Genomic DNA, 80,993 nt, shown 5'->3' with positions numbered 1-80,993 from the left:
GTCACGCTTCCGCCGCAGACGACAACACCAAGCCCGACTCAGCCACTACAAACGACGCGGCTACCCACTCACCTAACCGCCGTTGCAGTACTAGGACTCAGGCGCGGGAGGCGCCGTCGGCACAACCCGGCGGTGCTTCCCGAAGCCCGGGAACGTCACGCGGTCACGCGACCGTTCGAGCACGCCGCCCGCCGGGTCGTCGTCGCCGGCGAGCCGGACGAGGTCCGTGCGTGGCCGGTAGACCTCGCGGATCACCAGCACGCAGATGCCCACCACGGCGAGGTCGCGCACCACGACCGTGCCGAGGAACCAGCCCTCCGGCAGTCCCTTGTGGTCGATGCCGAGGTAGTAGAACATCCGCGGCGCCCACACCAGCGCGTCGATCACCATCCAGCTCAGCAGCAGCCGCCAGCGCGGGATCGCGAGCACGGCCAGGGGCACGAGCCACAGCGAGTACTGCGGGCTCCACACCTTGTTGGTCAGCAGGAACGCCGCCACCACGAGGAACGCGAGCTGGCCGAAGCGCGGCCGCCGCGGCGCGGTGAGGGCGACGTACGCGATTCCCGCGCAGCAGAGCAGGAACAGCACGGCGATCACGGTGTTGAGGATCGCCGGCGTCTGTCCTTTTTGGAGCACGCCGTCGAAGCCCGTCCACCCTGTGATGTAGGAGATGACGTTGTAGAGCGAGTCCGGGTCCATCGGGCGCAACGTGTTGAGCCGGAAGAACTCCCACCACCCGCGCGTGGCCACGAGGATGAACGGCACGTTCACGACGAGCCAGGTGAGCACCGTGAACGCCGCCGTTCTGCCCCACGCACGCAGCTTCCCCGCGCGCAGGCAGAGCACGAACAGCACCCCGAGCAACAGCAACGGGTACAGCTTCGCCGCGGCACCGAGCCCGAGCAGCACGCCGGCGATCTCCGGCCGTTTTCGCGACCACGCGAGGATCCCGGCGGCGGTGCACGCCGTGGCGATGGCGTCGAAGTTCGTGAACGCCTGCACGAGCACCAGCGGCGAGATCGCCACCAGCACGGCGTCCCACGGCCGGCGTTTCATCGTGCGCCCGGTCGCCCACACCGTGATCAGCCACGCGAGCGAGAGCCAGAACGCGGAGATGTTGAAGTAGATCGCCACCGGCAGCGCGCCGGGCAGCCAGCCCGAGTTCGCGACCGAGAGCCAGCCCGCCGCGAGCTTCGCGTTGACCCACTGGAACAGGCCCGTGAGCACGGGGTACTCCATGTAGCGGGTCTGGTTCTCCGCGGTCTGGGTGTCCTCCTGCCAGGACGAGACGTACGGGAAGGTCTTCGGATCGTTGAGCCGCTCGGAGCTGTAGAGCGGCACGATGTCCGAGTAGCACATCGCGACGAACGGGCGGCCCGCGCGCCAGTCGAGCTGGCTGGCGCCGGTGGAGTCCTGGTACTGCTGGATGCAGGAGGCCTTGCCGAACCAGCACAGCACCAGCGCGAGGATCGCCAGGCCCAGCCCCACGCGCTGCGGTGACCAGAACCAGTGCCGGCCCACGGCCGCGTGTTCGCCGAGCGGCCCGCCGATCGGTCTCGTCGCCGCGGCGGCCAGCGGGTCGTTCCAGCTCGGCACGATCCGCTCCGCTGGCGTCAGCGTGCGGGGAGCCGCGTCCGGCTCTTCGGCGGTGGCTTGGTCGGGCACGTCGCGGATGCTATCTGCCCGCAGGTCAGGCGCCGGTCATTTAGGGTCGGAGTAGAACCGGGCAAGTACCTCGAACGCCCCACCGAGGGCCACGGCTTCCTCTCCGAGGTCGCTCAGCTCCACGTCGATGCGCTGCCAGTGCGGCACCGGCAGCAGCTCGCGCAGCTGCGCCGCCACCGTGTCGCGATAGACGTCGGGTGCCGCGCGGATCGTGCGGCCGAACAACACGATCCGCTCCAGGTCCAGGACCTGCACGAGGTCGGCGAGCCCGATTCCCAGCAGCCGCGCGGCGTCGGCGGGGGTGGCCGCCGAGCGGTGCATGATCTCGACGCAGCCGCGCCGTCCACAGGCGCAGCGCGGGCCGTCGTAGGCGATCGTGGTGTGGCCGAACTCACCGGCGTTGGTGCGCGGCCCGCGGTAGACGTTGCCGTCGACCAGCAGCCCGACGCCGATGCCGGTGCCCACGAGCACTACGGCCGTGGCGGTTTCCGGCGTGTCGGGCCACGTGTGGGCGACCGCGGCGGAGTTGGTGTTCTTGTCGAGCGTCACCGGCAGTCCCGTGCGCTCAGCGAGGAGGTCGCGAAGGGGCACGTCGTGCCAGCCCGGCATGTTCGTGGCGTCGCGGACGCGGCCTTCGCGGTGGTCGAGGGGCCCCACCGCGCCGACGCCGAGGCCCAGCACCCGTCCCGGGTCGACGTCGGCGAGCAGCTCGCGCGTCGCGTCCACCACGGCGGTCACGGCCTGTTCGGGCGTGAAGCCGACGGGCAACGGTCCTGCCACGGTGTCCTCGACCTCGCCGGACAGGCCCGTGCGCAGCACGAGGAACCCGTCGCGGTCCAGCTGCGCGCCCAGGGCGCATTTCGCCGACGGCCGGATCCGCAGCTGCGTGCGCGGTTTGCCGACGCCGGCCGCGGGCTGCCGCTCGACGTCGAGCAGCTGCGTCTCGAGCAGCTCGGCGACGATCTTCGACACGGCCTGCTGCGTGAGTCCCGTGCGCTCGGCCAGCTCCACGCGGCTGAGCCCGCCCGCGCGCAGGATGTGACCGAGCAGCAGCGCCCTGTTGATGCGGCGCAGCCCGCGCAGGTTGACTCCGGTTTCGGCCATCCGGAGATCCTCCCGAAGAGCTAGCTAGTTACGCAACAGTGTTGTTTAATGGGCGGCATGGCTGATGACTTGCGAGTCGGCATCCTCGGTTACGGCATCGGCGGCCGCGTCTTCCACGCGCCGCTGGTGGCCGCCACACCGGGCCTGATACCCGCGGCGATCGTGACGGCGAACCCGGAACGCGCCGGCCAGGCCCGCGCGGAGTACCCCGGCACCGAGATCGTGCCCGACGCCGACGCGTTGTTCGCCCAGGCGGGTGACCTCGACCTGGTCGTGGTGAGCACCCCGAACCGCACCCACGTGCCGCTCGCGCTGCGCGCTATCGAGCTCGGCCTGCCCGTGGTCGTGGACAAGCCGTTCGCGCCGACCGCGGCCGAGGCCGAGCAGGTCGTGGCCGCGGCGAAGGCCAAGGGCGTCGGCCTCACCGTCTTCCAGAACCGCCGCTGGGACTCCGACTTCCTGACCGTGCGCAAGGTGATCGAGTCCGGCCGGCTCGGCGACGTGTTCCGCTTCGAGTCCCGCTACGACCGCTGGGTGCCGAAGATCAAGGACAACTGGCGCGAGTTCGGCGACCCCGCCGAGGCCGGCGGCCTGCTCTACGATCTCGGCGCGCACATCGTCGACCAGGCCCTGCAGCTGTTCGGCCCGGTCAAGCAGGTTTACGCGGAGGTGGACCGCCGCCGCGCCGGCGTGCAGGTGGACGACGACGTGTTCGTCGCCCTGCACCACGCCAACGGCGTCCGCTCGCACCTGTGGGCCTCCGCCTTGGCTGCGACGCGGAACCCACGTTTCCGCGTCCTCGGCGACCGCGCCGCCTTCACCAAGTACGGCCTCGACGTGCAGGAGCCGCAGATCAAGGACGGTCTGCGCCCCGGCGATGCGGGCTGGGGAGTCGAGCCCGAGGCCGACGCCGGCACCCTCGGCGTCGACGACGGCACGGACCACACCGAAACCGTGCCCACCGAAGTCGGCCGCTACGAGGAGTTCTACGCCCAGGTGCGCGACGCGTTGCGCGGCGAAGCGGCGTTCCCCGTGGACCCGGCCGGTTCGGTGGCCGCGCTGCGCGTGATCGAAGCCGCCCACCACTCCGGCGCCGAGGGACGCGTCATCACTCTCGACTAGCTCGCCGCGACCTCGGCAACCCAGGGCCGAGCTCGTGGCCTCCCCGCTTTTCTTTTGCGGGCGCGAAAAAAGGCTCCTCCCGCCGGGAAATCCGGATGGGAGGAGCCTTTCTCTTGCGACTCCCTGGCTATGCGCTGGGATCGCCCGTGTCGCCGGGATCGCTCGTATCGGTGGGATCACCTGAGGGCGGGTGCTTCGGCGGCTTCGGCGTATGCGAGGGGAACGACGGGAAGTCGCCGCCCGGGCCGCCGGGACCGTTCGGGTCGCCGGGGTTCACCGGGTTGCCGCCGTTGCCGTTACCCGGGTTGTTCGGGTTTTCGGTCGGCGTGATGTCCGACGGCGGGATGTTCGTGTCGCTCGGCGGGACGGACGGCGGGGCCGCGTCGCCGATCAGATCCACCTGCGAGAAGTGCTCGGCCGGCTTGCCCGCGAGGTAGTTCGTCATGAACTTCTGCCACAGCGGGCCGGCGATCGTGGATCCGAAGATCGGCGCGTTGCCCTTGCCGTGCAGGGCCAGGTCGCCGTCACCGCCGACCCAGACCGCCACGGAGACCGACGGCGTGTAGCCGACCATCCACGTCTGCGCGTTGGCGTTGGCCGCCGAAGCCGGCTCACCCGCGCGCTTCGTGTGCTGTTGCGTCCCCGTCTTGCCGGCGCATTCGTGGCCCGTGGGGCACTTCAGCTTCGAGAAGCCGATCACGGGCTTCAGCGCCTCGGTCACGTTGCCCGCGATCTGCTTGCTCAGGTCGGGGTCGCCGTCGGCGAACGCCGACTTGGCCGGCTGCGCCTGGGCTTCGTAGGCGACCTCGTTCTGCGAGTTCGTCACCTTCAGCACGAAGTGGCGGTCGCGCTGCTGGCCGTCGTCGGCGAAGGTGGCGTAGGCCGACGCCTGGTCGGCCGGCGTGATCTTGGTGTCGCCACCGCCGAGGGAGATGTTGTTGTTCGAGATGTCGATCTGCGAGTTGCCACCGCCGTTGTCCTTGGTCTTCACCCCGGCTTCCTCGGCGGCCTGCTCGACCGGGCCCTGCTTCGTGACGTTGAGGACCATGTCGTAGAACACCGTGTTCGCCGAGATCTTCATGGCCTCGGCGACGGTGCACTGCTCCGAGCAGCTGTCGCTGTCACCGGCGTTGCGGACGATGCGCCCGTCGAACTCCCGGTTGTTGCGGCCGTCGAAGGTCGAGTTGATCCCCTTGCCCAGCTTGAGGAACGCCGTGAGGTCATACGGCTTCATCGACGAACCGGGGTTCTGCGGCGTGTCGGCCCAGTCGCGAGCGGCCTGCTTCTGGCCGTTCACGTCGACGATCGTCGGCCCGCCGTAGTACGCGAGCACGCCGCCGGTCTTCGGGTCCACGGCCACGAGTGCGTCGAGCAGCCGCTTGTCCGACTGGTTCGCCAGTGCGTCGGCACCGGCTTGCTCGGCGAGGTCCTGCGCCTTCTTGTCGATCGTCGTCTGGATCGTGTAGCCGCCGGCGTAGTACTTGTCCTCCGGGATGCCGTGCGCGGCGAGTTCGGTCTTCACCTGGCCGGAGATGAAGGCGTACGGCGCCCCCGAGTCGTCCTTGCTCTCCGACAGCGGGATCGGCGTGGGGAACTGCGCCGCCTTGCGGTCGGCCGCGGTGATGTAGTGGTTCTCCACCATGCGGTCGAGGGCGGTGTTCCAGCGGTCGTGGGCCACCTTCGAGTTCTCCGACCGGCCCGGCTGTTGGATGAGCCCGGCGAGCAGCGCGGCTTCGGAGAAGCTGAGGTCCTTGACGTCCTTGTGGAAGAAGGCCTGTGACGCCGCGCCGATGCCGTATGCACCGCGCCCGAAGTAGATGATGTTCAGGTACGCGGTGATGATGTCCTGTTTCGAGTACGTCTGGTTCATCTTGAACGACTTCGCCAGCTCGGTCCACTTGCGGGTGAGCGTGGGTGCGTCGTTGTCGGTGGCCTTCTTGATGTACTGCTGGGAAATCGTGGAGCCACCGCCGGTGCCGCCGGTGACCTGGTTGTAGACGGCCCGCAGGATGCCCGTGACGTCGAAGCCCGAGTTGGTCTCGAACGACGCGTCCTCGGTCGCGGTCACCGCGTGCTTGACCACGTCGGGGATCTGGTCCGGCGTGAGGATCTGCCGGTTGCCGCCCGGGGGCACGTCCTTGCCCATCGGGGTGCCGTCGGCGTAGAGGTACGTGACGGCCTGGCTCTGCCCCTGCGCCACGCTTTGCGGCGAAGGCACGTCGACGCTGAAGTACGTGATGACGAACGCGATCGCGGGAATCACGATGAAGACGCCGACGAACGCGTAGATGCTGCGCCGGATGATCTTCCAGCGCCGCTTTTTCTTCTGCGCGGGCGTGAGGACCGGCCGGCCCTTCTTGTCGAGCTCCGGCTCCTCCGGGTAGACGTCGTCGGGGTCGAGCGGGCCTCCGGCGTCGTATCGAGCGTCGTAGCCGTCGTCGGCGGTGCCGTTGTGCACGTGGTGTGTCATCAGCTCCGGCTCGCGACGCGGCGGCGGGGTCGGGCGGCGTGCGCCCGGGGGCGGTGGCTGCCGGAAGCCGGGCGGCGGCGTGCCGGGGCGGTTCTGTGGCGCACGCGGTTGCCCGGGCTGCGCGGGGTTGCCGGGCGGCGGCGTCCGGGGAGCACCGCCCGGTGGTGGCTGGTTGCGCGCCCACGGTGGCGGTCCCTGCCGTCCGGCGGGGGGTGGTTGACGCCGCGGATCGGGATCCCGGTCGGGCCAGGAGCGGTTGCGGTCGTCGTTCACGTGCGGATCCTCTTCTCGGACGCGGGCGTGCTGCGGGCGCAGATCCCCTCTCCACAAGGGGACGCACCGTGGGTGGGGTCGGTTCACTCGACCGGCGGGGCGTATCTCTGGGTAACGGCCCCGGCGCGGCGTGAACCGGACAAAACTACGCCCAGGGTGGCGGCTGGGCGATGTCGCCTGGGTCACTCCGAACCCGGGTGGCGGTGGCCGCGACACGCCGAAGGGCTCCCCTCCTGACCGGAGAGGAGCCCTTCGGCGCGTGCTATCCGCCTGGCTGTCTCGGTGGCGGCGTCACCTCGACCCCGCCTCCGCCGTCACCGCCACCGCCGTTGCGTCCGGGACCACCGCCGTCGCCGGGGCCGCCGCCGAAGATCCCACCCGGGCGGCTTGTCGTGGTGCTCTCCGACGTCGTCGTCTCACTCGACGTGGTGCTCGACGTCGTGGTCGGGGTCGAAGACGTGGTGGTGGGGCTGGACGTAGTGGTCACCGAGCTGCGGGAGCGGGTCGTCGGGGTGACGGTGTCCGCGTCCTTGCCGATCGGGTCGACCTTCGGGAACTTCTCCGTGGGCTTGCCCTTGAGGTAGGCGTCCATGAAGTCCTGCCACGCCGGGCCGGCGATGGTGGCACCGAAGATCGGCTTGTTGTTCTTGTCGTGCAACGGCTTGTTGCCGTCACCGCCGATCCACACCGCCGCGGAGATCGACGGGGTGTAGCCCACCATCCACGTCTGAGCGTTGCGGTCCGAGTAGCCCTTCGGCAGGTTCTTCTGTTTGCCCGGGTCGAACTGCTGCGTACCGGTTTTGCCGGCGCACTCGTGGCCGGTCGGGCATTTCAGGTGGGATTCCTTGATGACCGGCTGGAGCGCGTCGGTGACGTTGCCTGCGATCTGCTGGCTCTTCTGCTCGTCGGGGTCGAACGCCGATTTGCCCGGCACCGTCGTCTCGTCGAACTCCACCTCGTCCTGGGAGTTGGTGAGCTTCGAGACGAAGTGCTGCTGGCGGTAGATGCCGCCCGAGGCGAAGGTCGCGTAACCCGCGGCCTGGTCTTCCGGGGTCAACGACGTCTCACCACCGCCGAGCGCGATGTTGGCGTCGTTGGTGCCGAGCTTGGCCTTGCCCTTCGGCGCCGGTTGCACACCGGCTTCCTTCGCGGCCTCGGCGACGGGCGCGGGTTTGGTCACGTTCAGCACCATGTCGTAGAACACGGTGTTGGCCGAGACCTCCATGGCCTTCTTGACCGTGCACTGCGGGCCACAACTGGCACTCTCGCCCGCGTTGCGGACGATGCGGCCGCCGAGCTCACGGTTGTTGGTGCCGTCGAAGGTCTCGCCGAGCCCCTTGCCCATCTTGAGGAACGCCGTGAGGTCGTACGGCTTCATCGACGAGCCCGGGTTCTGCGCCGTGTTGGCCCAGTCGTTGGCCAGCGTGTCCTTGCCGTTCTCGTCCTTCACCGTGTTCGGGCCGCCGTAGTAGGCGACGACGCCACCCGTTCTCGGGTCGACGGCGACCAGAGCTCCCAGGATGTCGGGGTCGGTTTGCCCCTTCATGTTGTCCTGCACGGCTTGCACCGCCGCTTGCTGCGCGGCCGGGTCGATCGTGGTGTAGATCTTCGCGCCGCTGCCGTAGAGCTTGTCCTGGTCGTAACCCTTGGCCTCGAGCTCGTCGAGGATGCGCTGCTGGATGAAGTAGTCCAGCGTGCCCGCGTTCTGCTTCGCCTGTGAGCCCTTGGGCACGAGTTTCGGGAACGTCGCGGCGGCGCGGTCGGCCTGCGAGAGCCAGCCGTTGGCCACCATCTGGTCCATCACGTAGCTCCAGCGCTTCTGCGTGTACGCCGGGTCTTCCGAGCGGCTCGGCCCCTGGATCAGACCGGCGAGCAGCGCCGCCTCGGACGGGGACAGCTGGGCCACGTCCTTGCCGTAGTACGCCTTCGCGGCCGCCGCGACGCCGTTGGCGCCCCGGCCGAAGTACACGATGTTCAGGTAGCCCGTGATGATGTCCGATTTGGACTCTTCGTTGTTGAGCTTGAACGACTTCGCGAGCTCGGTCCACTTGCGCGTCAGCGTCGGCGCTTCGTTCTCCGTGGCCTTCTTGATGTACTGCTGCGAGATGGTCGAACCACCACCGGTACCGCCGGTTACCTGGTTGTACACCGCACCCAGGATGCCCTTGATGTCGAAGCCCGAGTTGGTCTCGAACGTCTTGTCCTCGGCCGCGTACACGGCGTGCTTCACGACGTCAGGGATCTGGTTCGGCTGCAGCAGCTCGCGGTCGCCGCCTGGCGGGACGCTGCGGCCCATCACCTGGTTGTTGGCGTAGAAGAACGTGATGGGCTGGCTCTGCAACGCTTTCACGTCCTGCGGGGAAGGAACCTTCACCAGGAAGTACGTGATCACGAAAGCGACGGCCGGCACGACGATGAACAGGCCCACGCACGCGTACGCGATCCGTCGGATGATCTTCCACCGGCGCTTCTTGCGCTGCTTCGGCGTGAGCGGCGGCTTGATCGGCTTGCCGTTCTCGTCGAGCTCGGGGCCCTCTTCCTCGAAGTCGTCCTCGTCCGAGTACTGGGGGTGTTCGGAGCTGTCGTACCGATCATCGTCGTAACGGTCGTCGTACGGGTCGTAGCCGAACTCCGTGCCGTTGTGCGCGGCGTGGGTGATCAGGTCCGGTTCACGGTCCGGGTACGCGGGGGGCGGTGGAGCCGGGCGGCCCTGCGGCGGACGGCGGACGGGACCGGACGGGTTGCGGCCTGGACCACCGGGTCCGGGCGGGCCCGGCTGGCGGAAACCCTGCGGCGGACTGGCGGCGGGACCAGCTCCCCCAGCTGGCCGGCCACCGGGGGGAGGCGGCGGCGGAGCTTGACGGCGTGCCGGCATGCCGCCCTGACCGTTGGCGTTCGGCACGCGCTGGGACTGCTGGGGACGCTGCGGCGGTCGCTGGGGACGGCGAGGAGGCTCGTCGGCGGGCCACTGAGGATCTGAACCGCGTGGGTCTGAACCGCGTGGGTCTGAAGCGCGGGGCTCTGGACCACGGCGGCGGTCTGCACCACGCGGCTCGTCCCCACTGGGCCACTCGGGCGCGGCGCCGCGCGGCTGCCGCGGCGCGTCCCCGTTGGGACTGCGTCGCGGCGGGGCCTGCCGCTGCGGGCGGCGGGGGGCGTCTTCGCCCGGCCAGGCGGGACCCGGTTCTTCCTCCGGCCATTGGGCACGGCGAGGTGCATCTGGCTCCTGGCCAGGCCAGGAGCGGTTGCGGTCGTCGTTCACGAATGGGCCTCCGAGGGCGGCACTGCCGGCGCCGGCGTTCGGGAAGAACCGGTGCCCGCCGCCCTGTGCTCTGCAGCGGTTTTGGTACTCGTCACTGGCCCGCTGTCCTCCGCGGCCGGGTGGGCTGGGGCTCGCCTGTGCCGAGGACGTAGGACAGGACCAGGTGGTTCCAATGGCACGTCCGGCACACCTCTACGTCGTAGACGGTGAACTCGCCGAACAGCCCCGCCATGCGGGCCAGTTCGTCGGGCGTCCGCGCCGATCCCGAGACGTGCTTCAGCTCGTCGCCGTAGACCCACGAGACGAGAGTCAACGGCGTCCGGCGGCACATCGGACAGGCGCGGTCGTCCGGCCTGCCGTGGAACTTCGCCGCACGGAGCAGGTACGGGCTCGCGTCGCACACCTCATGGTCGCCGACGCGTCCGGAGCGGACGCCGGCCAGCAGCGCACGGCGCTGCAAGGCGTAGTCCACGACCTGCCGCTGGGTAAGCACGAGGAACAGAGTACGGGCTCTTCCTGTGTGCGCGGTGCCCCCTGCGGGGGGCCACCCAGGGCGACCGGTCGGACACGCCGGAAATTCGATAACTCTCTGGTGACGTTCGCCCTGGTCTGCCCGCTTCCGGGGGTTACTTCCGCCACTTCGATGTATCGGCGCGATATAGTTGCCGAGTAGGTTGACGAAGGCGGTCGCCCCGCTACGTCCCACCAGCCATTGGGGCAACGGCGGCCGCTGCGGTTTGTTCCCGTGAGGGGGTGCGGTGTGCTCGAACTCGCGATCCTCGGGTTGCTGCATGAGGCCCCCATGCACGGGTACGTGCTGCGCAAGCGATTGCACGAGACGCTCGGGATGTTCCGGGCGTTCTCGTACGGCTCGCTGTACCCGACCCTGCGTCGGTTGCTGCGGGCGGGATTCCTCGTCGAGGAGCTCGACGAGGCGGACGACCGGGCCTGGTCCCGGCGCGGCCGCCGCGTCTACAAGCTCACCGCCGAGGGCAAGGAGCGGTTCGCCGAGCTGCTCGGTGACGCGGGTCCGCAGACCTGGGACGACGAGGGGTTCGGCGTCCACTTGGCGTTCTTCTCGCGGACACCGGCCGACGTCAGGATGCGGATCCTGGAGGGCCGGCGGCGTCGCGTGGAAGAGCGTCGCGAAGGTTTGCGCGAGGCGCTGGCCAGGGCCGAGGAGAGGATCGACCGCTACACCCGCGAGCTGCACCGGCTGGGACTCGAGTCGAGCGAGCGGGAGGTGCGTTGGCTCAACGAGCTGATCGCGCACGAACAAGCCGAGCAGCGTGGCCCGCAGGAGTGAGGGCGCGCCGCTCGGGCCGCAACGTCGCGGCCAGACCTGCAGATGAAGTAACGGATTGAAGGAGAAACCGGCATGGGCGAGAACCGCCGCGTTCGGGTGGCCATCGTGGGCGTCGGCAACTGCGCCTCCTCGCTGGTCCAGGGTGTGCAGTACTACCGCGACGCGGATCCCGGCACGCGCGTGCCCGGTTTGATGCACGTCCAGTTCGGCGAGTACCACGTCAGCGACATCGACTTCGTCGCCGCGTTCGACGTCGACGCCAAGAAGGTCGGCCACGACCTGTCCGAGGCGATCTTCTCGAGCGAGAACAACACGATCAAGATCGCCGACGTGCCGCCGCTCGGCGTGCCGGTGCAGCGCGGGCACACCTACGACGGCCTCGGGCGCTTCTACCGCGAGACCATCTCGGAGTCGGACGAGGCGCCCGTCGACATCGTCGGCGCGCTGCGCGACGCGAAGGTAGACGTGCTCGTCTCCTACCTCCCCGTGGGCTCCGAAGAGGCCGACAAGTTCTACGCGCAGGCCGCGATCGACGCAGGCGTCGCGTTCGTGAACGCGCTGCCCGTGTTCATCGCGTCGGACCCGGTGTGGGCCAAGAAGTTCGAAGACGCCGGCGTGCCGATCGTCGGTGACGACATCAAGTCGCAGGTCGGCGCCACGATCACGCACCGCGTGCTGGCGAAGCTCTTCGAAGACCGCGGCGTACAGCTCGACCGCACGATGCAGCTCAACGTGGGCGGGAACATGGACTTCCTGAACATGAAGGAGCTCGAGCGCCTCGAGTCGAAGAAGATCTCGAAGACCCAGTCGGTGACCTCGCAGGTCGACCGCGAGCTCGGCAAGGGCAACGTCCACATCGGACCGTCGGACTACGTGCAGTGGCTCGACGACCGCAAATGGGCCTACGTGCGCCTCGAGGGCCGCGCGTTCGGCGACGTGCCGCTGAACCTGGAGTACAAGCTCGAGGTGTGGGACTCCCCCAACTCGGCCGGCATCATCATCGACGCCGTGCGCGCCGCGAAGATCGCGAAGGACCGCGGCATCGGCGGGCCGATCCTGTCCGCGTCGTCCTACTTCATGAAGTCGCCGCCGGAGCAGTACGACGACTCCACCGCGCGCGACGCGGTCGACAAGTTCATCCGCGGCGAGCTGGAGCGCTGACGCGTTTCCTCGCCGGTAGAAGGGCTCCTCGGTTCGCCGGGGAGCCCTTCTCGGTAGCTACAGCCCCAACGCCGCCGGCAGCTCGTTGATGTCGTGCACCACGGCGGTGGTCTGTGCCAGCACGGCCGGGTCCGGCGGAAAGTGCGGGTTCGGCACCGCGTACACGGCCATTTCCGCCGCCAGTGCCGCTTTCAGCCCGTTGGTCGAGTCCTCGACGGCGGCGCACGACGCGGCCGGCACGTTCAGCAGCTTCGCCGCGCGCAGGTAGACGTCGGGCGCGGGTTTGCCGGCGCCGACTTCCTCGCTCGACACCGCCACGGGCACCAGTGACGTGAGGTCGCACGCCTGCAGGAACGCCTGGATCAGCACCGGCGGCGACGAGCTCGCGATGGCCACCGGGTAGCGGCGGGCGACGGCGCGGACCACGTCGGGCGCGCCGTCGATCACGGGCGGGCCCGACGCGTAGCGCTGCGCCATCCGGTCGATCACCGTCCGCGCGATCCCGTCGGGCGTCAGCCGCGCGCCGAGCGTGTTGACCAGGTACGAAGCCCACTCGGGCGTGCTCATCCCTTGCTGTTCCCTGGTCGATTCGGGTAACCAGGTACCGCCGTGCTCCGCGACCACGGCGCGGCGCACCTCGTCCCAGGTCTTTTCCGAGTCCACCAGTACGCCGTCGAGGTCGAAGATCACCGCGTCCATGGCTGCAGCCTAGTCTGTGAGGCGAATTACTTCGCTACCCTAACTAAATTTGTTAGCCTGGCTAAGTGACTTCCGGAATCGTGGATCTCGCGCACCGCCTGTGGCCGGTCGTGTTCCGGCTCTACTACCTGGTGCGCCGCGAGACTTCGCAGGCGTTGACGCCCACTCAGGGCTCGGTGCTGTCCGAGCTGGTGCGCGTCGGGCCCAGCCGCATGAGCCGGCTGGCTCAGCTCGAAGGCGTGCGCATGCCGTCGATGACCGACGTCGTCGGGCGGCTGGAGCGGCTCGGGCTCGTGGTCCGGCGCCCCGACCCCGACGACGGGCGAGCCGTGCTGGTGGAAGCCACGGCAGCGGGCGACGGCTTCTACGCCGAGCTCGTTGCTGCTCGCGAAGCGCAGATGCGCGAACGGCTGCTGGAGCTGACAGACTCCGAGCGCGCCGCGATCGACGCCGCCCTGCCCGCGCTCGGCAAGCTGATCCGCGATTTCCACGTCGTATCAGTGAAGAAAAGTGAGGAGGAACTGATCAGCGATGAGCGCTGAGCACCACTCGAGCCTGCTGGACGCGGTCAAGGGCCAGCCCAAGCAGGTGTGGATCACGGCGTTCGCCGCGGTCATCGCGTTCATGGGCATCGGTCTGGTCGACCCGATCCTGCTGTCGATCGCCAAGGGCCTGAACGCGTCACCGTCGCAGGTCACGCTGCTGTTCACGTCGTACCTCGGCGTGCAGGTGATCGCGATGCTGTTCACCGGTTCGATGTCCGCGCGCTTCGGCGCGAAGCGCACCGTGCTGGTCGGGCTGACGCTGATCGTCGCCGCGACCGCGCTGTGCGCCGCGGCCGGCTCGATCGAGCAGCTCGTGGGCCTGCGCGCGGTGTGGGGCCTCGGCAATGCGTTCTTCATCGCCACCGCGCTGTCGGTGATCGTCGGCGCCGCCACCGGCGGGCAGTCCGGCGCGATCCTGCTGTACGAGGCGGCGCTGGGCGTCGGCCTGTCCGTCGGCCCGCTGCTGGGCGCACTGCTCGGCACGATCTCGTGGCGCGGCCCGTTCCTGGGCACGGCCGTGCTGATGGCCGGTGCGCTCGTACTGTGCTCGGTGTTCCTGAAGAGCGACTCGCACGAGAAGCGTGAGCCGATCAAGCTGCTCGACCCGATCCGCGCGCTGAAGCACCCTGGTCTGCTGCGGACTTCGGTCGCGTCGGCGCTGTACACGGCGGCGTTCTTCGCGGTGCTGGCGTGGTCGCCGTTCGTGCTGGGCTGGAGCGCGATCGCTGTCGGCCTGATCTTCTGCGGCTGGGGCCTGTGTGTCGCGGTCGCCGGCGTCGCGTTGGCGCCGAAGCTCGCCGCGCGGTTCGGCGAACGGCACGCGGCCGCGCTCGCCGTGGTCGGTTACACGGTGCTGATGCTGGTGCTGGCGGTGCCGAACAAGGCCGTGGTGGTCGTCGGCATCGTGCTCTCCGGCCTGGTTTCGGGGCTGCTGAACACGTTGTTCACGGGCACCGCGATGTCGATCAGCAACGCGCCGCGCCCGGTCGCCAGCGCGGGCTACAACTTCTGCCGGTGGCTCGGCGGCGCCGTCGCGGCCACGCTCGTGGGACACGTCGCCGACTGGCTCGGCTGGGAGCAGGGCCCGTTCGTGATCGCGGCCGTGTTGTGCCTCGTCGCCGCGGTGCTGTTGTCGTTGCGGGAGAAGAAGACCGACCCGCACGACGTGCCGAAGGAAGCCGCTCTGGTGGGCGAAGAGGAACTCTGACCCAGTTCGACCGCCCCGAACTCTCCGTTCGGAGGCGGTCGAGCGTCTCGGTCGAATACACCTGCTCTTCGCCACTCACCCCGGCGCCCGAGGGGTTCGTCAAGCACAAGGCCGCGAACGTGAAGATCACCGCCGACGGCCGCGTCGCCGAGTACTCGGGTGACGACGAGCGTTTTTTCGAGTGCATCAACCAGTTCGCGTCGAAGGGCAGGTGCACGAAGGGCACGACCGCCCTGGCCCGCGGCCACGACTCGGCGCTGCTGGACGACGCACGCTCTACGTCGCGAAGTTCACCGGCGATTTTCGCCGGCGCCGGCGAGTGGCACCGACCATCTGGTGCCGGCGGCCGTGCAGCACCCAGGTGAGAACTCGGCGAACCCGTCGGCGCACTGGTCAGCCGGCGGTACCTCGCAGCCGCGGCCGGCCATCGTTTCGGTGTGGTGGAAGGGGCCGCTTCGACCTCGCCGGCCGCGTCGGTGTCCGGTAACTCTTTGGAGTGGCTTCCGCTGCGCCGAACCCGCGCGGAGTAATAGCTTCGGTGGGTGAGGCGGGCAGGGAAAGTCGCGATCGGACGTCCGGCGGGCGCGTCGGCCTGCACCCTGGTGCTGGCCGGGGCGCTCGTCGTCGTCCTCCCGGGTTCCGCTCCGGCAGCCGGCACCCCGGCGTGCGGCGGAGTGGCGCCCAACCCGAGCGTGGAGCAGACGAACACGCCCGGCGGGGCACCGGCGGGCTACGTGTTCACGCCCGCCGCGCCCGTGCCGCGCAGCACGCCACCGGACAAGGTGCCGAAGCTCGTCACCGACACCGCGCACGCGTCCGACGGCAAGCTCAACGCGCGGATCCAGACGCCCGACGGCCGCGTCAGCTCCGCCACCCAGACCCTGCCCGCGGCGCCGGGCGGCATCTACACGCTCTCGGCGGCGACGGGTTCCGTGGGCTCGGCGCTGGCCGACCGCGGCAACGCCCAGTCGACCGGCCTGCGCTTCACCGACTCCGCCGGGCGCACGCTGCTGGAGAAATCACAGAACGTCACGCACGACGTGCAGTCCGACGGCAAGCTGGCGCGCCAGGACTTCCCCGCGCAGACGGCGCCGGAGAAGACGACGTCGGTGGTGTTCTTCGCGACCACCAACCGCAACTGGGTGATGTGGGACTGCGTGAACCTGCAGCTCGCGGCGTACACGGTGAAGCTGGAGGTGCAGAACCCCGCGACCGGCGAGTGGGGCCCGTCGGCCACGATTCCGGCCGGCGAGACCGCGCACTACCGCACGACGGTCACGAACTCGGGCTCGCAGCCGCTGACCGGCGTGCTGCTCAAGGACTCGTGGTGCTCGTCGTTGCCGGGCCCGTTCGACCTGGCGCCCGGCGCGTCGAACGCCGTGCCCTGCGACCACCCGAACCTCGCCGAGAACGACACCGGCCACGTCAACAAGGTGCGGATCACCGGTGTCACCTCGCCGAGCGGCACGCTGGCCGACCAGTCGGCCACGGCATCGATCACCGTGACTCCGCTGCCGCTGATCGACAAGATCGGCGACCGCGTGTGGCGCGACACCGACCGCAACGGCCTGCAGGACGACGGTGAGCCCGGCGTCGCCGACATAGCCGTGACACTCAAGGACGGCGCCGGCGGCACAGTCGCCACCACGAAAACCGCGGCGGACGGCTCATACCTGTTCGACAAGCGCAAGGACGGGACCTACCAGGTCTGCTTCGACGTCTCGCACCTGCCGGACGGGCTGACCGTGACGCGGCCGGCGGCCGGCGACGCGGCGCGCGACTCCGACGTCGACCCGGCCACGGGCTGCACGGCGGCGTTCACCCTGGGCGCGACGCACGAGAACCTCAACGCGGACCTGGGGCTGGCGCCGCCGCCCCCGCCGCCTCCGGCACCGGCCCCAACCTCGAGCACGACCCCGCCACCGCCTTCGAAACCCCCGGCACCGCCTTCGGAAACCCCGGCACCCCCGACCCCTTCGGCGAGCCCGTCACCTTCGGCGTGACCTGACCACCCCAATGTGGCGTTCGTTGCGTTGAGCGCACTGAACGCCGCATCGGGTGCGTTGAGCACAACCAACGCCACATTGGGGCGCTCGCCGTCCGACCCCCGGATGCAAGACTGGGAAAGACCACCGGGGAGAGGGGCCATGACCACAGCCACCACCGCCACGACGAAATCCGTGGCGGCACCCACGCCGTGGCTCAAGTCCCTCACCACCTGGCTGACCTTCGCGACGTTGGCGCTCTACGCGTACCTCTCGTGGCGCCGCCGCTGGATGTCGGACGACGGGTTGCTCGTCCTGCGCACGGTCCGGCAGATCCTCGCCGGTCACGGGCCCGTGTTCAACGTCGGCGAGCGCGTCGAGGCCAGCACCAGCCCGCTGTGGACCTGGCTGCTGGCCGCCCTCGGCACGATCCCGGGCCCGGCGCTGGAGTGGCTGTCGGTCGGCACCGGCCTGGTCTGCGCGGTCGGTGGGCTGTTCTTCGCGATGGACGGCGCCCGCCGGCTCTACGACAGCCCGGTCGTCCCGGCGGGGGCGCTGATCGTGTGCGCGCTGCCGCCGTTTCGGGACTTCGCGACGTCCGGCCTCGAAACCGGGCTGGCGATGCTGTGGATCGGCCTGACCTGGTGGCTGCTGGTGCGGGGCAAGGCACCGAAGGCCACGGCGTTCGTCATCGGCCTCGGGGTGCTGGTGCGGCCTGACCTGGCGTTGTTCAGCATTGTCGCGTTCGCCGCGTTGGTGTTATCGCATCGGCCGAGGCTGCGGACCGGCCTCGGCTGGCTGGGCGTCGGAATTGCGTTGCCGGTGGCGTACCAGATCTTCCGCATGGGCTACTACGGCCTGCTGGTGCCGAACACCGCGCTGGCCAAGGAAGCGGGCACGAGCAACTGGTCACGTGGGTTCGACTACCTGCTCGACCTGGTCGACCCGTACTACCTCTGGCTGCCGATCCCGGTGCTCGCGGTCGCCGCGTTCCTGAGTCGGAAGTCGCGGATTCTCACCCTCACACCGGTGGTGGGCGCGGTGCTGCTGGCCACGTACGTGGTGCGCGTCGGCGGCGACTTCATGCACGGCCGGATGTTGCTGCCCGCGTTGTTCGCCCTGTTGCTGCCGGTGATGGCGCTGCCGCTGACGCGCAAGACGTTCGCGTTGCTGGCGGGCGTCGCCGTCTGGTCGGTGGCCGCGGCGGGGTGGCTGCGCGTGCCGTACGCGAACGACCACGCGGCCGTCGGCGTCACCGACGAGCGCGCGTACTGGTCGTGGGTGACCGGGCACGAGCACCCGGTGCTGGCATCGGACTTCCTCGGCGACCCGGTGATGCGCGCGGCCGTCGACGTCACCGACGCGACGCGCGCGCCGGCCGTGCTCGTGTACAGCTATGGGGAAAAGCGCTGGTACACGTTCCCGACCGACCGGCCGTACGTCACGCTCGCGGCCGACAGCATGGGCGCGATCAGCAACCTGGTGTCGCTCGACGTGCGCGTTCACGACGGCTACGGCCTCGCCAGCGACCTCGGCTCGCACTCCACGTCCATCCCCGGCGGGCGGCCCGGGCACTCGAAGTGGCTCACCGCTGCGTGGGAGATCGCCGACGCCAGCCGCGGCGACGTCGCGACCGACGGGCAGGTGCACGTCTTCACCCCGGCCGAGATCGAAGCCGCCCGCCAAGCGCTGCGCTGCCAGGGCGCGCAGGACGTGCTCACCTCGACGCGCAGCCCCTTGACTTTCGGTCGATTTATCGACAATTTCGCGGGATCTTTCAGTCGTACGGGCATCCGGTTCGACCGCGACCCCCGTGTGGCAGCGTCCTGCTGACGCTTACGGTGGATCGCATGACCGATCTTCCGCTCGCCCTGGTCACCGGTGCCTCGCGTGGTATCGGCGCCGCCGTCGCCCACCAGCTCGCCCCGACACACCGCCTGCTCCTCGGCGGCCGCGACGAGGCCGCGCTCGAGAAGGTGGCCGCCGAGCTGCCGGGCGCCGAGCCGTGGCGCGTGGACCTCACCGACGAGGCTTCGCTGGCGGCGGCCGCTTCGCAGATCGAGCACCTCGACGTCCTCGTCCACTCCGCCGGCGCCGCGCGGCTGAACACCATCGCCGACGCGACCGCCGAAGACTGGCGCGTGAACTACGAGGTCAACGTCGTCGCCGTCGCCGAGCTCACGCGCCTGCTGCTGCCCGCCCTGCGCGCCGCGCGCGGCCACGTCGTCGTGATCAACTCCGGTTCGGGCCGCACCTCCCGCGCGGGCTGGGGCCCGTATGCCGCGAGCAAGTTCGCCGTCCGAGCCTTCGCCGACGCGCTGCGCGAGGAAGAACCGGACCTGCGCGTCACCACGGTCTACCCCGGCCGCACCGACACTGACATGCAGCGCGCCGTGATCGCTCACGAGGGCGGCGAGTACGACCCGGCGCGCTTCCTCCGCCCGGACTCCGTGGCGACGGCGGTGCTCACCGCGGTGAGCGCGAGCCCGGAAGCGCACCTGACGGAAGTGATCCTCCGCCCCCGCTGAGGATGCTGACGCCTCAGGCGCGCAGCCGGGCCGCGGTGTCGGCGACCGACGCCTGGATCTTCGCGCGGTCCACGCGCGTCGGCTCGGCGTCCGCGACGACCTGTTCGCCGGCGACCCACACGTCGCGCACGCGGCGGGAACCGGCGGCCCACACGAGGTTGGACAGCAGCTGCTCGTCCGGCACGTCCAGGCCGGCGGCGAAGGCCGGGTCGTCGAGGTCGACGTGGACAAGGTCGGCCCAGCGGCCCGGCTCGAGGGCGCCGATGTCGGCGCGGCCCAGCGCGTCGGCGCCGCCACGGGTGGCCATGACGAACACGTCGGCGGCGGTCAGGACCGTGGAGTCGTCGTTGGCGAGCCGGGCGAGCATGGCCGTGAGCTGAAGCTCTTCCCACAGGTCGAGGTCGTCGTTGGACGCGGGGCCGTCAGTGCCGAGGCCGACGGCGACACCGGCCGCACGCAGGTCCTTGATGCGCGCGATGCCGGACGCGAGCTTCGCGTTCGAGCCCGGGCAGTGGGCCATGCCGACGCCGCGTGCGGCGAAGAGCGCGATGTCCTCGTCGGACAGGTGGATGGAGTGCGCGGCGAGGGTGCGGCCGGCGAACACGCCGAGCGAGTCGAGCAGCTTCGGCACCGAGCCGTACTCCTCGCGCTGGGCGAGGTCCTCGTTCGCGGACTCCGCCACGTGGATCTGCACCAACGCGCCGCGCGCGGCCGCCGATTCCGCGGTGGCGCGCAGGCCGTCGGGGTTCAGCATGTACGCGGAGTGCGGGCCGTAGCCCAGCTCGACGCGGTCGCCGGGGCCGAAGCGCAGGCCGTCGGTGTCGATCCAGCGGTCGATGGCCGCCAGCGACGTGCGCCAGTCCATGCCCGGCAGCTCCATCACCGGCGGCGCCACGAGCACGCGCCCGCCGGTGGTGAGCACCGCGTCCACGAGCTGCTCGCCCTCGAAGTACATCTCGGCGCTGGTCGTGACGCCGTGACGCAGCATCTCGACCGAGCCCAGCAGCATGCCGGTCCGCACGTCCTCGGGCCGCAGCTTCGCCTCGGTCGGCCAGATGATCTCGCGCAGCCACCGCAGCAGCGGCAGGTCGCCACCCATGCCGCGCAGCAGCGTCATCGGGCTGTGCGCGTGGGTGTTCACCAGCCCGGGCAGCAGGATCCCGCCGAGCCGCGTCACCTCGCCGATGCACTCGGGGGCCTCGGCGACCGGGCCCACGAACGCGATCCGGCCGCTGTCGTCGACGTCCACGACGGCGTCGCGCAGCAGCGAGCAGGCGGGATCGGCGGGCAGGACGACGGGCGCGTGGAAACGGTGCGACATGCGCAGATAGTACGGGCGTCCCAGACGGTTGTGGTCAGGGTGTCTTCTTGATCAGCTTGCCGTCGGCGCCCACAGCGAACCAGAGATTGTCCACCCCCTGGCCGTCGACGTCACCCGGACCCTGGTCGCCGACGTAGTAGTACAGCGGCCACTTCCCGTACTTCGCCTGCTCGACACCCGGGGTCCGTTCCGTTGCCGTCAGCAATTTCTGATCCGCGCCCGCGCCCGCGTGGAAATCCTTGTCGCCGGTCAGCGCGGGCCACGTGGCGAGGCAGCCGTCGCCACACGTGCTGGTGCCCGAAATGTCATCGGCGAAGGCATAAAGGGTCCTCCCCGAGGAGTCCGTGAGAATGGGGCCGAGGCCCGACTGGCCGATTTTCACGTCACCCGACGAAGCCGGGGCCGCCGGTGAAGAACCTTCGGGCGCGGAAGCAGATCCGCTGGTCGTGGTACTCCCGCAGGCAGCGAGGGTGCCGAGCAGAGCGGCACCGGCCAGGACGATCGAGACACGCATGAGAACTCCTCCACCGATTCACGTCGAATTCGCGACGAGACACGGCGGGCGCGGCGAAACGGTTCAACCGAGTTTTCCCCTGAACCACCGAACGCCGGATTCCGTGTCAGCTGCAGAATCCGATGTGAAAGGACGAACCCATGCGAGCACGAATCGCGGCACTGGCCGCGCTGACCGCCGGCCTCGGCCTGCTCGGCGCCGTCACCGCCACCGCCAGCCCGATGCCCGGCACCCCGACCACGCCCGACATGCCGGGGATGAGTGGCATGAACATGGACATGCCGGGCATGGACATGTCCGGGCAGGGCGCCTCGACCCCGGCCAAGGCGCCGGCCAGCCTGTCGACGGCCATCCAACGCTCCCAGCAGAAGCCGATCTTCCTGCAGGCCAAGCTCACCGGCGCCAACGAGGTCCCGGTGGCCGGCAAGCCCGCCGTCGGCGACCCGAAGGGCAGCGCCACCGGCATCGTCGAGGTGCAGGGCGACAAGGTCACCTACGCGTTCTCGTGGAAGGGCATCAGCGCCCCCACCCTCGGCCACATCCACCAGGGCGCCGCCGGTGTGAACGGCGACGTGAAGGTGCCGCTGTTCGGCACCGCGATGCCCGACACCGTCACCGCGGCCGCCGGCACCGCCACGATCACCGACCAGGCGACGGCCGACGGCCTGCGCAAGAACCCGTCGGGCTTCTACCTCAACCTGCACACCAAGGAGTTCCCCGGTGGCGCCGTTCGCGGGCAGCTCACGCCGCTGCGCTCCTCGGTCGACATGCTGAAGCTGCTGCAGGGCGGTGGCCTGCACGCGTTCATGTCCGGCAACCAGGAGGTCAAGGCTGCCCCGGGCGAGCCGAAGGCCGGTGACCCGAAGGCCAACGCCGTCGGCTTCGTCCGCCCGACCGGCACGCAGGTGCAGTTCTCCTTCGCGTGGTTCGGTTTCCAGCCGACGCTCGCCCACATCCACAAGGGGAACTTCGGCAAGAACGGCGCCGTGGTGGTGCCGCTGATCGGCACGACCGTGCCCGCGGGCGTGTTCGCTGTGTCCGGCACCGCGACCGGCCTCGACCCGGCCCTGGTGAAGGACATCGCGCGGCACCCGCTGTCGTACTACGCGAACCTGCACGACGCCGCCTTCCCGGGTGGCGCTGCGCGTGGCCAGCTTTTCTGAGCCAGCAACGGAAACCGGGGGCCGGCTCACCAGCCGGCCCCCGTTTTCCGTGGCGAGAAACCTCAGTCCACTACCCCGCTGCGCCAGGCCCACGCGGCGATCTCCACGCGGTTGCGCGCCCCGACCTTGCCCTGCACCGAAGCCAGGTGCGTCTTCACCGTCGAGAGCGACAAGTACAGCTCCGCGCCGATCTCCGTGTTCGTCAGACCGCGAGCGGCGGCCTTCACCACGTCGAGCTCACGCGCGGTGAGCGGTTCGGACGGCGGCGGCACGTCGCGCTTGTGCCCGTTCGCGCCGTCGAAGTGCTTGAGCAACCGCACCGTGATCTGCGGCGACACGAGCGCGTCGCCGCGTTCGGCCGCGCGGATGGCTTCGATCAGCAGCGCCGGGCCGGCGTCCTTGAGCAAGAAGCCGCTCGCGCCGTTGCGCAGTGCGGTGTGCACGTACTCGTCGAGGTCGAACGTGGTCACGACCACGACCTTCAGCGGGTCGGTGACGTCGGGGCCGGCCAGCTGCCGCGTGACCTCGAGGCCGTCGAGGCCCGGCATGCGGATGTCGAGCAGGCAGACGTCCGGACGCAGCTCGCGCGCCTTGGTGACGGCCGAGACGCCATCGGCGACGTCGGCCACCACCTCGATGTCGTCCTGCGCGTCCAGGATCATGCGGAACCCCATCCGCACCATCTCCTGGTCGTCCGCGATCAGTACCCGGATCACCCGTCATCCCCGTTCGCCTCGAGTGGCAGCCAAGCTTCCACGCGCCAGCCGCCGTCGGGCCCGCGCCCGGCCGTGATCCGGCCGTGCAGCAGGGCGACGCGCTCGCGCATGCCGACCAGACCGTAGCCGCCCGACCCACCGGCCGGTCGGTGAGCCTTCTCCCGGCCGTCGTCGCGCACCGACAGGTGCAGCTCGCGGCCGGTGACCTCGGCGTGGACCAGCGCTTCCGTCGCGTCGGCGGCGTGCTTGCCGACATTGGTGAGCGACTCCTGAACCAGCCGCAGCGCCGAGCGCCCGACCTCGTGCGGCAGGTTCGGCGGCAGGTCCAGCATCAGCGTGGTCTTGATGCCGTGGTTGGCACCGTCGACGAGCTTGCGCAGGTCGGCGGCCAGATCCGTGGTGGCCTGCTCGCTCAGGTCACTCGCGCCGGCGGGCGCGTCGCCACGCATGCTGCGCACGAGCCGGCGCATCGCCGCGAGCGCTTCGGTGCCCGCGTCTTCGATCCGGCCCATGGCTTCGAGCGCGAGCTGCGGGTTCTTCTCACCCATCATCCGCGCGGCCTGCGCCTGCACCACGATGCCGGTGACGTGGTGGGCCACCACGTCGTGCAGCTCGCGCGCGAGCGCCATCCGCTCGGTGGTCTGGGCGTCGGTCACCGCGGCCTTCATCACCTGCGTGCGCTCGGAATCGCGCGAACGCAGGAACATGCCGACCGCGATGGAGATGCCCAGCACCAGGCCCGCGCCCACCGCGAACGAGCCGATCTCCTGCGGATCGGTGAGCGGGGAGAAGCTCGACCGGCGCGTGTTGAGGATGGTTCCGACTGCCACCACCGCCGACAGCACGGCGATCCGCGGCCACGCCTTCACCAGCGGCACGGCGCGGACCAGGTTCACCACCACGCCGATCCCGGCCGCCATCTGCGCCGGCGGGATCCCACCCGCCAGCTGGTAGTCGTAGCCCAGCTTCAGGAACGGCATCACCAGTGCGGACAGCAGCATCAGCCCGGCTACACCGAGCATCGCGTCGCCGGGCCGCCGGGGCGAAAGCACCGCCACCACCGCGGTGCCGATCGAGCAGAACAGCACCGGGAAGCCCGATGGCCCGCCGTCGTAGGTGAAGCCGAACTCGAACAGCAGCGTGATCGCGAGCGCGCCGATCAGCGGCCACTGCCCCATCGCCAGCGCGTTGACGCGGCGCAGTTTGCGCAGCCGCTGCTCGCGCACCTCGCGTCGCCCGTCCGACTGCGTGCGGCCCGCCGCCCCGATCACGACGGCCGCGGTGAGCAGAGTGGCGCCGAACAGCATCGCGGACACGATCGAGGAGGACGAGACGTCCCCGTAGGTGTAGCGCCCGAACACCGCGATCAGCGCGCCGACCACGAGCGACGAGATCGCCGCGAACGCGACGCCGGGGCGGGCCCGGCGGGCGAGGTAGTAGACCATCTCCGTGCCCGCCACCACGTCGGTGATCGAGAGGTTCGCGAGCACGCTCGAATACGCCGGCGTGTGCAGGTAGCGCTGGAAGATCGTGAAGAACGCGAGCGCGAAGGCCGCGACCATCGCCGCCACCGCCGCGCGCCGGCGGGCCCAGACCGCGCACCCCACCATCACGAAGATGCCGGGGAACAAGGCGAAGTCGACGAACTTGGGGCCGTGGTCGTCCAGGGCCGCGTCGGTCACGAACACGAGGTCGAACAGCAGCGCCGCGAGCAGCACCACCACGGGCATGCCGAGGCGGCGCACGAGCTCGGTCACGCGCGTGGAGAACGATGAAGACGGCGGAGCTTGGGACACAACCGAACGGTAGAGGATCTCGGGCTGCGCGCACCTTGGCCAGGTGGTTCGAGCCGCATCGGCCGATCGGCCGATGCCGGTGATCGTCGGACTGGCCGTCTGCCCGAAGTGGACACCTGCCCCGATCCGTGAAGGTGGTTCCCAACGAAGTCGCAGACCAATGAGGGAGAGACACCCGGATGAGCAATCCACAGTGGACTTCCGGCCCGGTGCTGTCGGGGCGGGGGCTGGTGAAGCGGTACGGCGGGCAGTACGCGCTGGCCGGTATCGACATCGACATCCAGCCTGGGGACGCGGTGGCCATCGTGGGCCCGTCCGGGTCGGGCAAGACGTCGCTGCTGCACGTGCTGGCGGGCATCCTGCGCGCCGACGGCGGCGAGATCCACCTCATGGGCCGACGCATCGACAACCTGAACGAGAAGAAGCGCAGCGAGCTGCGGCGCACGGAGTTCGGGTTCGTCTTCCAGTCCGGGATGCTCGTGTCCGAGCTGACGGCCGAGGAGAACGTGGCACTGCCGTCGCTGCTCGCCGGCAAAGGCCGGCGCGAGTCGATCGCCGCTGGCCGCGAGTGGCTGGCGCGCCTCGGCCTCGCCGGCAAGGAGACCCGCCGTCCGGGTGAGCTCTCCGGCGGTGAGGCCCAGCGCGTGGCGATCGCGCGGGCGCTCACGCACCGGCCGAAGGTGATCTTCGCCGACGAGCCTACCGGCGCCCTCGACACGCGCACCGGCAGCGAGACCATGCGGGCGCTGCTCGGCGCCGCGCAGGAGTCCGGTGCCGCCGTGATCGTGGTGACCCACGACCGCGAGCTCGCCGAGTCGATGCCCAAGACCGTGGCCATCCGCGACGGCTTGATCGCGACGAGGTTGGCGGCATGAACTCGCTCCAGCTCGCCCTGCGCGTGCTCCGCGTCGACCGGCGGACCCGCACCTCGGCGATCCTCACCGCGGTCGGCGTCGCGGTCGCGACCGGGCTCGTGCTGCTGCTCGCCTCGCTGCCCTTCGCGACGCAGGTGCGCGAACAGCGCGGCATCTGGCAGGCGTCCTCCAACTTCGACGCCAGCGGCACGCCCGTCATGCTCGTCACCGGGTCCAAGGACTACTTCAACGGGCAGGAGATCACGCGTGTCGACGTCGCGGCCACCGGCAACACCGCCGGGCTGAAGCTGCCGGCCGGTATCCCGAAGCTGCCCGGGCCGGGCGAGACGCTCGTGTCGCCCGCGTTGGGCCGCCTGCTGAACAACACGTCGGCCAACCAGCTCGGCGACCGCTTCGGCAAGCCCGTCGCCGCGCTCGGCGACCAGGCGCTGAAGTACCCGGAACAGCTCGTGGCGCTCGTCGGCCACAGCGAGCAGGAGCTCAGCGCGACGGAGGCCGAACGCGCGACGGAGGCCGTCGCGCAGCCGGTGAGCGCGTTCCCGGACCAGCAGGCGGACGCGGATCCACTCCTGACACTGCTGGCGTGGGTCGGCATCATCGTGCTGCTGGTGCCGAGCCTGGTGCTCGTCGCGTCGTCGGCGCGGCTCACCGCGGCCCGGCGCGAACGCCGGCTCGCCGCGATCCGCCTGGCCGGCGCGACGCCGGGGCAGGTGACGTCGATGGTCGCGGGGGAAACGATCCTGTCGGCGGGCGTCGGGGCACTGCTCGGCTTGGCGATCAGTCCCGCGCTCCACGGCCTGGCGACGTTCGTCCCGTGGGGCGGCGGCACGTGGCTGGCCACGGACTTCACGCTGCCGATCCCGCTCGCGGTCTTCATCGTGATCGCCATCCCGGCGCTCGTGGTCCTGGCCGGCGTGCTCGGCCTGCGGCGCGTGCTGCGCAACCCGCTGTTCGCGACCGGCGGCCACAGCGTGAAGCCGCTGCGCTGGTGGCGGCTGCTCGTCCTGCCTGTGGCGGGCCTGTTCTTCCTGTACGCCGTGATCAGCGCCGGTGACGGCGGCGGGGCCACGCCGATCCTGGTCGGGTTGTTCCTCCTGATCGCGTCGGCGATCGTGGTCGGGCCGTGGGTGACCTCGGCGGTCGGTGGCACATTCGTGCGGGGCTGGCGGGGACCGTCGGCGCTGCTGGCCGGGCGCCGGTTGCGCGACGACCCGAAGGGCGCCTACCGCGCCACGGCGGGCATCGTGCTCGCCGTGTTCACCGGTTCGATGGCGCTCACGCTTTTGCCGTCGTTCGAGTCGCTCGCCGGTGGCGGGCGGACGTACGCCGACTCGGTGCTCTACGCCGACAGCAGCCCGGACAAGGCCGCGGCCGTCGTGGACCACGCCAACTCCACACTGGCCCGCTACGGCCAGCAGGAACGCGCGGTCGCGGTGGGCCAGGTCTACCTGGTGCAGGGCACGGGCGCCCAGCGGTCCTACCAGCGGGCACTCGTGATGTCGTGCGCTGACGCGGGCCGGCTGACGCGGCTGGGGATCACCGCGGCCGACTGCAAGCCCGGCGTCGGGCTGTACGCGCCGTACGAGCTGAACGCCGCCGAGTACCGCGTGGTCGGCGACCCGGAGCCCACTGACCCGGGTCAGCCGCTCGGCTCGGTGCCCGTCGGGACGTTCAAGATGAGCGACGACGTGAGCAGCTCCTACCTGCTCGACCCGGCGGCCGTGCCGGCCGGCGTGAAGCTCGGCGCGGCCACGGTGATCGCCCCGACGACGGACGCCGACCGCGAGATCGTCCGCACCGCCTTGGTCTCGGCTGCGCCGGGTGCGGAGGTCGGCAGCCGCGACCAGCACCTCTACGACCAGCAGACGCAGCTGTCGGACCTGCGCCGGGTGACCGTGATCGGTCTCGTGGCCGCGGGCATCCTCGCCGGCTGCAGCGCGGCCGTCGCCACGGCCGGCTCGATCATGGACCGGCGCCGGACGTTCGGGGCCCTGATGGCGGCCGGCACACCGGTGAAGGTGCTGGCGAGGGCGCTGCGGATGGAGACGGCATTGCCCGCGCTGGTCGCGACGATCGGCGCCGGCGTGGTCGGCGTCCTCGTCGGGATCGGGCTGTTCGGCACGGCGGGCGAAGGCGGTGTCGTGTTCAGCCCGTGGATCTTCGCCCCGGTCGTGCTCGGCGTCGGGGTGGCGCTGCTCGGAGCCTCGATCTGCACGCCCGCCCTGCGACGCGTGCAGGCGGAACCGCTGGCCGACGAGTAGCGGGCGTCCGCCCTTTCGCGGGGAGGGGCGGACGCCAGTGGTGAAAAAGGGGAGAAAAGGGCCGCTGCCGGGGTGGGTACCCAGCAGCGGCCCTTTTGCGGTTGTTTTCTACGACAATTTGTCAGCGTTTCTCGAAAATGAGGTCGTGTGACACTCGGCCTTCGGCGTCGGCGCGCTGTTCGAACTTCGTCCGCGGCCGCCATTCGGGCCTCGGCGCCCAGCCGCCCGGTTCGTCCGCGTAGCGGTTGCGCAATGCGGGCTCGGCTGAACACACTTCCAGCATCTGCTCGGCGTAGTGCTCCCAGTCGGTGGCGAGGTGGAACGTGCCACCTTGGGTGAGCCGCGACGCGACCAGGGCCACGAAGTCCGGCTGCACGATCCGGCGCTTGTGGTGGCGCTTCTTCGGCCACGGGTCCGGGAAGTACAGTCGCACGCCGGCGAGCGCGCCGGGCTCGACGTGTTCGGTCAGCAACACCACCGCGTCGCCGTGCATCAGCCGCAGGTTCTCGAGGCCGAGCTTCTCCGCGCGCAGCATCAGCTGGCCCAGGCCCGGGTCGTAGACCTCGGCAGCCACGTAGTTGAGCTCGGGCGCGGCCGCCGCGAGCTGCGACGTCGTCTCGCCCATGCCGGAGCCGATCTCCAGCATCACCGGCGCCTCGCGGCCGAACCACGCGGTGAAGTCGACCGGTCCGGCCGGCAGGTCGGCGACCGTGCGGCCCAGCCGGGGCCAGTGTTCGTTCCAGGCGCGCTGCTGGCCGACGGTCATCCGGCCGCCGCGGTTGACAAAGCTGACCACGCTGCGCAGCCGGGGCTGGTCCTCGTTCTCCACCCGGACAAGATACGGGCGGTCAGCGGACGGCTTCGAACTCCCCGAGCCGGGAGCGCAGTCCGGCGAGCCCGGACACGGCGATCGGGTGCGGCGTCGTGCCGGTGTGGGCGGGCAGCACGTCGATCCAGCCGGGGTGGCGATCGGTGTTCAGCACGGTCGTCGGGACGGAGTGCCCGGACTTCCCGCGCTCGGACGGCATGAACTCCCAGTAGCCCGATTCGCCGTCGGCGGCCCAGGGCACGAACTCCCAGCCGGAACGGCGGGAGAGCAGTTGCTGAATGCGGTCTTCGATGCGGAACCCGAGCTCACGGGACTCGAGTCGCCCGCTCGCAACGGCGCGCAGCCACCACGGCGCGGGCAGTGGGCCCTGCATGCCGCTGGCCCTGCGGTAGAGGGCGAGCACGAGGTCTTCGCTCGCGCGGTGCACCCACGCCTGGCGCAGGTCGCCGGGCTTCGTCGCGGGCTGCGCGAACCGTGGTAGCTCGATCGCCTGAGACCATTCGAGGTCCAGCATCGGCTCGAGCCGGGGTTGGGGCGCCGCTTCGCCGTGGCTGAGGGAGGCCGCTTCGGTGCGGGCTGTGGGAATGGGACTCATGAGCCCCTGACCAGCGTCCACCGTCAAGGTTCACCTCCGGGGAGCTGAGACGGACGAGCACGCTCTTGACCTCGAATATCCTGGGGACTTTGCCAGTATGTCCGCTCCCTGTGAGAGAAGCCACAACGACTTAACGAGGTCTTAATCCGTTTGCCTCATGGACCCCTGTTCTGCACGTGCAGATTAACGCGAATGTGCTCTCGTCACGCGTCGCGGCGGTTCGCGGTGCGCACGCCGGCGACGAAGAACGCGACACAAATGCCGCCGGAATACGCGAGGCAGCGCCACGGGCCGGAAGCGGGCGTCACGTTCGGTGCCGCTCGTGTGAAATCCCCATCGGCGAACTGCTGGGTCCAGATGAGCACGAGCGGCAACGCGAGCGTGGTGCTCCGCAGCAGCGGCACTGCTGGGCGACCCGAAGTGCTGCTGTTCGACGAGCCGGTGAACGGTCTCGACCCCGAAGGCGTGCGGTGGGTCCGGCGCCTGATGAATTCCCAGGCGTTCGACGGCCCCACCGTGGACGCGGCGAGCCATCTGCGACCGGAGATGGAGCAGACGGCGCAGGACCTTGTGGTGATCGGCCGCGGGCGATCATCTGCCAGGGCACGGTGGCCGGCTTCGTCGACCGTGCCGGCTCGCGCGGCGCCCGCGTGCGCACACCCCGCGATGCCGAGGCGCTGCAGCAGGCCGAGGAAGAACTCGCCCGTGCGCCTTTTCGCGACGGACCGGAGGCCGAAGGAGTGGGTCGGCGAGCTGCCGGTCGGGCTTGCCGTCGATGTGCGCGGTGCCGGCCGTGGGGTGTCGAGGCCCAGGATCAGCCGCATCGTCGTGGACTTGCCGGCGCCGTTCGGGCCCAGAGCCGGTGACCGGCCCGTGGGTCTCCGGCACGCGGGCACCCTGCTGAGCCGAGCGCGTACCGAAACGGAAAGATCCGGGTCGCCCCCCGAATTGGCGACCCGGATCTATCTCTTTCCCCCGTTCAGCCGGTTTCGGCCCCCGCCGCCTCCGCCCGAACGTCCCTGTGGTGGGTCCTGTCAGGCGTCGCGCTTCTTCGCGACGCCGATCGCGATGGCCAGGAGCACGATCGCGATGCCCGCGAAGTAGGCGAGCGACCAGCCCTGCGAGAGCACCGCGTCGGACGGCGGCGGCCCCTGCACCGCCCCGCCCGCACCGCGGAGGAACTTCTCCGCGACATTGAACGGCAGCCACTCGTGGATCTTCGGGCCGACGGTCGGGATCAGCTGCACCAGGCTTTCCACGGCCAGCACGTAGATCAGCAGCAGTGCGATCGCGCCGGCGCTGTGGCGGATCAGGATGCCGACGGCGACCGCGATCACCGCGGCGAGTGCGAAGAGCACGCCGACGCCGGCGACGTTGATCCACTCGGCCGAGGTGTCGAGCGCGAGCGCGTCCGACGGGCGGATGGCGTAACCCAGAGCCCAGGCGCCGAACGCGCCGATCTCGCCGATCACGAGCGAAAGCAGGGCGACGACGGTGGCCTTGGCGACGAGCACCGAGGTGCGGCCCGGCACGGCCTGGAACGTGGTGCGAATGGTGCCGAAGCGGTACTCGGTGGTCACCGAGAGCGCCGCCAGCACCATGATCACGGCGATGCCGAACTGGTAGCCGAACTGTGTCGTCGCGACGTCGATGGTCGCCGTGCTCGGAGCCGCGCCCGCCACCAGGGCGGAGAAGCCGGCGGTGAGGACGATGGCGATGAGGGCACACCACCACGGTGAGCGGGTGGTGAACAGCTTGATGCGTTCGACCGCGAGCAGAGTCATGGTTCTTTTCCCCGGAATCCTTGTTGTACGAGTAGTCGTCAGCGGGCGGTGGGCTGGAGGGCTTGCTGCGCCTCGGCCTCGAGCCCGGTGTGGTACTCGACGGAGTCGCCGGTGATCTGCATGAAGGCCTGCTCGAGCGAACCGGTCTGCGGGCTCAGCTCGTGGAGCACGACGTTCGCGGAAGCCGCGAGCTCGCCGATCTTGGCACTGTCCATCCCGGACACGATGAGCGCTTCGCCCGCGTCGGTCACCTGGGCGCTGGCGCGCACCAGTGCCTCGCGCAGCGCGGGCAGCTGCGGCGAGCGCACCTTCACGGTGTTCTCCGCGGCCCGCGCCACGAACTCCTCGGTGGACGACTGCGCGATGAGCTGACCCTTGCCGATCACCACGAGCTCGCTCGCGGTCAGGGCCATCTCCGAGAGCAGATGGCTCGACACGAACACCGTGCGGCCGTCGTCGGCCAGGCGGTGCATGAACTTGCGGATCCAGAGGATGCCCTCGGGGTCGAGGCCGTTCACCGGCTCGTCGAAGAGGAGCACCTCTGGGTCGCCCAGCAGCGCGCCCGCGATCCCCAGCCGCTGCGACATGCCGAGCGAGAACCCGCCGGCGCGCTTGCCGGCCACGCTGGTGAGACCCACGACGTCGAGCACTTCGTCCACACGCGACGCCGGGATGCGGTTGGATTTCGCCATCCACATCAGGTGCGCGCGGGCCGAGCGGTTGGGGTGCACCCACTTCGCGTCGAGCAGCGCGCCGACGGTGCGCAGCGGGTCCTTCAGGTCGTGGTACCGCTTGCCCCCGATGCGGACCTCGCCGGCGGTGGGGTTGTCGAGCCCCAGGATCATGCGCATGGTGGTGGACTTGCCGGCGCCGTTCGGGCCCAGGAAGCCGGTGACCTTCCCCGTGGCCACGCTGAACGACAGGTTGTTCACCGCCAGCGTGTTCCCGTAGCGCTTGGTGAGACCTGATGCCTCGATCATTCCCCTGCTCCCTCGTTGACGGCTGTGCCGCTGTACCCGCAACATCGTGACCGAGCGAGACCGGTCTTCGCGTCATCCTGTGGGTCGAACTCGTCACCCGACCTGAGTAGTACCCAACCGCTCCGGCGGTGGATGTGCGATCGGTGAAACCCCTGAGCCGACCCTGAACTTCAGCGTCCGAAATAGATCAAGTGGATCAAGACCTCAGCTGAGGCCGGGGCGCGCGAGTCCGGTCTCGTAGGCCAGCACCACGGCCTGCACGCGGTCGCGCAGGTCGAGTTTCGCCAGGATACGGCCCACGTGCGTCTTCACCGTGGCTTCGGAGAGAAAGAGCGTTTCGGCGATTTCGAGGTTGGACATGCCCTTCGCGATGAGCACGAGGACCTCGCGTTCGCGGTCGGTCAGCACTTCGAGCTCGCTCGCGTCGCGCACCGGGGAGCCGCCGGCGCCCACGAAGCGGTCGAGCAGCCGCTTGGTCACCGACGGTGACACCACCGCGTCGCCCGACGCGACCGACCGCAGCGCCGACACGAGGTGGTCGGGCGGGGTGTCTTTGAGCAGGAAGCCCGACGCGCCGCCCTGCAGGGCCGCGTAGACGTACTCGTCGAGGTCGAAGGTGGTCATCACCAGCACGCGCGCGGTCCCGGCGGCCACGATCTGCTTCGTGGCCTCCACCCCGTCGAGCACCGGCATGCGCACGTCCATGAGCACGACGTCGGGCCGCAGCTCGTCGGCCAGGCGGATGGCCTGCGCGCCGTCGCCGGCCTCGCCCACCACGTCGATGTCGGCCTGCGCGCCGAGCACCATCCGGAAGCCGACGCGCATCAGTTCCTGGTCGTCCACGACCACCACGTTGATCACGGCGCCAACCTAACGGGCAGCACGGCACGCACCTGCCACCCACCGGCGGGCGCCGGGCCCACCTCCAGCGTTCCGCCGTACACGTTCGCGCGCTCCCGCATCCCGATCAGTCCGTTCCCGCCCGCGACCTGCAGTCGCGGGGCCTTCTTCGACGGAGCTGGAGCACCCACCGTCACCTGTTCGAGCTGCCGTGCGCGGCCGGCGCCGTCGTCGCGGACGAGCACCTCGACCACGTCGCCGATTTTGCTGTCGCCCTTGCGGTGCACGTGGACCTCGGCGCGAGCGCCGGTACCGGCGTGCTTGAGCGTGTTCGTGAGCGACTCCTGCACGATGCGGTAGATGCCGAGGGAGACACCGGCGGGCAGGTCGGTGAGGCCTTCACCCACCTCGAGGTTCACCGGGACGCCCGCGCCGCGCATGCGTTCGGCCAGCTCGCCGAGCGCATTGGCGTCGGGCTGCGGCACGCGGGGCTCGCCGTCGCCGTGGTCGCCGCGCAGCACTTCGAGCAGCCGGCGCAGCTCGCCGAGGGCGCCGCGGCCGGTTTCGGAGATCGTCTGCAGCGCGCGGCCGGCCAGCTCCGGGTTCGTCGGCAACGCCAGCGCGGCGCCGTCGGCCTGCACCACCATCACGCTCACGGAGTGGGCGACCACGTCGTGCAGTTCGCGCGCGATGCGGCCGCGCTCCTCGGCCACGGCGATGCGCGTGGCCTGGTCGCGTTCGGTCTCCAGCAGGTGCAGGCGGGCTTCCACCTCCAGCTGGTACGCGCGCCGCGCCCCGACGAACTCGCCGAGCGTCCAGCACAGCGCGATGCCGAAGGCGGTGAACAGCGCGTTGCCCAGCCAGGGTGTCGACTTGTCGGTGAACACCTCGACGCCGGTCAGCAGCACGAGGGCGCCGACGTAGATCAGCCCCTGCTTGCGGCCGATGTAGACGAGGATCGAGTACAGGCTCATCGCGAGCGCCGCGACGGAGGAGAAACCGAGCGACAGTGCTGCGTGCGCGATGGCGACGAAGTACACGACGTAGGCCGAGACCAGCGGCTTCTTCCGCCGGAACACGAGCGGCGCCACCATGGCGACGTCGATCGGCAGCGAGATGAACCACGGCGGCGGGTGGTTCTGGTTGCCGACGGTGCCGCCGACGAACAGCACGAAGTCGATGAACAGCAGGACCACGGCGAGCAACGTGTCCCCCGCCATGGGGTGGGCACGCATCCACAGGCTCAGCCGTCGCACCCGACAAGATTAGGTTGGCGGCCGGGCACGTCGCGTCATCCTCGGGTAGCACTGTCGGTCGTACTCGCGGTGGTCGGGCATGGCACGATTTCCCGGCGGGACGAGTGGACGAGAGGGGCGGGCCGTGACGGAGCAGGGGCGCCTCGCGGGCCCGCTGTCGATGTCGGTCGCCAACCTGTGCCACCGGCTCGCCTCGCAGGTCTCGCCGCGTACGGCCGCCGGGTTCGCCGAAGTGCAGCGCCGGCTCGCCGCGCCGCTGCAGGTCGCCGTGGCCGGGCGGATCAAGTCGGGCAAGTCCACGCTGGTCAACGCGTTGATCGGCCGCCGGGTCGCGCCCACCGACGTCGGTGAGTGCACGCGGCTGGTCACGCGCTTCCAGTACGGCACGGTCGACCGCGTCGAGGTCGTGTTCACCGACGGCACCAAGCAGGTGCTGCCCTTCGCCGCCGACGGGTCGATCCCGGCCGAGCTGGGCGTGGACATCACCAAGGTCTCGCACCTCGAGGCCTATCTGACCAACGCGGTGCTGCAGGGCATGACCGTGATCGACACCCCGGGCCTGGGCTCGCTCGACGCCGCGTCGGTCTCGCGCACGGAACAGCTGCTGGGCGCCGCGCAGGAGGACACCGGTTCGGACAACCTCGACGACACCTCCCGCAACGCCGTCGCCGGCGCGGAAGCCGTGCTCTACGTGGTGACGCAGGGCGTGCGAGCCGACGACCAGCAGGCGCTCGCCGCGTTCACCGCCGCCACCGCGAGCCGCGAGGCGGGCCCGGTGAACGCGATCGCCGTGCTGAACAAAGCCGACACGATCGTCGCGGAGACCGTCGAGGGTTCGGGCGGCGACATCTGGCTGGCGGCGAAGCTGCTGGCGGAGAAGCAGGCGGGCACGCTCAAGCCGCGCGTCGCCGACGTGCTGCCCGTGATCGGCCTGATCGCCGAGTCCGCGGAGTCGGGTGGGTTCACCTCGGCCGATGCGGACGCGCTGCACCAGCTCGCCGACCTCGACGACGAGGTCCTCGAGACCATGCTCATCTCGGCCGACATCTTCACCAGCTGGGAGTGCGACGTCCCCGCCGGCGTCCGGCTCCGGCTGCTGGAAAAGCTCGACCTGTACGGCGTCGGCCGCGCCGTCGACGCCATCCGCGCCGAGCCCGCCATCACCGCGGGCGCGCTGCGGCGGGTGCTGCTCGACGCGTCGGGCCTCGACGCGGTGCGCCAGCGCCTGGCCGTCGTCTTCGCCGCGCGCGCCGACGGGATCAAGGCCGCCGCGGCGCTCGCGTCGGTGACCGCGCTGGCCCACGCGTCGGGCGATCCCGGCGAACGCCAGCGCGTGCACGACGCGATCGAGGTCCTGCTCGCCAAGCCGGAGGCGCACCAGCTGCGGCTGTTGGAGGCGTTGACGCTGGTGGCCTCCGGAGCCGTCGACATGCCGGAGGACCTCGCCGAAGAGGTGCTGCGCGTCGGCAGCAACGCCGACCTCGGCGCGCAGCTGGGACTCCCCGGCGCCGCCCGGCCGGAACTGGCCGCCCACGCCCTCGAACGCGCGGGCTGGTGGCGCTCCTTTGCCTCGTTCGGCGCAACGCCCGCGCAGAGCCGCGTGGCGCACGTCGTCCACCGGGCCTATTTCCTGATCTGGCAACAGATCCGCATGCCCTAGGTTTGTCGCCGGTCACGCGTAGGGTGGATTTCGTGCGGCTGGAGAACACCACCTCGTGGCGGGCGTCCTGGGGGAGCGAGCAGGAGATCGACATCGCTCTGTACCTCCGGGACGTGCTCGCGTTGTCCGTAGCCGAGGGCCAGCTCCTGCCTCCGGTGGAGCCCGCGGTTCCGGTGCGCGTGCCGCCGGCCATCGACCGCGCCGCCGTGCAGGCCCAGTGGGCGGACTGGTGGACCGACCTCCTGGACTTCATCCGCGTTCGCGGCGAATCGGGTTCGCGGACGCCGCGCAGCCGCTTCGGCCGGCCCGCTCCCGGCGACGGCTCGGCCATCGACCTGGCCATCCAGCACTTCACGCCCGCCGCCGCGCGCCACTTCACGGAGGCCCGGCGGCCGGCACTGCACGCCGCTTTGGGGGCCGCGGGCTTCTACCGGCGCCAGATCGTGGCGGGCGACCGGCTGGGACAGCTCGTCCGCGAGACCGAGGTCGACCTCGGCCGGCGGGCGCGGCCCTTCCGGCTTTCGGTCATCGAGATCTCCGTGGCGGGCCGCGTGTGGCTCCGGACCGCCGAGGACCAGATCCTCGTGTCTTCGCGCTTCGCCGAAGACGTGCCTTCGCTGGAGCAGGCGATGCGCTCGGTGATCCGCGACCTCGCCTGACGGCGTACGCAAGCGTTTGCGCTCTCGGATTCGCGCCCGACTGGCAAAGATCTCCTCCAGACTGGTGGAATCCCGGCGGGCCGAACGGGCGGTCCGCGGGACGAGACAGGGGTGAGGGGTGTGGCCTGGTTGCGCAACCGGCGCACGGAACCCGCCGACGGGGACCCCGGAACCACCGCCGACACGTCCGCGTCGAACACGGACGTGGACGTCGTAGCTGCCCCCGGTGATCTCGAACGCGCGCTGGCCGATCGTCAGGCGCTCATCCAGCTCTGCCTCTACGCGCTCGACCGCGCCCGCAGCGGTGGCGTGGTCCAGCGGCTCGAACACGGCCTCGCCGACATCGGCGTCACGGCGCTGCGCCCCGACGGCGAGCGCTTCGACCCCGCGTGCCACGAGGCCGGCGGCGCGATCCCCACCGACGACCCGGCGCTCGACGGCGTGGTCGCCGAGACCGAGGTGATCGGCTTCGCCGAGGGCGAGCGGTTGCTGCGCGCGCCCATCGTCACCGTCTACGCGAAGCGAGCCCAGTGACCTCTCCCAGCCTTCCCGCCCAGGTCCAGGCCGCGCGCGAGCAGCTGCTCACCGTGGTCCGCGACGCCGATCCGCAGGCCGCCCAATGGGTGGACGAGGTGCGCCGGGCGCGCGCGGCGAAACCGTCGGTCGTGATCGTCGGCGAGACCAACCGCGGCAAGAGCACGCTGGTCAACGCGCTGCTCGCGACCCCGGGACTGTCCCCTGTGGACGCCGACGTCGCCACGGCCACGTACCTCGTCTTCGAGCACGCGGAGCAGTGGGGCGCGCAGGCGTGTTATCCGGGCCAGCTCGCGCCCGTGCCGATCCAGCTGACCGAGCTGGTCAACTGGGTCTCGGCCGCCCACGAGCTCCCGCCGGGCCAGATCCCGCCGCGCTACGTCGACGTCTCCGGCCCGGTCCCGCTGCTGGAACGCGTGACGCTCGTCGACACCCCCGGCGTCGGCGGCCTCGACTCGCTGCACGGCGAGCTCGCCCGCGAGGCGGCGGCGAGCGCGACGGCGCTGGTATTCGTGCTCGACGCGTCGGCGCCGTTCACCTCCACTGAGCTGCAGTTCCTCCGCGATGTAGCCGACCGCGTCGAAACCGTGCTCTTCGTGCTGGCCAAGACCGACGCCTTCCGCGGCTGGCGCGAGATCCTCGAGGCCGACCGCCGGCTGCTGGCCCAGCACGCGCCCCGCTTCGCCGACGCCGTGTTCCACCCCGTGTCGGCGCGCGTGTTCGAAACGGCTGCGAAAGCCCCGAACGAGCAGGTCGCGGCCATGCTGCGGGAGAAGTCGGGCATCGCCGCCGTGCAGGTCGCGCTGCAGGAGATGCTCGTCGGTCGCTCGATGATGCTGGCCGAGGCCAACACCCTGCGCGCGCTCTCCAGTGCGCTGGCCGGCATCAAGGCGAAGCTGCAGGCCGAGAGCCGGGCGCTCTCGGCCGGCGAGGCCGAGGCGGAGCAGCTGCGCGAACGCCGGGACCACCTGCAGGCCGAACGCCGTTCGTCGACCCGCGGCTGGCAGCTCAAGCTGCGCGGCGAGATCCAGCGCACCCGCGTGGAGGTCGGCCACGAGAGCAGTCGCCAGATGCGTGACGCGCAGACCCACTTCCGCCAGCGCATCGACTCGGCGAAGCGCGACGAGCTCGCCGCGCTGCCGCAACAGGTGGACCTCGCGCTGCAGACGACCTCGCAGCGGGTGTCGATGCTGCTTTCGCAACGGCTGAACCACGTGACCAACGTGGCGTTGTCCGAGCTGTTCTCCGCCGAGGAGCTCGACGTGATCCGCGCGCAGTTCGCGCGGGCCGGCGGGCCGCCCGTGGTGCTGCGGCCACCGGACAAGAAGCCGCCGACGGCCGAGGACAAGCTCCTGGTGTTCATGGGCATCTCGGGAGGGGTGGGCGCGGGCAAGATCGCCGCGTTGCCGCTGGCGGGTGTCGCGATCCTGAACCCGGTGGTGCTGCCGGCCACGATCATCATCGGCCTCGGCGCCGGCTGGTGGATGGCGCGCACGCGCAAGCACGCCGCCGACAAGCAGCACATGAAGCAATGGCTGGTGGAGGCCATCGCCGACGCTCGCTCCACGCTCGACCAGCTCGTGGCCGAGCAGCTCATCGAAGCCGAGCAGCAGCTGTCGATGGCGCTCGACGAGGCGCTGAGCCGCCGCATCGAGGCGATCGAGGCCGAGCTCAAGGACGTGGACCGCACGATCAAAATGGGCGCGCAGGAGCGGGCCAAGAACATCGCGATCACCTCCAAGCGCCTGAAGGAGGCCACCGACGGCCACGCGAGGGCGGAATCGCTGCTCGGGCGCATCCGAACGCTGCGTGACCGGGGTTGATCAGCTTGTGGACGGGAACCGAACCGGCCTAACGTGAGTCCTACCGATCGACAGCAGAACGCAGCCGGCGAGACCTGGTCCTAAAAGGGGGCTTTTCCCATGTGGGTCGACGAGAGTGGCGGCACCGACACCGACGCCAGCGGACCCGACGCCATGACGGTCCACGTCGAAGGCCAGGACTACCAGGCGGAGGTCAACTACGACGTCGACTCCGACGGCGTGGACGACACCGCCATCGTGGAGCACGACGACGGCACAGCGCAGGCGTTCATCGACGCGGACGGCGACGGCGTCGCCGACCAGTACGCCGTGCTGGACAGCTCCGGCCACGTCGTGGACCAGGCGGTTTACGACGAATCGAGTGGCGCGTGGGTCGAGTCCGGCGGTGCTGAGCACCCGGGCGGCACCGACCCCCACTCGCAGGACGACTCCACGACCGGCCACATCCACGCCGACCTGCCCGACGGCCAGGTCGACGCCGGCGTCGCCACGATCGACACCGACCACGACGGCCACAACGACACCGCGATCGTCGAGACCAAGGACGGCGGCACGATGGCGTTCACCGACACCGACGCCGACGGCGAGGCCGACGTCGCGGTGGAGATCGGCGCCGACGGCAGCACCACCACCTACGAGCACACCGGCGCCGGCCAGTGGACCGAGGCCGAAAGCGCCGGTGTCCGCGCGGCCGACCCGGCGAGCGACTCCATCTGGGGCGGCGATGGCACGCAGTTGCTCTCGGGCGTCGCGAAGATCGATTCGGGAACCGGACAATGGATCAGTCCCAACTGACCCATTTGTAACTCACGTCACAACGGGCCCGGCTCTCGCCGGGCCCGTTGTCGTTTCCGGACGCGCTGATCTTCTTCCGAATTGAGCGCCCCGCATCGAAAGGATTTCCGGCGCTGGCCCAATCCGGTGACAACTGAATCGATTCCCTTATCGTTCTTGTGAGAGAACCGACAGGTCAGCTCTCGGTTACCTGCCGGTCATCCGGCTACAGTCGAGGAATCCCAAAAACCCGCACACCGGCTCACCCCCGGTGTGCGAAGCCATTCGGTCGCCGGCAACGAGGCCCGCACCCGGACACCGCGGTCCGGCGTGTGGGCTTATTTGTCGTCGGAAGTTCGGAAGTCAGGAGTAGAGATGACCGCAGTCGCCATCCCCGGACTGGACAATGCGCCGACGACGCACAGTGGCGTGCTGTCCTGGGTCCGGGAGGTCGCCGAGCTGACCACCCCGGACCGCGTGGTGTGGGTCGACGGGTCCGACGAAGAGGCCGCGAAGATCAACGACGAGCTGGTCGAGGCCGGGACCTTCGTGAAGCTGAAGGCCAAGCCGAACTCCTACTGGGCCACTTCCGACCCGGGCGACGTCGCTCGTGTCGAGGACCGGACCTTCATCTGCTCGCAGCGTGAGGAGGACGCCGGCCCCACGAACCACTGGGTCGCGCCCGCCGAGATGAAGGCCACGATGACCGAGCTGTACCGCGGGTGCATGCGGGGCCGCACGATGTACGTGATCCCGTTCTGCATGGGTCCGCTCTCCGACGAGAACCCCAAGCTGGGTCTGGAAATCACTGACTTCGCCTACGTCGTGGCATCGATGCGCGTGATGACCCGCGCGGGCAAGGCGGCGCTGGACAAGTTCATCAACCCGGACGGCACTGAGCGCGACTTCGTACCGGCGCTGCACTCCGTGGGCGCCCCGCTCGAGCCGGGTCAGAAGGACGTCGCCTGGCCCTGCAACGACACCAAGTACATCTCGCACTTCCCCGAGGAGCGCGCGATCTGGAGCTACGGCTCGGGTTACGGCGGCAACTCCTTGCTGGGCAAGAAGTGCTACTCGCTGCGCATCGCCTCGGTCATGGCGCGCGACGAGGGCTGGCTCGCCGAGCACATGCTGATCCTGAAGCTGATCTCGCCGGAGGACAAGGTCCACTACGTCGCGGCGGCTTTCCCGAGCGCCTGCGGCAAGACCAACCTCGCGATGCTGCAGCCGACCATCCCGGGCTGGCGCGCCGAGACCCTCGGCGACGACATCGCGTGGATGCGCTTCGGTGAGGACGGCCGCCTCTACGCCGTGAACCCGGAGTTCGGCTTCTTCGGCGTCGCGCCGGGCACCGACTGGCACACCAACCCGAACGCCATGCGCACCATCGAAAAGGGCAACACGGTCTTCACGAACGTCGCCCTCACCGACGACGGTGACATCTGGTGGGAGGGCATGGAGAACACGCCTGAGCACGCCACATCGTGGAAGCACCAGGACTGGACGCCGGCGTCCGAGGAGAAGGCCGCGCACCCGAACTCGCGTTACTGCACGCCGATGTCGCAGTGCCCGATTCTCGCGCCGGAGTGGGACGACCCGCAGGGCGTGCCGATCTCGGCCATCCTGTTCGGCGGCCGCCGCAAGACCACGGTGCCGCTGGTGAACGAGGCCCGCGACTGGCAGCACGGCGTGTTCATGGGCGCCACGATGTCGTCGGAGACGACGGCGGCCGCGGCCGGCGCGGTGGGCAACGTGCGCCGCGACCCGATGGCGATGCTGCCGTTCCTCGGCTACCACGCCGGTGACTACTTCAAGCACTGGCTGACGCTGGGCAAGAACGCCGACGCGAACAAGCTGCCGAAGATCTTCTACGTCAACTGGTTCCGCCGCGGCGACGACGGCCGCTTCCTGTGGCCGGGCTTCGGCGAGAACTCGCGCGTGCTCAAGTGGGTGCTCGAGCGCGTCGAGGGTCGCGGGAACGCCGTGGAGACGCCGATCGGCTTCATGCCGCGCGCCGAGGACCTCGACACCGAGGGCCTCAGCGAGCCGGTTTCCGACATCGAGGCCGCGCTGGCTGTCGACGCCGACGAGTGGCGCGCGGAGCTGCCGCTGATCGAGGAGTGGTTCGAGAAGATCGGCGAAGTGCCCACCTCGCTGCGTGACGAGCTCGACGCGCTGGCCCATCGCCTGAGCTGACGTTCTGTCCGTCCGAAGGGGACGTTCGTACCGTTGTGGTGCGAACGTCCCCTTCGTGCTGCAGCGGCCCGGGGATCGTCGGGAGCGCCCGGTAGCGTGAGCCGCATGGAAGCCTTCGCGCAACGGTGGTCCCGCCGATGATCATCGACGCCCGCGGCCTCGGCGTGAAGGCCGGCGACCTGTGGCTGCTCGACGACCTGGACTTCTCCGTCGACCCCGGCGAGTGCGCCGTGCTCGTCGGCCCCAACGGCGTCGGCAAGTCCACGCTGCTCCGGTGTTTGTACGGCATGCAGGAACCGCAGCGCGGCCGCGTCCGCATCGACGGCGAGAAGCCCGACGAACGCAGCGTCGCCTTCCGCCGCAAGGTCTCCGTGCTGTTCGACGACTCCGACTTCTTCGCGGAGCTCACGCCGATGCAGCACCTCGAACTCCTGGCCGGCTCCTTCGATGTTGATCTGGGCGACTTCGACGCATTGCTGGCGGACGCCGGCCTCGCCGACCGCGCACGCGTCACCGCCGGCCACTTCTCCGCCGGCCAGCGCCGCCGCCTGCTGCTCCTCGGCGTCACGGTCCGCCCGCACAAGGTCCTGCTCCTCGACGAACCCGAACGCGCCCTCGACACCGCGGGCAAGGACTGGCTCGTGGACCTCATCAAACGCTCCACCTCCTCCGGGGCAGCCGTCGTGGTCGCCACCCACCACCAACCCCTCCTCGACGCGGCCGACAGCGTCCTCGAACTGTGGTGACCCCGGCCTCCCCCTCCAGCGCGGCGACGGTCGGCTCGCGGGTTCGTGCCGTGCCCGGCGCCCGTCCCGCGTCGCGCGCTTTCACCGGCTTCTGCCTGCGGGGCCTTGGCTTCGGCTTCCCCGCACCTTTCGCGGCGGCGTGCGTACCTGCCGCCGCCCACGCGCGGCCCCTCGCCGACCCTGCGCCGCAACCGCGTCGCGCCTCGAGCGCACAGCGGTCCAGCCACCGCGATCTCAGCATCTTCGCGCTGCGGCAGCCCACTGCCTGCCGTGAGCGCGGGCCCGCGAGCCTGCTGCCGTCCCTGGATGCGCCACGTGCGGCGCGGGGTGATCGTGGCGGCGTCGTCCACTCGCACCGCTGCCCCGCGTTCGTCGGCGCTCGGTTCCCGGTGGCCGAAAGCGGGGCCCTCCCGTGGTGACCCTCGGTACCCGCCTCCGCGTGCCGGGCCGGAAGCGCTTCGGGGGGATCTTCAGCGGCGACAGCGCCACTTTCGTCCTGATCTTCGGCGTCGGCTTCCTCTTCACCGCGTTCTTCCGCACCGACGCGTGGCACCGGGTCCTTTTCGGACCGTCCCCTGTGGACTACCCCGCCGTGCTCGGCCTCGTCACGCTCTGCTGCGCGGTGGGCTGGCGCAGCCTGCTCCGGCGAGGCTTCGTCTGGACCGAACCGGCGGAACTGACCTGGCTGGACTTCGCCCGCGTGGACCGCCGCCGCGTGGTGGCGGCGCGCCTGGCGGGCGGCCTGACCGGCTTCGTGATCGTCGTTGCCTACCTCGCCGGGCTGATGCTGGCCGTGGGCGGCAGCTCGCTGGACCTGTGGCGCGCGGCACTCGCCCTGGTCGCGAGCAGCGCGCTCCTCGTGTTCGCCACCGCGCGGCGCACTGCGTTGCGCGTCGACACCGCCGGGCCGGTGCTGCTGGCCGTGCTGGGCGTCGTGATCGCGGCCGCGCACCTCGGGCCCATCGCGGTGCAGTACGCGGGCGCCGGCATCCTGCTGTGCGCCGTCGCGCTGTCGTTCGGCGGCGAACCGGTCACGCGCGCGGGCCGCGCGATCCTGCTGGACGGTTGGAACGCGCGCGTGCTGCGCTCGGTAGCCGTCACGTTCCTCGACCCGATGATGATGCTGCCCGAAGCCACGGCGTCGGGCCGGTGGTCGCTGGGCCGGCCGACACCGCTCAGGCTGGCGGTCGCAGGCATCGCGGGGCGCTCGCGGTATGCGGGAATGCTGTTGCTCGTCGCGCTCGCCGTCGCGGTGGGGCACGTGGCCGTGCCGACGTTGCCGGGCTCGGTGCTCGTCGGCCTCGGGGGCTACGTCGCGCTGACCCCGTTCGGCGCCGGCCTCGGCGTGCTGTGGCGCAACCCCGGCCGCCGGCGTTGGCTGGGCTCCACGGATTCCGAGCTCGTCATCGCCCACGGCGCGGTGCTGACCGTCGTCGCCGTCGTGTGGTCGGCGCTGCTCGGGGTCGCGCTCGCGGCGCTCGGCACGTCGGTCTCCGCGTTGTCGTGGGTGACCGTGGCACTCGCTGTGCTGTCGGTGTTGCGCACGGTCACCCGCAAGCCCGTCGACTACAGCAGCGCCGGATTCGTCGACACCCCAGCGGGTCCGCTGCCCGCGAACCTCGCCCGCCAGCTCTTCCGCGGACCCGACCTCCTGGTGCTCGGAATCGCGGCCCTCGCACTGCTCGGCTGACCCGCGCCCGGCGGGTTAGGCTCCCACCGGACGAGAGGAGCTGACGTGGGCGGTGGACACGCTCCGGGCACCGGCCGCCGGGCAACCAGCGAGTTCCCACCCGGCTGGACCGACGAGCAGATCATCGCGGTGATCAAGGACGTCGCCAACGATCCGAGCGAACCTCGCACCCGGCAGTACAACGGCCGCTGGCGCTGCGTCGGCGAACGCTACGGCGTGCAGGTCGTGGTGCTGGTCGATCCGGAGGGCTTCGTCCACACGGGATACCCGGTCGCCGGCGCCGGCGTGATCCGCAACCCGGACACCGCGCGCGACCCCGCGAACCCGACGGTGGCCGACCGCGCCGAGAACCGCATCAGCTACTTCACCGACAGCCTGCTCGACCTGCTGGCCGACCGCCTCCCGGCCGAGGACCTGGCCCATTACCGCACGCTGCAGTGGTCCGGCGAATGGGAAGAGCTCACCGACACGCTCGCCGCCCACATCACCATCGCCGGCGTGCCGCTCAACCCGGACGAACTCTCGGACTTCGAAAAGCTCCTGAACTCCTTCGACCTCCCGGTGCGCGCGTGCGCGTTCATCAACGACCGGGACCACATCCTGGCGAAGCTGCGCGCCTAGCTGGCCTGGGACAACGCGGCCTTGAACGCAGGGTCCGCTTCTGGGTCTTCGCACGCCGTCCGCAGCACGTCCAGTGGTACCCCCACCGCGTCGGCGATCGCCGCGACCGTGAAGAACGCCGGCGTCGGGATGCGCCCGGTCTCGATCTTCCGCAGCGTTTCCACCGAGATGCCGGCCTCGGCCGCGACGTCGACCATGCTGCGGTCCGCGCGGGCAGCGCGCAGCGCCACCCCGAGGCGCTCACCGCGGGAGCGCTCTTCGTCCGTCAACGGCACCCGAACCATGCCCCGCAGTCTAGTCGAAAGTTGTCCACTGCCTGTGGACAACTCTGTGCACAAGGTGTGGAAAACGCCGCGAGCCGCGCGACCACAACACCTGGGGTCACCGAGCCGGCCGCCCACAGCCCCTAGATCAACACCGAAACCGTCCCCAGATAGCTGTCCACGAGCTTGTCCACAGCTCGGATCCGGACACTTCCTGCCCTGAAGACCGGATTGACCGCTGCGGTGCAAGTGCCCCGCAAACCTCTCCGAAGACCGTTCCCAAGCCCTTGACCTGGGCTGATCAAATCGTTGTCCCGTTCACGTGACGCCCGTGTGGCCGAAGTTCTAGGGTCAGGCCCGTCGCGTGTCGTGTGAGTGTTAGGTGAGGTCCCGATGTCCACAACAAGACCGGACGGGCGGGTGCGCGGGTTTCAGTTCAGCCCGTGGAACCTGCTGCTGATCGTCCCGCTGTTGATCCTGGTCACGCCGTTGTTCAACTTCGACGGCCCCCGGCTCTTCGGCATGCCGTTCTTCTACTGGTTCCAGCTCGTGTTCGTCGCCGCCGGCGTGCTGTGCACCGGCATCGTCTACTGGGCGACCCGCAAGGAGCCGACCAGTGACGAGCCGGACAAGCTGAGCGTGGACGACCTCGACGAGGGTGAGAGCCGATGACCATCCAGTGGGTCCAGCTGACCATCTTCATCATTCTCTTCGCCCTGGTCACCGTGCTCGGGTTCGTCGCGTCGCGCTGGAAGGCGGGCGCGACCCTCGACCACCTCGACGAGTGGGGCCTCGGCGGCCGAAAGTTCGGTGCGTGGATCACGTGGTTCCTGCTCGGTGGTGACCTCTACACGGCGTACACGTTCGTCGCCGTGCCCGCGCTGGTGTTCAGCGCCGGCGCGCTCGGTATGTACGCGCTGCCCTACACGATCGTCGTCTACCCGATCGTGCTGCTGCCGGCGCTGCGCATGTGGTCCGTCAGCCGCTCGCGCGGGTACGTGACGCCGGCTGACTTCGTGCGTGGCCGCTTCGGTTCGCCGACACTCGCGTTCCTCGTCGCCATCACCGGCATCGTCGCGACCATGCCGTACATCGCGCTGCAGCTGGTGGGCCTGGAGGCCGTGCTGCGCACGATGGGCATCAACGGCTCCGGCATCGTCGGGCACCTGCCGCTGCTGGTCGCCTTCCTGATCCTGGCGCTGTACACGTACCAGTCGGGCCTGCGCGCGCCCGCGCTGATCGCGTTCGTCAAGGACATCCTGATCTACATCGTGATCATCGTGGCGATCGTGTACCTGCCCTCGAAGCTCGGCGGCTGGGACCACATCTTCAACCAGGCGGCGACGAAGCTGGCCACCCCGAGTCCCGCCACCGGCAAACCGGCCGGGTCGATCCTGCTGACCTCGGCCAACCAGCTGCAGTACGCCACGCTGGCCCTGGGGTCGGCGCTCGCGCTGTTCCTCTACCCGCATTCGCTCACGAGCGTGCTCGCCTCGCGCGGGCGCAACGTGATCAAGCGCAACATGGTCGCCCTGCCCGCGTATTCGCTGGTGCTCGGCCTGCTCGCACTGCTCGGGTACGTCGCGATCAGCGCCGGCGTGAAGCCGCTGACCAACAACGCCACCGGCAAGCCCGACGGCAACACCATCGTCCCGTTGCTGTTCGACTCGCAGTTCGCACACTGGTTCGCCGGCATCGCGTTCGCCGCGATCGGCATCGGCGCGCTGGTGCCGGCCGCGATCATGTCGATCGCCGCGGCGAACCTGTGGACGCGCAACATCTACAAGGAGTACATCCGCAAGAACGCGACGCCGAAGCAGGAAGCCAAGCAGGCCAAGCTCGCATCGCTGATCGTGAAGCTCGGCGCGGTGCTGGTGATCATCCTGATCGACCCGCAGTTCTCCATCGACCTGCAGCTCATCGGCGGTGTGCTGATCCTGCAGACGCTGCCGGCCGTGGCGCTCGCGCTGTACACGCGGTGGCTGCACAAGGCCGGCCTCATCGCCGGCTGGGCCGTGGGCATGGGCTGGGGCCTGATCATGCTGTACGGAATCCCCAACCCCGCCAATGGAAAGCTGCACTTCGGCGGTTCGGCGCTCGCGATGGGCAACCTGTCGATCTTCGGCTGGCACCCGTTCTCGGGCACCGGCCTGGCGACCGTGCAGATCTACCCGGGCTTCGTGGCGCTGATCGCGAACATCCTGGTCGCCGTGATCGTCTCGGCCATCGCGCACGCGGCGAAGTGGAACCCCGGCGTCGACGAGACCCAGCCGGAGGACTACCACGCGGACGAGCACGACAAGGACCTGCGGCCCATCGGCGTGCACTGAGTTCTAGTCCACAGTGGATGGCCCCCTCGCCGGATTCGGTTCCGGTGAGGGGGCTTTCTCTTTGCCGATCATCGCGTTCGACACCACGTAGAGCACCACGGCGTTGAGCAGGTGCCAGAGGGAGTGCGTGCCGACGGGGAGATCCCCGCACACGACGCCGTCGATGGTGCGGAACGCCAGCGACAACGCGAACACCGCGCCCGCCAGGGCGAAGTGCGTCCAGTACGGGTCGCGCGCGTACGCGAGCACGCCCGCGAACACCGCCAGCCCGATCAGCGCGGGCAGGTACAGCCCACCGCCGAGCGCCGCCAGCGCGGCCGTGACCACCACGAACGCGGGCGCCGCGAGCCAGGACCATTTCGGCCTCATGCCCAGGAAAACGTGGGGGAGCCTCGCGGCGTAGTACAGCACGAACACGAGGATGAAGCCGGAGTCGGCGGCCCCGTCCCAGCGCGTCGCGAGCAGGTGGAACACCGTGCTGGCCAGGAACACGAGCCCGACGAGCACCGCGAGCGTCCGCCCGGTCCGCCGCCCGTCGGCGCGCCACCACACCGCGATGGCGGACACGAGGAACGCCAGGTTGGTGACCTCGTTCAGCGGCTCGCCCCACAGCCCGGGCGCGAGGCGCTCGCAGTAACCGTCCACGTATGCGGTCCAGTTCACCGGGTAAGCAAACTCCACCCGGGTGAACCGCGGTGCCAAGGGTGGCGGGTTTCCCGTTATCGATCCGACCGGAAGTAGGCGGATACGCAACTGGCGGCACCGCATGCGGCACCGTTCCCGCCGTGACTGCGGTTGGTTTGGTAACCAGCCGCACAGTAGCGTGGGGCATGAGCGACAGCCGGTTTCCCGTGACCGAACTCGAAGACCTGCCCGAAGACCTGCGTGAACGCGTGGGCGCCATCGCGGAGAAATCCGGCTTCACACCGAATATCTTTCGCGCGCTGGGCCACCGGCCGGCGGAGCTGCGGGCGTTCATGGACTACCACGACGCGTTGATGGAGCGCGAAGACGGGCTGACGAAGGCGGAGCGCGAGCTGGTCGTCGTCGCGACGTCGGGGGCGAACCACTGCACCTACTGCATCGTCGCGCACGGGGCGATCCTGCGGATCCGCGCGAAGGATCCGGAGCTGTCCGACCGCGTCGCCGCGAACCCGTGGCAGGTGGAGCTGGACGAGCGCGGCCGGGCGATCGTCGACCTCGCGCTGGCGCTCGCGCAGGACTCGGCGCTGTTCGGCGAGGCCGACCTCGAGGCGGCGCGCGACGCGGGGCTGACCGAGGACGAGATCTGGGACGTCGGCGCGATCACGGCACTGTTCGCGATGTCGAACCGGCTGGCGCACCTCACCGCGCTGAAGCCGAACCCGGAGTTCTTCCTGATGGGGCGTCAGAAGCGGTAGAACGGGCCGGGCAGGTCGCGGCTCACCTCGAAGTGGCCGCGCAGCCAGGCGCGCAGCTTGTTCATCGGCTTCGTCCAGATGCGCGGCGCCGGCCCGAAGTAGCGCGGGTCTTCGTGCGGGGTGAACGCGTCGCCGGTCAGGACCACCACGTCGTGGCCGCGCGGGCAGCGGCCGGACACGGAGATCACGCCGCGCGTGAGGTTCTCGACCCACTCGACCTCGTCGACGCCGAGCAGCGTGCGGCGGTCGCAGACGGCGCAGTAGACGACGAACATCTAGAGCTCCATCCGCCAGGTCTCGCCGGTGACCGGCGGGCCGAACTCGCGGGTGGGCTCCTCGTGTTCCAGCCTGAACCCGGCGCTGCGGTAGATGCCGCGGGCGGCGTCGAGGGCCGAGAGCGTCCACAGCTCCATGGCCGCATAGCCGCGGCCGCGAGCGAACTCGACGCACTCCTGCACCAGCCGTTTGCCGACGCCGTGGCCGCGGGCGGCGGGTTCGAGCAGCAGGAGACGGAGCTTGGCGGTGCGCTCGTCTTGGCTGGGCATGCAGAAGATGCTGCCGACGCGTTCGCCGGCGAGCTCCGCGATCCACGCGGCCTGGCGCGGGTCGTCGCGGTGATCGGCGAAATCGGCGACCACGCGGGCGACGAGGGCTTCGAAGCGTTCGTCGAGGCCGTACTCGCGCGCGTAGAGGGTGCCGTGGCGGTGGACCACCCAGCCGAGGTCACCTGGTCGTGGGGTGCGTAACACGAGCGTGCGGTCTGTGGTCTTGTCGCCGACGAGCTGCGTGATGGTCCCCATCGCGCCGAGCAGGCGACGCTGGTCTTCGTCGGGGAAGCGTTCGAGAAGGCCGCCTATCTGGCGCACCGAGCGGCTGTCGAGGTCGGCGAACGCATCGCGGCCGGCGTCGGTCAGGCGGACGATCTGGCGGCGGGCGTCTTCGCCGCTGCGTTCGCGGAGGACCAGGCCGCGGCCTTCGAGGCGGCTGAGCAGCCTGCTCGCGTAGCCGGCGTCGAGATCGAGGCGTTTCCGCAGGTCACTCACGTGAAGCTCGGTTTGTTGGGCGACCTCGAACAGTACCCGAGCTTCGCTCAGGGAGTACTCGGCGTCGGCCGGTCCTTCGTCGAGGACGCCGATCACCCCGGTGTAAAGGCGGTTGAACGCGCGCACGGTTGCGACGCGCTCCGCCAGGCTCACGTCGTTCATTGACCACCTCAACCAAATCGTTGACGGAGTCAAGCATCGCGCCGCAAGCCGGTTCACGCAAGGGGCTGGCGGAATCGGACAAAGGGTCCAGACATGTGGAAACCCCGTGATGCTGCCAGGTCGGGGGTCCGCCAGCATCACGGGGTCGTACTGGTTATCGATACCGCGAGGCGCGGCGTTACAGCCACAGCACTTTGTGGTCTAGATCACTCACGTGAGTGACACACTAACCAGTTACAGCTGGGTCAGCGCATGAACGGCTGACGCGCCTGGGCGAGGGCGATGAGCTCCTGGCGCACCGTCGAGGTGGCCGCGGTGTCGATCGCCCGGCTCAGTGCCCGGCGAGTACGAGCCTCGGCGCGACGAGCACGGAGCTTGGCGGCGATGTTGCTCATTGTTTCTGCATCCCCTTTGGAGGTTCTCGGTGGTTGTGTCTCTAGTATGCGCCTTTTTTCACGAGGATGCCAACGAATCAGCGGTGATGTGGCTTACTGGCCGATGAATCATCGGCGGTAGCCAGGATTACGCCGGACAGATTGCGTGTCTCGGGTCACTTCGAGGTAACGGGCAGCGGTGTATCGGCTTATCTAGTGTTCTTGCTAGATACCGCTAGGCAACGTCATAGAGCGGTAGCGAGGGGAAGGCGACTGTCAATCGCGGCCGAGCAGGTAGTGCCCGAAGTGAGGCACCGTGAAGGCGATCTGTCCGCGTTCGGCGGAGTAGACGAGACCCTTTTTCATGAGGCTGTCGCGCGCCGGCGAGAGCGAGGAGGGCTTGCGCCCCAGGTAGACGGCCACGTCGGCGGTGCCGGCGGCGTCGTCGCGGCCTTGCGTCAGCTCGGCCATCGCGAGCAGGTACTCGCGCTCCGCGGGTGTCGCGCGCTCGTAGCGCGAGCCGAAGAACCCCACGGCCAGCTCGGACTCCGCCTCGGGCGCCGCGACCTGCACGTCCTTCACCGTGATCGGATCCGCGGGCGCGGCGTCCCACGCGGCTTTGCCGTAGGCCTGGATGAAGTAGGGGTATCCGCCGGACGCGTCGAACAGTGCGTCGAGCGCCTCGGGCTCGATGCCGGCTTCCTCGCGTTCGATGGGGGCCATCACGGCGAAGTCGGCGTCCTCACGGCTGAGGCGGTCGATGCGCGCGTAGCGGAACAGCCGTTCCGAGTAAGACTTCGAAGCGCTCAGCACGGCCGGCACGTGCGGCAACCCCGCCCCGACGACCACGAGTGGCGCCCCGGACTGCGACAGCTCATGGCATGCGGCGCACAGAGCCGAGACGTCGTCGGGCTGCAGGTCCTGGATCTCGTCGATGAGCAGCGCCACCCCGGTGCCGACGTCGGCGGCGAGTTCGGCGACGTCGGTGAACAGCTCCACCAGGTCGATCTCGATGTCCCCGGAATCGGCGCGCCCCTGCGCGGCCGGCGCCTCGATGCCGGGCTGCCACCGATCCCGCAGCTTCGCGTCGACCTTGTTCGCCTTCAACGCGAACGCCTTAAGCACCCCCAGAACCCCGTCAACCCGGTCCGGCGCCCGGTGCCGGACCGCGAGATCCCGGATCGCCCTGTGCAGGGCAGCCGACAACGGCCTCCTGAGCTCCGCATCCGGGCGCGCCTCGATCTTCCCGGCGCCCCACCCGTGCCGAAGGGCCATCGACCGCAGCTCCCCGAGCAACACGGTCTTGCCGACCCCCCGCAGCCCGGTCAACACCAGACTCCGCTCCGGCCGCCCCCTCGCGACGCGCTCCAGGACCACCTCGAACGCCCCCAGCTCGCGCTCCCGCCCCGCCAACTCGGGCGGCCGCTGCCCAGCCCCGGGCGCGAACGGATTGCGGATGGGGTCCACTCTGCCACCGTATCGGGGTATCTAGCGCAGGCCCGATATTGCGCCATATCCCGCTAGCGCGTGTCGCCGATCACTGCCCTGTGGCTTTGACTTTGCACGCCTGATGACGGGTCCCCTCACCTCCGCGCGACCCGCACGACCGGCTGCTTCGCGCCGGGCCCGCCACGCGAACGGTTCGCTCGCGCCAAGCCGCGCACGCGAGTGGACCTTTCGCGCCAACCCGCGTGCGAGTCGACCGTTCGCGCCGGTGCGGCCACGCGAACGGACCTTTCGTGCGAGTCGTGTGTGCGAACGGACCGATCGCGCTTGGCGCGGCCACGGCGAACGGACCTGTCGCGCCAAGCCGCGCACGCGAGTGGACCTTTCGCGCCAACTCCGCGTGCGAGAGGACCGTTCGTGCCGGTGCGGTCACGCGAACGGACGTTTGCGCCAAACCGCGCACGCGAGTGGACCGTTCGCGCCAACCCGCGTGGGGAGGGGACCGTTCGCGCCCGGTCGCCCGGAAGGACCGGGCACTTCGCCGCTCCCCCGGCGCGAGAGTGGACTCTTCGCGCGATTCGCGTGCGCGAATGGAGCGTTCGGCTCTACCGCCTGTCGTGACGGGACCTCTCCCGCGTCGATGGACCGCCGGCGCGACGTCAGCCCCGTTCGCGCTCCCACGCGACGGCGGCGCCCACGCCAGGAGGGATGCGCGAGTGGACCTTTCGCGCCAACCCGCGCACGCGAGTGAACCGTTCGTTCCGGTGCGGCCACGCGAACGGACCTTTCGTGCCAAGTCGTGCGTGCGAGGGGACAATCGTGCCCGGTCGACCGGTGCGACTGGACCGTCCGCGCTCCCCGGCGCGCGAGTGGACCGTTCGTGCCGAGTCGCGTGTGCGAGGGGACCGTTCGCGGGCATGGCACCGCGCGAGTGGACCGTTCGCGCCGGGCCCAAGGCGTGGCGGGACCGGTCACGAAGGGGCCGGCCGTACCGGTCGAGCGGGCACGACAGCACCACTCGCTCAGCCAACCCACCTCGACCCCACGCGACCAGAGGGATGGACGCGTCTCCCAACCCAGAGGGATGGGCGGGTCTGCAGCCCCGACCATCCCCACCCCCAGCGCTCACTCCGACGCCGTACTAATCGGCCAGGTTCCGTTCCGCGTAGATCCGCATCGCGTCCCGGATGAACTCCGCGGTGCCAGGGCCGAAATCGGCGTCGTAAGACCCATACCGCGGATCATCGACATACAACTGCCCCAAGCCCGCGAAGTATCCGCGCGACACCGTCTTCACAGCGGGCCGCAGCCAGGCGTGGAGACGGCCCACGATGGCCTGCGCCTCGGCAGACTCGATCGACAGGCCCGAAGCCCGCGCCGCCCCGAAAGCAGCGGCGATCTCCTTCTGCTCCCGCTGGTGCGCCGCACGCTCCGAAGCCGACAACGACCGCCACCACTGGTCGCCAGTGCGATAGGCCGATTTACCCCAACGGGACGTCACCTCGGCCTCGTGCACCGTGTGATCGAAGCCGTCGAAAACTTCTTCCGCCACGAGTGGTTCACCTCCCTCCAATTTCCTCAACGTGGTCCGTACGGAGTCGATCTGCCGCCCGATCCGCGCCCGCTCCTGTTCCAGCAGCGAGAGGTGCGTCGACAAAGCGACAACGCTGTCGCGTTCGCCGTCGAGCACGGAGGCGATCGCGGGCAGTCCCAGGCCGAGTTCGCGCAGCAACAGGATCCGCTGGAGCCGCACCAGGGCGGCCGAGTCGTAGTAGCGGTAGCCGTTGCCGCCGATGCGGCTGGGTGCGAGCAGCCCGACGGCGTCGTAATGCCGCAGCGTCCGGCTGGTCGTGCCCGCCGCTCGGGCGATGTCCTGGATCGACCATTCCATGCCGTCAACGGTAAAAGTTGACGCAGCGTCAAGGTCAAGCACCAGAGACGCCCAGAGACACCCAGAGAAACCAGAGCCGCTAACGCCCGCTGAGCAAATCTAGAAAAAACGCGATACACACCTAGGCAACGCTAGCGCGGTTCGGCGACCGTCAGGCGGGGAATCCCGGTTGTAGGTTCGACCAGCACCGAAGACCTCGCAGGAAAGGCGATGACCGTGATACTGCGCCGGGTGGCCCGTCCACTGATCGCGTCGATGTTCATCTACGGCGGTATCGGCATGCTCCGCGACACCCAAGGGCACGCGAAGGCGATCGAGCCGTTCCTCACCGAGACGTTCGACAAGGTCGAGGGCCTCGTCCCCCAGCAGGTGCCGCGCGATCCCGCGACGCTCGTGCGCATCGACGCCGCCGTGAAGATCGGCGCCGGTCTCGCGTTCGCGGCGGGCAAGGCGCCGCGGCTGGCGTCGCTCGCGCTGCTGGGCACGCTCGTGCCGACGACGGCCGCCGGGCACCGGTTCTGGGAGATCAAGGACCCTGCCGAGCGGCAGGCGCAGCAGATCCAGTTCCTCAAGAACGCGGGCATCGCCGGCGGTCTGCTGCTGGCCGCGGGCGACACGGCGGGCAAGCCGTCGCTCGGGTGGCGCGCCCGCCGCGCCGCGAAGAAGGCCGGCAAGCAGGCGGAGAAGCTGACCAAGAAGGCCGAAAAGCAGCTCAGCTGAACAGCGGATCCGGGCCCCGCGCAAGGGGCCCGGACTCACTTCTCCAGGATCGCCGTCACGCCTTGGCCCCCGGCCGCGCAGATCGAGATCAGGCCGCGGCCGGATCCCTTCTCGTGCAACAGCTTCGCCAGTGTCGCCACGATCCGCCCGCCCGTCGCGGCGAACGGGTGCCCCGCGGCGAGCGACGAGCCGTTGACGTTCAGCTTCGCCCGGTCGATCGAGCCGAGCGGCGCGTCGAGACCCAGCTTCTCCTTGGCGAACGCGGGGTCCTCCCACGCCTTCAGCGTCGCCAGCACCTGCGACGCGAACGCTTCGTGAATCTCGTAGAAGTCGAAGTCCTGCAAGGAAAGCCCTGCACGTTCGAGCATCCGCGGCACCGCGTACGCGGGCGCCATCAGCAGTCCCTCGGCGCCGTGGACGTAGTCGACGGCCGCCGTCTGCGAGAACGTCAGGTAGGCCTGCACGGGCAGGTTGTGCGCCTTGGCCCACTCGTCTGTCGCGAGCAGCACGGTCGACGCGCCGTCGGTCAGCGGCGTCGAGTTGCCGGCCGTCATGGTGCCCTCCGCACCGCCGTACACGGGCTTGAGTTTGGCCAGCTTCTCGACCGTCGAATCCGGCCGCAGGTTCTGGTCCTTGGCCAGTTTGAGGAAGGGCGTCACGAGGTCGTCGAAGAACCCGCGGTCGTACGCGGCGGCGAGGTGCTGGTGACTGGCCGCGGCGAGCTCGTCCTGCGCCTCGCGCGTGACGTCCCAGATCTTCGCCGTCAGCGCCGCGTGCTCACCCATCGACAGGCCGGTGCGCGGCTCGGCGTTGCGCGGGATCTCGGGCACGATCTGGCCCGGCCGCAGCTTCGTGAGCAGCTTGAGCCGGTCGCCCAGGGTCTTCGCTGCGTTGAGCTGCACGAGGATCTTGCGCAGGTCGGTGTTCACGGCCAGCGGAGCGTCACTCGTCGTGTCCACGCCGCCCGCGATGGCGGAGTCGATCTCCCCCAGCGAGATCTTGTGCGCCAGGTTGATCACGGCCTGCAAACCCGTGCCGCAGGCCATCTGGACGTCGGACGCGGGGGTCGCGGCCGAGAGCCGGCTGCCGAGCACGCTCTCGCGCGCGAGGTTGAAGTCCTTGGAGTGCTTGAGCACCGCGCCCGCCGCGACCTCGCCGATCACCTCGTCCTGCAGCGCGAAGCGGCTGACCAGGCCGTCGAGCGCGGCGGTGAACATGTCCTGGTTCGACGCCTTCGCGTACGGGCCGTTCGACCGCGCGAAGGGGATGCGGTTGCCGCCGATGATCGCGACCTTGCGGACCGCGGCGGTTTTCCTGGTCGCCATGACGTCCACCTCTCTGAGTCGTCCCTTTCACACTGTAACCTACTAGTGAGTAGGTTAAACTGCGACGTGACGCAGACGGCACGGGAGGCGCTCGATGGCTGACAGGTATCAGCAGTTCACGAAAACCCCGGTGGGGAAGTTCGTGGTGCCGAAGCTCGGCCTGCCCAACCCCGCCACGCTGCGCCGGTACCGCGCCGGCCAGCCCGCACTCGAGGGTCCCGCACTCCTCGGCGCCGCGCCGGGCGGACGGCTCGAAAAGACTCTGAAGGGTCAGCTTGACGAGGCGGGGATCGAGGTTCTGTCGGCTGCGGCCGAACGCCACGGGGCTCTCGTCTTCGACGCCACGGGCGTCAAGGACCCCACCGACCTGCGTGAGGTCTACCGCTTCTTCCACCCGGTGATTCGGAAGGTCGGGCCGTCGGGCCGCGTCGTCGTGTTCGGGACGCCGCCGGAGCTGGTCGAAGGCCGCGAGCGGATCGCGCAACGGGCGCTGGAGGGCTTCGTGCGCTCCGTCGGCAAGGAGCTGAAGCGCGGCGCGACGGCGCAGCTCGTGTACGTGGCCGAAGGCGCCGAAGCCGCGGCCGAGTCGACCGTGCGGTTCCTGCTCTCGGCGAAATCGGCGTTTGTCGACGCGCAGGTGATCCGCGTCGGCACGCACGGCACCTCCGCCGTGGCTCCGGCAGACTGGGAAAAGCCGTTGGACGGCAAGGTCGCGCTGGTCACCGGCGCGTCGCGGGGCATCGGCGAGGCCATCGCGGACACGCTCGCCCGCGACGGCGCCCACGTCGTCGCCCTGGACATCCCGGCGCAGGGCGCGGATCTGTCCACAGTGGCCAATCGCGTTGGCGGATCCGCACTGCAGCTGGACATCACGGCAGCCGACGCACCGGCCAAGCTCGCCGAGTACCTCACCACACGCCACGGCGGCGTCGACGTCGTCGTGCACAACGCCGGTATCACGCGCGACAAGACGCTCGGCAACATGACCGAGGGCGGCTGGGACGTCGTCCTCACCGTGAACCTCGCCGCGCAGCTCGCCGTGAACGACAAGCTGCTCGCCGACAAGGTCCTGCGTGAAAACGGCCGTATCATCGGCGTCTCGTCGATCGCGGGTATCGCCGGCAACGTCGGTCAGACGAACTACGCCACGTCGAAGGCCGGCGTGATCGGCATGGTCAACGTCGGCGCCCCGCAGCTCGCGGAGTACGGCGGCACGATCAACGCCGTCGCGCCGGGCTTCATCGAGACCAAGATGACCGCCGCCGTCCCGCTGTTCATCCGCGAAGCCGGGCGGCGCCTGTCGAGCCTCGGCCAGGGCGGGCTGCCGGTCGACGTCGCCGAGACCATCGCCTGGTACGCCAACCCCGCGTCGGCCGCGGTCAACGGCAACGTGGTCCGCGTGTGCGGCCAGGCCTTGCTGGGAGCGTGACGATGTCCGTCCGCGAGCTGACCAGCGCACCCAGCCTGGCGACGCTGTACCCGAAGGCCCTGCTGCGCCGCGGCGGCGGTTCGACGCTGCCGGACACGGAGCTGGTGCGGCCGTCGGTCACGATCTCGGCCGAGCATGTCGCTGCGTACGCAGAGGTGTGCGGGTTTCGGTATTCGGATGTGCTGCCCGCGACGTACCCGCACATGCTGGTGTTCGGATTGCAGATGGCGCTGATGACGGAGCCCGGGTTCCCGTTCCCGCTGCTCGGCCTGGTGCACGTGGCGAACTCGATCACTTCGAAGCGCCCGTTGTCCCTGGGCGAGACGTTCTCCACGCGGGTGCGGGCGGAGAACCTGCGGCCGCACGAGAAGGGCCGGCAGTTCGACATGGTGAGCGAGCTGTGGGCGGGCACGGAGCTGGTGTGGTCGGAGGTGTCGACTTACCTGCGCCGCTCGAGTTCCCCGGGTTCCTCGCGGCCGCGCGCCTCATTGGTCCCCCCGACCCCGACCGCCCTGTGGACCGTCCCGGCCGACATCGGCCGCCGCTACGCCGAGGTCTCGGGTGACCGCAACCCCATCCACCTGCACCCGCTGACCGCACGCCTGTTCGGCTTCCCCCGCGCCATCGCCCACGGCATGTGGACGAAGGCCCACGCCCTGGCGTCCTTCGAGGGCCGCCTGCCCGACGCGTACACGGTGGACGTCCGCTTCAAGCAGCCCGTGCTGCTTCCGGGCCGCGCGGCCTTCACCGCCTGGCCGACGGACGAGGGATGGGCTTTCGAGCTGTGGAATGCCCGGAAGCCCAAGCCTCATCTGGACGGTGTGATCTCAGCTCTCTGAGTGCGTTTCGGGCAGCGGCTTCCAGACCTGGCCTTCGACGAGGTCGTTGAACCCCAGCCACACGAGGTTCATCAGCCACGACGCGAGCACCCCGTCGGAGATCTCGGGGTGGTCCAGCGCCCAGTCGGCCAGCGACTCCGCCGCACCGACCAGCGCCGCGGCCAACCCGGCGCCCGAGAACTCGGCCTGCTCCCCCAGGCCCTTCCGCGTCCCCGCGGACACCACCAGCGCGGCGACCAGCTCGATCGCCCGCCCGCGCATCGCGGTGACCTCGCCCGCGAACGTGCCCCCGACCGTCAGCGCTTGGCGGTGCAGCACCGTCCATGACTCGCGGTACTCGGCGACGAAGCGGTAGAACGACCGCAGCCCGTGCCACAGCTGCATGTCCGGCGGAAGATCCGGCTGGGCGCCCGCCTGGATGGCCTCGAGCAGGCGCGTCGCCTCGCGTTGGATGCTCTTGCCGAAGAGGTCTTCCTTGGAGCCGAGGTAGGTGTAGATCATCGGCTTGGAAACGCCGGCGACGTCGGAGATCTCGTCCATCGAGGCCGCGTGGTAGCCGTGGCGGGAGAACACGCGCACGGCGGCGTCCAGGATCTGCCGCTCACGCACGGCGCGCGGCAGCCGCCGGGCCCGCTCGGGCGGGCGCTGATCTTCGTCGGGCACTCTCCGACCTCCCTCTCGCCAGCAGGAGACGGTACCTGCCGCCGTGGTCGCCGCGTGCTTGCCCGCTTACCTACTCATGGGTAGCCTTTGCTGGAAGAGCACGGAAGGGACTTGGGATGGCCGACCGTTCTGACGTGGCCGGTTTGCGCGGCGCCGCCCTGCTCGACGCCCTCGACCGCGTCGCACTCGACGGCCTCGACGTCAACACCGTCGCCGACGCACTCGACCCCCGCGAACTCGGCCGCGACGACTTCCGCCGCCTGCTCTCGTCACTCATGCGCCTGTCGGAAGACTTCCCGGCGTTCTCCCTGACCAAGATCGACCCGACGCGCTTCGCCACGCTCGTCTCGCGCGCCTCCCGAGCGCAATTGGAGGCCGTCGTCGCCTCCCGCCCCCTGCGCGAACGCGTGCTCGACGAGATCTTCGCCCGCATGGGCGCGCACATCCGCGTGGACCGCGCCCGCTCGCTCGACGCCGTCATCCGCTGGCGCCTCTCCGGCGGCACCGGCGCGGGCGGCTATGACCGCTACGCCACATCCATCTCCGGCGGCTCGTGCACGGTCTCGCGGACCGTCGAGGGCGCCCGCCCCCGCGTCACGATTACATTGTCCCCGGTCGACTTCTTCCGCATCATCACGCACCAGGCAACTCCCGCCGTGCTGTTCGTGACGGGCAAAATCAAGGTGAAAGGCGACCTCGCATTCGCGGCCGGCTTGATCGGCTACTTCGACCTCCCGAAGCCCGCCTGAGCCGTTGGACTTCGTTTCCGTGTCCCGATTCCCGCGTTCCCGTTCCGCCGCCACCGAGGGGCACGCGGTCAACGGCTTCGCCCGCGAGCTGGACGTCGGCAAGCTCACGCCCGCGCAGTTCGTGCAGGTCCTGGAAACCTTGCACATGCTCGGAAACGCGGGCGCCGGCATCGAACTGAGCAGCCTGACCACCCAAGCCCTGGTCGACTTCGTCCATCGCGCCTCCCGCGACCAACTCAAGGCACTCGCCGACCACCCCGAGTTACGCGCGGTCTTCCTCGACGAGATTTTCCGCAGAATGTCCGTGCATTTCCGCGCCGACCGCGCCCGCCACGTCGACTTCGTCGTTTCCTGGCGCTTTTCCGGCGGCACCGGCGAAGACGGCTACGACCGCTTCCAAACCGTCATCGAATCCGGCGCGTGCGTCTCGAGCACCGACCTGTCCCGCACCCCGGACACCACCCTCACCCTCTCGGTCGACGACTTCATCCGCATGGCCACCGGCATCTCCGCCCCCGCGGCGATGTTCGTGACAGGCCGCGTGAAGGTCAAGGGCGAATACGCGCCAGCGGTGCGGTTCTCTAGCTACTTCGACATCCCGAAGCCCAGCACTGGCGAGTAGCTCAGCCGAGCGCATGCCGAGGGCCGCGTTCCGTGGTGAACGCGTGGAGCGAATCGTGCGCCGCGCGGCGCACCTCGGCGGCCAGCCGCTCGTCTTCGAGGGTCTCGAAGGACATGAAGGCACCGAGGCGGAGCAAGCGCTTGAGGAAATCCTTCAGCAGGTCGGTGGCGTTCACTCCGCCGGTGTCGATCTCTTGCCATACGCGGAGGATCGAGCGGACCAGCTGCGGACTGCCACCGAGTGCTCGCCGGCGTGCGTAGATCTGGTCGAACGCAGCTTCTCCGAGGATGGTCAAGGCAGCGTAGGGCTCGGTGCTGTCGGGATCGTGGACTAGGTGCGCACGCCACCAGAGACGGCCGAAAACGTGCCGAGTGAGGTCCTTGGCGAGGAAGCGCTCGTCGGTCCGCTTCTCGAACCGCCAGAAGGAGACGTCCGGCAGGACGACGAGCGCCAGGAACGCCCAGATGTCCCGCGCTGCTGCCTCTGCGGGCGCCAACCCCGACGTCTGGTGCAGCAACACTGCGATCTTCCGATCGAAGTTCGTTTGATCGTTCGTTGTCGCTCGGCCGGGAAAACCCGCCTCGCGCGCTGCGGCGACGATCGCCTGGCGGAGTTTCTCGAGATCCTTCTCCCGGACGCGGTCGCCGCCCGTCGCGGCGTAGACGGCGGAGTCATGGCGCAGCGCGACCTGCTGTTCGAGGTCCTCGATCGCCAGCGCCTGGTACTGGTCGTACAACGCCTGTGCCTGGCGGGGCAGCAGGCGCGGGAACAAGACGCTCATCAGGACTCCTCGAAGATCCGAACGGCGTGCTGCAGCTCGGTGGCGAACGCGGTCGGCGATTGTTCCCGGGTCCGGCGCAGGTGGGTCACACTCTGGCCGGGGAAGAACCGCCCGATGAGAGCTTGCAGCGTGCCGCCGATGCTTTCCTCACCGTAGTCGGCCTCCAGATTGAAGTCCTGGTCCTGCAACGCGTATTCGACCAGCGTGCGGGCGACGTCCGTGTGGACCGTGGAGAGCACCACGCGATCGACGGCCCGAGGCTTGGCCGCGTTCCGCATGGCGTCGACGAGCACCTGCTTGCGTTCGTTCACCAGCAGGAGCAGCGCGCCCATGGTGGCAGTCTCGAGGTCGCCGCCGATTTCCACGTGCCAGCCGGCGCCTTCGGGGTACTGGGTCTTGGAGAAATCGACCACAGCGATCGGGAAGAGTGGCGCGTCGCCCTGGAGGCGGGTGCTGTAGTCGGCAGACCACAGGATGGAGCCGGCCCTTCGGGGCGAGGCGAGTGCGCCTGCCTCTGAGTATTCGGCGAGCACCAACGTCGTTTCCAGCTTCAATACGCCGCCGAGCTGGCTTCCCGGCAGCACCGCGCCGAGCTCGACCTTGGCGACACCCGCCTCGGGAAGGATGATGCGGTCACCGGCGGCTTTCAACCCTGAACCAGACGCGGTCCAGACCATCGCCAGCGTCAGCTTCGCCGAGGCCGGGAGGCCGGTGACCTGCCGCACGAGACCCACGTCGACGGTGACCGATTGCCGCAACGAAAGGTCCGTTCGGTAGTCCCAGTCCGGCAAGGCGTCCGGCAGCTCGGTCGGGACGTCGTCGATGAGCCACTGCCACGGTCCGGGAACTACCGAGCCGTGGGGTGCAGTGCGGTACGGCGGCGCCTGGGTACTCAACGAAGCGCCTCCTCGCGCCGGGCGGTCACGGTGATCTCGGTGGTCGTGTCCGGTGCCGGGCGGACCAGGACACGCCATACGTCTTCGCTGCCTTCGAGGACCTGGCTCTGTTCGGTGCGAAGCTCGCCGTCCGGACCTTCCCAGCCGAAGAACTGCGGTTCGTCGGCTCCCCGCGGCGGGTCGGTTTCGCGACTGCTGGTGCCTGCCAACGCGACACCGAAGTCGGCGGCGCACCGATGCAGGCCGGGTGTGGTGATCCGGAACGCCTGGATCAGCACGACGTGCCCGGCGCGGATCTCGTAAGACGGCGAATCGAGGTATTCCACCCGGGGCCGCCGTCCGTTCGACGTGCCGGGTTCGGGACGGATGTCCGGCGCCGGAGCCAAGCTCGCTCCGACATCGCTGCCTGCGCCGGAATCGAAGAGGTCGCCGGAACGCTGAGAGGCGCTGGTCTCTGTGATGGGAGCGACCGGCTTGAACGCCTGTCGATAGTCGGACGCGCCGCCGACGCCCCAGGAGCCCGCCACGAGGTCGGAGAAGGTGCGGCTGGCTGCACCCAAAGCAATCTCGGACGATCCCGTCTTGACCCGGCCGTCCACGTCGATCAGTTCTTCGACGTGTTCCTTGATACGCGTGAAAGTCGTCTTGACATAGGTCTTGTCACGTCCCTCGAGAGACTGCCAGTGCCAAGCGTCGTGCGTCGGTGGTTCGGAAGCGGCGAAGGCGCTGTCGAGCTCTGCGGCGGCGCGGAAAACACCGGCGTACGAGACGTACTCCGCCGGAGGCTTGGGGCCGGCGTGGTAGGTGACCACCAACTCGGCAGTCCGCATCAGACAGACGTGGTGGACAGTGCTGCCGATGCCGGCTGCAACACCGGCCGGAGTTTCGGCGAACGGCGAAACGAACCGCTTCTCGAGCCCCAGATTGCCGAGTTTCGCCTTGGGGTTGTAGCAGCGCAGTTCCTTGTGGTCCTCGTCCGACTGCATCGCCTCGTGCGCCGCGACAAACATGTCCAGAGGCGTGGTCTCGCGCGGGTCCGGTACGGGCACGGTCATCCCGTCGCACTGCACCGAGAACCGCATCGGCGGAATGCCGTCGTCGGACCCGGCGAGCATTTTCGGCCAGAGGTTCCAGGCGATCGTCTCGGCGAGGTACTCCCCCGCCTCCTGGATTTTTCGCTCACCGAGGTCGGGATCGATGACGACGACTGTCGTGCCGGTCTCCCGCCGGCCGAAGGGGCGCAGCCCCAATCGTTCCGCGGTGGCGTCGGCTTCTGCACCGACGAGCGGCTCGACCACACCGTCCGCAGAGACAGCGCCCCACCAGTGGCGACCGGTGTACCGCCGTCCGGACAGACCTTCGCCCTCCGCATAGCTCTTCCAGAGTGCGCAGCCCATCAACCGCGTCTCGAAGCCGCCCGAAACCTTGCATCGCGTGTGGACTAGCACGGTCCCAGGCTTGCTTAGGAGATAGAAGATCCCTTTGCCGAATCCGTAGGTGCCGCCGCCGAGCTCGGTGTCCCGCGGCTCGCCGATGTTCCGGATGAACGAGACGAAGTCGTGGTTCTCGACCACCGCGTTGTCCGCGCGGGTCGGGCCGCCCAAGCCGGTCGTCCCGCGGTCGGAGACCGTCAAGACGCGGATTGCCGGGCTCGAGATCGCCTGCCGGAGCGGCAGGTTCTCGTGGACGGGAACGCGTCGGGTGAGCAGTTCCCGCCATGCCGGCGCGTGAGCCGGGCTCACGACCTTCAGATCGAGGTGGTAGTCGACCGTCGTATCGCCGGTTCGCGCGTCCCAACTGTTCTGGGCCGACTCGCGCACGAGGATCGTCAGCAGGTCCAGCTCGGGCCTGCCGAGCTGGTTGCGGATGCCCTCGGCTGCGCTCGCCCCTTCGGGCGGGAACGTCTGGGAGTGCCAGGCTGGTTCGGTCACTTGTTCTCCTGGGTGATCCGAATGATCCGATCGCGGATGCCGGGGTCGTCCGTGACCTGCGGCTGCTGTTGATCGAGGTCGAGGGTGTAGTCGAGGTCGGAGATTCCCTGTAGCGCCGATGACGGGTCGATGCGCGGGAAGTCCTTGCCGACCTCGTACCAGCGTTGTTCGCGAACGGCGAAGCGCACTTCCCCATAGAGGTCCGCATCGGCGGGGCGGTAGCCGCCTTCGGCGAGCTTGAAGAGCAGCCCGTTGTCGTCGTCGCCGGCCTGGCGCGCGTCTTCGACCAGGTCGGCGATCGTCCGGCCCTGCTCTGCAACCCGTTCGAGCCGGACCCACACCAGGTCGAGGTCTCCGTGCGGCGGGGGCTGGAGCTGCTCGACGCCGTGGATGCGGACCTTCCGGTCGGTCGTGGCAGTGGAGGTCTTCACCTCGATGCCCTGCGTCCCGACTGTGAAGTCGTGTCGGTGTCCGGAGGGGCCCGTCCAGAAGTCGACCGCCGTGCTCTCTCCGGCGAGCAGCTCGTTAAGCACCACAAGTTCGCCGAAGAGCCCTGCCAGCCGGTCGGCGGTCAACGGTACCGGTGAATGCTGGAACAGGGCCCGCCACTGTGCCAAGACCGTGTAAAGCGCTTTCAGAGGTCGCTCGGGCGCTTCTTCGACGGCGGCGAGGACGTCGGCAACGAGGCCGGTGAACACCTCGTCGAGATCCCTGCGGAGGCAACCGAGATTGGCGTAGCGCTCGTAGACCTTGCCATTCTCGAGCGGTCGTTCGCGAACGGTCAGCGCAGTTCCGCCTCGGTCGGGCCGGACGTGCTGGTGCGCGGTCAACGGCACGAGCAGGTGGCGGTTTCCCACGTGGTCCACGGCTGCGAGCACCGGGCCCAGCGGCGTCGTCACCGGGAGATCGGAAGTGCGGACGTGCCCCGGGCCGGACACCTGCTCCTCTTCGAGGCGTTCCCAGTGGTCGTCTACGACCTTCCGCAACAGTGCGGGCATCAGTCGTCCACCGCGTCGAGGGCGCTCAGGTCCTCCTCTTCGATGCGGACCTTCGACAGGTTCGTGGCCACGTACTGCCACTCGACCGTCGAATCCGTCGTCGAGGGCGCGGGGAAGACAAGCCCGACGCCGATGACATCAGCCGCCGCGTTCAGCGCGCGGCGAGGGACGCGGGTTTCAGCCTTCGATTCCTTGGGCTGGGAATCCTTGTCGATTGCATAGAGCGCCAGCAACGCCGTCTCGGGACTTTGCCGCGTGCGGAGCGCGAAAATCATCTGCTCGGTCAACTCACCGCGTACCGACGAGATGTCAAGATCGATTGCAGCGTCTCGACGGCTCATAAGCGTCTTGATGTCGACAGAGGTGGGGTCGTCGCCCTCCAACGCTGAACGAGTGACCATGCGAACGGTGAAATCGTCGGCAAAGGTGAACGCCTTTGGGTCAGAGTCCTTTCCCGCCGCCCCGCCGATCAGTGCGATGTTCCACCTTCGCAGCGCACCCGACTTGTCGATGCGCTTGGCGATGTACTCGGTCAACAGCTTCGAGTCGCACTCCTGCGACCGTGCGTCGAACTGGTACTCGCGGAGGAAATCGGTCACGAGGTCGTGGGGAACTCCGCGGACAAGATGATTTCCGTCGGTCACCGACGCGTCGGGGCTGCCTTCCAGCGCGGCGTTCTCGACCAGTTTGCGAGCTGCCGCCTGGTTGGCGGCAAGCCACTCGTGATCGGTGTGGAAGTACCGGGTTTGAACCCGCTTGCCGCCGTACGCCGACGCGGACGGCACCGCGTTGGTCATCTTGGCGGCAGCCGTCACCCGCAACGATGGGTGCGTGCGCAGACGGACCGCGAACGTCATCGGCGTTCTGTCCTCGACCATGTAGACGTCGATGTCTCGGCGCATCTCGCTCTCGACGGTCGCGATGTGGCGGAACCAGTCACGCAGCTCGTCGGTCATCCAGATCCGAGGCAGATCGGCGTAGCCGTTGCGGAAGCCGAACCACCGTCCCATCTGCAGGAGCGTGTCGTAAGCAGACACCGAGCGCACGAAGAAGCTCACCGCGAGACCTTCGAGTGTCAAGCCACGGGACAGGGTGTTGCCACCGACTGCGATCGCGACCACCGGGCCGTTCTCGTAGTCCAACCGGTCCTTGCTGCCGGAGTTGTCCATGATGATCCTGCAGTCGCGCAGGACACCGGGCAGCAGCGGCTCGAGTTCCTCGAACAGCACCGGGTGTTCGCCGAACAATCCAGCCGGCACCCTCGAAGTTTCCTTCTCCCAGAGCTCGCGCAGTTCGTCGAGGAGCCGGGCGTCGCCCGCGCGGAGCAGCAGTTCGTTATCGTCACGGAGTTTGGTCAGCGGGCGCTCGAAGCTGTTGTGGACGGCGGTGTTGACGCTGGTATGCACCAGCATCGTGGAGTGCGGGTTGCCCGTATTGCGAACTCGGCGCGCAGCGGTACTCAGCCAGAAGTAGCGAACCGCAGTGCGGAGCGACTCCGTCATGACCGGATGGAAGCTTTCGGCGTCGGCGCGCGAGCTCGGGCGCACCAGGTCCACTTCGGAGTCGGGGACTTCGCGGATCATGTCGTAGCCGTCGAAGACGTGCTCGGGGTCCTCCCCGTCCATCACGTCTCGGCCGAACAGCACTTCGGTGCCGAAGTGTCCCTGCGGCTTGGGCAGGTTGACGATGAAGTGCTCGGGGTAGAGGTTCTTGGCCGAGGGATCGATCAGGAGGTTCGCGAACGGAGTAGCGGTGTAGCCCACGTACGCAGATTTCGGCAACCGGCCGAGGATCTCGATGATGAGGGGGTTGATCGTCTCGGTGGCGACCGTGGCCTGGTCGGCTTCGTCGTCGATGATCAATGCGGGGCAGTCGGCCAGGTACTCCGAAGCCGTTTCGAGCCACGCCGAGAACTTCTCGAGGACTCGGGGGTTCTTCTTGATCACGCACAGGACGTACTGCTTGCTGCTGTCGGCCAGATAGGAGGCGGCGTTGGCGGGTGGCGTGAAGTCCTTGTCCGGGTCGGTGAGCTGGTGCCACCGTGAGGGATTCGGCTTTACCAGCTGCTCGACGAGCCGGAGCTGAGTCTGCCTGCGCAAACCGTTGTGGATGCCGGCGAGGACGATGAAGAGCTTGTAGCCACGGTCAGCCGCCTTCGCCGTGACGGCGGTGAAGTTGGTGGTCTTGCCGGATTGGACGTAGCCGACGACTAGACCCTTGGTCGAAAACGTCCGCTCTCGCGGATGGCTCAGCAGCGACACGACCTTGGTCGAAGCCCCGTCGAGGTCTTCGAGGCTCTTGTCCGACCAGCCCGAGTCTCGTAACAGATCTTCCAGTGCCGGCCAGCACCGGTCCTTCGGCCGCGGACCCGAATACCAGGTAAGCCGGTTGTCGACGACGACGCTTCGCGGTTCCTCGCGCTCCCTTATCCGGATGGTCTCGCGTTCATGGCGTTCGGCGATCCGCTGCAACAGCTCGTCCGGCGCTCCGAACAGCTCCATCTTCTTGATCGCGGTCTCCGGAGTGCCGGAGTCCACCAAGTCGAGGAACGCCGAATACTGCTGGTCGAACTTGTCGGTCACCAATCCTCCATCTGCGTGCCCGGCCGCGTCGACTGTTCACGCCGCCCCATCCACCGTAGGACTTGTCGGCGGCCCCGTCAGGGATGTTCGAAGAGCGACCCCTGACAGGGGGCGCGCCCTTGGCAACGCAACGCGCTCCGTCACCGGTCGTCGCACGGGCGGCCGCCTTTGTTACTCCGTGCGGTCACGAATTCGTCACGCCGACATGAGCGTGGAGTGAAGTACTCGCCGGCGTGTCGGGTTCGGGACTCCTCCGGACTTGTCGTACCCGGCTTATAGACTTCTACCCCATGACCGACGGACAGGCGCCTTCGCCGACATCTGCGCAGGTCGAGATGGTGGACCTGTTTGCCGGTCCGGGTGGTCTCGACGTCGCGGCGCACTGGCTCGGAGTATCCGTTACCGGGGTCGAGGTGGACGGCGATGCTTGTGCAACCCGCAAGAGCGCGGGGCTGCTCACGAAGCAGGGAGATGTTCGCCATTCCAAGCCGATCGACTACCCGGAAGCCCGCATCCTCACCGGTGGCCCGCCTTGCCAGACTTACACAGTCGCAGGAAAGGGCGAAGGGCGCGGTCTTCTCGCGCAGGTGTTCAACTTCGTCGTGGCAATGGCCGGCGGCGCGGATGTCTCGGAAGAGCTGGCCGAGCTGGAGGACGAACGCACAGGTTTGGTCTTGGAACCACTGCGCTGGGTGATCGATGCCGCTGAGCGCGGCGCGCCGTACGAGTCCATCGTGCTGGAGCAAGTTCCTGCTGTCCTGCCCGTGTGGCAGCTGTTCGAGATGGTGCTCCTGGCACGTGGTTACAGCGTCGATTGCGGCATCCTCCACACTGAGGAGTTCGGTGTTCCCCAGACCCGGCGACGAGCGATCCTGATCGCAAGGTTGAACGGCGAGGCGTGGTTGCCCCGGCCCACACACCGTCGTTACTACCGCGGTAAAGCCCGTGGGGAGGGCGATCAGCGCCTCCGCCCGTGGAAGACCATGGGCGAAGCACTCGGGTGGTCGGAGGCCTTCACTGTGGTCTCCAACTATGGCACCGGCGGCGATCCCAAGGCACGAGGCGAAAGGCTTTCGACGCAGCCTGCCTTCACGGTGACCGGCAAAGTGTCGCGCAATCGGCTCGTCGGGCGGGGCAAGGGGTTGCCCGAGCGTTTCACCGATCACGAGGCCGGCAGGCTCCAGACCTTCCCGCACGACTACCCCTGGTCGGGTCGGGGTATCGCGCAGCAGATCGGCAACGCGATCCCGCCTCGGCTGGCCGCCCACGTCCTGGCCGCGGCGCTCGGCAAAGAGCTGGACGTGGCTGTGCTGGACAAGTGCGTCAAACGGAGCTGGAAGGAGACCCGCAACGGCGTCGAAGGTCTGGTCAAGAACCCCGACTAGCTCTTCGAGCGCCGCTCGCTGACTGCGGCGATCACCCGATCCGCAGCGGTTTCCACGGCTTCATGTTCCCAGATGCGGACCGAGACCCAACCGGCATCGTGGAGGCGAGTGTCCGTGTCGGCGTCGCGGCGGCGGTTGGTTTCGATCTTGGCGCGCCAGAAGTCGGCATTGTTTTTGGGCCAAGTCGCGTGGTCGGGGCAGCCATGCCAGAAGCAGCCGTCCACGAAGACCGCGACGCGTGCCGGGCCGAACACCAGGTCGGCCTCGCGGCGGACGCCCTTCACCGGTCGGCGATGTACGCGGTAGCGGTAGCCGGCGGCGTGAAGGATCTTGCGCAAGGCGATTTCGATCCCGGTGTCACGGGACTTCTGCTTGCTCATGCGGGCGCGCACCGCGGACGTGGTGTTCAGGCTCTCCACGGCGGACATTGTGGCATCGGAGGCTGTCGCGGGCCGTCTAACCCTCGACGATCCGCCCCTCAATCACCGGATGCTGACTCGGCCGGGGATCCTCCGCCACGACCTCGCTGTCCACCACCATCACCGGCCCCCGGCGCTGGTTCGCGTACCGAATGGCGCGCTTCTCAGCCCGACGCAGCCACCACCGGCGCACCAGCGCGCGCGAGGGCGGGAGCAGCACGAACAACCCCAGCAGGTCGCTGACGAAGCCCGGCACCATGATCAGGATGCCGCCCACGGCGATGAGCATGCCGTCGGTCAGTTCTTTGTCGGCGGGGCGGCCCGCTTGGGCCTTGGTGACGAAGGCGCGCATCGCCTTGCCGCCCTCGCGGCGCGCGAGCCAGGAGCCCACGAAGGCGCCCGCGATGAGCAGCGCGATCGTGCCGAGGACGCCCACCAGGGAGCCCACGGCCCAGATCGCGGCGACCTCGGCGATGACGTAGAGCAGGAACGCGACAGCCATACCTTCTCAACGAACGAGGTGTCCGGTTTTCTCCCGACCCGCGAGACGCCTAGACCGCGAGCAGGAAAGCCGCGACGTCCGCGCGGGTGCACAGCAGGTGGTGGCGGGCCTGCGGGGCGTCCGCGGCCACCGACGCCAAGAGGCGGCTGCGGTGCGTACGCGGCCAGTCCCAGATCCACTTCACGAAATCGCGGTCCAGCTTCGAGACGCAGCCGGGCGCTTGGGTGTCGCGGCCGCGTTCGCGCAGGTGGCGCAGCAGAACGCGGCGCAGACTGGTCGTGCGGGAGACGTCGAGGAACACGACGGTGTCGGCCAGCGGCAGGCGTAGGTCGAAACTGGAGCTGTAGTTGCCCTCGATCACCCAGCCGTCCGTGGTGACGGCGGCGGCCTGCGCGGCGCGGAACTCCTCGGGCGGCGCCGGCACCCAGCCGGGGCGCCAGTACAGCTGGTCGAGGTGGGTGACGGGTACGTTCAGCATCGCGCCGAGGCGCCGGGCGAGGGTGGATTTGCCGCTGCCGGAGGGGCCGAGGACGAGGACACGCCGCTTCACCGCGTGAACCCTAAGGCAGCAGCCCGCAGAGCAGCAGCCCAATTATCAGCAGGTCAGGGCCACGGGTGAGCTGCCGCAGCAAACCGGTCGGGATGAGGACGCCCTCGTACAACACCAGCCCCATCGACGAGAACTCGAACGGGCCGCGCGTGACGGTCCGCACCACGGAGTACGCGGCCACCACCACAGCGACCAGCGAGCCGAACGTCACCGGAACGCCGAGCAGCGCGACCACAGCCGCCCAGCAGGCCGCCAGCGCGACCAGCACCGAAGCCATCACCAGCCGCAGGCGCAGCTCCGACGCGTCGAGCCAGCGGCGCAGACCCGGCACGCGGTGCAGCTGCGCGATCGGCGCGGCGAACGGCAGCAAGGCCAGATAAGAGCCGAGCCCGAGCAGCCAAACCGACGTCACGCCCGGGAACGTCGTGTGGGTGGCCGTCACGGCGAGTGCCAAGAACACCGGCAGGCCCAACGCGTGGCGGCGTGCGAGAGTCCCTGTCACGACGTACCGCGTGACGATGAAGCGACCGTCCAACGCGCGGCGCCAGCGGACGGGGCGGCCGGCGGGGAGCAGGGCCCACACGTCGAGGAACGCCGCCGACGTGCGGCGCACCAAGCGTTCGCGGAAGTGCTGCACGAGGGTGTCCCGCGTCGGGGAAAGGGATGGTGACCAGGCCAGCAGCAACGCGGCGGCCGAGGACAGCGCAGCGAATATCCACAGTGGAGTGTCGGGGAAGACGCCCAGGACGGCCGGTACGAGCGGCAGCACGGCCTCACCGAACAAGGGCCGGCGGCGGGCCATCACCAGCGCCAGCGCCGCCACGGCGACGAACAGCGCGAGCGGTCCCACCACGTCCGGCGGAAAACCGATGAGCACCCCAGCGACGACGAAGAAGTACGCGACCGTCGCGAACCGCACGGCCCAGCCCGCCAGCAGCCGCCGGCGCAGCACGGCCTCACGGCGGCCGTCGAAGTCCGACCAGGTCAGCGTGGCGGGGTCGGCCCACACGTGGCCGCGCCGCAGCGTCGCGCGCCACGCGAGCGCGAGGCCGGCGCACAAGACGGCCACGCTGCCGTCCGCCCCGACCGCCGCGTCGCCGATCAGCTGCGACCGCACGAGCGCGGTGTTGTAGAGCGGTGAGCCGAGCAGGCCCACCGCGATGAACACGCCGAGCAGCACGTCGGGGCGCTTCAACGAGGCCATCGGGTGGCTGCGGCCGACACCGACGGGCAGCGACCGGGAGTCGGCCGAGCGCGGGGTGCCGAAGCGGCTCAACCGGTTCACCGGGTCTCGCCGACGAGCTGCGTTGCGCGGCACCACGCGATGAACACCACGAACCGCTTCACAGCTCGACCACGTAATCAGCCACGGCCTCGACCAGCACCGCGTCGTGGCTCGCCACCACCACAGCCGCGCCGGACGACAGGCTCGTCGACACCAGGGCCACCAGCCCGGCGCGACCGGTCGAGTCCAGCGCACGCTCCGGTTCGTCCAGCAACAGCACCGAATGCGGCCGCGCGACGGCCGCGTGCAACAACAGCCGCCGACGCTGGCCGGCGGAAAGGTCGCCTGCGGGAACGTCCGCGCGCGAGGCCAGCGAGGCCGGCACCGCGCAGGGCCCGCCGAACGAACGGCCCACCAGTCCAGGTGCTGCCGCGGGGTCAGCTCGTCGAACAGCGCCGAGTCGTCCAGCACCGCAGAGACACGCCGCCGGAACGGAGCCGATCGTTCGTCCGGCGCGCGCCCGCAGACGGAGACGGTGCCGGACGTCAGCGCCTGCGTCCCGTACAGGCAGCGCAGCAGCGTGGACTTGCCGGCACCGTTCGCGCCCGTGATGACCAGGCACTCGCCGGCGTCGACAGCCAGGTCCAGCTCCTCGAAGAGCACCGCCGGACCCGCCGTGACGCCGAGCCCCGTCGTCTGAACCAGCATGTCCGTCACACTAGATAGGCCTGCGCCTGCAACGTGAACAGTTCGGCGTATCCCGCCTGAGCCGCCATGAGCTCCTCGTGCGTGCCGTACTCGGCGACCTTGCCGTGGTCCAGCAACAAAATCCGCTCAGCCTGGCGGACGGTCGAGAACCGGTGCGAGATGTACAGCGTCGTGCGGCCGGCGGCCAGGGAGCGCAGGCGGGTGAACAGGTCGTGTTCGGCCTGGGCGTCGAGGGCGGACGTCGGTTCGTCGAGGATCAGAATGGGGGCCTCGCGCTGGAAGGCGCGGGCGAGGGCGATCTTCTGCCACTCGCCGCCCGACAGTGAGACGCCCTGGTCGAACCAGCGGCCCAACGGCGAGTCGTAGCCGGACGGCAGGCGTTCGATGCGTTCGTCGGCGCCGGCGCGGCGAGCGGAGTCCTCGATGTGGGGGCGGTCTTCCAGCCGGTGGAGGTCGCCCAGGCCGATGTTCTCCGCCGCCGTGCCTTGGTATGTCACGTAGTCCTGGAACATCGCGCTGATCTGGGTGCGCAGCTCGTCCGGGTCGTACGAGCGGATGTCCACGCCGTCGAGCAGGATGCGGCCGCCGGTGGGGTCGTAGAGCCGGCACAACAGCTTGAAGAGGGTGGACTTGCCCGCACCGTTGCGGCCGACCACGGCCACCGTCTCGCCCGGCCGGATCTCGAACGACACCCCGTCCAGGGCCGGTTCTTCGGCGCCCGGGTAGGTGAAGCTGACCGACTCGAAGCGGATGTGTCCCTCCACAGTGGACGGCAACGGCAACGGCGAGTCGGGCGCCACGATCTCGGGCGAAGTGTCCAGGAAGCGGTACAGCGTGTCCAGGTACAGATTGTTCTCGTACATCCCCGAAAACGCGGTGAACAAGCCTGAGACCGAAGCCTGCACCGACGTCGCCGCCGCGGTGTACAGCGCCAGGTCGCCCAGCGTCAGGCGCCCACCGACGGCCTCCAGCGCGATGTACAACGCGATCGCCGAGCCGGCCAGCGTCGACAGCAGCCCCCACGACGTCGAGCTCACGTTGCGGCGAACCGTCAGCCGCCGTTGCCGCTCGTACGACACCACGCCGAGCCGCCGGAACCGCTCCACGAAGTACGGCCCGAGGCCGTACAGCTTCGTCTCCTTCGCGTACGTGTCGGTCGTGACCAGCGAGGACAGGTAGTCCATCCGCCGCTTGATCGGCGACATCAGGAACGTCAGCCAGAACGCGCGCGACCCGTACTTCGACTGCGAGATGAACGCCGGGATCGGCGCGAGCAGCGCCACCAGCGCCAGCAGCGGGCTGATCGACACCAGCAACGCGATCATGCTCGAGAACGTGATCGCCGTGCGCACCAGCCCCAGCGCCGAAGTCATCATCGACAACGGCCGCGTCGGCGCCTCCTGCGCGGCCTGGCGCAGCATGTCGTACGACGCGGAGCCCTCGAAGTACGCCAGCTGCAGCTTGCTCGCGTGGTCCATCACCTGGTGGCGGATGGTCAGCGTCATGCGTTCCTGCAGCAGCGTCTGTGCGATCGACGTGATCGCATTGCTGATCGCGGTCGCGGCCAGCACACCGAACTGGAACAGTGTGATCCGCACGATGTCGCCGGTCGAGCCCTTGTGCTGGATGGCCGCGACGACGGCGTCCAGCAGCAGCTTCGCGATGTACGCCGTGGCCGTCGGCAGCAAGCCGGAGAGCAGCGTGACCAGCGCCAGCAGGATGGTGAGCGTCGGGCTGGCCTGCCACGTCAGCCGCGCGACCTTCGGCAGGCCGCGGACAGTGCCGTTCACCGACGTCTTCATCCGGCCGAACCGCGACTTCAGGTCTTTGGGCTGGTCCGGCTGCGGGGGTTCCGGGATGTCGACGGGACCGGTCAGGCCACTGTCGGGCACCGTCTGCGCCGGTCTGCGCCCCCGGCCGCCGGGTCGTCCGCCCGGCATGAATCCGCCTGGGATCACGCGGACACCGCGCCGTGCAGGAAGACGTCGATCATCTCAGTGGTCTCCGGCGAACCGGGCATCGCCCGGCTCTGCGCGAACAGCATCGAGACGAACAGGGAAGCGGCCTTGTTCACCGGCAGCCGCAAGCGGTCGGCGTCCGGGACGAACAGCTCACGGACGGCGCGGTGCATCGCCTCGAACGACTCGCGCCGGCTGTCGCCGGTCACCGACTTGCGGTTGCGCGCCTCCTCCGGGCGCGTCCGGCCGGCCCGGGTCGCACCCATCACGGCACCCAGCCGCTGCAGGTGCGCGGTCAGTGCGTCGACGGCTTCCAGCAGCCGCCTCTCCAACGGCAGCTCACTCGGGATCTCTCCGATCATCTCCAACGCCTCCCCCGGGTCGAGCGCGGCTTCCACGCACGCGTCGAACAGTTCGTCCTTGTCGGTGAACACGCGGAAGATGGTGCCTTCGCCGATACCGGCCGCCCTGGCGATCTGCGCGGTGGTGACCGCCCGGCCGTGTTCCACGACCAGCGGGAGCACCGCGCGCACGATCATCCGGCGGCGGTCGTCGGGCGCCATCCCCGGCGCACGTTTCCTCGTCTCCATGCGAACCACGCTACGGAGTGAGTGCTCACTCCGTCAACTCGGTAACACGATGCGACGTGCCGTCGACTTGGGGACGCACATCCGCCGACCCGAGGAGCCCCGGTGCGCGGTAAGCCGTTCGACGAGCCCACCGCGGGACGCCTGCGCCAGGCGCGCGAGGTCGTCCGGCCGGTCAACCCCGAGGCTCCGCGCGCTGGGTGCGCGTCCACAACCGTCCCTACGCCGATCGCATCGGCGCCGGCGTGATCCTCAACCGCGGCATCCCTTGGGGCGACAAGGAAGCCGCTCGGCCGACGCGCTCGTTGTGCCCATGCGCCGCACGCACACCGGCGAGGTGATCGGCGTCGTTGGGTTCCCGCGCGGGCTGTGGGCAGGAACCGGTGAGCTGGTTGCGGCCCGGAAACGATCCGGGCCGCAACCGTGCCGGACCGGATCAGTACGTGATCGCCACCGCCGGGTCGGCGAGCAGCGCGCCGACGTCGGCGAGGAACTCCGAGCCCTGCTGGCCGTCGACCACGCGGTGGTCGAAGCTCAGCGACAGCTGCATCACCTTGCGGACCTTGATCTCGCCGTCCACGACCCACGGGGTGTCGCGGATCGCGCCGACCGCGAGGATCGCCGACTCGCCCGGGTTGATGATGGGCGTGCCGGTGTCGACGCCGAAGACGCCGACGTTGGTGATCGTGAACGTGCCGTTCGCCATCGCCGCGGGCGTGGTCTTACCCTCGCGCGCGACGTCGGTGAGCTCGGTCAGCGCGACGGCCAGCTGCTTGAGTGACATCGCGTCGGCGTCGAAGATCTTCGGCACCACGAGCCCGCGCGGGGTCGCCGCGGCGATGCCCAGGTGCACGTAGTCCTTGTAGACGATCTCCTGCGCCGCCTCGTCCCACACCGCGTTGACGTCGGGCGTGCGCTTCGCCGCGAGGCACACGGCCTTGGCGGCGAACGCGAGCGGCGTCAGCTTCACGCCGCTGAACTCACGTGATTTCTTGAGCTTCTCGCGCAGCTCCATCATCGGCGTGACGTCGACGGTCAGGAACTCCGTGACGTGCGGTGCCGTGTAGGCGCTCTGGACCATCGCGGCCGCGGTGGCCTTGCGGACGCCCTTGATCGGCACGCGACGCTCGCGGGTGGCGGCGTCGTAAGTGGTGTCCACCGTGGACGGCACGGCGGCTGTCGGGGCAGAGCCGTTGGCCGCGCGCTCGACGTCTTCGCGGGTGATGACGCCGCCGTCGGCGGTGCCGGTGAGGGCGTGGAGGTCGATGCCGAGGTTCTTGGCGAGCTTGCGCACCGGCGGCTTGGCCAGCGGCACGTAACCACCTGCCGGCTCCTGCTTCGCCACGGGCTCCGGCGTGCGCCCCAATGTGGCGGTGGTTGCGTTGGGCGCACCCAATGCGGCATGGGGGCGTTTACGGGCCCGCCGTTTCGTTTCCACCGCCTTGGAGCCGTAGCCGACCAGCGGCTTCATCTCCTCCTCGGCCGGAGCAGCGGCTTCCGGAGCAGCAGCCGGCGCCGCCTTGCCGTCGGGATCGACGTCCAGGGTCAGCAACGGAGCCCCGACCTCGACCGTCTGCCCCACGTCGACGAGCAGTTCGGTGATCACCCCGGCCCACGGGATCGGCAGCTCGACAGCGGCCTTGGCGGTCTCGACCTCGACCACGATCTGGTTGACCGTGACCGCGTCGCCCGGCTTCACGTGCCAGGCGAGGATGTCGGCCTCGGTCAGCCCCTCTGCCGTGTCCGACAGGGGGAACTGTTTGTACTCAGGCATTTCAGCGGGGTCCCCCTTACCAGTTCAGCGAGCGGTCGACGGCATGCAGCACGCGGTCCAGGTCGGGGAGGTAGTGCTCCTCGAGCTTGGCCGGCGGGTACGGCGTGTCGAAACCGGCGACGCGCAGGACGGGGGACTCCAGGGAGTAGAAGCACTCCTGCTGCACGCGGGCCGCGATCTCCGAGGTCAGCGACGACTCGGACGGCGCCTCGCTCACGGCGATCAGCCGGCCGGTCTTGCGCACCGACTCGAACACCGGACCCAGGTCGAGCGGCGAGAGCGTGCGCAGGTCGATGACCTCGAGCGACTGGCCCTCGTCCTCGGCGGCCGCGGCGGCGTCGAGCGCCACCTTCACCGACGGACCGTAGGCGACGACGGTCGCGGTGGTCCCCTCGCGCACCACGCGCGAGCCGAACACGCGGCCCGGCGAGGTGTCGGTGTCGACCTCCATCTTCAGCGCGCCCGAGTGATAGAGCTTCTTGGGCTCGAAGAAGAGGATCGGGTCGTCGGAGCGGATGGCCTCCTGGATGCCCCAGTAGGCGTCGACCGCGTTGGAGATCGAGACGACCTTGAGGCCGGCGATGTGCGAGAACAGCGACTCGGGCGACTCCGAGTGGTGCTCCACCGCGCCGATCCCGCCGCCGAACGGCACGCGGATCACCACGGGCATCTTGATCTTGCCCTGCGTGCGGTAGTGCAGCTTCGCCAGCTGCGACGAGATCTGGTCGAACCCGGGGAAGATGAACCCCTCGAACTGGATCTCGCACACTGGCCGGAACCCGCGCACGGCCAGGCCCACGGCGGTGCCGATGATGCCCGACTCGGCCAGCGGAGTGTCGAGCACGCGCTGCTCGCCGAAGTCCTTCTGCAGGCCGTCGGTGATGCGGAAGACGCCGCCGAGCTTGCCGACGTCCTCACCCATGATCAGGACCTTCGGGTCCTCTTCCATCGCGCGGCGCAGGCCGAGGTTGATGGCCTTGCCGATCGTGAGCTTCTGCAGGTCGGCCATCAGTGCTCACCCGCCGTCGCGAAACCGTCCAAGTAGGACAGGAACTCTTCCCGCTCCGCGTCGAGAACCGGCGACGGCTCGGCGTAGACGTTGGCGAAGATCCGCTCTGGCGGCGGCTCCGGCATGTTGAACGTGTAGTCGCGAAGCTGCGTCGCGAACTCGTCGGCTTCGGCCTGCACCTGGTCGAAGAAGTCGTGGTCCGCGCCGCCGCCACGCGCGAGGTAGGCCCGCACGCGCTCGATCGGGTCCTTGAGCTTCCACTCCTCCAGCTCGTCGGAGAGCCGATAGCGGGTGGGGTCGTCGGTGGTGGTGTGGGCGTCCATCCGGTAGGTGAAGGCCTCGATCAGCACCGGGCCGTTGCCGTGCCGGCACTCCTCCAGCGCCCACCGGGTGACGGCGAGGCAGGCGAGCACGTCGTTGCCGTCCACGCGGATGCCGGGGAAGCCGTAGCCGCGGGCACGCTGGTACAGCGGCAGGCGCGACTGGCGCTCGGTCGGCTCGGAGATGGCCCACTGGTTGTTCTGGCAGAAGAAGACGAGCGGCGCGTCGTAGACGGCGGCCCAGACGAAGCCTTCGTGCACGTCGCCCTGCGAAGTGGCGCCGTCGCCGAAGTAGCAGATCGTGGCTTCGCCGTCGTCGTCCCCGACCTTGCCTTCGAACTTCTGCCCCATCGCGTACCCGGCCGCGTTGAGGACCTGGTTGCCGATGACGATCGTGTACGGGTGGAAGCCGTGGGCCTTGAAGTCCCAGCCGCCGTGGTCCGTGCACCGGAAGATGCCGAGCAGCTCCCGCAGATCCACGCCGCGCGTGTACGCGACGCCGTGCTCGCGGTAGCTCGGGAACGCCATGTCGGTGGGCTTCAGCGCGCGGCCGGAACCGATCTGCGCGGCCTCCTGACCCAGCAGCGGGACCCAGATCCCCAGCTGCCCCTGGCGCTGCATCGCGTTGGCCTCGCGGTCGGCGCGGCGCACCAGCACCATGTCGCGGTACAGGTTCCGCAGCACCTCGTCGTCGACGTCGGTGACGTACTTGTCGAACTGCGGCGACGGGATTCGCTGACCTTCGGGGGTGAGCAGCTGAGTCAGCTCAGCGCCACCTTCGCTCGTTGCTCGCAGACCCGCGATCACCTGTTCGGGCGAGGGCTTGGCCGCGATGGCGGCGGGCCCGTCTCCAGGTTCCGGGTGCGTCCACTGTTCGGACGGCATGCGCAGTATCTCCTCGGTGTCGGCGCCGCGGTGGCCGCTTGTGGCGGCCACAGCGACTGCACCGGCGGGGACCTGCGCCCCGGGTTCGGGGCGCCTGGCCACCGTCGGCGTTGACGGTTCTCGCCGCCATCCTGGCACGAAGCCCGGTGCGATGGTGAGCCGCGGATGCCGATTTGTTGCTGAGATCCGGGCGCCTGAACAGGCAAAACGCTGGGAGATCCGAGTATGGGACGGACGATCATCGGGAATCCGCACCGCTGCCCACCAGGCGTCACCGGGCAGGCACGGCGTGCGCCGGGCGGTGCGCCTCACCGGCTCGGACGCCGTCGTGACGTCGGTCACCGTGGCAGGATGGCCGGCGTGGAACAGAAATCCGTACGTGAAACCGTGGTCTCGACGTGGATCAACGACGTCGTGCCGAGCCTGTCCGGTCTCGTCGCGATCCCGGCGTTGTCCCCGGCATTCGACGCGGACTGGGCCGCGAGCGGTCACCTCGCCGCGGCCGTCGAACACGTGAAGGCGTTCATCGCCGGGCGTGACCTGCCGGGCGTGTCGATCGAGGTCGTGCAGCTCGAGGGGCGTTCCCCGCTGCTGTTCGTGGACGTGCCCGCCACCGCGGGCGCCACGGGCAAGCCGACCGTGCTGATGTACGGCCACCTCGACAAGCAGCCCCCGGTCGGCGGCTGGTCCGAGGGCCTGGGCCCGTGGACGCCGGTGATCCGCGACGGGCGCCTCTACGGCCGCGGCTCCGTCGACGACGGCTACTCCGGCTACGCGGCCGTGTCCGCGCTCGAGGCCGTGCGCGCGGCCGGCGGCGAGCACGCGCACACCGTGTTGCTCCTGGAGACGGGTGAGGAGTCGGGCAGCCCCGACCTGCCGGCGTATGTCGAGCACCTCAGCGCGCGGCTCGGGGAGGTCGGCCTCGTCGTCTGCCTCGACGCGGGCGGCATGGACTACGAGCGGCTGTGGCTGACGACGAGCCTGCGCGGCATGCTGCACCTCACCGTCACCGTGCAGCTGCTGGCGACGGCGCAGCACTCCGGCCTGGCCAGCGGCGTGGTCGCTTCGTCGTTCCGCGTGCTTCGGCAGCTGCTGGAGCGCATCGAGAGCGGCGAGACGGGCGAGATCAAGCTCGCGGAGCTGAACGTCGAGGTGCCGGCGAGTCGCCTGGCCGAGATCGAGGCCGTGGCCGAGGTGGCGCCCGAGAAGCTGCGGACCGCGTTCCCGCTGGTCAGCGGCGGCCGGACGATGTCGGAAGACGCGCTGGAGCTGCTGCTGAACAACTACTGGCGGCCGACGTTGTCGATCATCGGCGCCGACGGCTTCCCGCGGCCCGCCAACGCCGGCAACGTGCTGCGCGAGAGCACCACGCTCACGCTGAGCTTCCGCCTGCCGCCCACGGCCGAGGCGGCTCCTGCTCTTGAAGCCGTGAAGCGGGCGCTGACCACGGACGTGCCGTACGGCGCATCGGTGACCATCCACGAAGACGCGCAGGCCGAGAACGGCTGGAACGCGCCCGAGGAGGCGCCGTGGCTCTCGGCCGCGCTGCGCCGCGTCAGCGACGAGGTGTTCGGCCGCCCCCATCGCGCCGCCGGCATGGGCGGGTCGATCCCGTTCATGGGCCTGCTCGGCGAGAAGTACCCGCAGGCGCAGTTCCTGGTCACGGGCGCGTGCGGCGCGGATTCCAACATCCACGTGCCGGACGAGTGGCTGAACCTGGACTACGCGCAGCAGGTCACCGAGGCCGTCGCGCACATCCTGGACGCCCACGCGCGCAGCTGAGGCCGCCGTGAAAAGTCCCGGCGCCGGTTGACTGGTGCCGGGACTTTCCCAACCGCGGGTGCTCCACTGTAGACGGGCTGTGGTTTGGACCACACACTGTTCGCGTCTCAGCTGACACCGGGAGTCACGACTGCATAGGGTGAAACTGCGCCGTAACGTACAGGTGCTGTGCTTCCCCGCTAACGAGTGGCAATATGCGTGCTCTCGACAGTTGAGAACTACGAGGAGTGACGAAGTGGCCCGAGGACACCAGATGAAGGCGCTCGCCCTTCTCCCGGCTTTCGCGCTGGTCGGCCTGACCATGGCCTGCGGCGCGGGCGGCAGTGGCGCGGGCGATGCGGGGGGCAGCAGCTCAGCGGCTGCGGCTCCTGGGGGCTCGTCGGACATCCCGGCCGTGGCCAAGGACGACAAGCTCGCCGCGATGGTGCCGGCTTCGGTCACCAGCGACGGCAAGATCCTGGTCGGTCAGGACCAGAGCTACCCGC

Annotated in this window: 71 protein-coding genes and 5 pseudogenes; 33 read left to right on the top strand and 43 right to left on the bottom strand. The window is 69.5% G+C overall.

The features are described 5' to 3' along the window. Nucleotides 1-90 precede the first annotated feature (90 nt). Nucleotides 91-1,665: a glycosyltransferase 87 family protein gene (locus AB0F91_RS39555; protein ID WP_360606309.1), complete on the bottom strand. Its 1,575-nt coding sequence runs from the start codon at nucleotides 1,663-1,665 to the stop codon at nucleotides 91-93. Nucleotides 1,666-1,701: 36 nt separating this feature from the next. After that, nucleotides 1,702-2,769 (bottom strand): ROK family transcriptional regulator, encoded by a 1,068-nt coding sequence (locus AB0F91_RS39550; protein WP_360606307.1) that lies wholly within the window; start codon nucleotides 2,767-2,769, stop codon nucleotides 1,702-1,704. Nucleotides 2,770-2,826: 57 nt separating this feature from the next. Between AB0F91_RS39550 and AB0F91_RS39545 the strand changes: the two genes are divergently transcribed. Continuing rightward, nucleotides 2,827-3,891 carry a Gfo/Idh/MocA family oxidoreductase gene (locus AB0F91_RS39545; RefSeq protein WP_360606305.1) on the top strand — a complete coding sequence of 355 codons (1,065 nt, stop codon included), beginning with the start codon at nucleotides 2,827-2,829 and terminating at the stop codon, nucleotides 3,889-3,891. A gap of 127 nt (nucleotides 3,892-4,018) precedes the next feature. Here the strand turns inward: AB0F91_RS39545 and AB0F91_RS39540 are convergent, their stop codons facing one another. The 3 genes from AB0F91_RS39540 to AB0F91_RS39530 form a co-directional block, all read right to left on the bottom strand. After that, a complete protein-coding gene (locus AB0F91_RS39540; RefSeq protein WP_360606303.1) occupies nucleotides 4,019-6,634 on the bottom strand; it encodes a transglycosylase domain-containing protein in 2,616 nt (871 codons plus the stop codon). 262 nt (nucleotides 6,635-6,896) lie between these two features. Continuing rightward, entirely contained in the window at nucleotides 6,897-9,509 is a 2,613-nt protein-coding gene (locus tag AB0F91_RS39535) for a transglycosylase domain-containing protein (RefSeq protein WP_360606301.1), read from the bottom strand. 478 nt (nucleotides 9,510-9,987) lie between these two features. Next, nucleotides 9,988-10,389 (bottom strand): DUF5318 domain-containing protein, encoded by a 402-nt coding sequence (locus tag AB0F91_RS39530; protein ID WP_285971410.1) that lies wholly within the window; start codon nucleotides 10,387-10,389, stop codon nucleotides 9,988-9,990. A 267-nt stretch (nucleotides 10,390-10,656) separates the two neighbouring features. On the opposite strand from AB0F91_RS39530, the gene AB0F91_RS39525 reads away from it, so the two are divergent. Together AB0F91_RS39525 and AB0F91_RS39520 are read left to right on the top strand one after the other, a co-directional pair. Continuing rightward, nucleotides 10,657-11,202: a PadR family transcriptional regulator gene (locus tag AB0F91_RS39525; RefSeq protein ID WP_360606298.1), complete on the top strand. Its 546-nt coding sequence runs from the start codon at nucleotides 10,657-10,659 to the stop codon at nucleotides 11,200-11,202. Between the two features lie 72 nt (nucleotides 11,203-11,274). Continuing rightward, the gene (locus AB0F91_RS39520) at nucleotides 11,275-12,363 is read left to right on the top strand and encodes an inositol-3-phosphate synthase (RefSeq protein WP_360606296.1); all 1,089 of its coding nucleotides are present in this window, start codon (nucleotides 11,275-11,277) and stop codon (nucleotides 12,361-12,363) included. Between the two features lie 57 nt (nucleotides 12,364-12,420). On the opposite strand, the gene AB0F91_RS39515 is transcribed toward AB0F91_RS39520, so the two are convergent. After that, entirely contained in the window at nucleotides 12,421-13,062 is a 642-nt protein-coding gene (locus tag AB0F91_RS39515; RefSeq protein ID WP_360606294.1) for an HAD family phosphatase, read from the bottom strand. A gap of 65 nt (nucleotides 13,063-13,127) precedes the next feature. On the opposite strand from AB0F91_RS39515, the gene AB0F91_RS39510 reads away from it, so the two are divergent. The 6 genes and pseudogenes from AB0F91_RS39510 to AB0F91_RS39485 all read left to right on the top strand — a co-directional run bounded on the left by AB0F91_RS39510 (nucleotide 13,128) and on the right by AB0F91_RS39485 (nucleotide 19,327). Continuing rightward, on the top strand, nucleotides 13,128-13,604 hold the full coding sequence (locus AB0F91_RS39510; RefSeq protein WP_360606292.1) for a MarR family transcriptional regulator: 477 nt from the start codon (nucleotides 13,128-13,130) through the stop codon (nucleotides 13,602-13,604). Then, the gene (locus AB0F91_RS39505) at nucleotides 13,594-14,814 is read left to right on the top strand and encodes an MFS transporter (protein ID WP_360606290.1); all 1,221 of its coding nucleotides are present in this window, start codon (nucleotides 13,594-13,596) and stop codon (nucleotides 14,812-14,814) included. Before AB0F91_RS39510 ends, AB0F91_RS39505 begins: the two co-directional genes overlap by 11 nt. Before the next feature lie 101 nt (nucleotides 14,815-14,915). Then, nucleotides 14,916-15,115 (top strand): annotated as a pseudogene (locus AB0F91_RS39500) (alkaline phosphatase PhoX); the annotation flags it as partial. Nucleotides 15,116-15,356: 241 nt separating this feature from the next. Further along, nucleotides 15,357-16,817 carry an SdrD B-like domain-containing protein gene (locus AB0F91_RS39495; RefSeq protein WP_360606288.1) on the top strand — a complete coding sequence of 487 codons (1,461 nt, stop codon included), beginning with the start codon at nucleotides 15,357-15,359 and terminating at the stop codon, nucleotides 16,815-16,817. Nucleotides 16,818-16,961: 144 nt separating this feature from the next. After that, the gene (locus AB0F91_RS39490; RefSeq protein ID WP_360606286.1) at nucleotides 16,962-18,632 is read left to right on the top strand and encodes a hypothetical protein; all 1,671 of its coding nucleotides are present in this window, start codon (nucleotides 16,962-16,964) and stop codon (nucleotides 18,630-18,632) included. Between the two features lie 17 nt (nucleotides 18,633-18,649). Beyond that, the gene (locus AB0F91_RS39485) at nucleotides 18,650-19,327 is read left to right on the top strand and encodes an SDR family oxidoreductase (protein WP_360606284.1); all 678 of its coding nucleotides are present in this window, start codon (nucleotides 18,650-18,652) and stop codon (nucleotides 19,325-19,327) included. A gap of 13 nt (nucleotides 19,328-19,340) precedes the next feature. Here AB0F91_RS39485 and AB0F91_RS39480 read toward each other — a convergent pair whose 3' ends face one another. Further along, nucleotides 19,341-20,648 (bottom strand): amidohydrolase, encoded by a 1,308-nt coding sequence (locus tag AB0F91_RS39480; protein WP_360606282.1) that lies wholly within the window; start codon nucleotides 20,646-20,648, stop codon nucleotides 19,341-19,343. Nucleotides 20,649-20,682: 34 nt separating this feature from the next. After that, nucleotides 20,683-21,162, bottom strand: coding sequence for a hypothetical protein (locus tag AB0F91_RS39475; RefSeq protein ID WP_360606280.1), 480 nt, complete (start codon nucleotides 21,160-21,162; stop codon nucleotides 20,683-20,685). Nucleotides 21,163-21,302: 140 nt separating this feature from the next. On the opposite strand from AB0F91_RS39475, the gene AB0F91_RS39470 reads away from it, so the two are divergent. After that, complete coding sequence (locus tag AB0F91_RS39470) at nucleotides 21,303-22,325, top strand: CHRD domain-containing protein (RefSeq protein WP_360606278.1); 1,023 nt, start codon at nucleotides 21,303-21,305, stop codon at nucleotides 22,323-22,325. A 62-nt stretch (nucleotides 22,326-22,387) separates the two neighbouring features. Here the strand turns inward: AB0F91_RS39470 and AB0F91_RS39465 are convergent, their stop codons facing one another. Together AB0F91_RS39465 and AB0F91_RS39460 are read right to left on the bottom strand one after the other, a co-directional pair. Further along, entirely contained in the window at nucleotides 22,388-23,041 is a 654-nt protein-coding gene (locus AB0F91_RS39465; RefSeq protein WP_360606276.1) for a response regulator transcription factor, read from the bottom strand. Next, nucleotides 23,038-24,837, bottom strand: a complete 1,800-nt coding sequence (locus tag AB0F91_RS39460; protein WP_360606274.1) for a histidine kinase — start codon at nucleotides 24,835-24,837, stop codon at nucleotides 23,038-23,040. The genes AB0F91_RS39465 and AB0F91_RS39460 overlap by 4 nt, the downstream gene beginning before the upstream one ends. A gap of 179 nt (nucleotides 24,838-25,016) precedes the next feature. Between AB0F91_RS39460 and AB0F91_RS39455 the strand changes: the two genes are divergently transcribed. Together AB0F91_RS39455 and AB0F91_RS39450 are read left to right on the top strand one after the other, a co-directional pair. After that, nucleotides 25,017-25,712: an ABC transporter ATP-binding protein gene (locus AB0F91_RS39455; RefSeq protein WP_360606272.1), complete on the top strand. Its 696-nt coding sequence runs from the start codon at nucleotides 25,017-25,019 to the stop codon at nucleotides 25,710-25,712. Next, a complete protein-coding gene (locus tag AB0F91_RS39450) occupies nucleotides 25,709-27,973 on the top strand; it encodes an ABC transporter permease (protein WP_360606270.1) in 2,265 nt (754 codons plus the stop codon). The genes AB0F91_RS39455 and AB0F91_RS39450 overlap by 4 nt, the downstream gene beginning before the upstream one ends. Nucleotides 27,974-28,094: 121 nt before the next feature. Here AB0F91_RS39450 and trmB read toward each other — a convergent pair whose 3' ends face one another. The 3 genes from trmB to AB0F91_RS39435 form a co-directional block, all read right to left on the bottom strand. Next, complete coding sequence (trmB, locus tag AB0F91_RS39445; RefSeq protein WP_360606268.1) at nucleotides 28,095-28,802, bottom strand: tRNA (guanosine(46)-N7)-methyltransferase TrmB; 708 nt, start codon at nucleotides 28,800-28,802, stop codon at nucleotides 28,095-28,097. 19 nt (nucleotides 28,803-28,821) lie between these two features. Further along, a complete protein-coding gene (locus AB0F91_RS39440) occupies nucleotides 28,822-29,316 on the bottom strand; it encodes a hypothetical protein (protein ID WP_360606327.1) in 495 nt (164 codons plus the stop codon). Nucleotides 29,317-29,600: 284 nt separating this feature from the next. Beyond that, nucleotides 29,601-29,801: a hypothetical protein gene (locus AB0F91_RS39435; protein WP_360606266.1), complete on the bottom strand. Its 201-nt coding sequence runs from the start codon at nucleotides 29,799-29,801 to the stop codon at nucleotides 29,601-29,603. Nucleotides 29,802-29,805: 4 nt separating this feature from the next. Here AB0F91_RS39435 and AB0F91_RS39430 point away from each other — a divergent pair. Beyond that, nucleotides 29,806-30,059: pseudogene (locus AB0F91_RS39430) on the top strand (ABC transporter ATP-binding protein); the annotation flags it as partial. A 76-nt stretch (nucleotides 30,060-30,135) separates the two neighbouring features. Here AB0F91_RS39430 and AB0F91_RS39425 read toward each other — a convergent pair. From AB0F91_RS39425 to AB0F91_RS39405, 5 genes and pseudogenes are all read right to left on the bottom strand, one after another. After that, a pseudogene (locus AB0F91_RS39425) lies at nucleotides 30,136-30,254 on the bottom strand (ATP-binding cassette domain-containing protein); the annotation flags it as partial. Nucleotides 30,255-30,431: 177 nt separating this feature from the next. Then, entirely contained in the window at nucleotides 30,432-31,181 is a 750-nt protein-coding gene (locus AB0F91_RS39420; protein WP_360606264.1) for an ABC transporter permease, read from the bottom strand. Between the two features lie 38 nt (nucleotides 31,182-31,219). Next, nucleotides 31,220-32,161 (bottom strand): ABC transporter ATP-binding protein, encoded by a 942-nt coding sequence (locus tag AB0F91_RS39415; RefSeq protein ID WP_360606262.1) that lies wholly within the window; start codon nucleotides 32,159-32,161, stop codon nucleotides 31,220-31,222. Between the two features lie 204 nt (nucleotides 32,162-32,365). Then, nucleotides 32,366-33,022, bottom strand: a complete 657-nt coding sequence (locus tag AB0F91_RS39410; RefSeq protein ID WP_360606260.1) for a response regulator transcription factor — start codon at nucleotides 33,020-33,022, stop codon at nucleotides 32,366-32,368. After that, on the bottom strand, nucleotides 33,019-34,221 hold the full coding sequence (locus tag AB0F91_RS39405; RefSeq protein ID WP_360606325.1) for a histidine kinase: 1,203 nt from the start codon (nucleotides 34,219-34,221) through the stop codon (nucleotides 33,019-33,021). Before AB0F91_RS39405 ends, AB0F91_RS39410 begins: the two co-directional genes overlap by 4 nt. 115 nt (nucleotides 34,222-34,336) lie before the next feature. On the opposite strand from AB0F91_RS39405, the gene AB0F91_RS39400 reads away from it, so the two are divergent. From AB0F91_RS39400 to AB0F91_RS39360, 9 genes are all read left to right on the top strand, one after another. Then, nucleotides 34,337-35,917 (top strand): dynamin family protein, encoded by a 1,581-nt coding sequence (locus tag AB0F91_RS39400; protein WP_360606258.1) that lies wholly within the window; start codon nucleotides 34,337-34,339, stop codon nucleotides 35,915-35,917. 32 nt (nucleotides 35,918-35,949) lie between these two features. Then, nucleotides 35,950-36,576: a hypothetical protein gene (locus AB0F91_RS39395; protein ID WP_360606256.1), complete on the top strand. Its 627-nt coding sequence runs from the start codon at nucleotides 35,950-35,952 to the stop codon at nucleotides 36,574-36,576. 129 nt (nucleotides 36,577-36,705) lie between these two features. After that, nucleotides 36,706-37,110 (top strand): nucleotide exchange factor GrpE, encoded by a 405-nt coding sequence (gene grpE, locus AB0F91_RS39390; RefSeq protein WP_360606323.1) that lies wholly within the window; start codon nucleotides 36,706-36,708, stop codon nucleotides 37,108-37,110. After that, nucleotides 37,107-38,933: a dynamin family protein gene (locus AB0F91_RS39385; RefSeq protein ID WP_360606254.1), complete on the top strand. Its 1,827-nt coding sequence runs from the start codon at nucleotides 37,107-37,109 to the stop codon at nucleotides 38,931-38,933. The genes grpE and AB0F91_RS39385 overlap by 4 nt, the downstream gene beginning before the upstream one ends. 99 nt (nucleotides 38,934-39,032) lie before the next feature. Then, nucleotides 39,033-39,728, top strand: a complete 696-nt coding sequence (locus tag AB0F91_RS39380; protein WP_360606252.1) for a hypothetical protein — start codon at nucleotides 39,033-39,035, stop codon at nucleotides 39,726-39,728. A gap of 354 nt (nucleotides 39,729-40,082) precedes the next feature. After that, entirely contained in the window at nucleotides 40,083-41,903 is a 1,821-nt protein-coding gene (locus tag AB0F91_RS39375) for a phosphoenolpyruvate carboxykinase (GTP) (RefSeq protein WP_360606250.1), read from the top strand. A 140-nt stretch (nucleotides 41,904-42,043) separates the two neighbouring features. Further along, nucleotides 42,044-42,649 (top strand): ABC transporter ATP-binding protein, encoded by a 606-nt coding sequence (locus tag AB0F91_RS39370; protein ID WP_360606321.1) that lies wholly within the window; start codon nucleotides 42,044-42,046, stop codon nucleotides 42,647-42,649. Between the two features lie 412 nt (nucleotides 42,650-43,061). Then, nucleotides 43,062-44,339, top strand: a complete 1,278-nt coding sequence (locus AB0F91_RS39365) for a DUF6297 family protein (protein WP_360606248.1) — start codon at nucleotides 43,062-43,064, stop codon at nucleotides 44,337-44,339. A 45-nt stretch (nucleotides 44,340-44,384) separates the two neighbouring features. Then, a complete protein-coding gene (locus AB0F91_RS39360; RefSeq protein ID WP_360606246.1) occupies nucleotides 44,385-44,960 on the top strand; it encodes an EndoU domain-containing protein in 576 nt (191 codons plus the stop codon). On the opposite strand, the gene AB0F91_RS39355 is transcribed toward AB0F91_RS39360, so the two are convergent. Then, nucleotides 44,957-45,244 (bottom strand): helix-turn-helix transcriptional regulator, encoded by a 288-nt coding sequence (locus AB0F91_RS39355; protein ID WP_360606244.1) that lies wholly within the window; start codon nucleotides 45,242-45,244, stop codon nucleotides 44,957-44,959. The two genes, AB0F91_RS39360 and AB0F91_RS39355, sit on opposite strands and share 4 nt — an antisense overlap. A gap of 372 nt (nucleotides 45,245-45,616) precedes the next feature. On the opposite strand from AB0F91_RS39355, the gene AB0F91_RS39350 reads away from it, so the two are divergent. After that, nucleotides 45,617-45,895: a DUF3311 domain-containing protein gene (locus AB0F91_RS39350; RefSeq protein ID WP_360606243.1), complete on the top strand. Its 279-nt coding sequence runs from the start codon at nucleotides 45,617-45,619 to the stop codon at nucleotides 45,893-45,895. Beyond that, entirely contained in the window at nucleotides 45,892-47,553 is a 1,662-nt protein-coding gene (gene mctP / locus AB0F91_RS39345) for a monocarboxylate uptake permease MctP (protein ID WP_360606241.1), read from the top strand. Before AB0F91_RS39350 ends, mctP begins: the two co-directional genes overlap by 4 nt. Before the next feature lie 3 nt (nucleotides 47,554-47,556). Here the strand turns inward: mctP and AB0F91_RS39340 are convergent, their stop codons facing one another. After that, nucleotides 47,557-48,216, bottom strand: a complete 660-nt coding sequence (locus AB0F91_RS39340) for a hypothetical protein (protein ID WP_360606239.1) — start codon at nucleotides 48,214-48,216, stop codon at nucleotides 47,557-47,559. Nucleotides 48,217-48,383: 167 nt separating this feature from the next. Between AB0F91_RS39340 and AB0F91_RS39335 the strand changes: the two genes are divergently transcribed. Further along, a complete protein-coding gene (locus AB0F91_RS39335) occupies nucleotides 48,384-48,953 on the top strand; it encodes a peroxidase-related enzyme (RefSeq protein ID WP_360606237.1) in 570 nt (189 codons plus the stop codon). Here the strand turns inward: AB0F91_RS39335 and AB0F91_RS39330 are convergent. The 5 genes from AB0F91_RS39330 to AB0F91_RS39310 form a co-directional block, all read right to left on the bottom strand. Next, nucleotides 48,941-49,228, bottom strand: a complete 288-nt coding sequence (locus AB0F91_RS39330) for a hypothetical protein (RefSeq protein WP_360606235.1) — start codon at nucleotides 49,226-49,228, stop codon at nucleotides 48,941-48,943. The two genes, AB0F91_RS39335 and AB0F91_RS39330, sit on opposite strands and share 13 nt — an antisense overlap. Beyond that, nucleotides 49,229-50,158 (bottom strand): helix-turn-helix domain-containing GNAT family N-acetyltransferase, encoded by a 930-nt coding sequence (locus AB0F91_RS39325; RefSeq protein ID WP_360606233.1) that lies wholly within the window; start codon nucleotides 50,156-50,158, stop codon nucleotides 49,229-49,231. A 245-nt stretch (nucleotides 50,159-50,403) separates the two neighbouring features. Further along, on the bottom strand, nucleotides 50,404-50,553 hold the full coding sequence (locus AB0F91_RS39320) for a hypothetical protein (RefSeq protein ID WP_360606231.1): 150 nt from the start codon (nucleotides 50,551-50,553) through the stop codon (nucleotides 50,404-50,406). Between the two features lie 255 nt (nucleotides 50,554-50,808). Continuing rightward, nucleotides 50,809-51,999, bottom strand: coding sequence for an ATP-binding protein (locus tag AB0F91_RS39315; RefSeq protein WP_360606229.1), 1,191 nt, complete (start codon nucleotides 51,997-51,999; stop codon nucleotides 50,809-50,811). A 1,120-nt stretch (nucleotides 52,000-53,119) separates the two neighbouring features. After that, a complete protein-coding gene (locus AB0F91_RS39310) occupies nucleotides 53,120-53,869 on the bottom strand; it encodes a MerR family transcriptional regulator (RefSeq protein ID WP_360606227.1) in 750 nt (249 codons plus the stop codon). 216 nt (nucleotides 53,870-54,085) lie between these two features. On the opposite strand from AB0F91_RS39310, the gene AB0F91_RS39305 reads away from it, so the two are divergent. Then, nucleotides 54,086-54,589: a DoxX family protein gene (locus AB0F91_RS39305; RefSeq protein WP_360606319.1), complete on the top strand. Its 504-nt coding sequence runs from the start codon at nucleotides 54,086-54,088 to the stop codon at nucleotides 54,587-54,589. Between the two features lie 35 nt (nucleotides 54,590-54,624). On the opposite strand, the gene AB0F91_RS39300 is transcribed toward AB0F91_RS39305, so the two are convergent. Next, complete coding sequence (locus AB0F91_RS39300) at nucleotides 54,625-55,914, bottom strand: acetyl-CoA C-acetyltransferase (RefSeq protein ID WP_360606225.1); 1,290 nt, start codon at nucleotides 55,912-55,914, stop codon at nucleotides 54,625-54,627. A 94-nt stretch (nucleotides 55,915-56,008) separates the two neighbouring features. Here AB0F91_RS39300 and AB0F91_RS39295 point away from each other — a divergent pair, with 94 nt between their 5' ends. Both AB0F91_RS39295 and AB0F91_RS39290 read left to right on the top strand, forming a co-directional pair. After that, entirely contained in the window at nucleotides 56,009-57,343 is a 1,335-nt protein-coding gene (locus AB0F91_RS39295; RefSeq protein ID WP_360606223.1) for a 3-oxoacyl-ACP reductase, read from the top strand. Nucleotides 57,344-57,345: 2 nt separating this feature from the next. Further along, a complete protein-coding gene (locus AB0F91_RS39290; protein WP_360606221.1) occupies nucleotides 57,346-58,182 on the top strand; it encodes a MaoC/PaaZ C-terminal domain-containing protein in 837 nt (278 codons plus the stop codon). Here AB0F91_RS39290 and AB0F91_RS39285 read toward each other — a convergent pair. Further along, entirely contained in the window at nucleotides 58,171-58,845 is a 675-nt protein-coding gene (locus AB0F91_RS39285; RefSeq protein ID WP_360606219.1) for a TetR/AcrR family transcriptional regulator, read from the bottom strand. The genes AB0F91_RS39290 and AB0F91_RS39285 overlap by 12 nt on opposite strands. Nucleotides 58,846-58,961: 116 nt before the next feature. Here AB0F91_RS39285 and AB0F91_RS39280 point away from each other — a divergent pair, with 116 nt between their 5' ends. Beyond that, on the top strand, nucleotides 58,962-59,594 hold the full coding sequence (locus tag AB0F91_RS39280) for an SCP2 sterol-binding domain-containing protein (RefSeq protein ID WP_360606217.1): 633 nt from the start codon (nucleotides 58,962-58,964) through the stop codon (nucleotides 59,592-59,594). 19 nt (nucleotides 59,595-59,613) lie between these two features. Next, nucleotides 59,614-60,216, top strand: a complete 603-nt coding sequence (locus tag AB0F91_RS39275; protein ID WP_360606215.1) for an SCP2 sterol-binding domain-containing protein — start codon at nucleotides 59,614-59,616, stop codon at nucleotides 60,214-60,216. Nucleotide 60,217: 1 nt separating this feature from the next. On the opposite strand, the gene AB0F91_RS39270 is transcribed toward AB0F91_RS39275, so the two are convergent. From AB0F91_RS39270 to AB0F91_RS39250, 5 genes are all read right to left on the bottom strand, one after another. Further along, on the bottom strand, nucleotides 60,218-60,997 hold the full coding sequence (locus tag AB0F91_RS39270) for a DUF6339 family protein (protein ID WP_360606213.1): 780 nt from the start codon (nucleotides 60,995-60,997) through the stop codon (nucleotides 60,218-60,220). Continuing rightward, nucleotides 60,997-61,788 carry a hypothetical protein gene (locus tag AB0F91_RS39265; protein WP_360606211.1) on the bottom strand — a complete coding sequence of 264 codons (792 nt, stop codon included), beginning with the start codon at nucleotides 61,786-61,788 and terminating at the stop codon, nucleotides 60,997-60,999. Before AB0F91_RS39265 ends, AB0F91_RS39270 begins: the two co-directional genes overlap by 1 nt. A 101-nt stretch (nucleotides 61,789-61,889) precedes the next feature. Continuing rightward, on the bottom strand, nucleotides 61,890-63,824 hold the full coding sequence (locus AB0F91_RS39260; RefSeq protein WP_360606209.1) for a hypothetical protein: 1,935 nt from the start codon (nucleotides 63,822-63,824) through the stop codon (nucleotides 61,890-61,892). Next, entirely contained in the window at nucleotides 63,821-64,822 is a 1,002-nt protein-coding gene (locus AB0F91_RS39255; protein WP_360606207.1) for a PD-(D/E)XK motif protein, read from the bottom strand. The genes AB0F91_RS39260 and AB0F91_RS39255 overlap by 4 nt, the downstream gene beginning before the upstream one ends. Continuing rightward, nucleotides 64,822-67,293: a Z1 domain-containing protein gene (locus tag AB0F91_RS39250; protein WP_360606205.1), complete on the bottom strand. Its 2,472-nt coding sequence runs from the start codon at nucleotides 67,291-67,293 to the stop codon at nucleotides 64,822-64,824. The genes AB0F91_RS39255 and AB0F91_RS39250 overlap by 1 nt, the downstream gene beginning before the upstream one ends. A 401-nt stretch (nucleotides 67,294-67,694) precedes the next feature. On the opposite strand from AB0F91_RS39250, the gene AB0F91_RS39245 reads away from it, so the two are divergent. Then, a complete protein-coding gene (locus AB0F91_RS39245) occupies nucleotides 67,695-68,789 on the top strand; it encodes a DNA cytosine methyltransferase (protein ID WP_360606203.1) in 1,095 nt (364 codons plus the stop codon). Here AB0F91_RS39245 and AB0F91_RS39240 read toward each other — a convergent pair. The 11 genes and pseudogenes from AB0F91_RS39240 to pdhA all read right to left on the bottom strand — a co-directional run bounded on the left by AB0F91_RS39240 (nucleotide 68,786) and on the right by pdhA (nucleotide 78,726). Beyond that, nucleotides 68,786-69,217, bottom strand: coding sequence for a very short patch repair endonuclease (locus AB0F91_RS39240; protein ID WP_360606202.1), 432 nt, complete (start codon nucleotides 69,215-69,217; stop codon nucleotides 68,786-68,788). The two genes, AB0F91_RS39245 and AB0F91_RS39240, sit on opposite strands and share 4 nt — an antisense overlap. 28 nt (nucleotides 69,218-69,245) lie before the next feature. After that, nucleotides 69,246-69,710: an FxsA family protein gene (locus tag AB0F91_RS39235; protein WP_360606200.1), complete on the bottom strand. Its 465-nt coding sequence runs from the start codon at nucleotides 69,708-69,710 to the stop codon at nucleotides 69,246-69,248. 49 nt (nucleotides 69,711-69,759) lie between these two features. Further along, nucleotides 69,760-70,260 (bottom strand): DNA topology modulation protein FlaR, encoded by a 501-nt coding sequence (locus AB0F91_RS39230; RefSeq protein WP_360606198.1) that lies wholly within the window; start codon nucleotides 70,258-70,260, stop codon nucleotides 69,760-69,762. Nucleotides 70,261-70,270: 10 nt separating this feature from the next. Then, nucleotides 70,271-71,545, bottom strand: a complete 1,275-nt coding sequence (locus tag AB0F91_RS39225) for a hypothetical protein (RefSeq protein WP_360606317.1) — start codon at nucleotides 71,543-71,545, stop codon at nucleotides 70,271-70,273. Between the two features lie 58 nt (nucleotides 71,546-71,603). Continuing rightward, nucleotides 71,604-71,900 carry an ABC transporter ATP-binding protein gene (locus AB0F91_RS39220; protein WP_360606315.1) on the bottom strand — a complete coding sequence of 99 codons (297 nt, stop codon included), beginning with the start codon at nucleotides 71,898-71,900 and terminating at the stop codon, nucleotides 71,604-71,606. A gap of 56 nt (nucleotides 71,901-71,956) precedes the next feature. After that, nucleotides 71,957-72,193, bottom strand: a pseudogene (locus tag AB0F91_RS39215) (ABC transporter ATP-binding protein); the annotation flags it as partial. Nucleotides 72,194-72,198: 5 nt separating this feature from the next. Continuing rightward, nucleotides 72,199-74,133: an ABC transporter ATP-binding protein gene (locus AB0F91_RS39210; RefSeq protein ID WP_360606313.1), complete on the bottom strand. Its 1,935-nt coding sequence runs from the start codon at nucleotides 74,131-74,133 to the stop codon at nucleotides 72,199-72,201. Between the two features lie 14 nt (nucleotides 74,134-74,147). Beyond that, nucleotides 74,148-74,714 (bottom strand): TetR/AcrR family transcriptional regulator, encoded by a 567-nt coding sequence (locus AB0F91_RS39205; protein ID WP_360606311.1) that lies wholly within the window; start codon nucleotides 74,712-74,714, stop codon nucleotides 74,148-74,150. Between the two features lie 460 nt (nucleotides 74,715-75,174). Then, entirely contained in the window at nucleotides 75,175-76,512 is a 1,338-nt protein-coding gene (locus AB0F91_RS39200; protein ID WP_360606196.1) for a dihydrolipoamide acetyltransferase family protein, read from the bottom strand. A gap of 16 nt (nucleotides 76,513-76,528) precedes the next feature. Next, nucleotides 76,529-77,521 (bottom strand): alpha-ketoacid dehydrogenase subunit beta, encoded by a 993-nt coding sequence (locus AB0F91_RS39195; protein ID WP_360606194.1) that lies wholly within the window; start codon nucleotides 77,519-77,521, stop codon nucleotides 76,529-76,531. After that, nucleotides 77,521-78,726: a pyruvate dehydrogenase (acetyl-transferring) E1 component subunit alpha gene (gene pdhA, locus AB0F91_RS39190; protein ID WP_360606192.1), complete on the bottom strand. Its 1,206-nt coding sequence runs from the start codon at nucleotides 78,724-78,726 to the stop codon at nucleotides 77,521-77,523. The genes AB0F91_RS39195 and pdhA overlap by 1 nt, the downstream gene beginning before the upstream one ends. 351 nt (nucleotides 78,727-79,077) lie before the next feature. On the opposite strand from pdhA, the gene AB0F91_RS39185 reads away from it, so the two are divergent. Both AB0F91_RS39185 and AB0F91_RS39180 read left to right on the top strand, forming a co-directional pair. Then, nucleotides 79,078-80,508 (top strand): M20/M25/M40 family metallo-hydrolase, encoded by a 1,431-nt coding sequence (locus tag AB0F91_RS39185; protein ID WP_360606190.1) that lies wholly within the window; start codon nucleotides 79,078-79,080, stop codon nucleotides 80,506-80,508. A gap of 253 nt (nucleotides 80,509-80,761) precedes the next feature. After that, a pseudogene (locus AB0F91_RS39180) lies at nucleotides 80,762-80,993 on the top strand (ABC transporter substrate-binding protein); the annotation flags it as partial.

Source organism: Amycolatopsis sp. NPDC023774, assembly GCF_040639695.1.
Taxonomy (GTDB): Bacteria; Actinomycetota; Actinomycetes; order Mycobacteriales; family Pseudonocardiaceae; genus Amycolatopsis.
This window is presented reverse-complemented; position numbering and strand designations above follow the sequence as displayed.

Coding starts and splice junctions, on each gene's coding strand:
- AB0F91_RS39550 (WP_360606307.1), bottom strand. CDS start 2,769: ATGGCCGAAACCGGAGTCAACCTGCGCGGGCTGCGCCGCATCAACAGG.
- AB0F91_RS39545 (WP_360606305.1), top strand. CDS start 2,827: ATGGCTGATGACTTGCGAGTCGGCATCCTCGGTTACGGCATCGGCGGC.
- AB0F91_RS39535 (WP_360606301.1), bottom strand. CDS start 9,509: ATGCCGGCACGCCGTCAAGCTCCGCCGCCGCCTCCCCCCGGTGGCCGG.
- AB0F91_RS39520 (WP_360606296.1), top strand. CDS start 11,275: ATGGGCGAGAACCGCCGCGTTCGGGTGGCCATCGTGGGCGTCGGCAAC.
- AB0F91_RS39515 (WP_360606294.1), bottom strand. CDS start 13,062: ATGGACGCGGTGATCTTCGACCTCGACGGCGTACTGGTGGACTCGGAA.
- AB0F91_RS39505 (WP_360606290.1), top strand. CDS start 13,594: ATGAGCGCTGAGCACCACTCGAGCCTGCTGGACGCGGTCAAGGGCCAG.
- AB0F91_RS39490 (WP_360606286.1), top strand. CDS start 16,962: ATGACCACAGCCACCACCGCCACGACGAAATCCGTGGCGGCACCCACG.
- AB0F91_RS39485 (WP_360606284.1), top strand. CDS start 18,650: ATGACCGATCTTCCGCTCGCCCTGGTCACCGGTGCCTCGCGTGGTATC.
- AB0F91_RS39480 (WP_360606282.1), bottom strand. CDS start 20,648: ATGTCGCACCGTTTCCACGCGCCCGTCGTCCTGCCCGCCGATCCCGCC.
- AB0F91_RS39475 (WP_360606280.1), bottom strand. CDS start 21,162: ATGCGTGTCTCGATCGTCCTGGCCGGTGCCGCTCTGCTCGGCACCCTC.
- AB0F91_RS39470 (WP_360606278.1), top strand. CDS start 21,303: ATGCGAGCACGAATCGCGGCACTGGCCGCGCTGACCGCCGGCCTCGGC.
- AB0F91_RS39455 (WP_360606272.1), top strand. CDS start 25,017: ATGAGCAATCCACAGTGGACTTCCGGCCCGGTGCTGTCGGGGCGGGGG.
- AB0F91_RS39450 (WP_360606270.1), top strand. CDS start 25,709: ATGAACTCGCTCCAGCTCGCCCTGCGCGTGCTCCGCGTCGACCGGCGG.
- AB0F91_RS39440 (WP_360606327.1), bottom strand. CDS start 29,316: ATGCTGGACCTCGAATGGTCTCAGGCGATCGAGCTACCACGGTTCGCG.
- AB0F91_RS39420 (WP_360606264.1), bottom strand. CDS start 31,181: ATGACTCTGCTCGCGGTCGAACGCATCAAGCTGTTCACCACCCGCTCA.
- AB0F91_RS39415 (WP_360606262.1), bottom strand. CDS start 32,161: ATGATCGAGGCATCAGGTCTCACCAAGCGCTACGGGAACACGCTGGCG.
- AB0F91_RS39405 (WP_360606325.1), bottom strand. CDS start 34,221: ATGGCGGGGGACACGTTGCTCGCCGTGGTCCTGCTGTTCATCGACTTC.
- AB0F91_RS39400 (WP_360606258.1), top strand. CDS start 34,337: ATGGCACGATTTCCCGGCGGGACGAGTGGACGAGAGGGGCGGGCCGTG.
- AB0F91_RS39380 (WP_360606252.1), top strand. CDS start 39,033: ATGTGGGTCGACGAGAGTGGCGGCACCGACACCGACGCCAGCGGACCC.
- AB0F91_RS39375 (WP_360606250.1), top strand. CDS start 40,083: ATGACCGCAGTCGCCATCCCCGGACTGGACAATGCGCCGACGACGCAC.
- AB0F91_RS39355 (WP_360606244.1), bottom strand. CDS start 45,244: ATGGTTCGGGTGCCGTTGACGGACGAAGAGCGCTCCCGCGGTGAGCGC.
- AB0F91_RS39350 (WP_360606243.1), top strand. CDS start 45,617: ATGTCCACAACAAGACCGGACGGGCGGGTGCGCGGGTTTCAGTTCAGC.
- mctP (WP_360606241.1), top strand. CDS start 45,892: ATGACCATCCAGTGGGTCCAGCTGACCATCTTCATCATTCTCTTCGCC.
- AB0F91_RS39335 (WP_360606237.1), top strand. CDS start 48,384: ATGAGCGACAGCCGGTTTCCCGTGACCGAACTCGAAGACCTGCCCGAA.
- AB0F91_RS39330 (WP_360606235.1), bottom strand. CDS start 49,228: ATGTTCGTCGTCTACTGCGCCGTCTGCGACCGCCGCACGCTGCTCGGC.
- AB0F91_RS39325 (WP_360606233.1), bottom strand. CDS start 50,158: ATGAACGACGTGAGCCTGGCGGAGCGCGTCGCAACCGTGCGCGCGTTC.
- AB0F91_RS39320 (WP_360606231.1), bottom strand. CDS start 50,553: ATGAGCAACATCGCCGCCAAGCTCCGTGCTCGTCGCGCCGAGGCTCGT.
- AB0F91_RS39310 (WP_360606227.1), bottom strand. CDS start 53,869: ATGGAATGGTCGATCCAGGACATCGCCCGAGCGGCGGGCACGACCAGC.
- AB0F91_RS39300 (WP_360606225.1), bottom strand. CDS start 55,914: ATGGCGACCAGGAAAACCGCCGCGGTCCGCAAGGTCGCGATCATCGGC.
- AB0F91_RS39295 (WP_360606223.1), top strand. CDS start 56,009: ATGGCTGACAGGTATCAGCAGTTCACGAAAACCCCGGTGGGGAAGTTC.
- AB0F91_RS39290 (WP_360606221.1), top strand. CDS start 57,346: ATGTCCGTCCGCGAGCTGACCAGCGCACCCAGCCTGGCGACGCTGTAC.
- AB0F91_RS39280 (WP_360606217.1), top strand. CDS start 58,962: ATGGCCGACCGTTCTGACGTGGCCGGTTTGCGCGGCGCCGCCCTGCTC.
- AB0F91_RS39270 (WP_360606213.1), bottom strand. CDS start 60,997: ATGAGCGTCTTGTTCCCGCGCCTGCTGCCCCGCCAGGCACAGGCGTTG.
- AB0F91_RS39255 (WP_360606207.1), bottom strand. CDS start 64,822: ATGCCCGCACTGTTGCGGAAGGTCGTAGACGACCACTGGGAACGCCTC.
- AB0F91_RS39245 (WP_360606203.1), top strand. CDS start 67,695: ATGACCGACGGACAGGCGCCTTCGCCGACATCTGCGCAGGTCGAGATG.
- AB0F91_RS39240 (WP_360606202.1), bottom strand. CDS start 69,217: ATGTCCGCCGTGGAGAGCCTGAACACCACGTCCGCGGTGCGCGCCCGC.
- AB0F91_RS39235 (WP_360606200.1), bottom strand. CDS start 69,710: ATGGCTGTCGCGTTCCTGCTCTACGTCATCGCCGAGGTCGCCGCGATC.
- AB0F91_RS39210 (WP_360606313.1), bottom strand. CDS start 74,133: ATGCCGGGCGGACGACCCGGCGGCCGGGGGCGCAGACCGGCGCAGACG.
- AB0F91_RS39205 (WP_360606311.1), bottom strand. CDS start 74,714: ATGGCGCCCGACGACCGCCGCCGGATGATCGTGCGCGCGGTGCTCCCG.
- AB0F91_RS39200 (WP_360606196.1), bottom strand. CDS start 76,512: ATGCCTGAGTACAAACAGTTCCCCCTGTCGGACACGGCAGAGGGGCTG.
- AB0F91_RS39195 (WP_360606194.1), bottom strand. CDS start 77,521: ATGGCCGACCTGCAGAAGCTCACGATCGGCAAGGCCATCAACCTCGGC.
- pdhA (WP_360606192.1), bottom strand. CDS start 78,726: ATGCCGTCCGAACAGTGGACGCACCCGGAACCTGGAGACGGGCCCGCC.
- AB0F91_RS39185 (WP_360606190.1), top strand. CDS start 79,078: ATGGCCGGCGTGGAACAGAAATCCGTACGTGAAACCGTGGTCTCGACG.